This is a genomic window from Psychrobacter sp. Pi2-1, from assembly GCF_904846645.1.
Lineage (GTDB): Bacteria > Pseudomonadota > Gammaproteobacteria > Pseudomonadales > Moraxellaceae > Psychrobacter.
Window position 1 is genome coordinate 230,687 of record NZ_CAJHBO010000001.1, and the last position, 115,343, is coordinate 346,029.

Sequence of the window (115,343 nt, forward strand, 5' to 3'; positions counted from 1 at the left end):
GCCAGACAATTTTATTAAGCGCTTTATCGATGCTGGTTTTTTTGTGATTCGTTTTGATAATCGTGATATCGGTTTGTCTTCTAAAGTACAGATAGAAGGCTTGCCGCGTATTAGCCAGCTTAAAATGATGGTACGTCTACAGACAGGGCTGTCTAATAAAAGCACACAGGTTGCTTATAACTTGACAGACATGGCTGAAGACACCGCACGTCTAATTAAAGCACTCAAGCTTGGCAAGACACATCTGCTTGGGGCTTCGATGGGCGGTATGATTGCACAAATTGTGGCGGCACGTTATCCAAGCTTAGTGCAGCGAATGGCGCTTATGTTTACCACGACCAATCGTGCGTTTTTGAAGCCGCCAAAGCCCAAACAGCTATATACCCTTATCAATCGTCCAGAGAGCCACTCTGAGCGTGATATCGTGCGTCATAGTGTTTGGTTTATGAAGACCGTTGGTACACCAGGTCATGTGAATGTGCGTATGGTCCGTGAAATCGCTAAGATTCGCTATCAGCGCAACTTCCACCCGCTTGGTACAGTACAGCAGCTCAATGCTATCTTGGCATCAGGCTCTATCAGCCGATTTAGTAAGCAAGTCAAAGCACCAACGATTGTATTACATGGTAGCGCTGATGGACTCCTGCCTGCCTCACAGGGCCGAGTCGTTGCCAAGACCATTCCTAATGCTACGTTCCATCTCATCGAAGGCATGGCACACGATATTCCAGAGTATTATCAGCCTTATATGGTTGACTTAATCAGTAATCATTTATCGAGCAAATAGCTTTAAAAACATCAATGTCGAAAAAAGAGCGTAAAACCTAGCAAAAAATCACAGGTTTTACACTCTTTTTTATTGTCTATTTAATCCTAGGGCGTGTCCTCAATTCAATCGATAGTTATCTAAATGGGTTAAAAATGAGGACACGCCCTAGTAATTGCATCAATCACAAGCAACACCAGCCCCTTCCTTATCAATACACATTTTATTTCCGTTCTTTAGGTTACCAATCCACGCCTTACCACCTGTAAATACAAAGGATGGTTTGCCCTGATAGCTATCGCTAGCGTTCACACCATTGTTAGCAAAGCGAAAAGGAATCACTAGCTCACCGCCTAAATTGACAAAGCCCCACTCTTCACCGATACGCACGCCAGCATATTCCTCCGAAAATGGACGCACTTCATCAAATGAGTACGTAATCATCGTGACATTATTGTCATCGACGAAACCCCATTTACCATCTTGCTGACGCGATTGAAGCGTCGTAAACCGCGCCGGTACAGACTGTGATGCTGTGCTAGATTTTTCGTTAGAAGAAGTGGATTTATTCACTGCCTGAGTGTCATTCTGAGCATTTGGAGCATTCGCTGCATTACCGTTTTTATCCACCCAACTGGTTGCACGGCCTTTGCGTACACGCGCCACCCCATTACGATAATTATCAATATCATCAATCGCTGCAGAAAATGAGACAACGGTACTATTGGCTGTGTTAATCACACCATAGTTACCCTCTTTTTTTACCACGATACGCCCATCCGATACAGGCCGCGCCCATCCTTGACTCTCTGTCAATATATCGTACATGGCAGGCACGACTTCGCGGCCCTGCATATTAAGATAACCGACTCGACTGTTACGCAGTACAGGCAACAGACCGCCCGATAATTTATCGGCATCGACTTTTTGATAACGTGACAAATCAACGACTCGTTTGCCTTTTTTATCGATTAACGCCACTGGCGCACCAAAGTCTTTGATCGCCAAAAAATAACTACTACTGGCCGTGCAGGAGACGTTTTTGTAATAACTTTTTGGGATTTTACAACTGGCGGCGTGTGCGCTAGGCATCAAAAACAATGCGCTAGATAGCATCGTCACGACGACACTGTATCGCGATATTTTTGGTAGCAAGCCAGACAATGTATGTGGCTGTTTTTTTGATAGCAATCGTTGAAGCATAAATAAACCTAGACAAATAATATAGATTGTTTGGTATAACAAATCAGACGTTGAGTACATTATATCGTCAATCTACTATACATGTGTTGCCGCGTTAATGTCGCTTAAAGTGCTACACACATATCCTCCGTGCAGAAATATCACTTGCATACATTATGCGCTTTCATACTCCTACGAATCGTCGCTCTGATACAAATATTTTGATATAAATACTATTACCCAATTATCATAAGTCTATTGTGAAAAACGCAGCCATATCAAACACTTTGATTATTTATTTGCGTCCAACATGCCCAATAATTTTCCTTACAGCGATAGCATCTGCATTCACCGTAATAAATTGTGGTTTTGCCATTTCATTTTGCACTTAAAACCACGACAATATGGCTCTATGTCAACATAAGTTCTGACATGATGCAATGATAATAAGAATGCTGTTATTCAAAATGCTGTTATCCAAATACTGTTATAAGGACAAATTATGGCTATTGCTTCAACGCGATCTGCACCTATTGGCTTAGTCATTGGTTGTATCATTTTTGGATTGGGCAGCTTAATTGTCGCTCACGTCGATATTGGTGGTTGGGCCATGTCGTTTTGGCGATTGGCTGTTTCTGGTATTGTATTTGCGGTATTGGCTAAGATAATGGGCCAACGAATGCCCAAATCAAGACGGGCCATTTTTTATGCGCTACTATCAGGGGCGTTTTTAGGATTAGATTTGGCGCTGTGGCATGAGAGTATTTATGCGGTTGGGCCTGGTATTTCGACGCTGCTTAATAGTCTGCAAATATTTTTCTTGGCTGCGATTGGGTTTTTGTATTTTAATGAGCGTCAGTCTATCGTGCAGCTTATTAGTTTGTTTTTAGCCATGACAGGCGTGGCGATGATAGGTAGTCCTGAATTTGCACATAACACCGCTGCGACTTGGGGCTTTGTCACTGGTATTGTGTCAGGTGCCATGTTAGCGGCTTCGATGACCTTTATCCGAAAAACGCATGACACTGAACCGACGCCTATATTTATGCTCATGCAGCTAATCAGTATCGGCGGCGTCTTAGCCATGATTGTACCGATGTTTGTATTTGACACAGGTAATATCCTGCCCAATACATGGTCTGAGATTGGCTGGGTACTTATCTATGGTACAGTGATGCAATGCTTGGCATGGGGCTTGATTGCCTACTCTATTCCTAAACTATCTCTGGCACTGACTGGACTGCTATTATTGACTGAACCTATTGCAGCCCTTGTCATTGACTATAGCTGGCTGGACAAGCCGATTAACACTTTACAGTGGAGTGGCGCATTATTAACGATGTTTGCTATTTACTTAGGCTCCTTGAAGCCAAAACCACGTGCCCTTCGCCGCTATCGGTTTTTTTCAAGATTTTATAAGCGAGATTATAAATAGTTCCGATACTGCTGTTCGCTACTACTGTTGCTCAATATTGCCATACAAAAAGCGCCCATGCTATCGATAGCATGGGCGCTTTTTGTTAGATGAGATATGCTTTGACCATCTTTATTTGATAGGCGCAAACTTCACTCTCATCAGTATTACTTATTTCGCTTCAGAGCTTTGGTTAAACAAGGCATTCAACACAATAGCGGCTAAAGTAGCAGTACCGATACCGCCTAAATCAAAGCCACCCAAATGCAAGCTAAAATTACCAGTACCCATAATGACCGTTACTGCTGCAATAATCAGATTGCTGTTTTTACTAAAATCAATATGGCTATCGATCCAGATTTTTATCCCAGCAACCGTGATAAGGCCGAAGATAACAATAGAAGCACCGCCCAATAGAGCCGCTGGGATGGTCTGAATGATCGCACCAAACTTTGGTGACAGTCCCAATATGATAGCAACCAAACCTGCTACGACAAATATCGTCGTGCTATACACTTTGGTAACCGCCATGACTCCAATGTTTTCAGCGTAAGTAGTAACACCTGTACCACCAAATCCTGCTGAAAAGGTCGTGGCTAAACCGTCCGCCAAAAATGCTCGGCCCATATAAGGAGTTACACGAGCCTTGGTCATGCCCTCTACTGCCTTAAAGTGCCCTAGATTTTCAGCCACCAAAATAAAGGCCACAGGTGCAATTAGGATAATAGCGCTCATCTCAAAGCGCGGCGTATGAATGCTTGGTAGTCCAAACCATGAAGCGGCGGCTACCGTACTAAAATCAATCGCAGTACCAAACCCTAAAATATTGGTCATGACGAAATAAGCAACGTACGACAGAACCAGACCGACGAGTAGCAACAGACGACGCAACATACCGCGAGTAAATACTGCCACACCACTAATGAGCAATACGGTCAAGGTAGCCATCCAAGCATCAAACTGATTGGCAGACACGCCTTGAATGGTCACTGGCGCCAAGTTAAGACCGATAATCATGACAATCGCACCTGTCACGATAGGCGGCATCAAACGCTCAATCCAACCTGTACCTGTCTTCATCACTAGCAGACCAATCAATGCATAAATGATACCGCAGGCCATAATACCGCCTAGCGCAACATTTAGATTGTCATTGAACCCTGCGCCTGCATAAGCGGTCACCGCGATGACTGGACCAATAAAAGCAAAGCTTGATCCCAAGTAGCTCGGCATGCGCCCACCGGTAATCATAAAGAACATTACCGTACAGATACCGGACATCAAGATAGCTAAGTTAGGATCAAACCCCATTAATAAAGGCGCAAGCACAGTTGCACCAAACATGGCAAACGTATGCTGTATGCCGAGCAATACGCTTTTTGATGGAGGTAAATAGTCGTTGATACCGACTGGATCACGATCCAAGTCACCCTTATAAGGACGCCATGTCGGAAACCAACGGCCATTTTCAAAATCTGGATTGTGCGGATAATTGATAGCGGCTGAATCAATGCCTGCAGACTCCAAGGCATTTTGAGTCGATAGATCTTGAGCGCTATTGTCTGACGCTGATGAAGGGTCTTTTTGAGATGGCATGCGCGCTTGTCCTATGTGAGCTAAGCTAAAGTAATAGGCTAGAATAACTGATAAAATAAGAATATTAATAAATGGACATATTTCTAAGGGCTTGTATAAATAGCAGAACGTTAAGTCTTCCTATCTATAATATGTCATCCCAATTCATGCATTTATGTTGTAATATGACAAACCAAAAGTATTATTTGGTATGATAGCCATATCTTGCTAGATGTATGAATACGGATATGTTTGACTGAAAAATTTAGTCTTTTTTAATCCGTCTTATTTTACGATGATAACCAACTTACAGGATGTTACATAGTTGTTGACTGCGAGCATGATAACGGAGTTTCAAAATAAATAAAAGTTATTATTCAACTGCCCTCAGTGCTCATTTACCTTATAACCTTCATAAATAGTGTCTCGCGCCCACCTATCAATGGTGACTAGGAGCGATGGCTATCTATTATATTTTTCACAAAAGCGCCCAATGCCATAGATAAAATAGGCTAAAGCGCTTAAAATTTTTGGTGACTTATTATGATCAGTGTTTTTGATTTATTTAAAATCGGCATCGGCCCATCCAGTTCGCATACAGTCGGACCGATGGTCGCTGCAAACTTATTTTTGACCTCGCTAACTGAGCAAATGGAACTGACTGCAGTTAAGACCATTGAGATTGAACTGTATGGCTCTTTGGCGGCGACCGGAAAAGGGCATGCAACAGATACCGCTATTTTACTAGGCCTACTTGGGCACACGCCTAGCACGATAGACACACGCATGACCAGTAGCTACCTATCTCCTATCTTCTCTGACAAAATTCTCAATGTATCAGGCACGCATACGATTGCTTTTGATACAGAGCAAGACATCTACTGGTATGATGATACTGTGCTACCTTATCACCCCAATGCATTGACGCTACGCGCTATTTCAAATGAAGGCGTTCGCTATCAGCAGACGTACTATTCTGTCGGTGGCGGTTTTGTCATTAATGAAGAAGATGCAACTAACCCAGACGAAGATCATGCCAGCCCGACCATCGATAGAGTTCCCTACCCGTTCAATAACGCAGCAGAGCTACTAGAGCAATGTCGTGAGCATGACTTGAGCATCAGCGAATTGGTACTAGCAAACGAATGTCACTTCCATGCCAAAGAAGAAGTATTTGCTTATCTAGATAGCATTTGGGAAGTCATGCAAGACTGCGTCAAACAAGGCTGTGAAAATGGCGGTATCCTACCGGGTGGATTAGATGTAAAGCGCCGTGCCCAAGATTTGCATACGCAGTTGTGTGCTGAAAAAGACCAACCTATCACCAAGACTGATAAGTTAGCAGCTATGGACTGGGTCGATTTGTACGCGCTCGCCGTCAATGAAGAAAACGCTAATGGCGGCAAAGTAGTCACGGCTCCAACCAATGGCGCAGCAGGTATCATTCCTGCCGTACTGCATTACTATCGTGACTTTTTGCCTAACTACAACCAAGATGGCGTTCGTAAGTTTTTGCTAAACGCCACCGCTATCGGTAGCCTTATCAAGCAAAATGCTTCAATCTCTGGTGCTGAAGTCGGTTGCCAAGGTGAAGTTGGTTCTGCGTGTGCAATGGCAGGCTCTGCACTGGCAGAAATCATGAATGGCATGCCAGCCAAATGTTTAAATGCGGCAGAGATTGGTATTGAGCATAATCTAGGCCTTACTTGTGATCCTATTGGCGGCTTGGTACAAGTGCCTTGTATCGAGCGTAATGCGATGGGCGCAGTTAAAGCAATCAATGCAGCACGTCTAGCCTGTAGAGGTAATGGTCAGCACTTCGTCTCTTTAGACAAAGCGATAGAGACGATGAAGCAAACAGGTGCCGATATGTCTGATAAATATAAAGAAACAGCACGAGGCGGTCTGGCGGTCTATGCTGACAATAGAATCCCTACGGCAACGCGCGGCGTCAGTGTCAATTACAGTCAATGCTAATCTAAATTCTCAAAAACTAATTTACTGATAATAGAAACAACAAAAAGGCCTCTAACGAATTAGAGGCCTTTTTGTCATGTATAACTGCTTTTATAACTGGTTTATCGTCTATATATTGCTATCAATATTATTCAGCAGTTTTTGATACCACTTCATTTAGAATCCAAACTGGCTGCACTACATTTGAGCCTTCTGCGGTTACTGCTTCTTGGCGTACATCTAGCACATAACGATAGTTCGGCTCATAGGTAAAGCCTTGAATATTACCGTTTAGCGTGGTGTAGTTTTTCTGATAGGTCTGACGATACTGCAAGCACTGTGATTCAACCATGCTGCCATCAGTAGCAGTCAAGTCACATACTGCTTTACGCGGTGCAATTTCCACTTCAAAGCTTGGAATATTAACTACTTTTACATTCATAGGTTGTCCTTCAACAACCATCGTGCGCTCATCATCCATACTCATCGTAGAGCAACCAGAAAGGGCAAAAGTTGTCATCAATGCTGCAAGTGCTAATTTCTTCATTATTCAATCCTCAGATAATTGTTATTAATTCTTTATTAATAGTTTAGTTACTGGCTTAACTACTAACTTATGGTTGCTTAGATAAAATTATTATTTTGAACACCTTATCTTGCTTTGCTACAAGCTAATTTCGATACAAGCTAATAAGGCTGTTTGCTTCTTACTGAAACCAGTATAGGTCGCTAGTCGTCCTACCTTCTATGACTACTTTGTAAATTAACGTCAGCTTTTGCAACTGATGTTAATGAAGCGTATTGAATAGCAGAGTTATTTGCTACTGAGCAGAAATTTGACATTAAAAAGCCAAAACAAATATTGTTCTGGCTCTTATACAACTACGCAAATTCTGTTTTATGGAGAAGTACTAGCTACGATAATCAGCGTTTATTTTGACGTAATCGTATGACAAATCGCAGGTATATACGGTATCGCTAGCATCGCCACGTGCAAGGTCGATATGAATGGTAATCTCAGGTCGGCTCATGACTGTTTTGCCCGCATCTTCTGTATAGTCAGGTGCAATACCGCCATTTTGGCAAATCATTACCTCGTCTAGATACACATCGACTTGCTCTGTGTCTAGATCTTCGATACCAGCATAGCCCACTGCTGCTAATATGCGACCCCAGTTAGCATCACTAGCAAAGAATGCCGTTTTTACTAAAGGTGAATGTGCGACTGCATAAGCCACATCGCAGCATTCTTGCGTGGTTTGACCGCCAGTCACCTTGACCGTCATGAATTTAGTAGCGCCTTCGCCATCACGCACGATCAGTTGTGCCAGACGGACAAACACATCAGCCAATGCATCGAACACAGGCTGATAATGTGGATGCTCTGGACTATCAATCACCTCTGAGCTAGCAGCACCTGTTGCGATTAATACACAACAGTCATTGGTTGAGGTATCACCATCGACAGTAATGCGGTTGAAAGACTGCTCATTGATAGCGCTTAGCATCTCCTGTAATAAGTCAGCAGCGATATTAGCATCTGTCGCCACATAGCCTAGCATAGTTGCCATATTCGGGCGTATCATTCCTGAGCCTTTAGACATACCAGTGATATGATAGCTAGTACCTGCTACATCAATTTTTTGGCTGGCCAATTTAGGAATAGTATCTGTCGTGCGAATGCCATTAGCAGCGGCTAGCCAGCTATCAGACGCTAGGTTAGCCAATGCATTATCCAGACCTGCGATGACCGCATCACTATTTAGCGGCTCACCAATCACGCCGGTAGAGAATGGCAATATCGCATTGGTATCTATACCAGCCTTTTCAGCCAACGCTGTACAGATATCAAGGGCACGGCGCTTACCATCAGCACCCGTACCTGCATTTGCGTTACCAGTATTGGTGACTAAATAGCGCGGACTAACCTTAGCAAAGTGCTCACGCAATACTCGCACTGGCGCGGCACAAAAGGTGTTTTTAGTGGTGACAACTGCAGTAGTAGCTTTGTCAGATATTTCGATAACTACTAGATCATCGCGGTCCTTATAACGGACACCTGCCGCTGTGGCACTGAGTTTGATACCATCGATAGGATAGATAACGTCAGGTACTGATACATTTCCAACAGCCATAATAAAATCCTTATTTTTCAATTTTTATCGTTATTTACGGAATACTAAGTGATAAACACTACAGTCAGTTCAAGACAGTTTAGATATAAGGAGAGCTAACTCCAGTATTATAACCAGCAGACTGAACAAGCTGAGCGCCGTCTCTAATTGACATGAGATTGACTACATATAAGTATCACGGTATATAAGTATTACGGTTTCTTTAGATCAAATGCTGACCAAATCGGTGCATGGTCAGAGGGTTTTTCCATAGCACGTAGCTCATAACTGATACCAGCATCAATACATTTATCGATTAAGTCTGAGGTACATAGGATATGATCAATACGTAACCCGCGCTTAGGTTCATCGTTGAAGCCGCGACTGCGATAATCAAACCAGCTGTATAACTCGGTGCTCTCTGGATAATGCAGACGGTAAGTATCTGTCAGCTCACGTGACATCAATGCTGAATACCATTCGCGCTCTTCTGGCAGAAATGAGGTTTTTCTGTTTTTCAACCAACGCTTGGCATTAACTTCACCAATACCAATATCGATATCTTCTGGTGCAATATTCATATCACCCATGACGATAATCGAACGACCTTCCGCTTTTAGCGTATCAATATAAGTCATCAAATTGGCATAATAAGCACGCTTCATAGGAAATTTAGTCGGGTGATCTTGGCTCTCTCCTTGCGGAAAGTAACCATTGAGCACATCCACTTCACGACCTTCAAACTCATAACGTGCATGGATAAAGCGCTTTTGGGCTTCTTCATCTTCGCCAGGGAAGCCTTTTTGTACGAATACAGGTGCAGCTTTGGATAATAGTGCAACGCCGTAATGCCCTTTTTGTCCAAAGTACTCGACGTGGTAGCCCAGTCCTTCGATATCGCTAAGCGGAAATTGATCATCATGAACCTTGGTTTCTTGTAGGCCCATGACATCAGGATCGATTACCTCGCGCACCGCCTCGAGCTGATGCTGACGTGCACGGATACCATTGATGTTAAAACTGACAAAACGGGTCATAAACTGTCCTATACTGATTGGTTAGAATATAGCGCTCTATAAATGGGTGAAATATAAACGACTATGATAACAAATGTAAGCGGTTCTAGCGGTTGCATGGCCTGATATCTTGAGCTAGAGTAACTCTATTATAAGCACTATCTATTATTGGTCTATCTGAAACACTTTTATTCAACAATACTTATTAAAAATATCGAGCATCACTATGACAACAATGAAGCAAAAAAATACGACATCAGCCATGAATGAGGACACCAAACCATTATTTGCTAAAGATTATAACGTCTATATTAACCATACTGATGCTGGCGGTATAGTCTATCACGCCAATCATTTGGTGTTTTTTGAAAACTGCCGACGCGACTGGTTTACTGAGCTTGGCTTAAATGGCTATTTTTTGCAGACTGACAGTGGTGAAGTACAGCATTTTGTCGTGAGTCAGGCGAACTTGCAATACAAAAGAGCCATTCTATTAGATGAGGTAATTAGCGTACGTATTGATAAAGTGGAGCTAAAACCTGCCAGCATCATATTTTACCAAAGTATATATCGCAATCTACCAAATCATGGCTCTACTGAAACAGATGATAGCCAGCTACTAAGCAGTACCAAAATCGTCATTGCCTGCGTACAAAACCTCGTCAAACCAGAGCCAATGAGTAATGATGAAATAGGCAGCGATAAACAAGATACTGCAGCGACAACCCCACCAATGCGTCCTATTCGTGTACCAAAAAAGCTGCGCGTTACGATCGAACAGGCTATCGACGAGCAAGTGCATGGTCAGCAGTAGAGCGCTATGAGCATAGATACGGGTAGAGTGTTGCTTGAATTTGATAACCTATGGGTACATAACCAACGGACGATAAATGCTCAAAGCATTAAAAATAGCAAAGAAGCACTGAAAAAACCTTCTATGCCGTCTAGCATTTATCAAAAATGGACAAGCAAGCTAACCGCAAACGCTTCACTGGATAAAGAGCCATCAATTCATGATCGAACGCTAATAAGCGGTGCGAGCGGTACGCTATTGTCAGGGCAAGTCACTGTTTTGACAGGAGCGTCTGGTAGCGGTAAATCAGTACTATTGCGAATATTAGCAGGATTATTGCCAATGAGCAGCGGTACTGTTCGTTTGCACGATGACACGTCGAGTAATGTTTATCACGATATGCATGAGACTGCACCTGTACTGTGGCGCAAGCAAGTTGCCCTACTCGCTCAGCACCCACAGTTGTTAGACGGCAGTGTCCTTGAAAACTTACAAATGCCTTATCAATTGCATGCTCACCAGTCGCAGACTTTTGATAGAGACTGGCATGTTGCTCAGCTTGAACATTTAGATAGAAGTGCGGATTTTCTGCAACAAGACGCCAAGCATTTATCTGGTGGCGAGCGCCAACTGGTCAATACATTGCGTCTATTGCAGCTTAGTCCAAAAGTTCTATTACTAGACGAGCCAACCGCCGCTTTGGACATTGACACTTCAGCACAGCTAGTCAACTTACTTATCAACTGGTTGCACACAGATGCACAGCGTACACTCTTATGGGTGACTCACGACACAAAAGATATTATGCCTTTGGCAAATAGACACTGGCACATGCAAGCCAGTGTACTCACTACAGACTTTTAAAGAACTTTTATTCAGAAATATTTAATCAAATGAGTAAGTCGTCGTATAGTTGCTCGGACAATTTAGCACGTTAATAACATCAACCCTAACCTTGTATTATTACCATAATTACTTCCTAAATAAGCTCATATGAGTGGTACGAATGATATGCAAATTTTTCTCACTTATGGTGATATCGCTCTTGCTAGCAGTTTAATTATTATCGTATTACTCATCTCTTGGCGCTTACGTTTAAAGCTCAGCAAGACCCTTTTGATAGCGGCATTTCGTACGATTATACAGCTGAGCTTTATTGGGCTGATACTGGCGTGGATTTTTGCACGTGAACAATGGTATGAAGTGCTACTTATCTTAACGGTCATGACTTTAATTGCAGGAAGTGCCGCCAAAAATCGCGTTAAACGCAGTTATAAGGGGTTATTGACAGATACGTTATTGGCAGTCGGTATCTCAGCAGTACTAGTAACGGCGATTGCGATTATAGCGATTTTGAATGTTGAGCCTTGGTATACACCGCAATTCATTATTCCTATATTGGGTCTGATATTAGGGAACTCTCTGACTGCCATTTCGTTAACGAGCAATCAACTGATTGAATCCTTTCATGAGCAATCTGAACGTATCGAGATGATGCTCAGTCTATCTGCTAAGCCATTCGAAGCCGTCCATGAGCAGATAAAAGCAGCTATCACTAATGGCATGACCCCAACTTTAAACTCTATGCTAGTCGTCGGTATTGTTAGTTTACCAGGCATGATGACGGGTCAAATTCTAGCGGGCGCCGATCCCACTCAAGCCGTACGCTATCAAATAGTCACTATGTTCCTGATATGTGTCAGCAGTACACTTGGCTGCACCATCAGTGCATTACTTATTTATCGACGTTTCTTTAATAAAAAAGATCAATTCATTTTACCGCAATAATTTTAGCATCTACATTCCTTTGTGCTTCATCAGCTCATCAATATTAATTATCTAATCCTTCTTTTGTCAGCTAACAAAGTCAATACATTCTTATAAGTTAATATATAGACTGATCAGTATCGCTTCCTGTTATTGTTTTAGATTAAATTCATGCTAATGTATTGCTCAAATGTATCGTTTTTTTGATACTTTATTGGTAAGCAGCAGATAAATATTTTTAGAACGAGCATTATTTTTATTACTGAACTTTTTATTTATTTGTTCTATTTGATGCTTTATATAAATATTTATTAAATAAAATGCTGTGACAACAGCAAAAAAACTAACTATTAATCAATAGACAGGGATGCTATTGAATACGGTAGATACCACTTAAATAAGTAGTGGTTTGTACCATTGTTAGATTGACAACTACCTTTTCAAAATACTTTAGCCTATATCAAATCGCAAGGATGCTAACTATGATATCGAACAAACCTTGGCTTTCTCAATATCCAGCCGGTGTGCCAAAAACCATTAATCCCGATAGATATAGTAGCATCATGGAGCTATACGAAGAATGCTTCGATCGCTTCCGTGGACATCCAATGAGCATTTGTATGGGAGTGACTCATACTTATGGTGATATTGATAATGCTTCAATGGCAGTCGCTGCTTGGCTACAGAATCAAGGCTTGCCAAAAGGTAGTGTCGTCGCTCTCATGATGCCAAACGTTCCACAGTATCTGCCCACCATGATTGGAATACTACGTGCAGGCTACGTTTGTACCCCTGTTAACCCACTATATACTGGCCGAGAATTACGCCATCAGCTTAACGACTCAGGTGCCCAGGCAATCTTTGTGGTTGATAACTTTGCCCAAGCGCTTGAGCAAGTTATTGAAGAAACGGCTATCAAACGTGTAATCCTATCGAAGATGGGCGATATGATGGGTTTGAAAGGTATTTTGGTCAATACAATTATTCGTCAGGTCAAACGCTTAGTACCCAAATACAACCTTAACGATCCTAAGTACCATGTCACTAAGTTTCCTGAAGTATTGAAAAAAGGTAAAAACCTACCTTTTCAGCAACCAAAAATGTCTTTGGATCAAAAAGCATTTTTACAATATACAGGCGGTACCACAGGCCTTTCGAAAGGCGCTATTTTGTCACAGCGTAATATCGTAGCAGCAGCGATGCAATCAGAAGCATGGACTCGCCCTATCACATCAGAAATTAACGAAGTATATATCAATATGGTGATGGCACTGCCGTTGTATCATATCTTCGCATTCATGCTTAGCCTACTTGGTATGCGCTCAGGCTATACTTTTATACTAGTACCTAATCCACGTGATATTCCTGGATTTGTTAAAACCTTATCAAAACAACCATTCCATATTTTCCCTGCGGTTAATACCCTCTTTAAAGGACTGCTCGATAATCCAAACTTTAAAGATTTGGACTTTAGCTCTTTGCGTATCTCACAAGCTGGTGGTATGGCGGCTACTGAGCAAACTGCGAATCGCTGGTTAGAAGTGACGGGCTGCGCGATGATCGAAGGTTGGGGTATGACAGAAGGCGTTGCAGTTGGCACCGCCAACGTTATTACCAATCGTGAGTTTAACGGTACTATCGGTGTACCCGCTCCTGGCGTAGATGTCATTATTATCGATGAAGACGGCAGGCATGTAGATCTAAACGAAGGGGGCGAGCTATGTATTAAAGGCCCTAACGTAACCTCTGGATATCTGAATAGAGACAGTAGTGCTGACTTTACTAGTGATGGTTATTTCCGTACTGGTGATATCGTCAGCATGAATGATCAAGGCTACATCAAATTATTAGATCGCAAAAAAGACATGATCTTGGTTTCAGGATTCAACGTATTTCCAAACGAAATTGAGTCCGTGATGCTTGATTGTGATGGTATTCTTGACTGCGCGGTAATTGGCATTCCTGATAGTCATCAAGGTGAAGCGGTCAAAATATACGTAGTACCTGAAGACAATAACGTTACCAAAGAAGTGATTACAGACTTTGCGTTAGACAATCTAACGGGTTATAAGTGTCCACGCCACATCGAGTTTGTGAGCGACCTACCAAAAAGTAATGTCGGTAAAGTACTGCGTCAAAAATTGCGTGAAAAACACAATGCAGACTACCCTCAAGTATAAATAGAGACAATTTTTAAAAAATTCTAAAAACATGAATTTATTTTTAATAAAGGCATCTTACAGTAATTGTAAGATGCCCTTTTGTATATTTATTTTCTGTCATTCAACTATAAAATTTCTCTATTATAATTACTACAAATCTACTTTTATATCCAATTATATGACATTTTTTGAATAAATTTCATGTTAATTACTTGATAAGAAAGTAAATTATTTGTCTAGGTATTTTCTGATTATTCAACATATATTATTTCATTTATCAAATTTAACTGTAAACTATCAAGTTCTTGTATAAGAATAACAGGCACGGTTGTAGTTATGTTAATGTATTGCCAAAATGTGTCACTATACTTTCTGTTATTTTGATCTTATATAATTATGACTCATATCGATTGATTAGCAGCATTACTAGTAGCTATTTTCATTACCAAAACATTAATTGGTTTTTAACCTGATGAGCTATTTATGCTCTGTGGTTAAATCAAACTTTATAAGGGCCTCGTATTTTAGCAGTATGTGAATATATAGGATAACACTCGACAATTTCTTGCTAACGGAACAGCGATTTAAATTGTTGACATGGATGTGACTACTTTTTTATAGAGCCTTAATTTATTTTAATATTTAAGGACGCTAATCATGACTGTAGATAAACCTTGGCTTGCTCAATACCCAGAAAACGTACCTAAGACGATTAATCCGGATCAGTATGAAAGCCTCATAGAGTTATATGAAGAGTGTTTTAACCGCTTTCGTATGCATCCGATGTCTATCTGTATGGGTGTTACGCATACTTATGGTGATGTTGATAACGCTTCACTGGCAGTAGCAGCATGGTTACAGGCTCAAGGTTTACCTAAAGGTAGCGTAGTGGCTCTGATGATGCCGAACGTTCCACAATACCTACCGACTATGATTGGTATTCTGCGCGCAGGTTACGTTTGTACTCCAGTAAACCCGCTATATACAGGCCGTGAGCTGCGTCATCAATTGAATGACTCGGGCGCTCAGGTTATCTTTGTTGTTGACAACTTTGCCCAAGCGCTTGAGCAAGTTATTGAAGAGACCAATATCAAACGTATCGTACTATCGAAAATGGGCGATATGATGGGTTTAAAAGGTATTTTGGTCAATACGGTTATCCGTCAGGTCAAACGCTTGGTTCCAAAATACAACTTAAATGATCCTAAGTACAATGTCACTAAATTCCCTGAAGTATTAAAAAAGGGAAAAAACCTACCGTTTCAAGCACCAAAGACTACCATACAACAAAAAGCGATTTTGCAATATACAGGTGGTACGACTGGATTATCTAAAGGTGCTGTCCTAACACAACGTAATGTCGTTGCTGCTGCTATGCAATCAGAGGCATGGTATCGCCCTGTGACTTCCGGTATCAACGAGGTATATATCAATATGGTTATGGCCTTACCGCTGTATCATATTTTTGCCTTTATGCTGAGTTTGCTCGGTATGCGTTCAGGTTATACCTTTATCCTAGTACCTAATCCACGCGATATGTCAGGGTTTGTCAAAACCTTATCAAAACAACCGTTCCACATCTTTCCTGCGGTCAACACTCTATTTAAAGGGCTACTTGACCAACCAAACTTTAAAGATTTGGACTTTAGCTCGTTACGTATCACTCAGGCTGGTGGTATGGCTGCTACTGAGCAAACCGCAGCACGTTGGTTAGAAGTGACTGGCTGCCCCATGGTTGAAGGTTGGGGTATGACTGAAGGCGTGGCTGGTGGTACTGCCAACGTTATCACTGACCGCAAGTTCAACGGTACTATTGGTATACCTGTACCGAGTGTCGATATTATCGTGGTTGACGAAAACGGTGAGCGTGTTGGCATGCATCAATCAGGCGAGATGTGTATCAAAGGTCCAAACGTTATGTCAGGATACTTTAATAAAGACAATAGCAATGACTTTACTCGCGATGGCTACTTCCGCACTGGTGATATCGTTAGCATGGATGAGAAAGGCTACTTTACTCTACTAGATCGTAAGAAAGACATGATCTTAGTTTCAGGCTTCAATGTATTTCCGAATGAAATCGAATCTGTCATGCTTGATTGTGATGGTATCGTCGATTGCGCCGTGATTGGCATTCCTGATGAAAATCAAGGTGAGGCGGTTAAAATTTATATCGTACCTGCCGATAACAATGTCACTAAAGAAGTTATCAAAGAATTCGCACTGGAAAATTTGACTGGTTATAAATGTCCACGCCATATTGAGTTTGTCAGCGAACTACCAAAGAGTAATGTTGGTAAAGTACTACGTCAAAAATTGCGTGAACAGCATATGTCAAATAACCCTCAAACGTTGTAATACTTGCCCTGCTATTTAGAGTAAATAAAAGAAGAAGCCTACTATTATTGTAGTGGGCTTCTTCTTTTCTACCTTAGGAAAACCAATTTGATTAACTTAGTTTATTCATTACTTGTAATGGCAAGTGCTTCATCGCGTGACTGACCATGGACCAAGGTAGGCTCGGCACACAGGCTTCATCTATGCCCGCTTCGATAGCCGCGACAATGGCTTTAGTACCAGTATCTGTATCGACTTCAAATGGTAATGGCTTAGAGCCTTCGTTGATTTCGGTGCGAATATAACCTGGGTAAATCGTAGAAACTTTAATAGGTAAATTGGTCAGAAGCATATCAGCACGAATACCTTCTGCTAAGTGAGCCAAACCAGCTTTACTTGCCCCATAGGTCGTCAGATGCCTAGGCAATCCACGCATGGCTGACATGCTAGATATCACGACCAAATGCCCATTGTTCTGAGCACGGAAGATATTCATAGCGGCTTCACACTGTGCCAGTGCTGCTACAAAATTGACATCAGCAGTGCGACGGTTGGTTTCAAAATGCCCTTTACCAATGCGGCGACTATCACCAATGCCAGCATTGACCACTACTCGCTCAATGCTACCAAAGTCATCTGCAAAAGCATCAAACACTTGAAAAACCGCATCATAATCATTCACATCTAGTGCTTGGTATTCGACTCGGATATCAGGATACTTGTCCATCATCTCCGACTTTAAATGCTCTAAACGATCAGTGCGACGCGCACATATGGCCAAGTTGTAGCCAAGGCTAGCAAACAGTCTGGCCATACCTTCACCCAGACCTGAACTGGCACCTGTGATAAGCACCGTTTTACCGCTGCCTACTTGCTGCTTACTCAAGCCTTTTAGATAACTTGCAGGCCGAACCGCGCCTACTATCTGGTTTTTGCTATGGCGCGCACTTTTAGCAACCAATTTTATTAATTTATTTTGCATGTACAGTCCTTTGTATATCGATATTGCACAGAATCAAATTGGTAACTTTTTAGTATAAACGTCGATAAGGCTTATACTTTAAGCAGATATGACACTATATTAACCGTAAAATTACGCGCAAAATTATCGCCATGTCACAAACGGTTTACCATCAGAGAATAAATGACTGTATTCATTTAAAGACAATAAGCGAGAACTTTGATTTTTTAAAGTAATAGAGGTCACACCCGTATTAACCAAGCTTTTATTCAGCTGATAAGCGGTCTGACTGCCTTGTCGCAATAACTGGGCAGTGATTGCAGCGATGACGCCGCCTGAAGTGAATACGAGTACGGTGCTGTCCTGATCTAAGCTCATGCTTGCTACTTTCGTACGTACTTGTTCAAGGGCTTGCTGTGCACGATTATTAAACTGTGGCCAGCTTTCAAGATAGTCTTGATCATTGTCACCAGCATGCCAGCGCTGCATCGCTTGATCAAATAGCTCAGCCAGTCGTGTGGCTGGCGATTCTGCTTTGGCAATTTCAGCTGAGATGTCAGATCGATTGCCCGATGCCGATGCTGACTTAACGAACACGTCTTTATGATTAAATTCATCAAATTGCGGCAGAATATAACTATCAGGCTGATCAAAGTTAATTGCGGGCGCAACAGCTGTGCCATCGCTATTATTGGCATGTACAGACGATTGGTAACGCTCCCAAAAATGACGTGCTGAGTCTTGCTGCCGAACCAACCTACCAGTAAATATGGCATCAATACGGCGCTGCGTAGCTGCATAGTGCTGACCTAACATTTGTGCCTGAACAGTGCCTAGTTCTGAGAGTTGATCATAGTTTTCTTGTCCAAAAGACGCTTGGCCATGACGTGCTAAAAGTATGGTTGTCATAAATTATTACCTTTTATCATATTTGCAAAGTACGGTTTACTGAATGCTTACGCTTCAGGAGAGTCAGGTGCTTTTGCAAAATAACCTTTTGGTAAAATACTTTTGACAACTTTTTGAACAGGGCTTGGTAACTGCTCAATAGCAGCAGCATCTACGCCTATGTCTTCTAAATGCGGCTGCACATGCGCATTGAATAAGGCTTCGCCTTCATATTGCGCAATCAGTTTCAAACATTTAGCATGCATGACATGTATAACGAGCCAAGCGTTTTTGAACGCTGGATTGGTGGTTTGCTTATGATAATAACGATAGTAGATTTGCTGAATGATACCTGAGAGGCGGAACAAACCAAACACTTCATAAAAAGTCCAATTATCTATCTCTAAACCTGACTGTTTTAGATAATATTCAACCACTTCATCACGCGTCATCATGCCATCTAAATGTGTTGGCTGACGACGGAACTGCTGCATGATGATATTGTCATCTTCTTCAATCCAGTAAGCCAACGCACTACCTAAGTCCATCAATGGATCGCCAAGGGTTGCCATCTCCCAGTCGAGTACGCCAATAACTTTGGTCGGCTCCTCTGCATCAAGTATGACATTGTCAAAGCGCCAATCATTATGAATGATACAAGTTTTGCTATCGGCAGGTGTGTGTTTAGCAAGCCATTGTCTAACCAGTGCAAAGCTCGGTACATTAGGTGTCTTTGCTTTGACATAACGTTTGTCCCAGCCACTAATTTGACGTTCACAGTAACCTTCACCGCGGCCCAAATTAACCAAATCAGGATGCTCGGTATAGTCTATCTGATGTAGCTCTACCAAAGCGTCTAATACATTGGTGCAAAGCAGACGCGTTTGCTCAGGATTTAGATCGATACCTTCTGGTAATTCTGCACGAGGAATAATACCTTCCATCCGCTCCATCACATAAAAGTCAGCGCCGATAACAGCTTCATCCGTACATAGCGCAATCATCTCAGGTACATAAGGATAAGCACCTTTTAATGCTTTTTGAACGGTGTACTCACGCACCATGTCATGGGCAGATTTTGCCTTGGTACCTTTTGGTGGACGACGTAATATGAGGTCTTGGTTTTTATCTTCACCCTCATACTGTAGTCGATACGTCCAGTTTGATGCGCCGCCTGAGAACTGAGTGACCGTAGGCTCGCCTACCACGTCGACGCCTTGACCGCGAAGCCATTCACTGACTGCTTTGGCATCAAGCTCTTCACCTTCGCGTACGGCACCGCCTTTGTCTAGTACTTTATTATCAGTTGCCATGAGACATTCCTTATCATGTGGTCATTTATTTTTATAACAGATATGCGAGCCAGTTCTCAATTCAATTTATCTCATTCTTCTCGCTATTTTTGAAATGAGGACTCGCTCTAGTGATGAAAAATTCACTACTAAGTTGTTAATAGTGAATTCTTAATTAGCATTTTGATTGGCTTATTCTTGATAGTTGCGTGAGCAAATCAAAACTAACTCACACAACCGTTTGTTAAGATTAAGCTTAAGACTAAGCTTTGTCAGATTTAGCAGAACGACTAAAGCCCTGACGTTTTAGTTCTAGTTTGGCAATCATGGTTTTATGTACTTCATCTGGACCATCTGCCAAACGTAGTACACGTGCTTGCGCGTAGAAATTCGGTAGCAAGGTATCTTGACACACGCCCATACCACCATGAATCTGAATCGCCATATCGACGACTTCTTGTAGCACAGTTGGCGCCACTACTTTAATAGCAGAGATTTCCGTCAATGCGGCTTTAGTGCCTTGAGCATCCATTTTTTGAGCGGCGTACAATGTGAGCAAGCGTGCTTGGTCAATTTTGATACGGGCCTCGCTGATACGCTCAAAGTTACCACCCAATTGTAGTAATGGCTTACCAAAGGCAGTACGCGACATACCACGCTTGACTGCTAATTCAAGAGATTTTTCGGCAGCGCCGATACAGCGCATGCAATGATGAATACGACCTGGCCCTAGACGACCCTGTGCAATCTCAAAGCCCTTACCAGGTCCACCAATGAAGTGACTGACTGGCACACGTACATTTTCAAAGCTAATCTCGCCATGGCCATGCGGTGCATCATAATCACCAAACACTTTAAGCATACGTTTAATGTTCACACCTGGTGTCTTGACTGGCACAAGCACCATCGAATGCTGATGATGACGGTCTGCACTTTCATCCGCGGTATATGCCATCACAATCAAAACATCAACCGCTGGATCGCCAAGACCAGATGACCACCACTTGCTACCATTGATGACAATCTCATCACCATCTACTACGGCTGTTGCTTGCATGTTGGTTGCATCACTTGACGCCACGTCAGGCTCAGTCATACAGAATACAGAGCGTGTCTTACCTTCTAGGATTGGGGTAAGCCACTTGTCTTGCTGCTCTTGAGTACCGTAGCGCCACAATAGCTCCATATTACCGCTATCAGGGGCATTACAGTTAAATACATGAGGTGCTAGCAAACTACGACCAGTCAATTCTGCAATAGGCGCATAATCAGTGACTGACAGTCCTGCACCTAGTGTGTCATCTGGCAGGAATAAATTCCATAATCCTTCTTCACGTGCTTGTTTGCGCAGGTTTTCGTAGGCTTCTGGCCATTCCCAGTTTTCCCAATTACCATCAGGGTTTTTCTTATGACAATCTTCCCAGAATTGGGCTTCGATGGGTTCAATATTCGTTTCAATGAACGCTTTGACTTTGGCATGCATGGCTTGACCATGTTCTGTTGCGGTAAACATTAAATTGTCGTTAGACATAAATGACTTCCTTTTCTTTATTGATTGTCTAAATCAAATGTTGATAAAAAGCTCTACTAGAGCTTTAGTGCACGCACGTATACTGTTTTCCGTGTGCTACATTTATAACACAGCAATTGTCAATAAACAGCAAAAAGGCGCGACCAGCTAGGCCACGCCTTTTACAAAATATAAACAATGTATCTAAAAACTTCTTAGCACTGAAATACCATTATTTAACTATCATAATGATAACTAACATTATTTCAAAATATTTAGGCGGCTGTTCAAATCAAAACGTGCAAGTGCATCAGGTAATTTATCTACAGCCATGCTCAGTGTCGCTTCTGCTGCTTGAGCCAATCCTAACTTTTCTGCTAACGTCGGCTTCTGACGTGAATATAATGCATACACTTCGTTGTCTTCCATACGCTCTAAAATATAACTGTCTGAAGTTTGTAGACTATCAATTAAGTTAAGCTTTAACGCATCTTCGCCATACCAATGCTCACCCGTAGCTACTTTTGCCACGTCAAGTGCTGGACGATAGGTGTTAACGAAATGCTTAAATAGCTCATGCGTCTGCTCTAATTCTTCTTGGTATTTGGCACGGTCTTCGGCATCATTTTCACCAAATACAGTTACCGTACGTTTGTAGTCACCAGCGGTAAACATCTCATAATCGACGTCATGGTTTTTTAACCATTTATGGAAATTTGGCAGCTGTGACACCACACCGATTGAACCAATGATAGCGAATGGTGCGGCTACTACCTTGTCTGCAACGCAGGCCATCATATAGCCGCCGCTCGCCGCCACTTTATCAACACAGACAGTCAGTTTTAGACCAGCATCTTTTATGCGAACCAATTGCGCTGCGGCCAAACCATAACCGTGTACCAAACCGCCGCCTGATTCAAGACGTACGATAACTTCGTCACCTTTATTTGCGGTACTAATTAGAGTACTGATTTCTTCACGCAAATGTTTGACCGCAGTTGCTTTGATATCACCGTCAAAATCGAGCACAAAAACTTGTGCCTTGTCATCAGTATGTTTTTTCTTATTTTTAGTTTTTGCTTTCAATGCTTGCTTGGCTTTTTTGGCCATGACTTTTTTAAACTGTTTGAGGGCAGCTTTGCCTTGGGTGGCTTCCATCAAATCTTCGCGACGCTGCTTTTGAGCATCATTTAAGTGGCGTATTTTAAGCTCGACAGGGTTTTTAGGGGGATGAAATAGCATGGTTACAAATCCTCAAGTCAGTAAATATATTGATATGGCTGTTTTTATTAGCGTGCGGTTGATATGTGCACACTAAGCGGTGTTTTCAAGCATGATGACAATATTTAACCCAATATAAATATCACTGAATAAATACGTCAGATACTTGCAGACTCCCGTTCTTTGATTGAACTCAGCTGGTTGTATAACAAAGGCAGATTAGGCATAATATGCGTTTATATCAAATTTTCTGCAGCCAACGTGATGACCATATGTCTTAATCGCGTTGTTTGTGTGTTTTTTTTGCAAATAGCTTGAAACGCACAGCAATGGCTGCATTATTGTACTTCGAATTGGGCTGATAACTGGATAACCATATTATGACGCAAAGCACTATGACGCATAGCGAATACCGAGACGAGTATTGCGGAGCCGTAACCGAGAGCTTGCTTGAGCAAACCATTAGTATCGTAGGCTGGGTACATCGTCGTCGCGATCACGGTGGCGTGATTTTCTTAGACATGCGTGACCGCGCTGGTATCTTACAGGTCGTGGTCGACCCTGATACCCCAGAAGCTTTCGCAGCAGCTGATGCTGTACGTCCTGAATACGTGCTAAAGATAACTGGCCGTGTACGTCGCCGTTATGAAGGTACTGAAAATAATAATATGACCAGTGGCCAGATTGAGCTATTGGGCAAAGAAATTGAAGTACTGGCTAAATCTGAAACGCCGCCATTCCCATTGAATGACGAAAAAACGACTGTATCTGAAGACCTGCGTCTAAAGTATCGTTATCTTGATATGCGTCGTCCGCAAATGCAAGAGCGTATGGTATTCCGTGCCAAGGCAACGTCAGCGATTCGTCGTTATTTAGACGATCATGGTTTCTTGGATGTTGAGACACCTATCTTGACTCGTGCAACGCCTGAAGGTGCGCGTGATTATCTTGTACCATCACGTACCCGTCCAGGTAACTTCTTTGCCCTGCCGCAGTCACCACAGCTATTTAAGCAATTATTGATGGTGTCAGGTTTTGACCGTTATTATCAAATTGCTAAATGCTTCCGTGATGAAGATTTACGTGCTGATCGTCAGCCTGAATTTACTCAGGTAGATATTGAGACTTCTTTCTTGAACGAAGAAGAAATCATGAACATCAACGAAGGTCTTATCAAGCATTTGTTTAAGACAATGATGGACGTTGAGTTCGAGCAGTTCCCTCGCATGACTTACGCAGAAGCAATGCGTGACTATGCATCAGACAAGCCTGACTTACGTATTCCACTAAAGCTGGTCGACGTTGCAGATTTGATGAAAGACGTTGACTTCAAGGTATTTGCTGGCCCTGCGAACGATCCTAAAGGTCGTGTGGCTGCCCTACGCATTCCTGGTGGCGCATCATTAAGCCGTAAGCAGATTGATGCTTATACCAAGTTTGTTGGTATTTATGGCGCACGCGGTTTGGCTTATATCAAAGTCAATGACGCAAGCCTCATCAACAACGGCGTGGATAAAGAGTCTGGCCTGCAGTCTCCTATCATCAAAAACATGACTGATGACGTGCTTGTGAGCTTGATTGAGCGTACTGCTGCAGAAGATGGCGACATTATCTTCTTTGGTGCGGATAAAGCCAGTGTCGTGAATGATGCGATTGGTGCATTACGTCAAAAAATCGGTCTAGATCTTGAAATGGCGACTTGCGAATGGGCACCACTTTGGGTGACTGACTTCCCAATGTTTGAAGAAACTGACGATGGTCGCTGGACTTCAATGCATCATCCGTTCACTAAACCTAAAGGCTCAGTTGAAGAGTTGAAAAACAACCCAGAATCTGCCCTTTCTATCGCTTATGACATGGTATTGAACGGTACTGAAATTGGTGGTGGTAGCTTACGTATCAATACTTATGATATGCAGCAAGCTGTACTTGAAGCGTTGGGTATTGGTGAGCAAGAAGCTGAAGACAAATTCGGTTTCTTACTTGATGCTCTAAAATTTGGTGCGCCACCGCATGGCGGCCTAGCATTTGGTTTGGATCGTTTGATTATGTTGATGGTAGGCGCAAGCTCTATCCGTGACGTTATCGCCTTCCCAAAAACCAAAACAGCTGATTGCCCATTGACCCAAGCACCTGCTGGCGTTGATAGCAAACAACTACGTGAGCTTGGTATCCGTGTGCGTGAAAAAGCACAAGCTGATACCAGCAAGCCTGCTGAATAAATCGTTTGATGATGCGCGGTTGCTGTCTACAGTGCTTGTTACGTGATTCATTACCATGTGAGTGGTCATGAATCCGTATCATATTTTCAAAGTCGTGCCATTGTCTGTACTGCAGATGCTGGCACGTTTTGTTGCGTGGGTTATCATTAAGATACCCAGTCTAAGTATCATGCGTACCATTCAGATCAATATGGCGCTGATTGCTGATTCTTTATCAGACCAGCAAAAACAAGCGCTGACTAAAGAGATTATCTATCATCAGTGCTTGACCAGTATCGAGTCGATCAAAAGCTGGGCGATGCCTCCTGAGTGGAGTATCGCTCAGATTCGTGATGTCCATAATAAAGACATTTTGTTAGAAGGTCTTGCCAGTCCAAACGGTATGCTGGCCATCGTCCCGCATCTGGGTACGTGGGAGATGATGAACGCGTGGCTCAATCAATTTGGTTCCCCGACTATCATGTATAAGCCAGTTGACGGCAAATTCGCTAATGAGTTTATCCTTCAGGGTCGAGCGCGACTTAATGCCACTTTGGTACCTACTGATGGGAGCGGCGTTAAAGCCGTGTTTAAAACACTCAAGCAAGGTGGTTTTAGTATTGTATTGCCCGACCACGTTCCAGAGCCATCAGGCGGCGTTGTCGTTCCGTTCTTTGGTATCAAAACATTGACCAGTACCCTTGCCTCCAAACTGGCCAGCAAAACCAAATGTGCGCTGGTTGGCTTATCTTGTATTCGCCGTACCGATGGACGCGGCTTTGATATTTACTGCTACAAACTCGATGAACCAGCCTTGTATGACCGCAATGCTGAAGTGGCAACTCATGCTCTCAATCAGGCCATGGAGCGTATGATTACAGATAACTACAGTCATTATATGTGGGGCTATCGACGTTTTAAGCGTATACCAAACTTAGGCAATCCTTATAAAAAAGATAAAGAGACTTTAGCAGCCTTTATCCAATCTCACCATTCTAGCGTTTCTAGTCGTTCTGCTAGCGATATCAACGATAGCGTTAAAAATGACAACGTTAAAAGCGACAATGCTAAAAACGATAGTACTGTTAAAAGCGATAACACTAAGCTCGACAATCATTAGTCATCACCAACCTAGCGTTGCACTATCTAGACGTACCATCAGTTTAGACGTACCATCAGTCACAGCTATGATAATATTGGCTGAACTCTATATCCTTTTACTTTTATTAGTCCTTCATTTATCTGACTATTATCTCAATACGAGTGCATTATGACATCTGACGTAACTAAGACCTCATCTACAGATCCTAAGCAAACCAGTACAAATGCTCCTGAACAGCGTTATATCATCTGTATGAAATGGGGCGACAAATATGGTCCTGAATACGTCAATCGTCTCTACAACATGGTTAGTCGACATCTCACCCTAGATTTTCAAATGGTTTGCTTGACCGATGACAGCACAGGTATTGACCCTGCGATTGCCTGTTATCCGATACCTGACATGGATTTACCAGCAGGTCCTGAACGTGGTTGGAAAAAACTGACTACCTTTAAGCCTGAGCTGTATGATTTAAAAGGTGTGGCCCTATTTTTAGATATTGATATCGTCATTGTCGATAATATCGATGCGTTTTTTACTTATCAAGCTGAGCATGAGGACAGTGTCGTCATCATCCGCGACTGGAAAAAACCTTGGCGCATGATTGGCAACAGCTCTGTTTATCGCTTCAATATTGGCATGAATACCTATCCTGATTTGCTGTCCAATTTTGAGCGAAACTTTGAAACTATTCGCACCCAAGTACGTCACGAGCAGGCCTATCTCTCTAACTATTTGCGTGAGCATCATCACCTAGAGTATTGGGACAAAACATGGTGTGTCAGCTTTAAGTATCAATGTATTGCGCCGATTCCTTTTAACTTTGTACGCACACCTACTCTGCCGGATGATGCAAAAATCGTTATCTTCCATGGTGAGATTAACCCGCCAGATGCAATTGCTGGCAGTGGCGGTAAATGGTATCGACATGTGAAGCCAAGCCCATGGTTAAAAGACCATTGGCAATAGATGCTTAGCAATTAACCATATTTAGACAATTTATAATTAGCATAAAGGCCGTGTATTAAGATATAAGATAGGTGAAATAAACGACTGGAAAATAGTATGGCGCTATATTTGAGATTACCTGCTACCGCTGGGTTCAATATTGATAATGAGCTCATCATTATCAATGCTTTTAATGCCAATGAACCAGCACAAAGCCTGCATGGAAAAGACGTCAATATTATCGCCTCAGGGCCATCTATACAGCAGCTGCCGTTAGCAGAGCTACTAGATACGCCTACTATTTTTGTCAATGGCAGTATCAGCCTGATTGGGCAGCATCAGTTTACCGATATTGTTGGTTACGTCATCAGTGATGCGCGCTTTATCAATCATCAGCCTGAGATTTTACAGCAGTACTATACGGGTCAACCTCTATATGCAACGTTAGCTGTCTTTGAAGCAATGGCAACCACGCACCCTGATATTATGCGAACGTATCATCATGCCATGCGAGTGTTGTATCCCGTAGATAGGCCATGGGGAGTGAAGTCAAACAAGCTATCTTTTAGTAAGCTTATCTTTAAGAAAAAATTACTCAATAAAAAAATGCCGCTATCGTACTTTATCAATAATCCAAACTTTATCATTGATAGCGATCATAAAGCGGCTGACATCGGCGTCTCTCTTAACATTACTCATGGATTTGTGGAAGCAGGAACCGTTGCTTATGTCGCGGCGCAGTTAGCGTTTTCGCGTCAAGCAGCGAGTATTCATCTGTACGGTATTGACCTGCTTAACAGTAAGCAACCACGGTTTTATGAAAATAAAAACAATAGTGCGCCAAGTATGCTCAGCAAAGTCATGAACGAGCGGATTGTCCCTTCGTTTAACTTGCTTGGCAGAATCTATCAATCGCATGGTGTACCCGTCTTCAACCACTCTCCTATCTCTAAATCGCTATTTGACACTTTTTAATTAATGACTCGCAATTAATAATCTCTACTTGATGGCGTTTAATTAAGAACTACTACACGTTATAAACCTTCATTTTTTATCTGAATCTAAAACAGAACCAAAGGCTAAGTACTGTCTTGCAATATGTTCAGGCAGCAACTGCTTGTTTAGTGGCACGATATAATCTGTAAGGTTGTCTATGGCTTGGTCGATAAGCATGGCCAACCCATCAATATCACCTACCGCAATCAAGTTCTGCTCAGGTAATAGCTCTCGTGGACCAAAAGGACAATCCGTACTGATTACTGGCACACCCAGTGCCTGCGCCTCTACGATGACATAACCAAAACCTTCAAACTTAGAAGTAAGCACCATTAGTGCAGCTGACCTAATTAATGGATAAGGGTTGGTCTGAAAGCCTAAAAATTTAATACTATCGCTAATATTTAGTTGGACAGCCAACTGTTTAATCTCTGCTTCAAGCCTACCTTTACCCACTAGTACTAACGGCAGCTTTCGTTCTGTTTTGGCATATGCCTGTAGCAAGTCTCGATGACCTTTCATGCTATCAAAAGAGGCAACATGTATAATGTACTCTTTATCTACTAAGCCGAAATCTTCAAGATGGCTAGACGCTGCTGCTTTGGTATTTATATCAGTAGCATCACAAGGATTGTAGATTGTTGTGGTTTTGGTGATATTTCCTATAAGATCAATCAAATCTTGGCGTGCACCCTTACTTACACAGCTACAAGGATGAGCGCCATAGACCGTTTTCAAATGATTTATAGTCTGTACTGACGACTCTAATAATTGGTTTTGGAACTGCTTTGATAGCGCTGTATGCAGTACATTTACGATATTTGGCAACTGGCTATATGCCATAATCCAGTTTATTTTATAGATATTGGCCAGTATCAAATCTGGCACTCCTATTTGGCTAAGCACGTAAGTATCAATACGTTTAGCAACTGATTCGTAGGCTTGTGCTTGCGTAGATTCTGGGTCGAGATTCTGCTCAGAAAACATCTCATCATATGGCACGATATGATATTGCACACGAGCGTCTAGTAGCATATCTTGCGTCGCTTCCAAGCATAGGATATGAGTACGATAGCCCATATCTGCGTAAGCGCTTGCCAACGTCGTAACCATACGCTCAGCACCACGACCTTCAAGCGCTTTTAAAATAAATAGAATAGTAGGTGGCATCAGTGTCTCAGCTTGATTTTTTAACGGTATAGGCATGATAGGTTAGCCAAATGAATGCAACTATGGTCATAATTATTGCAGCGTTCTGACTTTATATGCTAGTCTCACCTACCGCTGGTGCTCGGCATTTACTTAGTAAAGTACGAGCAGGATTTAACGGTATCTCTATAAAAAATTATGATTAGTCTAACTATCTAAATCGATTAAACCTTGTTAATAATCGCATCAGCAAATATCATAGCTGATCTAATATCGCTACTAAAATAGACGCATATCCGATGAGAACAGGATCAGTTATGAAGCAGCCTAGTGAAAACACATTAGACATCGTCATTGCTTGGGTAGATGGCGCAGACCCTGTACTCAAACGAAAGCGAGGACAGTATAAGCCAACTAAAGAAGTGGCATCTGACGCAATAACTGACACGCGTTTCGCCAGTGACGATGAGATATATTATAATATTGCTTCTATCATCAAATATGTGCCTTTTTGTCGTCATATATATATTGTCACAGATCAACAAAAGCCAGCGTTCGTCGATGAGTTTGCCAAGCAAGGTATTTGCTCAGCAGATAAAATACGTATCATTGATCATAAGGACATATTTTCGGGTTACGAACAGTTTTTACCTACGTTTAATAGCACTTCAATCGAGACGATGGTATGGAATATTAAAGGGCTATCTGATTACTTCATCTATATGAACGATGATTTCTTTTTTAACCAACCGGTAAAAATGGATGAATTTTTGGATGATGAAAAAATTATTATTCATGGCCATTGGCAAAAGAAAATAGTACTTAATACTAAAATGAAATATCGGCAACTCTTAAACAAATTTTTAGAGACTCCTATTCAGCCTAAATATACTACAGCTCAAATGTTAGGCTCTATACCTCTTAAGACTAACCAATTCTTCAAGATACATCATTATCCTCATATTGTTGACAAGAGCATATTAAGCAGCTATTTACTAAGCAACCTTACTTTTCTGGAAAGTCAGATAAAGCATCGTTTTAGAGATATATCTCAATTCGATCCAATTTCTTTGGCTAATCACTTAAGCATACAGAAAAATCAAGCCGTTCTGAAACCTGATTTAAACCTAAACTATCTTAAAAATGAATATAGCGTAGAGAAATTCATAAAAAATTTAGATGATGAATCTATAAAATACGGTTGTATTCAAAGTATGGACTTATTAAGTGAAGGGTTTTCGCAAAAAGTGAATAAAGCAATGATTAAAAAGTTCTATCTATACTTACCCGAATCGTTGTTGAGAGAAGAAACCCAATGTGCTATTAAAAGGTAAATGATATGAAAGTTCTTACTTACTTGATCAACCTAGACGGTAGCGATGAGCGCCTAGAAAGATCGAGACAACAGCTTAATAATATTGGTTGGTCATTTGAACGCATCGCTGCCTATGATGGCCGCGGCAAAGCTTTATCGGAGTTTATAGACTATGATGACAAACGAGCCAGAAGTAATTTAGGTCGTAGTCTTTTAAATTCAGAAATCGGCTGCTATTTAAGCCATTATCAATGTGCACAAAAGTTCCTAGAAACTGATGCTGATATTTTAGTTGTATTAGAAGATGATATGAAGATGATCAGTAGTTTTAAACCTGTTATTGATAAAACACTGACGTATCTACATACTCATCCAGAGTTGGACTGGTATCTGGTTAATATCGCAGCTAAAAAGAAGAAGCTTGCTAAAGACATTGTTACTTTTGATGCACATACTTTATGGCATGCTTATTACTTCCCTATCCGCGGCTTAGGGCTTATTTGGTCACGCAAAGGTGCAGAAGAGTTTATTAAACAAGGTAAGACCATTGATATGCCTGTCGACATTTTCTTCCAAAGATGGCTTAGCCAAAATGGTAAAGGTCTAGGCCTATGGCCTGCACTGATCAGCCCAATGGGATTCGACAGCGATATCTTAGGTACACAAGCGACCCAAAATATACAGCGTAAAGAAAAAGAAGGTAGAGACTCATCTTATAGTTTGAAAAAACAGAAAAGAATGTTGCAAGATAAAGCCATAGCCATTAAAAACTTAATCATTACCAAATAATGTAGGACCACCCTATTATGAGAAAGTTTGTCATTAGCTTAGCCTCTGCAACCGACCGCAGAAAGCATATTGAATCAGAATTTGGTAAACATAACGTAAACTATGAATTTTTTGATGCTTTAACACCGGATGTTGCGAAACCTTATGCTGAACGTTTATCTTTAGACTTAGCATCTGCCAGTTTAACCTTAGGTGAAATAGCATGTATGATGAGTCACGTAGCAATTTGGGAAAAAATCATCAAAGAGAATTTAGCATACGCCACTATTTTTGAAGATGATATTTATTTAGGTGACGATGCTGAGACGTTACTCAATTGCGACAAGTGGATTAAACTTGACTGGCAGATCGTTAAAATTGAAGCTTTTGCCAAAAAAACCTATTTATCAAAAGATACACATGCTGTCCTAGATGGTAAGCGCTATGTAACTGAATTAAAAGGTAAAAATTTAGGTACAGCAGGCTATATACTATCTCTGCAAGGTGCCAGAGTATATCTAGACTATATCAAAAATAATAACTTACTACCTCTAGATAGTTTGATGTTTGATAATTTTGTTATTAATGGCTCTGAGCCAGTGCAACAGTTAGTACCTGCGTTATGTATCCAAGAAATGCTTTTACACAAGAATAACCCTTCTCTACCTAGTGCACTACTGACAGATCGTAAAGATCGAATGAAACTAGAAAAGCAAAAAGGATTCGCTAAAGTACACAAAGAAGCTAGAAGATTAGTGACACAAGCTAAAAAAGCCCTTTTCGCGAAAGAAGTGCCTTTTAAATAATTTTTTCGATATCGACTATAAATCATAGACAATAATTTCATTACGACGATCGAGTTTGCTATGCCACCAACTATTTCTACAATAGATAATCACCCTCAACCATCTGTTGCCATTCTATATATTGCAACTGGTCGGTACACTGTGTTTTGGGATTACTTCTATAAATCTGCTGAAAAATATTTACTACCGAATTGTGATAAACATTACGTTTTGTTCACAGATAATATAGAGTTATTGAATAAGCAGTCTGAGTATCTTAATGTTTCTATGATAAAACAGGAAGCCTTGCAATGGCCTTATATAGCATTAATGAGATATCAAATATTTTTAAATGCTCGTCAGTTTATTAGTTCTTTTGACTTTTCATTTTACTTTAATGGCAATACAGAATTTTTAGATACAATATTTCAAGAAGATTTACTACCATTAAAAGATCATGAAAAACTGACTCTTTATCTACAGCCACATGTATTTCATCGTCATAGAAGAAAGTATCCTTATGACCGTAACCCTCAATCCCAAGCATATATCCCCTATAATCAAGGAAGGCATTATTTTGCTGGTGGTATTCTAGGCGGTAAAACAAATGCGTTTTTAGAGCTATGTGAGTTATTGAATGCACAAACAGAAACAGATCTGAAAAATAATATTATCGCTTTATGGCATGATGAGAGCTATTTAAATAAGTTTGCTCTGGGACGCGCAGATATTAAAATACTACCCCCGTACTTCACACGTGGTGAGCGTGAATACTGGAAGAAAACCTCTAAGTTAATGTTCTCTGATAAGTCCCATTATCGTTTTGGCGGGCACTCATATCTCAGAGGTGAGACTAATAATAAGATTACTCAAGCTGAATGGAAAAAGAATAATGGCAGACGTAAAAGAAAACTCAAAACTCGATTCAGACAATATATCGCCTCGCTTTTTTTCAGACAGTAAAGCGTATACAAGGTTAAAAAGAAAAAAGAAAAAACCCTATCGCTATCTTTATAACGTAGTCACACCTAGAAGCAAGCGCAAAACTTTTGAAAAGAAAGCTGACTTCGAACAGCAAAACCAAGTTGCAAAGTGCTGGGCACAATTTATTGAGCTATATAACCATGGCAAGTTAATGACTTTTTCATTGCAGCCAAAAAAAGAATTTAAGAACGAAAAAATCATTTGGCAATACTGGGGGCAAGGTATTACTGAAAACCGTCTTCCTGAATCAGTTAAATTATACTTTAAGTCAGTAGACAAACATGCTGCTGACTATAAAATCATCCGTCTAGATGACAGCAATATCTACGACTATCTAGATTTACCTGATTTTATTTGGGATAAAAAAACGTCTCCAGGTTTCAGACCAGCCTTCTTTGCTGATTTAGTGCGTCTTGCCTTGCTCGATGTTTATGGCGGTATTTGGTTAGATGCAACGATTTACCTCTCTGCACCTCTACCTGCCGTGCTGAAAAATAGTGGTTTCTTTATGTATCAACGTGCCGAAGATGCACGAGATAAAGAACAATGGAAAAAATTTAACAAGAGCTATTTTTCTTGGGAAAGTGACCATAAAATTAATGTGTTAAATAGCGTTATCTTTGCTCGAAAAAATGATCCGGTTATTCATACCTGTTTAGACTTAATTTTAAATTTTTGGAAAACACAAGAATATATCCCTCATTATTTTTTCTTCCAGATTTTATTTGATACGCTTATAAAAGGCGAGCTTGCAGGATATCAATGCCCTATCATTGATGATACTAAACCTCATTTATTGGTTGCGTCACTAGACAAACCTTACAATGAAACTGAATATCAAAATATTATCTCGCAAGCCAGTATACATAAAATGTCTTATGTGAAAGACATAAAGCCTAACTCGTATTATGAGTATCTATTGAAGAATACTTGATATTACTAGCTTAGAACACGACCTAAATAATAATATTTGTTGGTTAATCATTTATTAGTACTATTTTTGAGCTAACAAATAACTTCTACCAACGTTATAACTGAAAGTCTAATATGTCATGATTAAACATCATATTTTATTATTTCGTAAATATTCAAATTTCAGATACTGCAGTATAGGAAAAACATAACCATGCTCTTAACCAAAAACCTCAAATTACTAGGCCAAGGTACTCAGAAAATTGTATTTGAGCATCCAGTATATTCAGACAAAATAATAAAAATTATGAATCCGAAACATGCTACTGCTGATGGTGCAAGGGCTAAGCAACATTATTTACGTGCACATCGCTCTCAAGGAATTTACAAACAGTTTCGTAGAGAGTTATTACAGTACTTGCAATTATGTAAAAATAGCTATGCTAAGCTTACTTATACTTTTCCTATCGAAACAGTTTACGGTATGATTGGAACAGACCAAGGGCTAGCACTAGTTACTGAAAAGATAACCTCTCCTAATGGCTCAGTTGTGTCTGTGTATGATTTAGACGAAGATAATAGCTTTGATAAAAGTCATGCAGATGCCTTAGATAAATTTTTTAATGAATGCTGTAACTTACACGTTGTATTTGGTGAAGTAAATATTGCAGGTATCATGTATACAGAACAAAGACACGGTATTCCTGAATTTGTACTAGTTGATGGTATTGGTGATAAGCTGTTGATTCCATTCAGATCTATGAGCAAAACAATCAATAGCCGTAATGTTAGAAAAGTCGAAGCAAAAATAAAGTCTAAAATTAAATATTATAATATCGGACAGTGATATAAAAACAACGATTTATGGGCATGTTGATTTCTCTTTCAGAAAAAGAAAGCCAACACTATTAAATAGTGTTGGCTTTCTTTTTTAGCACTTCTTTAGATATTATATTAATCAATAAAGCTTAACCAATCCATATACTGCTCATTACGACCATGAACCACATCAAAGTATAGGGTCTGTAGTTTTTCAGTCAACTCACCGCGGCCACCATTACCGATGATACGATCATCATATTCACGAATAGGCGTCACTTCAGCAGCAGTACCTGTCATAAATATCTCGTCAGCTAAGTAAAACTCATCACGAGTGATACGGCGTTCGATGACATTGATACCTAGGTCAGCTGCGAACTGCAAGATAGTACGACGAGTAATACCGTCTAATGCACCACCTGATAGGTCTGGCGTATGTAGCTCACCATTTTTTACCAAGAATAAGTTCTCGCCTGCGCCCTGACATACAAACCCTTGTGGATCCATCAAGATAGCTTCGTCATAGCCATTACGCGTCACTTCTTGGTTAGCCATGATAGATACAGGATAGTTACTAGAGGCTTTAGCCTTACACATAGTCACGTTTGGCATGTGATGCGTATAAGATGACGTTTTTACGCGGATACCATTTTTGATGCCTTCTTCACCAAGATAAGCACCCCAATGCCAAGCAGCAACCATTGCATTGATGCTGTTATCACGTGAAGACAGGCCAAGTTTTTCTGCACCTACCCAGATAAGCGGACGAATGTAAGCTTCTGCCAAGTTGTTTTGCTTGACCACATCCTTATGTGCTTGCTCTAAAGTGGCAGCATCAAAAGGTACGTCCATTTGGAAGATTTTAGCTGAGCCAAGGAGACGCTCGGTGTGTTCCTTTAGGCGGAAAATAGCGGTACGATTATCCGCGGTTTGGTAAGCGCGTACGCCTTCAAACACAGCCATACCGTAATGCAAGCTATGTGTAAGCACATGAACTTTAGCATCTGGCTGTTCGATCATCGTGCCATTCATCCAAAGCTTACCATCTTGTGTTGCCATATTCATTTTATTGTCCTTATGCTAGCACTGACGTCTAACTTTTTTTAGGTAGGTTTTATTTAACAGTATTGATCAACATCGTATGATAACACCGCAGCGTCAATTTTTATTGCCTAAACGACAGCTTCATTATGACAAACGACTAACAGTGCTATGATGATGTGTGACCGATTATATCACTGGCCGTCTTGGCAAATGAAATCTTTTGGTTTGGCACTATATGGTTTTTAATTATATCGTTCCTAGCTACCAATTCTATCCATAGTTTTTGTTCATAGCTTTTATTGATAGCTTTTATTCATAGTAACGCATTACAGTTTAAGCGTCTCTTGGACTATCGGCAAGGCCTTAATCATACAAGTTTCGATATTACTCGTCATCTGTCTCCACGCCCATGAGATGCTGCCATTGTGACTGTACTAACGCTCGCGTCTCCTGCCACAATGACTCATCAACGAGCAAAGACTGCTCTGATAGTGCCAATTGATGAGTAGCAGCACGTATTCTTAGATAGGCATCAGTCAAATCCTGACAGACTTGGTCATCCCAAATACCAAGCAAAGCAACTTCTGCAAAAATTCGCACATTATCGCTCCATTTGGTCAAACTCGGATATTCATGTGAGTAAGCCAATACGGCAAATTGTGCTAAGAACTCAATGTCTACAATGCCGCCTGCATCTTGTTTAAGATGAAACTTGCCCGCTTCCTGCTGCCATTGACTCGTGCCTAGATGCTTTTGCATTTTGATACGCATGCTGGTGACTTCGCTACGTACTTGATCCAGTGTTCGTGGCAATGACAATACGTCGCGACGAATATCACAAAAACGTGCAGTAACTCGTCTGTCTCCGCAAATCGCACGAGCACGTACCAGCGCTTGATGTTCCCATGACCATGCTTTATCCATCTGATAGGTTTCAAACGCATGACAAGATACTACCATCATGCCAGCATTTCCTGAGGGTCGCAGGCGCATATCAATCTCATAGGCACGGCCATCACGGGTTTGAGTATTGAGATAATTCATCAGCTTTTGTACAAGACGCGCGGCAAACTTCATACCACTGACTGATTTTTCACCAGTGGTCATACCTTGCTCTTTTATCTTGTGTAAGAATACCAAGTCTAAATCTGAAGAATACGATAACTCTAAGCCACCAAGCTTGCCATAGCCAATAATCGCAAAGCCGCAGTCCGCTTCAGTGACCGGGTCGCCATCTTGGCCAATAGGATACCCATAACGATTAACAATCTCTGCAAAAGCGCGCTCCAATGCTGCTTCTAGTACGACCTCAGCGATATAAGTCAATGAATCCGATACCTTCATAATCGGGCGTTCCGCCAATACATCGCTAGCAGCAACAGCCAACACTTGATTCTTTTTAAACAGACGTAGGACGCTTAACAGCTCTTCTTCATCGTTAGGCTCGACGCGTAGCAACTGTTGGCGCAAGATATCACGCAGCTCACGCTTATCTGGCAGATGACGATAACGCTGCTGCAAAAATGTATCCAATAGTACAGGATACTGAGCCAACTCTTTTGCGATCCACGGGCTGGCAGATAGCATTGGAATCAGCTCAATCGTTGCATTGGGGTTTTCAGCAATCATGACCAAATAGATAGAACGGCGGCAAATCGCTTCAAGCAGTGAGATCAATCTTGGTAAAGCAGTATTGGCAAGTTGCTGCTGCTCTTGATGGGCTAACAACGCATGGACAATGACAGGATACGCATCGTCTAAACGCTCTCTGGCCTCATCACTTAAGTTAGCGACCATTTTTGATTGCCAAAAATTCTGTAGTAACTCACGATTTTCTTCTATCAGCACTTCATTTAAACGAGCAATTTGCTCATCTAAGTGCTCTGGTTCTAGGTCGGTGTCTTCGTTATCAGGTATTTGACGTTCAGTGACCATACGCTCAAACGGCGCATTGACACTGTCGCGATGACGATTAAGCTGATCTAATAACGCATGCCAGTTTTCAAAATTCAGCGTCACTGCTAGATTATGCTGCCACTGCTCATCATGTGGTAAGCGCTGGGTCTGCTGATCATTAATTGCTTGAATAGCATGCTCAAGCCGGCGCAAAAACCGATATGCTGCCTGTAGCTGCTCATAAGTTGAATGCTCCAGATAGCCAAGCTCACATAATACTTGCATCGCTTGCAAGCAAGGTTTGATTTGCAGCTGTGGATGCCGGCCACCATAGATAAGCTGAAAGGCCTGTACGATAAACTCGATATCTCTAATGCCGCCCGCACCAAGCTTGATATTATCCAAGTCTTCACGCTGTGCAACTTGGTTTTGAATAAGAGACTTCATTTCTCTCAATGCTGAAAACGCACTGTAGTCCACATAATAACGAAAGACAAATGGCTTAATCAGCGCTTGTATTTCTTCATAAAACGGCTGGTCTATCTGTCCGACCACACGTGCTTTTAACCAAGCAAAACGCTCCCATGCACGTCCATGCATCGTAAAGTACTTTTGTAATGCGGACAGATGAATGGCTAAATCACTTCCATCACCCCATGGACGTAAGCGCATATCTACTCGAAAGACAAAACCGTCAGCGGTCTTGTTATCAAGCAGTTTAATAACGCCTTGACCCAATCGAGTCATAAAGCGTTTGTTATCTATGCTACGTGTGCCTTTTGCTTTACTGCCATTGGTCTCGCCGCGCGCTTGATGCACAAAGATTAGATCAATATCACTCGATAAATTCAGCTCTTGCGCACCAAGCTTACCCATGGCCATGATTGCCATATCATCAATCTGTACATTGCCTTGTTCATTGATAAAGGTCGGCTCACCATATTTAGCAACCAAGTGCTGATAAGTATAATCCTTAGCAAAAGAGATACAGCCATCTGCAAATTCAGACAACTCATCGGTCAGTTGCTCCAGACTGATCGTTTGCAAGGCATCTTGCCAAATCCAGCGCATCATTAGTAGCGTGCGCAAGTGACGCAGACCACTCATGACCTTGATTTCATCAGCGAGTTGATAGTTCTCATCTAGCGTATAATCTTGTATCAGATCATCGATTTGCTGGCGGGTCAGCGTACTATTCAATGGATAGCTACGCAAAAACGTCTGACATGAAACGGTCCGACTTTCCCAAATTTGATAAGCGAACTCGCTCGCTGTCTGCAGGACTTGCAGTTGTTCTACGGTAGGCTGATAATCTGTACCATTGTTCACACGTGAGGGCATAGCAGGTAACATAGTGACAAAAACTCCTTACATAGAATGGTAAGACTACGTGAACCTAGCTCATAAGTTTATTGTTTTTTCTTACGAGGCAGTCACAGCATCAAATAATAGTACTCAGTGTGCCTACACTTGAGATAAAACCACGTTAAATAACAGTGACTCTATTTGGTTTGCGGCGCTTTATGTTAGCATAAACATCTTTGATAGAGACGACGCACCTCTCTTTTATGACATAACGCTATTTGACGTGACAGTATGATCCGCTATATGTCGCATTATCAGTATAAATTCTGTTTTCTGTCACGCAAATTTGCACACAAGCACTATAATAATAACGACCAAATGACTTTATACAAAGCATTTATAGCAACTCGGCCATAATTTCTAAACTCTTATTTATAATATGTGATACTGCGCCTTATGACGACCACTCCCCCGTTACTACTGATTACTGCTGACCCTAGTCACCCACTGGCACACTTGGCATTACGCTATGCACGCGCTTACCTAAATGGCGCAGCGAATAGTCATGATATTGATAACAATGACACTAATAGTACAGGTACAGGCAGCAGCGATAATGCTGCCTCTGAACAACCTCTGCTCAATGTCTTCTTTTATGGCGACTCGGCTCACATAGCCAATCGCTTGCGTTGGCAGTCAGCCGATCAATTAGACTTGACCAAAGAATGGCAGTCATTGGCTGAGCAGTATCAATTACCTCTGCCTGTCTGTGTCAGTACAGCCCTTAGCCGCGGTGTGAGTGATGTAGACAACAGCTCACGCCATCAGCTTGACGGTGCCAATCTTGCGACAGGGTTTACCTTAGTGGGACTTAGTGAGCTTGCCATGATGATGCAAGATGACAGTCGTTTGATACAGTTTTGATAGTGTGTCGTTTGATAACTTGTCTATTGAGATCACTGGTAGCGGTAACTATTTTTAGGAATACATAATGAGATTATTAATTCAGCTGCACACGCCCACTGAAGCAGCAAGCTACGAAGGTTGTGCGCTTGCGCTAACTCTAGCGACATTTGGTCATGAGGTGCAATTGTTCTTAGATGCGCCGGTCTTTGGCTTATTGATGCAATCTGACTCGCGGCTACATGGCATGATTCAGTCACTTGAGCTTTACGATATGCCCGCAGCTTGGCTACCTGATGATGTCTTTAGTGGCTGGGTCACTGGTATCTTGCCGACAGATCTGGCATTACAGCTCACAGTTGTGCCAGAGGTCATCAACTCACAAGACTTTGAGCAGATACTTACCTTTTAAATCACTATATTACTTAAATTTATAAAACAATAAAGCACGTAATCGGACACCTTTATGGCAACTTTATATCAATTGCATAGCACGATGGATACCCTTAGACGCAGTACTGAAGAAATGTCTCGCACTTGGCGCACGGGTGACAGCATTCTCTTGCTCGGCAGCACTCCTGCTTTTATCGATTGGCTCAATGCTTATTTAAATGATAGCGATATAGATGGTATTGCTGGTATTTACGCATTGGCAGATGACATCGCACAGCTAACAGAAAATACAACTGGCAAGCTTAATTTAGAGACTAAGTTGACTGCTATTTTAACCGACGCAGAATGGGTGAATCTGACTCAGAGCAGTCAGTTTGATAAAGTGGTGACGATTGCCTTATGAGTAATGATATGACCACTCACAACGCTACATTATCGGCGGCTGATATCGAATTAGATCAAGACGGCCATCTGTGTGACCATACGATTTGGACACCTGCTATCGCGCAGCAATTGGCAGACACACTAGAGGTCAATCTGAGCGACGAGCATTTAGAAGTTTTGCAACAAGTGCGCGCGTTTTTTAACAAATTTAATCACGCGCCAGCAACCCGTCCATTAATCAAATGGCTACAAAAGACTTTGCCAGAGCTCGATATTAGCAATCAAAAGCTACAGCAATTGTTTAATACAGGTTTGGTTGCGCGTCATGTCAATCGCTTAGCAGGACTACCCAAACCACCAAACTGTTTATAAGTACTTTATAGACGATAAGATACAATCGATGGCGCACTAGAAAATTATCATATGTGCATGAGCAGTATCTAATATTTTACTGCTCATTGAGTACGCAAATACTTTTAAGTCTATAGTTATTGCTTTGTAGAATCACTATTTTGGGTCGTAGACTGTCAATGTCTCATAACCGACACTACGACCCTCATCGCCTGTAAATCCTTGCTGTCGCCATATTTCGTACAAACAAATGGCTACGCTATTTGATAAGTTTAAACTACGCGAGTCAGCTAGCATAGGCAGTCTTAGCCAGTTATCAGCACCGATATCTTCGCGTATATCATCTGCCAGACCTGCTGTCTCAGAACCAAAGACTAGCGCAATATTGGGCATAGCAGCCTTATCAGATGCTTCAGAGTCCGAGTGCTTACCAAAATCATAATCATAAAACGGTTTGCTTAGCTTGGTTGTCAATGCGGTAACGACATGGCAATCAGCGGCTTGTAGAGCTTGTCTCGCAGCTGTCCAATCGTCATGCACTTGCAAATGAGCATATTCATGGTAATCGAGACCTGCGCGGCGTAGCTTTTTATCATCAAGCTCAAACCCTAACGGTCTCACTAAATGCAGCTGTGCTCCACTATTGGCACACAGTCTAATAATATTGCCAGTGTTGCTCGGCATTTTTGGTGCTACTAGCACGATATGGATGGTCATTCTTACTCCACAAATATTCAGCGCTCTATTATTTAAATTTATGAGCGGTAGGTAATCGAAAGTTACAGTTTACTGCCAATAATTACATTTTGATACTGTGCAGCGTTTTTAACTTTCACTATGATGTCTGTAATGGATAACGCGATAGTATTTATGTATGACTGTCTCATCCAATACCCCTTCAGTGAAGCTTAAGCACACGCTTAGCGTCACTGTTGTTATTTATAACCATTCATTTATCTTTGAGGATACTATTATGAAAAAAGTAATCATCGCATCTTTAACTGCTATGTTCGTTCTAACTGGTTGCAACACGTTCAAAGGCTTTGGCCAAGACGTATCAAGCGCTGGTGATGCTGTAACTGGCGGCGCACAAGAAGTACAAAACAAAATCTAAGGTCTGCTTTTTTTAGATTTTCAAAAGGGCTTATCATTTATTTGATAAGCCTTTTTTGTGTTCTTACTTCACTTCTATTACGCAATTATTCAAAAATAATCTTATAAAAACGCACGTAATATCTGATTGAGATAACGCTGGCCTAATATAGTCGGTTGCAACTGCGTATCGCTATCTACCAACAACCCTTGTTTGACCAGATTGTTCACTTGTTCAGCAATACTATCAAGCGTTAACCCAGTTCTCTTTTCAAACAGTGACCAAGCAACGCCGCCATGTAAGCGTAGTGCGTTTAGCATAAATTCACTCACTAGCTCTTCTTGATCAATCGCTTGCCAGCCAACCATTTTTGGTACGTTTTGAGTGCTCTTGGATTTTTCTGTCTCTATATCTCCTACATAATCTTTTGGCAAACGTGATTTGCTAAAACGATAGATGCCAGATTCTGCTAATAAATCGTTTTCCGATTTATCATTTTCTTTTGACGGTGCGCTACCTCTGTCTGCGTGACAATCAATCGTCACTTTACCATGTGCACCAGCACCTATTGCTAAATAGTCGCCAAACTGCCAATAGTTGATATTATGACGACATGGTTTGTCTGACGCACCTGCCCATGCCGACACCTCATAATTGCTATAACCTAATTGCTTCAATAGCGCTTGCCCTGCTTGTTCAATATCTGCCAAATTGTCTTCATCAGGTAAAATAGGCTGGCTACGGTAAAATACGGTATTTGGCTCAATAGTCAGTTGATACCAAGAGATATGCGTTGCACCAGCATTATGCGCCATTTGGATATCTTCTAGCGCTTCATTCATGGTTTGCTGCGGTAGACCGTGCATCAGGTCGACGTTGACCCGTACAAATCCAGCCGCTTTGGCAGCGCGAATTGCTGATAACGCTTGCACAGGATCATGGATACGCCCCAGTACCTTTAGCTTATCAGCGGCAAAGCTCTGTACACCGATAGACAGACGATTGATACCAACCTCTAAATACTGCGCAAATGGTGCATGCTCAAGCGTGCCAGGATTGGCCTCCATCGTGATTTCAATGTCTTCTGCAAATTCAAAACACGTACGTAAACCAATAAACAGTCGCTGATACTGAGCAATGGGTAGCAAAGACGGCGTACCACCACCAATAAATATCGAACCAATCTCTCGGCCCTGAGTTAAAGGTTGCTGCATCGTGGCATCTAACAGTAACGTATCAACATATTCTTCATACATGGATAGCTCACTGTCCATCGGTAGCTCATGCGAATTAAAATCGCAATAAGGACACTTCTTCACACACCACGGAATGTGAATGTAAAGAGACAATGGAATGTCGATCACGTCTACCGCGATAGTATCCGTCGTTGGTTCAGTAAGACTTAACGTATTCAGGTCGTTCGGCATGCTGTCTGTATTCACTTTGGGCATAAATAGACTTATTTTGTAGTGAGCAATAATGATCGATATCAAAAGTAACGCTAGGTTGACATACTCCCACCACTTTCGCGAAGCTCAAGTGGGGAATTCTAAAAGCAAACGCTCTTAGGCGACTTTCTCACGAAGGTCGCTTGTTTTCTGTTTCAACGGGCGACCTTTACTGCATCCTCCCTTCGCAGATAAAACGGCATGTCCTGCCGCTAATATGTTACGAGCCGCATTAAAATCAGCGTTCGCAACATACCTACATTTGATGCACTCAAATTTTGACTGAGTTTGTCTGTTATCGACAGCAATATGCTGGCATTCAGAGCAGGTTTGGCTAGTGTATCGTGGGTTTACCTTAATCAGTAACCCACCGCGCCATTGCTGCTTGTACTCAAGCATATTGACCATCATGCCCCAGCCTTGATCTAGGATGGATTTATTTAATCCTGACTTGGCTTTGACATGACGACCTTTATTCTCCACCGTACCACTGGCTGATTTCGACATATTGGCGACTTTTAAATCTTCACAAGCAATCATGGCGTGGCTTTTGCTGATGCTGGTGCTGGTGCTGGTGGTGATCTTATGCAAGTAGTCATGTCTGATATTGGCAATGTGGTTGTGGAGTTTTTGAATCTTGCGGTTTTGCTTTTTCCAGTTTTCACTGAATTTTACTTTTTTCGCCAATCCACGTTGCAGTTTGGCAAGTTTGAGTTGATTGGTTTTAAAGCTGTTTTTGGGTTTAATATATTCACCGTTTGAGGTGGTGAGTAGTTTACTGATGCCCACGTCCAAGCCAATAGCGCTTTTAGAGGGGTGACGAGGGTTCTCTGTCAGCTCGTGCTCTGTGCCAAACGACACATACCAGCGACCTGATTTCTTGCTAATGGTGACATTTTTAATCGTGCCAATAATGTCTTGCGATTTTCTAAACTTCACCAAGCCCACGCCATTCGGTAGTTTTACTCGATTGCCCTTAACACGGCAGTATTTATCAAACTGAACTAACCGAATTGAGTCACGCCCATCGGATTTGCGCTTAAATTGTGGCATCAACGGGCGTAGCTGGATTTCTGTGCCATCAGCCAGTTTAAAAAACTTGGGTTTACGAGGTTTCTTTTTATTTTCTTTCAATCTGGCATGTGCTTTAGGATCAAAGAAACGCGACCAAGCCGATGCAAGATCACGTACTTTTTGTTGTAAAGAGACAGCGTTTGAGCTGCTTTTTAAGAACTCGAAATCAGGATTGCTCTTTAGATCCATGATTTTATTAACGAGGTTCGTGGCATTGATAAACTCATCTTTAGCAAACATCTCAAATGAGATCACTAGCATTTGATTCCAAACAAAACGTGCAGAGCCGACAAGATTATTTAGAACAATCTCCTGCTCTGCATTAGGCTCAAGCCTAAATTTATACGCTTTGTTGATTTTCATAAATGCGTTCTTTATTAATGAGTGTGTGTTTGATATTATGCTTATAATACTAGCATTTAAGAGTTTTTATTACAATGAGTGAGATATATAAAAACCGCCATGCTGCCTTTAATCTCCACGTTCATTTGGTTTTTATTACTAAGTACCGAAAAAAAGTTTTAGGTGAGCTGCATCATAAGTATTTCAGTGAGTGTGTCACTGAGGTATGCAAGAGCTTTGATGCTGAGTTAAAAGAATGTAACGGTGGAGCAGATCATATCCACATGCTTATCCAGTACCCGCCCACGGTGCAATTAAGCAAATTGGTTAATAACTTGAAGTCAGTCACCAGTAGACGAATGAGGGGGGATTTTATTGATTTAAGAGCAGCTTATTCCAAGCCTGTGCTTTGGTCACGCTCCTACTTTGCAAGCTCTTGTGGCGGTGCGCCATTAGATATTATTAAGCAATATATTCAGAACCAACGAGGCTAACCAGTGATGCGAAATTCACCTCCACCCTAATGTCAGGTGGAGTCCTCTTTGCTTTTTTAAGATAAACTATTCAAGACAAGTTTGAAAGTGAGTTAATAAAAACCTCGATAATTTTAAGAACGAATTGAAAAATAAATAAAAAATCAAAGGACAGATATATGGCGTATTGGTTAATGAAATCCAACCCTAAATTTTTTGGTATTGAAGATTTGCAGCGCTTGGGCACCGACGGTTGGGACGGCGTTCGTAACTACCGTGCGCGTAACTTTATGCGTGATGATATGAAAGTTGGTGACAAGGTATTCTTTTATCACTCTAGCGCCAAGCCGTCTGGAGTCGCTGGTATCATGACAGTTACTACAGCAGGATATCCTGATCCTACTCAGTTTCACCCTGAGCATCGTCATTATGATCCTATTGCGACTGAAGAGGAACCTCGTTGGTATATGGTCGATCTCACTTTTGAGCAAGCTTTTACAGAGGTGTTACCACTATCAGAGCTAAAATTTTTGCCAACTTTGGAAGATTCGTTATTACTAAGGAAAGGATGTCAGCAATTAACAGTGATTCCATTAGAGCCCAAACATTGGCGAGCAATTATGGACATGGTGGAGACACTTGAGTTGTTGCCGGAGTAAACTTATTAAATCATCTCTGAGCTATTGGCTATTGGCTATTGGCTATTGGCTATTGGCTATGAAATAGAGTACAAAAAACCTAAGATTAATACTTACATAGCGGTGCTAAAGCGTTGACATCATAGTGTGGCTTCTTTACCATCTTACTATGTATATGACCTGTCAATCCACTACTTGGATCGACGGGTTATTTTTATTTTAGTGTCTTTACTTTTATTTTCATACTCTGCCTATCTACTCATGCAACATTATAAGCTTGCTCATATTATTTATCGGAGTATTATCGTCGGCACTACTCTCCTCGCTGCGTCAACCTTAGTCGATTGATAGCAGTGTTTGTTTATTAATAATAACTACCTTAATAACAATTACCGCAAAGAATAAAAAGTTGCTTACCATGGTTTTTCCATTGTCTTTCAAAGATTTTAAAAGCTATAGCTTACGTCTAGGCGTACTTGCCCTCCCTATCTTAATTACTCAGTTTTGCCAAGCCGCACTTGGCGTGGTCGATGCCATCATGGCAGGTCAAGTTTCGGCGCTTGATTTGGCTGCGGTAGCCGTTGGCTCTGGTATTTGGCTGCCGCTGTTTTTATTGGCCACAGGTGTGCTTATCGCAACCACGCCTCTGATTGGTGAAGCGATTGGTCAAGACCAACACGGGCAAGTACCGCATATCACGCAGCAGTCCTTATGGACCGCAGGTGTCATTGGCATTATCGGTTTTATCATTGTCAATTTGGCTCCCAATGTTCTTGGCATTATGGGTGTACCAGAAAACATTCAGCCGATAGCGACACAGTATTTACATGGTGTCTCATTTGGTTTCCCAGCGCTCGCTGTATATGCCGTTCTACGCAGTTATTGTGAGGCATTGGGTCGCCCTGAACCTGTGACTGTCATTAGCATCATTGGCCTGCTTGCAGATATTCCTTTGAACTATATCTTTATTCATGGGTTATTTGGCATGCCAGAAATGGGCGGTGCAGGCTGCGGGGTGGCGACAGCATTGGTGTTATGGATAAATGTCCTATTGCTTGCAGCCTATACTAGCTTTACAAAGCGCCGCGAATTTGTGAGTACGCGATTTTTTTATGGCTTCTCTAGCCCCAATCGTACACAGATCAAAAAACTGCTGAAACTCGGTATCCCTATTGGCATCTCTATTTTCTTTGAAGCCAGTTTATTTAGCTTAGGCGCACTCGTCATTAGCCCATTGGGCGAGCTAGCAATAGCATCGCATCAAGTGGCACTGTCAGTGACCTCACAGCTATTTATGATACCGATATCGGTCGCCATGGCGCTCACTATCATGGTCTCCAATCGATTTGGCCAAAAAAACCTATTAGCACTGCGCCAAGTGCAAGCTACTGGACTGGTATGGACCGTATTGATCGCTTTGACCTGTATGCTTGGAATATGGCTATTCAGACCAGAACTGGCAGCAGCATTTACGGATAACCCAGAGGTCAGAGCCCAGTCTATGCATTTGCTTATCTTTGCACTCGCCTATCAGTTATTTGATGGCTGGCAGGTTAACGTCGCTGGTATATTGCGCGGCATGCAAGACACTACCATACCGATGTGGGTAACGCTCTTCTGCTATTGGTTAGTTGCCCTACCACTTGGCGTCTATCTAGTGCGTTTTACTGACGTTGGTGCACAAGGGTTTTGGATGGCGTTGATTACAGGTTTGTTCTTATCATCTATTTTACTTACTTTGCGTCTACGCTATCAGCAAAAACGCTTAACTGTGCTATGGGGTTAAGCCAATTGCTTATGGATTGAATTTTATAATCATTATTAGCGTCATTTGATCATACAGACTATGAAAAATCGTGGATATTTTCTTGCTAAAGAGATGGCTTACGTCAAAATATGTAAAAATTCTCAGTTAACAACTGTACATTGATTGCTCATTGCCCTGAATCTAGGTATCATTAGCAATTAATTAGACAATATTTAGTTACACTATTTCTCGAATTTAGTACAAGGCCAGATAAAAACTATGGATATTGAAAAAATACGCACCCTCATCGCCCTTATGGAAGAAAGTGAACTGGTTAATTTAGAAATCAGTTCTGACGACGAGCATATCAGCTTAACTCGTCACTATGACGCGCCTGCGCCAACTATGATGGCTGCCCCAGCTGCGAGCGCTGCTCCTGCTGCCGCTGTCGAAGGCAAACCTGCAGAAAAAGCGGGTAGCGTTGAGTCTTCACCAATGGTTGGTGTTTTCTATTCAGCACCAAGCCCTAATGACCCACCATTTGTGAAAGTCGGTCAAAAAGTTCAGGCAGGTGATACTTTAGGTATTATCGAAGCTATGAAAATCATGAACCCGCTTGAAGCGACTCAAAGTGGTATTGTTGACGAAATCTTGGTAGATAACTCTGAAGTCGTACAGTTCGGTCAACCTGTCATACGCTACAAAGCGTAACGATATTTGCCATACTTTATTTCATTATGGCTGACTTTTGGTATATATACCGCGTCAATGCTAAACAACCTGATGCTATGTATCGAAACTCAGTCAATGACTGACGCTTCGACAAGGATGAACCCATGATAAAAAAATTGCTCATTGCCAACAGAGGTGAAATTGCCCTGCGCATCGTCCGCGCTTGTAAAGCGCTAGGTATCGAAACGGTAGGTGTCTACTCTACTGCGGATGCCAACTTGATGCACTTGCGCTTTGTTGATGAGGCAATTTGTATTGGCAAGCCTAATGCTAACCAAAGCTACCTTGATATCAATACCATCTTAACTGCTGCTGAAATCACTGGTGCAGATGCTATCCATCCTGGTTATGGCTTTTTGTCTGAGAATGCTGAATTTGCTGAACAAGTAGAAGAAGCAGGATTGACCTTCGTTGGTCCTAATGCTGATCATATTCGCCTTATGGGCAACAAAGTTTCTGCCATCAACGCTATGAAAAAAGCTGGCGTACCAACTGTACCTGGTTCAGTTGGCGCTGTGACCCTGCATAATGCTGAAGAGCAAGCCCGCAATATCGGTTTCCCACTATTGATTAAAGCGGCTTCTGGCGGCGGTGGACGCGGTATGCGTGTGGTTGAACGCTTTGACGAATTAATTGGTCAGGTACAAGCGGCCAAACAAGAAGCTGAGCTTTGGTTCGGTGACGACACTGTCTATATGGAGCGCTATCTGCAAAACCCGCGCCACGTAGAAGTACAGGTACTAGGCGATGGTAATGGTAATGCTATCCATCTATATGATCGTGATTGCTCATTGCAGCGTCGCCATCAAAAAGTTCTAGAAGAAGCACCTGCCCCAGACATCCCAGATGATGTACGTGAGCCAATCTTAAAGGCGTGTGTAAAAGCGTGCGAGCTTGTTAAGTATCGCGGTGCTGGTACGTTTGAATTTTTGTTTGAAAATAACGAGTTTTTCTTTATTGAAATGAACACTCGTGTACAGGTTGAGCATCCAGTGACTGAGATGATTACTGGTATTGATGTTGTGGTCGAGCAGCTCAAAATCGCAGCTGGTTACGGTCTGTCTTATCGCCAAAGCGAGATTGAGATCCAAGGTCATGCGATCGAATGTCGTATTAATGCCGAAGATGCAGCAACTTTTGTACCTTGCCCAGGCACTATCAGTCAATTGTTCACGCCAAGTGGTTCTGGCATTCGCTTTGACTCTCATCTATACCCTGGCTATGAGATACCGACCTATTACGATTCATTGATTGGTAAGCTTATCTGTCATGGTCAAACTCGTCAGCAAGCCATTGCTAAGACAGTACATGCCCTTGATGAGCTGATTATCGAAGGTATCAAAACCAATATTCCTTTACATCGTGATGTGATTTTGGCGGATGATAACTTTACTCGTGAAGCGCAAAATATTCACTATCTCGAAAGAGAGCTGCTGACTGCGAATAAAGCTAAAAAAGACTCGTAGGCTAAAATACTTATAGAGTTCGCTAAGTTTAATTAAAACAGCACATAAAAAACCGCTATCAATATAGCGGTTTTTTTATGTCATCAATAAGCTGTCAATCATACGTAAAGTACAACGAGCATATCTGATTACGGCAACACTCTATTGAAGTTCATAAAGCATTCGTTACCATCAGGGTCAGCGCACCATTGCATCTGGTTGCCATCATGATTGATAAATGCAATTAACGCTTCATCAGTCTGGTCGATCTGATTGCCTGAGCAATCCACTTCATTATTATCATAAACAGTCTTGATCGCAATAACTGGCAGCCCTTCTTCACGGTGAGTGACTAGATAGCGGCCGTATGTCCACTCTTTGCCACTAACAGACCACATCTCATTATCCGCACTAAAGTTATATAGCTCGCGGCACTGGTTAGACTGACCAACTGACGCAAGTAAGTTCTTACTAGTCGTTGGTTGAATGTTTAGAACCCGCTCTTCACTTTGAGTCAGTACGCCGCCATCCATGCCCGTCATCACCTTAGGCTCTACACTGCTAGGTTGTTGCGCACTATTTGATACTGACTGATTAGCTTCCGCTTCCTTGGTCGTCATGGCTTGAGTAGAATGAGCGCTACTGTCCAAGTCTATTTCCCACTGTCCAGCAATGGCTGGACTAATATGAGTGGTGATGGTCGGCTTGGTAATAGCCTCACCGTTTGCAGGCAATGAAGCCAAAATAGATGCCAGTGTGAATGAAGCAAATGAGATAGGTTCCATAATTAACCTTTTATTTATAATATTTTAATATACACATTAGCGTAAGTCTTAGACACCAAAAACACAAGTAACATTATGCTATTGCTCATAAATCTATAGTCGGAATTTCATAGGTATTTATAGCAAAAAATAACGCCATCGCTTTACTTGCTAGAGACAAGGAGCGATGGCGTTATTAGCATACAGAATTTTGCGTGGTATCAATGACTACTTAACACTAAGCAGCTTCTGTATTTAGCGCTTGAGCAAAAGCTGACAACGCCCCTTTTAGCATGGCTGACACCGTACTGCTGCAAGTACCGATGCCTGAATACACTTCACCATCAACATTTAACTGAATGTAAGCAGCAGCGTTGGCATTGGTTTTGTTATCACTATTGGTATCATCATCGATACCATTACCGCTGTTATGATGCGGGTTAATCGCGTGCTCTGCATAGTTAATAATGTGTAGTGATTTGCCCGTATGCTGTGCAAGTCCGTCAATAAACGATGATAATGGACCGTTACCTGTGCCATCAATATTAATGGTATCGCTATTCATCTGCACCTGACCACTAAAGTAAACCGCGCCGCCTTTATTGTTGACGCTATAGTCTAGTAGTTCAAACTTACCCTGCTGCAAGTAAGTATCTTCAAAGGTCTGTAGGATTTCGTCATTTTGCAGCTCGCGTGCTGCCGCTTCAGCTTGTTTTTGTACCACACGACTAAAGTCAATTTGCATCCAACGTGGTAGATTAAAACCGTAGTTACGCTGCAAGATATATGCGACGCCACCTTTGCCTGACTGGCTATTGATACGTACCACGTCTTGGTAGCTACGGCCAATATGCGCAGGATCAATGGGTAGATAAGCCACGTCCCAGACATTGGCTGTTTTGCTCTGATTGCTTTCATTGTAGTCGAGAGATTTTTTGATAGCATCTTGATGTGAGCCACTAAATGCCGTAAAGACCAACTCGCCTACATAAGGATGACGTGGGTGCAATGGTAAGTTATTGCATTCGCTCACCACCTGTACGATTTCACTCATATTGCTAAAATCAAGCTCAGGATCGATACCTTGGCTAAACAAGTTCATGGCCATGACCATGATATCCATGTTACCTGTACGCTCACCGTTACCAAGCAATGTGCCTTCGATACGATCGGCACCTGCAAGCACACCCAACTCAGCTGCTGCTACGGCACAACCACGGTCATTATGAGTATGCAAGCTAACAATAACATGCTCACGCTGCGCTAGATGACGGCAGAAGTACTCTACTTGATCAGCAAAGACATTAGGCATAGATGCTTCGACCGTCGCTGGCAAGTTAAAGATAACTTCCTGACCCTGCTGTGGTTGCCATACGTCACACACTGCATCGCAAACCTCTACGGCATATTCAGTTTCTGTCTGGCTAAAACTCTCTGGCGAGTATTGAAATACCCAATCTGTCTCAGGGTATTTTGCTGCATATTCTTGTAATAGCTTAGCGCCTGCAATAGCAATCTCTTTGATTTCAGCTTTATCTTTGCCATAGACTTTTTCGCGTTGTACACGGCTGGTTGAGTTATAGACATGGACAACCGCACGTTTTGCACCTTTTAATGATTCAAAAGTACGGGCAATCAAATGCTCGCGCGCTTGTACCAATACTTGTAGCGTTACATCTTCAGGTACGTGGTTTTCTTCGATAAGCTTACGCGCAAAGTCAAACTCTACCTGCGCCGCTGACGGAAAACCAATCTCAATCTCTTTAAAACCAACATCTACTAAAGTCTTAAAGAAACGCATTTTTTGTTCAATGGTCATCGGATCAATCAGTGCTTGGTTACCATCACGCAGATCCACACTTGCCCATATCGGTGACTTCTCAATCGTCTTGCTTGGCCAAGTACGATCTGGCAGCGATGGCGCAAATGCAAATGGACGGTATTTACGGAAGTCAAAAGCGGCACTTTTTGGTGTAATCTTTGCAGTCCCTGTGGCTGCAGTGTGCGTGGCTTGGTCAGACATAATCAATCCTTAGATGATATGGTTGTTTATATATTTAGCTAGGCGATTAGCTGTTGATTAGATCAGTATTTATCATACGAGATAACTAGTGTTCATACCATAATAATATCAAAGTTTAACAGAGAGAAACCTGCTTTCTTTTACTTTATTTTCTGTTATTTTAGTGGAAAAACACAATTTAGACATTATAATCGAATAAATTCACTATTAAGGCTTAAGAAATGCCAGATAATCATATTGATAGTATAGGGACTGCAGATATAGACGAGACAGATAGACAGTTGCTGCGCTTATTGCAAACGCAGGCGCGCATGAGTATTACTGAACTTGCTGAACGCGTCAACCTGTCTGCCACCCCTTGCGCACGTCGTATCAAACGCCTAGAAGATGCGAACATTATCACCGGCTACCATACCAAAACCGATGCGCAAAAACTTGGCTATCCGCTAGCCGTGTTTATCGCTATTAGTATGGATCGACATACAGCAGAACGTTTCGAGCAGTTTGAACGCAAAGTCCAAAGCTTTGAGGAAGTCATTAGCTGTAGTATTGTCACAGGACGCACGGAAGACTATCTGATTAAGGTTAGGGTACGTGATATGACACATTACGAAGAATTTTTATTACATCGCCTTAATCGTATTGAAGGCGTAGCCCAAGTTCATACCAGTTTTGAATTACGAGAAGTATTTAGTCGTAGTGTGGTTTAGACGATCTAAGCGGTCGTTGGCGACTGTCGACGAAACCATACCAATAGTACAAATCCAATCATTAATCCAATAGCAGCGACAAGTAACCCTGCATTGAAATTACTATCTTGCCCTGCCAGTGCCACTGTTACCAAGGGTCCTAAAAACTGACCCAATGCATAAGCCAACGTTGCCAAAGCAATCAGTAAATTAGAATAGGCAGGATTGATGTTTTTAAATAAAGTCAGTGTCATCGATACCATACCGACGAAGGTCAATCCTAAAATCGCAGCATTGCCATACAATCCAAGTGCACCATCAAACCATATCGGCAAGCACATGCCAAATGCTTGCAATACTGTTAGCCCCATTAAGGTTTTTATCTCACCGATACGTTTAGCAAGCGCGCCCCATAGGGGGTTTGACAACATCGCAAAAATACCAACGACCAACCAAATCATGAGTCCAGCATACGTCTGTGTCGTTAGACGCTGCGCTGCCATGACGGGCAAAAAAGTTGCTGAACTGATATAACCAAACCCTGCCAGTACGTAGCTGACGAAAAGTAAAGTAAGCGCTTTATGGTGCCCAGAGATGGCTTCATATAAGGAGCGTTTAAAGTTTAAATAGGTCTGGTGCACTGACACGTGCTGTTTGGCATCAATCTGCTGTGAATCAACAGCTTGTACTTGTCTTGGCTTTATCGTATAAAGTAGCCACACAAGCGGTAAACTGGTGACACCTGCGACCAGCCAAATTACATCGAAGTGATAGCCTAATTTTAATAGCCACCACGTTACGATGGCAGAGGCGCTGATGCCGACACCAATACCTGCATAGTGGACTGCTGATAATACAGAACGGCGCTCAGGGCTAAGGGTTTGAATCACGAAAGATGAGCTCAATATCATCGCTACGCCACTTGCAATGCCTGCGATTAAGCGAATGATATACCATAGAGTTAACGACATATCAGGCACAACAAGCAGCATCGTTGTAATAACACTAATAATCGCCCACAGCGTCATCGTCTGCCATGTCAAGCGCTGAGGTACAAACATGGCTATAAGAGCGCCAATAAAGTAACCGATATAATTGATTGATGCCAGCCAGCCTGCAATCGTCGTTGATAGCGACAATTGCACCATAATATCAGGTAAGGTGGCGGTAAACAGAAAGCGTCCATAACCCATAACGACTGCCATGCAGTACATACCGATACAGGCAATGGCAGCTTCGTTGGTAATCGTCGGGACCATACGGCTTTTAAAAGCAGTCATCATGACAGCGCCATTTTTGTGGTAATTAGCACACAATCCTTTGTGTTAGACAGTCAAAAGCAGTAATAAATAAACGCAGAAATAGAAAAGTTATTAGATATATTAGGCCAGCATAAATTTATTAGCGAAAACTATAATACGTCTAACGTTGGCGTCTCTACCGTATCCTGTCCTAGCATTTGTACCCGCTGATCGCTAAACATATCCATATCTGGAGCTAGCGTACGCATAAACCGATCAAAATACAACATCTGTTTGGTCAATAGAGCAAAGTCGCGTGGGAAATGGATGCCATGACGTTTACCAACTTCGACAATCTCAAGCATCATTTTATTAAGCTCATCGGCTTGTTCTTTACTATTAAACGGCACACCGCTGGTAAAGGTTTTATCTTCTGCCATGATGGTTGTCATCATCCGTTGCAAGTCATCCCCTAATGCAGCCACATCGACTTTATTGCCACCATGCGTCATTTCCATGTCAATCATATGGCGCGCCATGGCTTGATAGTCACTGTCTTGCATGGCTTGCATCATGCCCATACATGCACGCCAGCTCTCAGCTTTGAGCTTGCCGACAATACCAAAATCCAAAAATCCAATACGACCATCAGTCAATAGCATCAAATTACCAGCGTGTAAATCCGCATGGAAACTATTGCATAACATAAGACTGGCAAACCATGTGTTCAAAGTGTCTGCCATGACTTGAGCAGGATCTGCACAGTATTGGCGCATGAGCGACTCATCGACCATAGAAACGCCATATAGGCGGCTCATCGTTAGCACACGCTTGGTAGTCAGCTCTTCATAGACAGTTGGTGCAACGACACGAGTATTACCTGATACCGCTAAGAACTGCTGGAAATCGCGGATGTTCTGCGCTTCAGCGATAAAGTCAGTCTCGGCAAGCATACGCAGACGAATCTCATCAATAATCGGTGCAATACTCGCAAACTTCATCGATGGCATTAGTATTTCAAGTAGCTTAGTTACGCCATGCAATACACCCAAGTCGGTCTGCATAATGGTCTCGACGCCAGGCTTTTGTACCTTCAGCACCACTTCATCACCATTGTGCAACCGTGCTGCATGCACTTGAGCGATAGAAGCTGATGCTAGCGGCTCTGAGTCAATATGCGCAAACGTATCATCAAGCGTCCTGCCATCAGTCGACAGCTCCTCTTTTAGCACTTGCTCGATATAAGCATAAGACAATGGCGTGGTCTGATCCAAGCAGCTCTGAAAAGCCTTGACATAATCACGTGGAAACAATGACGGTGTACTGGCGATAAATTGACCGATTTTGATATAAGTTGTGCCTAACTGCTCAAAGGTTTCTTTGAGTAGCATCGCGTCAGGTTTCTCACCTTTTGCCACTCTTAGCGCAGACAGACCTGCCACACTCGCTGTTTGGCGAACACGGTTCATGACATTAAAAGTATGCTTTAATAAATGCGGACGATGAATTTTCATAAAAAACAACTATGGTAATAAGAAGGAGGTTTGAAGATAGGCAATACAATATAAAAACGCGTTAAAATAAGATTATTCAGTTATAGTCGGTTAAAGATAATTTGGATACAAGGAAGGCGAGCGAAAGTACTACCAGTCGTAGACTAAGCAAGCCTGACACTGTATCCAATTTATAGAGGATTGACTATAGGACTGCTACAGACAGGACACTGCGGGTCTTTTCGATAGCCCATTAGTCGCTGCTGCATCTGACTACCATCCCATATGAGCAGTTTGTTTGTCAGTGGATTTTTGGTTAATCCTAAGTATTGCAGTGCAGCATTGGCTTGTAGGTTACCCATGATGGCAGTGGTACTGGCTAGCACTCCTGAATTGGCACACGTACGTTCGTCAGCGGCTTCATCAGGTACTACTGAGCCGAACACGCAGTGATAACAACCTGTATCGAGCTGAGGTTCAAACAGTGCTAGCTGTCCTTGCATCGCAATCGCTGAGGCGGATAATAGTGGGATTTGGTAGCGTACACTAATACGATTGATGATGTCGCGCGTGGCAAAATTATCCGTACAGTCTAAGAGTAAGTCAGGCTTGCCTGCTGCCATATCGAGCAATTCATAAGCGTTGTCTTCATCTAATCGTGCGACTGTGCCGCGAGCCTTTATCAAGGGATTGATGCGCTCTAATATGTGCGCTGCGGTCAGTGCTTTAGACTGACCAACATCTTCTGGCAAAAACAGCGTTTGCCGTTGCAAGTTACTCGCCTCAATCTCGTCATCATCAATCAGATGAACGTGACCCACCCCAGCACGCACCAATGTCTCAGACGCAGGACAGCCTAGGCCACCTGCCCCTATTATGACCACACGTGCTGTCTTTAATCGCAGCTGAGCATCCATATCCCAACCGTCTAATAATACTTGCCGAGCATAACGGAGCAGCTCATCATCCGATAGCTGTACCATCTCTTCTACCATATTCATCTACAACCTATAATCAAAGAAATCTACTACCAAAAAACTATCTATTGAACTTGCCCTAGCGTGACTCGATCATTACCACCGTAATCTTTTACGGTATGTACTGATTCAAAACCACTATCTAAAAACAACTGACGAACAGCATCACCTTGATCGTAGCCATGTTCAATGGCCAATAATCCACCTGTACAGAGATATGTCGTTGCTTGTTGGACGATATGCTCAATATCAGCCAAACCCTGATTGGGTGCACTAAGCGCACTAATCGGTTCAGCTGTTAGACCCGTCAAATGCTCGTCTGTCTCGTCAATATAAGGAGGGTTTGACACAATCACGTCAAACTGCCGTTCATTATCAGTAGGTAGCGCTTGATACCAACTGCTTTGGACAAACTCAATATTGGCAACGTTATTGCTCACGGCATTGTGCTGAGCAACTTTAAGCGCCTCTGACGATAAATCGACTGCCACGACTTGCCAATTAGCTTTCTTAAGTTCATGGGCAAGACTGATAGCGATACAACCTGACCCTGTCCCCAAGTCTAGCAATCGCTTATTACTAAGTTGCGCTGGCTGAGCGTTTATCCAGTTTAACACCTGCTCGACCAGCACCTCGGTATCGGGCCGAGGAATCAAGGTATGCTCGTTTACCTTAAAGCTAAGCGACCAAAACTCCTGCTGTCCGGTTAGATACGCAAGCGGTATGCCTTGCTGCATTTTTGCCACACCATCATTGAACCGTGCGACCTCACTATCAATTAGCTGGTAATCTTCATCAGTCATCAACGCTATCGCAGGCTTATCAATGACATGCAACAACCAATCCGTTAGCCAAAACGACGGCAGCTGATTATTTGATTCACCATTCGTCAGTTGTTGAATCTGCTGCTTGATTTGACGAATGGTCGATATGGTCATAGATAGCTCTTAAAAAACAGTGAATGTATAAAGGTAAAATACTGCTTAGCCTACTCTGATGCGCGTGGTGGCTCTTTGGTATCGGTCAGGTTAGGGTTGGTTTTGCTTAGTTTGTCACCTATTCCATTACCATCGCTACCATCATTATTGTCATCGCCATAAATATCATCGTTATCACCAATGACAATATGTCTATCGACAAAGTAGATCAGTGCCAGAATTGGAATACCAATAGCAAAGGTAAAGATAAAGAAAAACGGATAACCCATATTATCGACGATAGCACCTGAGTACCCACCCATCACTTTTGGTATCAGGGTCATCAATGAGGAAAAAATCGCATACTGTACAGCAGTAAAGCGAATCGATGTCAGTGCTGATAAGAAAGCGATGAATACAGCACTTGCAAGGCCCGCAGCCAAGTTGTCAAATATCACTGCCATATACATGATTGGCAAGCTACCTGGGTTATATGTCAATACCACAAACAACAGGTTGGTCGCACACGCCAAGATCGCACCAATCATCATGGCATGCATGATACGGAAACGCTGAGCCAAAATCCCGCCCAAAAAACCGCCTGCAATTGCCATAATCACACCCACCAGTTTTACAGCATTGGCGATATCAGTTTTGCTAAAGCCCATGTCTTGATAAAAGACATTGGAGATCACGCCTGCTACGATATCTGAGATACGGTATAGACCAATCAATGCCAATAGCAGCAGGGCTTTTTTGCCATAACGTCGGAAAAAGTCTAAAACAGGCTCGATCCATGTTGCCATGGCCACTTCTTTTTTCACCAGTCCTACTTGTACCAGTGCATAACCTGCTGCCATCGCCGCGCCTAGGCTTACTAATAAGTGCAAGGTTTCTACAAAGAAACTAGAGAACGCGCCTTCGAACTCGGGTAAGACTTGCCCCATCAATATATAAGCAGCGATAAAGGCAATCACTGAAAATACAAACAACGCTACCAGTCTGACGTAATCTTCACGAGTTTCAGCGACCAACGGTGCTTTGTTAATGATTTTTGGTTGGTTAATAATAAAGTACAGTAGTAACAATGGCGCGCATGCGACCAATGCTAAAAAGTAAAATTTAATCGCTGGCATTACCATTAGTGGTATCAAGGCCACTGTGCTATCAAATATTGTATTGATCAAAATATTAATCAGGTAAATAACACCAAACAGTAGGCCTGGGATAAGCAGTAACGCTGAATAAATCAGGAATACTTTTAAGTTACCCTTTTGCTTTTTACTTTGCAGGGTTTCAGCGGTTGGCTCATAACTGGCAAACGTTGTTAATACCCCCAAGGTCATGACTCCTGCCATAATGTAATAGGTGTTGCGCCATGCTTCATAACTATAAAACGTCTCATTTGAGCCAAAATAATCAGCCAAATATAACGCGCCTGCCCCTGCGACAATCATACCGATACGGTAGCCTGACACGTAGATAGAGGACAGAATAGACTGCATAGACGGCGGCGCAAGCTCAATACGGTACGCATCAATCACGATATCTTGTGTCGCAGAAGAGAACCCAAGCAACACGGCCGCGCCTGCCATATAAACCAAGACATCTTCGCTAACAGGGTTTACCCTTGCCATCAAAAAGATTGCCAGCACGATAAGCAGCTGTGATACCACCATCCAACTACGACGACGCCCTAGCCACTTGGTCAAAAACGGCACAGGGAGCGCATCAATCAATGGCGCCCAAATAAATTTGAACGAATACCCCAATGCCGCCCAGCTGAACATAGTGACGACACTACGATCAATACCTGCTTCTCTCAGCCATAGCGATAGACTTGAGAAAATCAGCAGAATGGGTATACCCGCTGAGAACCCCAAAAACAGCATAATAATGACACGAGGATCGAGATAAGCTTTTGTGGCCTCGCCCCATGACTTTTTGGCAATTGGTTGATTGGGCGGTACAGATTTGACAGCAGACATAATAACTCACCAACAATTCAGACAAAGAACACAACCGCGCACAATTTTTATCAATCTTTAGAATCAGTTATTGACAAAAGGATCGATAAAAATTGCTCTACGTTGCACCAATATTATCATTACAACAAAATCCAGTTATGGTACTTGAGAACCTTTATCTTGACTAGATGTTTTTGCATTAACTTAGCGATTGCAGACCATGTGCAATTGCTTATATTTCTTAATAGTAACGCAAAAAATCGCAGTGTTTTACCAAGGTTATCTTAGCTCTCTTTTTTATTGCTCATTTCTGTTTTGAAAGATGTCTGACAATGACATTATTTATAGGTAATATAAAGGTAGTAGTAAAAATGACGCAGGCTTGATTGGTTAGGTGCACTCTATTGGTTTACTCTTAACTGGCAGTGATAAGCATAGGCGTTAATAACGATTGAGATAAACAAAACATCAAGTCTTTTACGATTGGTAATTTAAAACTTATAATTCTTATATATTAGTTTTATAAATCCACTCAGCTTAGTTATGCTTTGTACATAAACAACGACTACCGAGATTCACGGTTTGTTCTTTCGATTATCACAACCCAGGAGTTATACCATGTCCGACTCAACCAATAACACCACTGACAAAAACACTGCACCAGATTCTGCTCGTTGTCCTGTAGATCACGAAAGCAACAATAATGCGCCTACTAACACAACCTATGATCAGGGTGATGATCAAGGCCCAACGATCCATAGCGAAAACGTTGATAACTCGCACGAGCCTCAGCGTCCTAGCATGGGTGGCTGCCCTGTTATGCATCAAGCTCATACTACTACTGCTTCTGCTGCGACAGATTGGTGGCCAAATGCTCTAAACTTAGACATATTGCATCAGCAAGACAAAAAGACTGACCCAATGGGTGAAGACTTTGATTATGCTGAAGCTTTTAAGCAGCTGGACTTAGAAGCAGTCAAAACTGACTTAAAAAATCTAATGACTGAGTCGCAAGAATGGTGGCCAGCTGACTGGGGACACTATGGTGGTTTGATGATTCGTATGGCATGGCATTCAGCTGGTACGTATCGTCGTTCTGATGGTCGCGGCGGTTCTAATACTGGTAATCAACGTTTTGCGCCATTGAACAGCTGGCCAGATAACGTCAACTTGGACAAAGCACGTCGTCTATTGTGGCCAATTAAGAAAAAATACGGTAATAAATTGTCTTGGGCCGATTTGATGATTTTGGCAGGTAACATGGCTTATGAATCTATGGGCTTTAAAACTCTAGGTTTTGCTGGTGGTCGTGCTGATATCTGGCATCCAGAAAAAGACATCTATTGGGGTTCTGAGCGCGAATGGCTAGCTGCTACCAAAAACCGTTACGACAGTGATGAAGAGCGCGAATCATTAGAAAACCCACTAGCAGCAGTACAAATGGGCTTGATTTATGTCAACCCAGAAGGTGTGGATGGTAACCCTGACCCATTAAAAACCGCTCAAGATATGCGTACTACCTTTGCTCGTATGTCAATGAACGATGAAGAGACGGTCGCTCTAACCGCTGGTGGACATACCGTTGGTAAGTGTCACGGTAATGGTGACGCGACGATACTAGAAGATGAACCAGAAGGCGCTGATATCAAAGAGCAAGGCCTAGGCTGGCGCAACCCTAAAGGCACAGGTAATGCAGGCGATACAGTTTCAAGTGGTATCGAGGGCGCCTGGACTACGAATCCAACTGAGTGGAACTATGAGTACTTTGATTTGTTGTTCAACCATGAATGGGCACTGACCAAAAGTCCAGCGGGTGCATGGCAGTGGGAACCAACTGACATCAAAGAGGAAGATCGTCCGTTAGATGCTCATGATCCAAGTGTACGCCGTAACCCAATCATGACTGATGCCGATATGGCGTTGATTAAAGATCCTATCTATCGTGAGATCTCTGAGAAATTCCACAACAACCCAGAGTACTTTGATGAAGTATTCGCTAGAGCATGGTTCAAACTGACTCACCGCGATTTGGGACCGAAATCTCGTTACCTAGGTGCCGATGTACCAAGCGAAGACTTTGTATGGCAAGACCCTATTCCTACAGGCAACGCGGACTTGACTGCTGATGATATTGCAACGCTAAAAGCACAGATTTTAGACAGTGACCTTAGTCGTCGTGAGTTGATCATTACAGCATGGGATAGCGCTCGTACGTTCCGCGCTTCGGACTATCGCGGCGGTGCCAACGGTGCACGCATCCGTTTAGCCCCACAAAAAGACTGGGCAGGCAACGAGCCAGAACAATTACAACGTGTACTTGAGACATTGACCAGCATTCAGTCTGGCTTTGATAAAGACGTTAGCTTAGCAGACCTTATTGTATTGGCTGGTAACGCTGCGATTGAACAAGCAGCAAACGATGCAGGTGTAGATATTACTGTACCGTTCAATCCAGGTCGCGGCGATGCTGATGCTGAAATGACTGACGCTGAATCTTTCGCTGATTTAGAGCCACTACATGATGGCTATCGTAACTGGATTCAGGGCGACTATGCGGTATCACCAGAAGAGATGCTACTTGATCGTACGCAGTTGATGGGATTGACAGCACCTGAGATGGTCGTATTGCTTGGTGGTATGCGAGTGCTTGATACCAACCATGGTCAAAGCCAACATGGCGTCTTTACTGAACGTGCTGGCGTGCTTACCAACGACTTTTTCGTCAATTTAACAGACATGAACTACACATGGCACCCTGTAAAAGCAGCCGACAATACTGCTAATAGCTACGAAGTACGTGAGCGTGGTACAGGAAACGTCAAATGGCAAGCAAGCCGTGTAGACTTGGTATTTGGCTCTAACTCTATATTACGTGCTTATGCTGAGCTATACGCGCAAGATGATAACTTAGAGAAATTCGTTCGTGACTTCGTCCGTGCTTGGAACAAGGTCATGAATGCAGATCGCTTTGATATTGCAAAATAAGCTGAGTTTGAAGTTGGTCAGTATCGACTAACTAATATTAATAAATAACTTTATAACTAACGAACAGCTATCTTTTAGAAGGTAGCTGTTTTTTTATGCTTAGTTTTTTATGCTTAATAATGACCGTTCTTTATGAATTGTTAGGTCAAATGGCTTCATTGACTAGACAGCGTTTACGGAACGGATAATTTTTTAGCATTGCAAAATACAAATTCTATATTCATAATTATCATAAATTGATAGCTATTTATTATATACAAGAATAATAGCTTTGTTTTACACTACTTTGTTACTGTATGTTCAGACATTTTTACTTTCATATACAGACGAGGTTTGTATATTTATACAATAGGATTAAGTTATGGCAATCGACGTAGTGGTCAACCAACGGCATTTGCAGATTCAGCTCAAACAGCTAGAAACAGTATGGCATACGGTGATTAACGGTTATAACTTAAGCCAAGCGGCGACCGTGCTACATACCAGTCAATCAAGCTTATCAAAGCATATTGCTGCACTAGAAAACCAGTTAAAGACGGAAGTGTTTGTGCGCCAAGGCAAACGTCTGACAGGACTGACCACTATGGGCACAGCGCTTATGCCGCATATCGAGTCTATCTTTGCTGAAATCCGTACCATTGAAAACCTCAGTTTAGATTTTAATAATCCTAATATCGGTACGTTGACGATTGCCACTACTCACACACAAGCGCGTTATGTACTGCCGCAAGTGGTTAAAGAGTTCAAAGATCGTTTCCCTAAAGTAAATTTGATTTTACAACAGGCAGATCCTGAGACCATCGCTCAAATGGTCATCCGTGGTCAAGCCGATATTGGTATCGCCACTGAGTCCTTGCTACATAATAACTATCTTAGATGCTACCGTTACTATGACTGGACGCATCGCGTTATCGTACCGAGTGATCACGAACTGGCTAGCCAAGAGTCTATTGACCTGCCCACACTTGCCAGCTATCCGATTGTTACTTATCACGGTGGTTTTACAGGACGCGGCGCGATTGACAAGACGTTCGACGAAGCAGGATTAGAGCCAGATATCGTACTAGCGGCGCTCGATGCCGATGTGATTAGCACCTATGTCGGTCTGGGCTTAGGTATTGGTATCATCGCAGAAATGGCATTTGAGCCAAGCCATTATCAAAACCTGACGGCCATACCCGTCGATCATTTTGGCCGCTTTACCAGTTGGATGGCGGTACGTGATGATGCAGAAATCCGCCAATATGGTCGTGCGTTCATGGAGCTATGCCAAAAGCAATTTGCAAATTAATGAGCATTTGTTAAATAAAGTATCTCAGACTTGCTCACCCTTACTAGACTGAGCTGTGGATGATAAAATAGGTTCTAGAACGTTATTCAATGTTTCTTTTATATATTATTCACACTTGTATTGATATTTGGTCGAATGAAATTGACTATCGACTAAATATCAATACATATTAACTTGCTCTTTTGTAAACAGGTGATACCGCTCATGGAAAAATTCGTAGCGATCATTATGGCAATTTTTGCCGCCCCTCTACTCATTGGCGGCGCTTATTTATTGTCCTTAGGCGGTAGTCCTTACTACCTTATTGCTGGCGTTATCATACTAACGACAGCTTTTTTATTGTTCAAAAAACACTGGAGTGCTTACGGGTTATATGCGCTATTTATCGTAGCAACCATGGCTTGGGCACTTTGGGAATCTGGGTTCTATTGGTGGGCGCTAGCACCTCGAGTTGGCTTCCCGCTTATATTTGGTTTGCTCATGCTACTGCCATGGGTATCCAACAAAATGCGTGGGCCTAAAACTCAAGTAGCTTCAAATAGCACACCAACTACAAACAATGTTAAGAAAAGCCCTCTGTATTATTGGGGTCTACTCGTAAGCGTAATCGTAGGTGCACTGCTCTCTTTTGGTAGTTTAGCCAACAATGCCACTGACAAACTCGGTGAGCTAGACTTGACTGCTGCAAATGATGACGAGCAAAACGTCAGCTCAGATAAGACCTCAGCCAACCTTGGTGATCCGTTATCAAACGGTCAGCAAACGCCAGATGGTGAGTGGAGTGCGTATGGTCGTACTGATTATGGTCAGCGCTACTCGCCTCTAGATAAAATCAATACCGATAACGTCAAAGATTTAGAATTGGCTTGGCAAATCCAAACAGGTGATGTCAAAGGTCCTGACGATGTCGGCGAGACCACTTACCAGGCAACACCATTAAAAATCGGCAATGGCTTATACCTATGTACCCCTCATAACTGGGTACTAGCGCTAGATGCCGACTCTGGTGAGACACTATGGAAGTTTGATCCTCAAGTAGAGGAAAACTTACAACGCCAGCATCAGACTTGTCGCGGTGTGTCTTATTATGCGGGTCAAGCCACTAGTCCTGTGCAAGTACAAAAAATTGCTGGTAATACCTTTGAAAACGCATCTAAGCAATGTGATGCCAAGATATTTATTCCAACTTCTGATGCGAAACTATATGCACTCGATCCAAATACTGGGCAACGCTGCCAAGACTTTGGGGATGATGGTGCATTAGACTTGATGCATAACATGCCGTTCAATCAAGCAGGTTACTATTATTCTACGTCACCACCAGTTATCGCGGGTGATACCATCATCGTCGCTGGTGCTGTCAATGATAACTATGACGTCAACTCGCCTTCTGGTGTGATCCGTGCGTATGATGTCAATACTGGTGAGCTTCTTTGGAACTGGGACTCAGGCGATCCTGATAATACAGCGCCTTTCGATGTCAATGATCCAACCCAAACTTACAAGACCAGCTCACCGAATTCATGGTCAGTCGCTACTGCCGATGAAGAGCTTGGATTGGCATACTTCCCTATGGGTAACCGTACGCCAGATCAGCTAGGTAGCTACCGAAATGCCGCTGAAGAAAAGTACGCAACGTCTGTTGTCGCTCTAGATATCGAGACTGGTGAAGCACGCTGGGTTCAGCAGTTTGTCCATCATGACCTTTGGGACATGGACACGCCTGCTCAGCCAACCTTACTTGATCTAGATACGGCCGATGGTGTACAGCCTGCATTAGTTGTACCAACCAAACAAGGCGATGTATACGTCTTGAACCGCGCAACGGGTGAGCCCATTGTACCGATTAAAGAGCGTCCTGCACCGCAAGGCTATCTCATAGCGGGAGAGCACGCAGCGCCAACTCAGCCTTATTCTGGCTTGAGCTTTGAGCCTGAACCACTGACTGAAAAAGACATGTGGGGTGCCAGTCTCGTTGATCAAATGATGTGCCGTATTGAGTTCAATCAGCTCAACTATGATGGTCGCTATACCCCACCATCAACCAATGGTAGCTTGGTCTATCCTGGTAACTTTGGTACCTTTAACTGGGGCGGTATCGCTGTCGATCCTGAGAATGGCGTGATGTTCGGTATGCCAACATATTTGGCATTTACCTCAAAACTCATTCCTAGAGATACGTTGGGCGATGCAGAGACCAATAAAGGCGAGCAAGGCGTCAATGCCAATGAGGGTGCAGATTACGCAGTAGAATTGGGTCCCTTCTTGTCACCGCTAGGCGTGCCATGTCAGCAGCCACCATGGGGCACGATCGCTGGCGCTGACCTAGCCACAGGTGATATTGCTTATCAACGCAAAAATGGTACGGTACAAGACCTGTCTCCTATTCCTATCAAACTGGAGCTAGGCGTACCTGGTATCGGTGGACCTATCATCACCAAAGGCGGTGTCGCGTTCTTGTCAGCGGCGACAGAAAACAACTTCCGAGCTTATGACTTGAAAAATGGCGACGTACTATGGAATGTCCGTATTCCAGCAGGTGGTCAAGCCACGCCAATGACTTACTTGAACTCTAAAGGTGAGCAAATGGTCGTATTGGTCGCAGGTGGCCATGGTTCAGTTGGAACAACCATTGGTGATTATGTCTTAGCTTATAAGCTTGGTGACCAAGCTAAATAGTGTTGCATTTGGTTCTTAAGATAATGATAAATTAAATAACCATTATCTTATAATCGACTAATTGGAGAAGCAGGTAACCTAGGTTGCCTGCTTTTTTTAATGCCATCCTTTTTTAATGCCATAGTGTAATGCTGCTAAACCCTTTTATGACCTCACTTATGTTTTATTTATCGCTTATTTTGACCAATGACAACCTTTATAAATACACCTTAATAATTATTAAGTCAGCTTAAAAACAGAGTTAGCTGACTTTGTTATGATTCATTAACAGTGACTAGCGGTACTTGAAACTACCACTACCTATAAGCATATCAGTAGAAAATAATTCGCACACTACTGGAAAATTTATGAGTAACAAAATCCCTTTATCCTTCTTAGATCTCGCGCCTGTACCTCAAGGAAAAACCATCGCTGAAGGCATCGCCCAAACGGTCGAAACCGCGCAGCAAGCAGAAAAGTCAGGCTTAAACCGCTACTGGATGGCAGAGCATCACAATATGCCCGGTATCGCCAGTGCAGCCACTTCAGTACTACTATCGCATATCGGTAGTCAAACCAGCCGTATCCGTATTGGTGCGGGCGGCGTTATGCTACCGAACCATGCCCCTCTCGTGATTGCTGAGCAGTTTGGCACTTTGCAGGCATTATATGGCGACCGTGTAGACTTAGGTCTAGGCCGTGCTCCTGGTACTGATGGCGCGACGTTTCAGGCACTTCGTCGACAAATGAAAGATGCAGAACGCTTTCCACAAGATGTGCAAGAGCTGATGTATTTCTTAGGTAATGATACAGATGGCAGTCCTGTACAGGCATTCCCTGGCGCAAAATCAGGCATACCGATTTGGATATTAGGATCTTCTCTATTTGGTGCGACCTTGGCTGCACATTTAGGACTACCTTATGTGTTTGCCTCTCACTTTGCCCCGCAAATGCTTGGACAAGCAATTGAGGCTTACCGTGAGCAGTTTAAACCGTCTGTCTATCTAGATAAGCCTTATGTCATGCTGGCCGCAAACTTGTTACTGGCTGATGATGATGCGACCGCGCAGTATCACTTTACCTCAGCACAGCAGAGTTTTGTACGTCTGCGTCGTGGTGAAACAGGTCAAATGCCTAAGCCTACCCACGATATGGACAGTATCTGGAGTCAAGCAGAAAAAATGATGGTAGATAACGCATTGTCAGTATCATTCATTGGCTCTGTCGACACGGTCAAACCAAGACTTGCTGCATTTTTGGCAACTTATCAGCCAGATGAGCTGATTGTGACGGCCAATATTTATGACCAAGCCGCCCGTATCCGTTCACTTGAACTTACACCGGAGCTAAACTTATTTACTTTACAATGAAATGAGACGCTTGCATAATTATTGATGAACCTTAACTGGATTTTTGACATGGAAGCAACTCCCATTATCGGTGCATCGCTCATGATTGGCTCGTCGATATTTATGTATATCGTCGCCTTTCTTGCCGTTATGGCTATCGGTGGTTATTTGACCTACCGTACTAGCCCAAAGCGCAAGCAGCGCCGTGAAGACAAGCGTAATAGTGAACGCTAGATTAATACAAAAAGCCCTCTTTTCTTATTTGAAAAGAGGGCTTTTTTAAGGCTGTTAAAGTTAGATAAAGCGAAAGTACTTACTTATTTAAAGATAGTATAAAATCTGCATTACATCAACCCAAGCGCACGTAACGTCGCTGCCCCAATTGCCATACCAAACATGCCGACAACAGTGGTAAATGCCAAAATATTAGCCGCTAATACGTCATTACCACCCATTGCTTTTGCCATGACATAGCTGGCTGCAGCTGTGGGCGATGCGACCATCAAAAACAACACCCCCATATGCACGCCTGATAGTCCAAATCCGAGCCCAACAGCGATCGCAATCAATGGTGCAATGACAATTCGTCCAATACTCGCCTGCATGGATAAGCCCGAAGGATGCAACATAGACTTTAAGTTAATACTAGCACCTGCACAGATCAGTGCTAGCGGCAGAGCCACCGCTGCCAGTAAGTCACCAGTGGTATGAATCACCCCTGTGAGTGGCGGTAATGGCAGTGCTTTATAGACGAATGCCCCAACCAATGCCAAAATCAAAGGATTGGTCAGTAATTTTTTCACAATCATCGTACCGCGACTAACCCATGTGTCATCCACGCTTTTGGATACGCGGCTTAGGGTAATGACCGCTAAGATATTAAACAGTATCGTCACTACGCCCATATAGACAGCACCGATACTTAATCCTTGTGCGCCGTAAGCGTTGGCCACGGTTGCAAGGCCAATGATGGCCATGTTGCTACGGAATACGCCTTGTACAAACACGCCTTGGTCCTCAGGGCGCTTGACGAAGCGTTTGGCATAAAACTCTGCGCCAATAAATAATATAAACGTCACCAAGATACCAACAAGGATAAGCGTAATTTGCTTACCATAATCGACGTCGCTATCGACCACGCTAAAAAACAATAAACACGGCAAGCAATAATTAAAGACAAAACTTGATGCCTGATCGATAAAAGTTTGGCTTGCTTCACCACGTCGTTGCATAAAAAAACCCAACCACATTAAGGCAAGGTTGGGTAAGACAATAGTAATAGCAAAAACAATAGCATCAATCATAAGTAGACTCAGTTCGGTGACAAGCCCATGAATATATGGACATCAGCGAGACAAATTAACAAGTAGTAAGAAAATTTACTGACCTAGTATAGAGACAAAGTAGCAAATAGGACAAGGTTACATGTGACTTTCTTTTAAAACTGACTGTTTTTTTGACAAACAAAAGCCCGTAATGAAATGTCGTTACGGGCTTTTATACTATAAGTGCTTTATTATAAAAGGCTTTATTGCATGCCTATTATGAGTCCAATGCAGCTTTTGCTTTTTTATGCTTTTTAACCGTCATTGCCAACAACTGAATGGCAGCAGGGGTTACACCACTCACACGTCCCGCTTGAGCTAGCGTCGCAGGACGAACTTGCGTAAGTTTTTGTACTATCTCATTGGACAGTCCTGACACGATACTATAATCAAAGTCTAACGGTAGCGCCGTATTTTCTAATCGCTTCATTTGATCGATATCTTCTTGTTGACGGTCGATATAGCCAGCATATTTAACAGAAATCTCTATCTGCTCGCCCACCTGTGCATCAACGGTTGAGTCCGTGATAGCTGCGATATCAGCAAAATGTATTTGCGGACGCTTTAGCAAATCAAAGGCAGTCGACTCTTTAGACAACACTTCACCTGTTTGCTCAGTCACTTGCTTACCTAATGCATTAGCAGGCGTTGCCCACATGTCTTTTAGGCGTGAGGTTTCTGTCGCAATGGCTTCCATTTTTTCTTGATAGGCTTGCCAGCGTACATCGTCTACTAGACCTAGCTTACGACCAGTCTCAGTCAAACGCTGATCTGCATTGTCTTCACGTAGCAATAAACGATATTCTGCACGGCTCGTAAACATACGATACGGCTCGGTAGTACCGTGAGTAATCAAGTCATCGACAAGCACACCAAGATACGCTTCATCGCGGCGCGGTGTCCATGTGTCAAATTCGCTATTGTTGGTAGTGACCAATGCCGCATTGGTACCTGCAAGCAAGCCTTGTACACCCGCTTCTTCATAGCCTGTCGTACCATTAATCTGACCCGCAAAGTACAGACGATCAATCGACTTGGTTTCAAGCGTTGGCTTTAGGTTTTGTGGATCAAAGTAATCATACTCAATCGCATAACCTGGACGAGTAATATGCGCGTTTTCTAAGCCTCTCATGCTATGGATAAAGTCTAATTGTACATCGAATGGCAAACTGGTCGAAATACCATTCGGATATAGCTCATGCGTGGTCAGACCTTCTGGCTCGATGAAAATCTGATGGCTGTCTTTATCCGCAAAGCGATGAATTTTATCTTCGATAGATGGGCAATAACGCGGGCCTACGCCTTCGATTTTGCCAGAGAACATTGGTGAACGGTCAAGGTTTTCACGAATAATGTCATGAGTACGCGCATTGGTATGGGTTATATAACAATTGACCTGTTCAGGATGCATAGAGACGTCACCCATATAGCTCATCACTGGCAACGGCGTATCACCCGGCTGTACAGTCATCACGCTGAAATCAACACTACGCGCATCGATACGTGCCGGCGTACCTGTCTTCAGACGACCAACTGGCAGCTTAAGCTCACGTAAACGATCTGCCAATTTGATAGAAGGCTGATCCCCTGCGCGGCCACCCTTTGAGTTCTCTAAACCAATATGAATCACGCCGCCTAAGAAAGTCCCTGAGGTCAATACGACTGTTTCGGTCTTAAAGACAATACCTGTAGAAGTCACAACAGCCGTTGCACGACCATTTTCTACCAAGATATCATCAGCAGCTTGCTGGAATATATCTAGGTTTGGCTGATTTTCTAGCGTATGACGGATAGAGGCTTTATAAAGAATACGATCCGCTTGCGCACGCGTGGCACGAACGGCAGCCCCTTTACGGCTGTTTAGTACGCGAAACTGGATACCTGCTTTATCTGTCGCCAGCGCCATTGCGCCGCCTAACGCATCAATCTCACGTACCAGATGCGATTTACCGATACCACCAATCGCAGGGTTACAACTCATCTGCCCGAGCGTCTCAATATTATGCGTCAACAATAAGGTCTGTGCGCCCATACGTGCCGCTGCCAGAGCAGCTTCTGTACCAGCATGACCACCGCCGATCACTATCACGTCGTAATGTTTTGGGTATTGCATGTGTGCCTCACTTGACTCATAACGCTGCTGATTGCCATATCCTATGTTCAAATAAGAAAACAATCAGCAAATAAACGTCAGTCGAATTTATAAAAAAGATAACGACTCAGATAAGTCGTTCATAATTGGTTGAATAACCCATCATTATAACAATTTTTTCACGCTTAAAAAACGCTAGGATAAAAACTATTATAATTAAGCGAAAAGATATTTATGCCAGCAATGATAATGTTAACCGTAACATCGTCATTGCTGGTGCAGCTACCACCACTTTAGCGGTTAGCTTTTTAGTTTATGATGCTGTCTTAGCCATTACCGTTACCACGGCTCAGCGGTACAATTTGATCTGACTGACCACTAGACAGCATATGATGGCTACCATACCCTTCTGGATTGATCTGTAGATAAGCGTTCATTCGACCAATCGCCTCACCATCATCACTGGCCAAGATCTGCTCCTTGATAAGCTCAACTGGCGGTAATGGTAAGTTTTTAAGCAAGGCCAAGCGCTGATGGTTATCACCCTTGTTGACTACCAATTCGATAAGCTGACGGGCATCGATAGGCAAATCTGGTGTGTTCTGTGCCAATAAGGCCAAATGATAAGCACCTGCAGGATCTTGGTCTACAACGATGCGCTGCTCGATAGCCACGTATGTCGCTTCAGTTGCACCGCCCGCCACACTAAGCTGATGAATACACTTAAGTGCTGAGTATGACTCATTATTAGCAATCTCAATAATGCGTGTCGATTCATTTTTCAAACGTTCACGGCGCTTTTCAATCGCCGCCTGCTCAGCCACTTCTCTTTGCTCATTTAACTGTTCGCTGGTTTGGTTATTCATAAAGCTCTCTTACTCATCTGATAATTATTATTTATATCGCTGGTATCTTGGACACTATATGGGGGTAAATCCTATAAAAACAACGAAACCTAATGACATACGCGAGTGGAAATACTAATAGGGACAAGAATAGATACGCTATTAACGATACTAATAGCGACAATAAAAAAACCCAAATAGCCATTAATGACTATCTGGGTTTGCTGTGCTCGTGTCTTGCAAAGGCTAATTAGACATCAAAGACATCCAATTCACACTTTTAAGTATTAAGCAGCAGGACTGTTTGCTTCAACCAATGGCTTTAGCTCGCCTGACTGATACATTTGCAAGATGATGTCTGATCCACCCATCAACTCGCCATCAATCCATAATTGTGGGAACGTTGGCCAATTAGCAACCTTTGGTAACGTTGCACGAATTTCTGGGTTTTCTAAAATGTTTACAAACGCAAATGGACGACCAATTTGAGTCAACACTTCGATAGAGCGCGCAGAAAAGCCACACTGCGGAAATTGCGGTGTGCCTTTCATGTAGATAATAACTTTATTGTCACGGATTTGATCACGGATCAATTGTTCAACGTCGTTTGCAGCAGTGTTTGGGGTTTGCTCACTCATAAAAGCTCCTATTGATAAAGCGGTTCATTAAAATGATTATTTATATAAAATAATTGTGTAAAGACGTGGCTGATACATGGGGCGACTGCCGTCATATTACAAGCCCCATATACATTTAGTATGTAAGCTAAGCATTACACGTTTTTTATAGTTCATTAGTTAGATGCCCGCTTTTCTCACTAAATCAAAACTATCTGTAAAGCTATCGACTTCTGTTATTTTCATTTGTACAGCTCCGAATCCGAGAGGAAAAAAAGTATGCGTCTGATCAGAGTTAGAAACATAAGATATTAGTTCAAATCCAGATTCAATAATTTCAAAAATTTGTGACTTAAGTAATTTATGTAAATAGTCAGAATTTACATCAGTCGGTTTTTTTATTGAAGTCTTTTGATGTATTATTTCATTCCTAACTGCCTCAAGTTCCTTGAATTTTGACCAAAAGTTTTTAGTACTAGGAGGTTCAATCTCGAGTATAGCTGGAATTAACTTCGTATACTTATCGCTTGTTTTAAACCAACGTTCTATTGTTTCTTTATTCCAAGTTTCAGAAACTCCTTTGGAGTTTTTAGTTTTGTATTCATAATCGTTAGGTATCGCTACATTAGCCAGTGCTTCAATTGCAGTATATATACATATAATGCTTGTCTGAATATGCTCTAAGTAATTATATAACTTAGTTAAGTCTCTATCCTTAAAATCAACCAGTTTACTTTTGTTAGTTTTATCTAAGATTAACGTTTTGTATAAATCTTTAGATTTTAATAATTCTTTTTTCGCAATACTAACAAATATCGAAATATTATTTGGAGCACTAAAAGAAACCTCACAATCATTAATATTAATACGCTCAATGTTCTGTAAGGTTATAAGCTGAGAGCTTGATTTATCTCTAATTACAACGGGCCTCATAGTACGTATATCTCTAGAACTCTTCCGATTAGATGTTTTATTTTTCATCTTGTTCCTTTAAGCTATTTCGTGATATGAAAATAACGATAAGGTCTATGAGCTTATCTAGCCTACTGGCTATTAATCTTAACTACCTTATACAAAACCCTCAAGTTTTAATTTTCTCTAACAATACCACGGCATTGGCCATGATGCCCTCTTGACGACCCGTAAATCCCAATTTTTCAGTCGTGGTGGCTTTTACACTGATATTGCTAATATCTGTTTGTAAGTCGCTAGCGATATTAGCGCGCATGGCTGGATTATGCGGCGCTAACTTTGGACGTTCACACATCACCGTAATATCAGCATTACCTAGGCTGTAACCAGCCTCTTGCACTTTACTATAAACATAACGCAGCAGTACTCGTGAATCCAATCCAGCATGTGCCGCATCGGTATCGGGAAAATGCTGCCCGATATCACCAAGCGCCAATGCGCCAAGCAGTGCATCAGCGAGCGCATGTAACACCACATCACCGTCAGAGTGTGCAAGCAAACTGTGAGTATGCTCAATAGGCACGCCTGCTAATATGACATATTGCTGCTGCTGACCATTATTATGGAAAGCATGAACGTCGATACCTTGACCAATTTTTATCATTATTATTCCAAGATGAGTTAAAGGTGATTAAAATAATTCAAAACCATTATCTGAATTTTCAAAGTGGTTTTACTAGTAGCCAGACACCATCGGTCGCCATCAGTTTCAATTAACTGGTATAATATGACGTTTATTTTATCATAATACCAGATCCAAAAGACAAGCTGACGTTGTGGTGCTGAGACTACGTATTGTAGTGATTACATAACACTTGGCGTTGGCATGTACTTTGGACAACGTATAAATAGTTGAGCCGTTTTATGTCAGCCATGCAAAATACCTCAAGCACAACCGTTTCTGAGTCTTTTAATGCTCATCGCCCTTTAACACTTGCTGATGTCGAAAATCCTAGCACCAAGCATGTGATTGTCGGTATGTCAGGTGGGGTCGATTCTTCTGTATCAGCCGTATTACTTCAACAGGCAGGCTTCAAGGTCGAAGGCTTGTTTATGAAGAACTGGGAAGAAGATGACGGTACCGAATACTGTACGGCGATGGATGATCTAGCAGACGCGCAAGCCGTATGTGACAAAATCGGTATGAAGCTGCACACAGCCAACTTTGCTATGGAATATTGGGATCGCGTATTCGAGCACTTTTTGGCGGAATATAAAGCAGGACGCACCCCAAACCCAGATATCTTGTGCAATAAAGAAATCAAGTTTAAAGCGTTTTTGGACTATGCGTTGACCCTTGGGGCAGATTATATCGCTACAGGTCACTACACGCGCCGCAGTGTAAACTATACCAATGCCGAAGGTGACGAGGTTGCACAGCTCTTACGCGGTCTTGATAACAATAAAGACCAAAGCTATTTCTTGCATGCGGTTGGCGGTGACAAAATCGCCAAAACGCTATTCCCAGTTGGTGAGCTCGAAAAGCCAATGGTACGTCAGATTGCTGAAGAGCATGACCTAGCGACGGCTAAAAAGAAAGACTCTACGGGTATTTGCTTCATTGGTGAGCGCCGTTTTAAAGACTTCTTACAGCAATACTTACCTGCCCAAAAAGGAGAGATACTTACTGATGACAATAAAGTCATCGGTACGCATGATGGCCTCATGTATTACACATTGGGTCAACGTGGCGGCATCGGTATTGGCGGTGTTAAAGACCGTGTAGAGGCACCGTGGTTTGTATTGGCAAAAGACTTAGAGAAAAATCGTTTAATCGTCGGTCAAGGGCATGAACATCCCATGCTAATGAGCAACGAGCTAAAAGCCTATAAGCTCGATTGGATTGATGGTCTACCACCTGCGGATGTGTTTAGCGACGAAGGCCTCGCCTGTATGGAAAAGTCTCGCTATCGCCAGCCAGATCAAGCATGTCGCGTGTTTGCGACCAATACTGATGGCAGCGAAGTGCGCGTGGTATTTGATGAGCCACAGCGCGCCGTCACCCCTGGTCAGTCAGCGGTATTTTATATCGATGAAGTATGTCTGGGCGGCGGCGTGATTGAATCTATCGATGCACCTTGCGGATTCTAATTGATTCCTAAGACCCAACTTAAAGCATGATGTTGATGCAGTGAATAGATTGATTTTAACGAGGGCCAACATCGCTTTATTTGCATAGACCGCTTTTTTAATATCATATTTCTGCTATATTACGCGCAACGATTTCGACGTCGTTTTTTATATGGTAATTTTTTATCTAGACTCTTGCAGTTTTTTATTTCATAACTACTGAGGCATAACCATGACCCCACTTACCGCTCTCTCTCCAATTGATGGTCGTTACGCATCAAAGGCTGACAGCTTACGTCCTTATTTATCTGAATTTGGTCTAATCAAAGCTCGCGTTACGGTAGAGATTCGCTGGTTGCAGTCTTTAGCTGACAACAGCGCAATTGGTGAATTAGCAGCATTTGATGACCAGACCAACGCTTTTTTGAATGCAATCGTTGATGACTTTAGCGAAGCCGATGCTCAAGCTATCAAAGACATCGAAGCGACGACCAATCATGATGTAAAAGCGGTTGAGTACTTTATCAAAGACAAGTTCCGTGGTCAGGATGCCTTGATTGATTCGCTTGAGTTTATTCACTTTGCCTGTACCAGTGAAGACATCAATAACCTATCGTATGCATTGATGCTCAAAGACAGCCGCGAGCTAGTCGTTGCCAAAATGCAGCAAGTGACTGACAGTATCGTTGACTTATCTATTGCTCACGCTGATCAGCCAATGTTATCACGTACACATGGTCAGACAGCCAGTCCAACGACATTGGGTAAAGAGATGGCAAACGTCGCCTATCGCCTAGCCCGTCAAATCAAGCAAATCAATCAAGTAGAGCTATTAGGTAAAATCAACGGCGCAGTCGGTAACTATAATGCACATTTTTCAGCGTATCCTGACGTCGACTGGCAGAGCCATGCTGAAGCGTTTATCAATCAGCGTCTAGAGCTAACATTTAACCCTTATACGACTCAAATCGAGCCACACGACTATATCGCTGAGTTGTTTGATGCCGTTAAGCGCTTCAATACCATCTTGATCGATTTCAACCGTGATATTTGGCAATATATTAGCTTAGGCTATTTCAAACAGCGTCTAAAAGACGGTGAAGTTGGTTCTTCTACCATGCCGCATAAAGTTAATCCAATTGACTTTGAAAACTCTGAAGGTAACTTAGGCGTTGCCAATGCGATGCTGGCCCATTTGGGTGAGAAGTTACCAATTTCACGTATGCAGCGTGACCTATCTGACTCAACGGTGTTGCGTAATATCGGTGTTGGCCTAGCACAGAGCATGATTGCTTTTGATGCTTGTCTAAAAGGCGTGGGTAAACTTGAGCTAAATGCACAGCGTTTAAATGATGACTTGAATCAAGCGCAAGAAGTGTTGGCAGAGCCGATTCAAACGGTCATGCGTCGCTACCGTGTTGAAAACCCATACGAAAAACTAAAAGCTTTGACTCGTGGTAATGCCATGACTCGTGAAGCCATGCTAACCTTTGTTGAAAGCGATGAGCTGTCGGCAGTTAGTAATGCGGATAAAGAACGCTTGCGTGCATTGACGCCTGCTACTTATATTGGTAATGCCGCTGAGCAAGCACGCGCTATTAAAGAATGGATTGCCAAGCTTTAATAGCTAATAAGAGCATACTGATAATAAGATCAGACTAGCAAGATTGGAGCGCCTAGTATTATTTACTCGCTCCTACTTGATAGTATTTTTATCTTATTCAGTTGTTATCTCAATAGCTATTGTCTGAATAACTATTATCTGAATAACTATTATCTGAATAACTAGCAACCTTACTTTGAACGCTATGATTGTTTTTGATTCGATTGCTTTTGATTCAAAACCCATAGTCGATAAGTAAGGTTTTATTTTTTATCATCATCGTCATCACTGTCACCCGGTATGATGGCTTTACCTACAGCAACGGTTCCTTTGACCACGCCTTTGGTAGTTTTATAAGCGATTTTTGCGGGTACTGTGACGATTTTATGGACACAGGCTTGTAGCAAAAACACGCTAGCGATGATGACAACAAAATGCAGCTTTTTCATAACTTTCCTACGATTGAGTGGATGCTCTGATGACAGCTATTATTTTGATAATCGTTATTGCTTATATGTATTATATAAACGTCACCAAAATAATAGACATCAAATAGATGACAATCTTAAACTATTAAAACCTTCCTATAAAGCATCCCTTATTATTAATCTTGTACACCGCCAAAATATGGATTTATCAATGACTTCTATTCCTCTTTGTTTACCCGACTCTATCACGCCTGAGCAATTCTTATCTGAATACTGGCAAAAGAAGCCACTGCTTATCAAGCAAGGGTTGCCGCAGCTAGCTAATATGTTTGAGCCAGATGACATGATTGGTCTTGCGCTTGAAGAAGATGCTAGCGCAAGACTGCTGACTCAAGCAGCCAGTAAAAAAGAAGGTCAGGCACAGTGGCAACTCAAAAAAAGCCCATTGAATGAAACGGATTTTGAAAACCTACCAGAGCAATGGACCGTATTGGTACAGAATCTTGAGCAATGGTCACCAGAGCTTGGTCAGTTGTGGCAAGCATTTGACTTTATTCCACAATGGCAGCGCGATGACATCATGGTTTCCTACGCGCCAGCAGGTGGGTCGGTCGGTAAGCATTATGACGACTACGATGTGTTTTTGGCACAAGGCTATGGCTCTAGACGTTGGCAGTTGGGCAAATTCTGTGATGACCAAACAGAGTTTGTTGCTGATGAGCCGCTTCGTTTATTTGACGACATGGGCGAACTGATCTTTGATGAGATACTAGAAGCAGGTGATGTCCTTTATGTACCGCCGAAATTATCACATTTCGGTGTGGCACAAGATGACTGTCTGACTTTTTCGTTTGGTTGCCGCCGTCCAAACCTGATGCAAATCATCGATAGTGTGGCCGATATCGCAACCAACGACAGCAAGTTATTTATCCCGATGCTACTACCGCAAGCGCTACAAGCGTCAGGTGAATTGCAAGCAGATAGTATTGCGGCTATCAAGGCACAATTGCTAGAAATGCTACAATCTGATCGCGGTGATGATATGATTCGCCAAGCAGTCTCTGAAGTGATTAGTAAGCGCCAATATGATGCGCTGATGCCAGAAGAAACGTTAGATACCGATGAGCTTATGCAGGCCCTGTCAGAAGGAGCCACATTGCAGGCGGACTATAGCAACCGCTTACTCTATAGCCAGACCACTGATGGCACCGTGCTGTACGCCAATGGTCAACGTATCGATGGGCTCGATGAAACTGCGATAGCAGTACTAGTACGCTTAGCCAATGGTGAAGCATTACAACATAGCGATGTCACCGATGTTGATGCAGATGATTTGAGCGAATGGCTAGAGAATGGCTGGGTATGGGTTGATATTTCTGAATAACATCCTGTCATCAGGCTTCAGTTAAACAGCATAAATAAAAAAACCGCTATCTGATAATTATTCAGATAGCGGTTTTTTCTTATACATTTTTTGCAATTACTAGTTTGGCATTTATAGCGCTACCAAACACCGCTTAGTCTTTATGGAAGTTAATATAAAAGCTAAGCGGATTCGTAATTAATGCAGTTCTTCTACTCTGTACCAAGCTCAAGCAAGCTCGCGTTACCACCGATTGCTGTGGTGTTGATAGTCTTGACTCGCTCAGTGACAAAGCGATGCAGGTAGTCAGGCGTTAGCATTTCTGACAAGCCTTCCATATCAGTGACACTGATAACCTGTGTCAAAATACCGTCAGTATTGGCAAGCTCTTGACTGATAGCTTGCACCTCGCTGCGGCTACCAGAGACAGCCACTTGTGCTAGACGATCGATGTATAAAAGCGTGACCGTTTGCGAATCGTTAGCCACACTTAATACATCTTCGCTGATACCTGTGTCGTGCAGTATCTTAGCAGCTTCATTACACATCTCATCTTGGCTTGGGCAATGCAATATAACTTCATTACCTGTTAGGAGTGCCGCGATAAGCTGACCTAATACTGCCATAGCTCTAGCAGTTTCGCCGCCGATGACCATCGTCTTACCACGACCAGTCACATACAAGTCATTGGACTCGCCTGTTGCCCCTGTCATACGATGCATCTCATCCAAGCTAGGCGCAGCGCTCAACAAATGGTTGAATAAACGCTTTGCTTTATTGGCATCACCAGTGAGCAATGCCAGTTTTGGAATGGCTGCTTGTAGATACGTTGCGCGATTGACTGCGCCGAGTAATCGCCAAGATTCACAAACCTGGGCATGATTTTTTTTGAATTCAGTCGCCATGTTGCTACTCCTTATGCGAGTTCTGTTTGAGTGGTAGTTTGGGTTTCGGTCGCTGTCATATGAGCAGCTGACTGTTCAGCGTTGACTGCTTCTGAGCTAAGTTGCATGAGACGCGCGACATAGTGCGGGCCACCAGCTTTAGGACCAGTACCTGATAGACCACAACCACCAAATGGCTGTACGTTTACGACCGCGCCGATTTGGTTACGGTTGATGTAAGTGTTACCGACAAATGCGCGGCGCTCAATGTGCTCAACAGTATTTTCGATACGGCTATGGATACCTAACGTCAAACCAAAGCCTGTGTTGTTGATGGCATCAATCAGCTTATTCAAATCACGCGCTTGATAACGCAGTACGTGTAGAATTGGACCAAAGTGCTCACCACCGATCACATCAATGCTCTTCACTTCGATTGCGGTTGGCAATACAAAGGTAGACTTCTCTTGACTGACGACTGAGCTTGAGCTCATTGGCGTCTGTGCCAAAATGGTAGCAGTCGGCTCAGCACTCATACGTTCGATGTGCGCCTCTAAACCATGCTTAGCATCAGCATCAATCACTGGACCTACATCTGTGGCAGCATATAGAGGATTACCTACAGACAGCTCAGCCATATTACCTTGCAATAGCTCGATTAAATCATCCGCCATCTCTTCTTGTACACACAATATGCGACAAGCTGAACAACGCTGACCTGCTGAACCAAATGCTGATAGTACCGCATCTCTAACGACTTGCTCTGGCAATGCCGTTGAGTCAACGATCATCGCATTTTGACCGCCAGTCTCAGCGATAAAGACAGGCAATTCACCGCTAGCTTGTGCATGATCATTTAAGCTTTGGTTGATACGTTGGGCTGTTTGAGTAGAACCTGTAAATATCACACCTGCGATATTATCAGCAGCCGTCAAAGCACCACCTACGTCGCCTGCACCAATGACTAATTGTAATGCTTCTGCTGGTATACCCGCTTGATACATCAATTGGGCACCAAAATGAGCTACCAAACTGGTTTGTTCAGCAGGTTTCGCTACTACCGTGTTACCTGCAGCAAGTGCAGCTACAATCTGTCCCGTATAGATAGCCAATGGGAAGTTCCATGGACTGATACAAACGAAAGTGCCACGTGCTTTATACACTTGACGAGACTGCTTACCAGCCAAGTCTGTGAACTCATGTACGACATCATCTAGACGCTCTGCTTCGTCAGCATAGAAACGACAGAAATCAACAGCTTCTTTGATTTCATCGATGCCATCTTGCATGGTTTTACCCGCTTCAACTTGGCATAGTGCCATTAGTTCAGCGTAGTTTTCTTCGTATAGCTCAGCAATCTTACGTAATATCTCAGCACGCTTAGCAGCTGGTACATTTTTCCATACATCTTGACCAGCAACAGCAACGTCAATCGCTTGGCGAGCCACTTCAGCGTTGGCATAAGTTACTTCACCAGCACTAACTTCATGATTCCAAGGCGCAAGTACAGTCTGCTTATCAAGCTGATTCGTTTGACGATCCACTTCATAGGTATCAACAGCTTTACCATTAATGATAGAGGTTGCTGACCATGTCTTATGCAGATGGCTATCAATAGCTGATTTGAACGGTAACCATTGTGACTCTACAAAGATATTAGGGCCAAAACTTGCACGACGTTCACCGTAAATCTCTAACGGTAACGGGATGTCTGGATTGTGCAATGTTGCATTACCAAGCAGCTTGTCATATGGATGCACTGTTAGCTTTTCGATTGGGTAAGACTTGTCTAGCAACTGATGAACAAACGAGCTGTTGGCACCGTTCTCTAATAAGCGGCGTACCAAGTACGGTAGCAAGTCTTTATGCGCGCCCACTGGCGCATAGATACGTACAGGAATCTCATAAGCTTGCAAAATATGATCATAAAGCGCATCGCCCATGCCGTGCAGACGTTGGAATTCAAAGTCTCTATGTGCACTCATGGTCATGATTGATGACAATGTATGCGCATTATGCGTCGCAAACTGTGGCCAGATTAGGCCGCGCAGATGGTCTGACAATAAGAAGCGCGCACAAGCAAGGTATGCAGTATCCGTACCTTCTTTACGTGTCCAAACTGGATAGCCTGATAGACCTTTTTGCTGAGCAAGTTTGATCTCAGTATCCCAGTAAGCGCCTTTAACTAGACGTACTGGAATACGATCACCGACTTCAGTAGACAAACGAGCAAGCCATGCTAATACAGCGATAGCGCGTTTAGAGTACCCTTGTACAACGATACCTAAACCATCCCAGTCCGCTGTCAAATTATCACGGTACAAAGACTCAAACAGTTTTAGAGAAATCTCAAGGCGATCTGCTTCTTCAGCATCAATACTGATATCGACATTGACTTCACGTGCCGCTTCAATCAATAGCAGGCAGCGCTGACGTAATAGGCCCATTACTTGCGCTTCTTGCGTTGCTTCATAGCGAGGATGCAGTGCTGATAATTTGATAGACACTGACGGCTTCGGCATGCCTTCTTTGACTTTTACGTTCGCCGTGGCTCTGATCGCATGTAGATAGTCATTGAAGTATTTTTCCGCATCTTTATGCGTGATCGCTGCTTCACCTAACATATCAAATGAATAGGTATAGCCTCTATTACGATATGGCTGGCTGTTTTTATTGGCGTCTTCGATGGTCTCGCCCAATACAAACTGATGGCCCATGATACGCATCGCTTTTTGCATCGCACTACGAATGACAGGCTCACCCATCTTTTTAGTCATACGATCCAAGAAACCTGATGCAGTGGTGCTGCTGTCAATACTGACAACGCGACCAGTCATCATCATACCCCAAGTAGAGGCATTGACCATAAAGCCATTGTCATTTTTAATGTGCTTTTTCCAGTCGGCCACACTCATTTTGTCATGAATCAACGCATCAGCTGTATAGTTGTCTGGCACACGAATCAAGGCTTCTGCCAAGCTCATTAGCAAGATACCTTCTTGAGTATCAAGGCTATACTCCAGCAATAATGAATCAACCATCTTGACGGCTTTACCATCATTACGCACGTGCTCGACCAGTTTGCGCGTTTGCTCAGCAGCAGCATCGCGTTCTTCTATACTGGGTTTGGCAAGTGGCAATAACTCAGACAACCAACGTTCTTCATCGGCGCTATATAGCGGCGAAATACGCTTATTTAGCGCTTCTGCTGACTGGGCGAGATACTCAGGCGACAGCATATCAACAGGATTAAACAAGATCGGCTCTTGCGGGGTAAACTGGTCTACTGGGTTCATAATAACTCCATAACTATCGTTTAAAAACCATAATAAATGGTGCTTTAGGAAGTCTGATCGTCCTGTATAACTGCTCATAACCGCTATCAAAAAATAGGGGTTATTGACGGATATTCACAGCAATAATCAAAAGACCAAACGGCGCCATCACAAAACTAAAAATCCAGCATAGGCTGGAGACGGTTAAGTAGGTCGTTCGACTGTTAAACGGGCTACGTTAACAATACAAAGGCAACAACGAAAAGCTAAGCGGCATTAGTGCCTTCTTCTTGTTAGTAGTGAAAGGAGTGTGATGACCAAATATCGCCTTATTGAACCGAAAAATCGCTCTAATAATCACAAATCTGTCATCTTTGGTGATGCTAATTCACTGTAAGAAAAACCTCTACGGCGTTGATTGAGGTGATGCGCTTAACTCGGCTATAATATCACGAAAGTTTTTTTCAAACTAACGAAATTTATTATTTTCATAAATTAATATATATCTAAATAACAATGACTTACAAGCACTTTATTGGCCATGACGCTTTGGTTACGTTTTTTTGTTTACTATTGCCCATAGTTTGGCATCACCCTGCTTAATACTGGTATCAGAAATACTAAACATTAACTCCCGAAATACGGAACTCAAATTAAAAAGATAGTCTTATAATGCTGACAAAAAAACCCTCCTTATCATCAGCTGATAAGGAGGGTTTTTTGTTTAAGACACTATTAATGTCTTACTACACTTTGCATTATAGGAAGATAATCTTGAACAACAATATAGCAGTCAAAATCCAGACAGCGATACTGATATCTGCAAACTTGCCTGCAATTGCTTTTACAGCTGTAAAGGTAATAAAACCAAGTGCGATGCCATCAGCGATAGAGTATGTAAGCGGTGTGAATAGCAATACCACGACCACTGGTGCTGCTTCTGTTAAGTCGCTCCAGTTAATATCCTTTAGGGTACCCATCATAAGTACGGCTACATAAAAGATAGCGCCAGCCGTTGCATAAGCTGGAATCATACCTGCTAGTGGCGAGAAGAAGATACTGAATAGGAATAGCACACCTACCGTAACAGCCATCAAGCCTGTACGGCCACCTGAGGCGATACCAGAGATACTCTCGATATAACTGGTCGTCGATGAAGTACCCAGTAAAGAACCCGCTACTGTCGCTGTTGAATCAGCGAGTAGTGCCTTGCCCATGTTCGGAATATTGCCATCCTTGTCCGTTAGCTTTGCTTGGCTAGTGGTAGCAATCAAAGTACCAGCAGTATCAAACAAATCGACAAATAAGAAAGCAAAGATCACACTGATCATGCCCACATCAAATGCACCAGCAATGTCTAATTGCATTAGCGTCGGTGCAATAGAAGGCGGTGAAGAGATGATACCTGTGAACTGTGTATAGCCCATTAATAAGCTAATCAGTGCAACCAATAAAATACCAATGGTTACCGCACCTGGGACTCTCTTGTAAGACAGGCCAATGATAACAACAAAACCTAGTGAAGCCATGACAGGACCAAACGATGTCATGTCACCAAGGCCAACTAAGGTTGCGTCATGATTGACGATGATACCTGCACTCTGCAAAGCAATAAACGCCAGGAACGCACCAATACCAGCAACTACGCCGTTTTTGAGAGACGTTGGAATGGCATTGATGATTGCTTCACGAATCTTAAATAGACTCAATAGTACGAAGATACAACCAGACAAGAACACCGCACCTAACGCTGTCTGCCATGCGTAGCCCATACCAAGCACCACACCATAGGTAAAGAAGGCATTAAGACCCATACCTGGTGCGAGCGCAACTGGTAGTCGGGCGTAGATACCCATGATGAAACAACCTACTGCTGCTGCTATACAGGTCGCTACAAATACGGCCCCTTTATCCATACCTGCATCGGCTAAGACGTTAGGGTTGACAAAGATAATATAAGCCATCGTCAAGAACGTGGTTATACCAGCGATGATTTCTGTTTTGATCGTGGTATTTTCACCATTAATCCCAAAATAGCGTTCAATTGCATTCATAAGTGTCGCCCCCGACTGGCTAATAAAAAGTCATCATTACCTAAAATTGAACATGACCTCAGCGAAAAAATAACGATGCCACAATAAGAATAATGTAGTAACAAAGCGTAACATATTAGACCAGTTATCTTACAAACTCAATCGTTGATAATGTCTATCTCGTACAAAATAGGATTTTGAGAGACTTCAAGACTACTGGTCAGAAAAGCCACATGAAAAGCTATATACAGTCATGCTGTCGTACGCTATTCGAAAAACTACTTTCTATTCGTCATTAAGGTAATATTCGATTTGAGTCAAAAATTTTAGATAATAAGTGTTTGCTCGGTCATTATTCATGTTATCCAACTAACTATTGAATGAATCAGTAGCAGCCCAACCAAATAGTCGTTTAACACATTAATAATGACCTTTCTCTCATTTAGAAGTAAACTAGGGGGTTATTATACCGATACCTAAAACGCGATACTTACTGTTGCAGCTTTTTTCTGAGCACAGTTACAAATTTTTAGTAAAGAAACGTGCTGTGTATTAAATAATAAAAAGTAAATAGTGTTTGTTTAAGGGTTGTCTGGTTCGGATATCACTATTCCAGCCAACTATTATCAATTATTCGTGAGTCCATTACATGCCTGAATCATTAAATATTGTCGATCTTATTACCCAAGCCAGTCTATTGGTGCAGATTGTGATGGCACTATTGTTATTAGCCTCTTTACTCAGTTGGGTTATTATATTTCGCATGAGTGCGCGACTTGGTACAGCCAAAAACTTTGATCAACAATTTGAGACTTGGTTTTGGTCAGGCGAAGATTTGGCCAAGCTATATCAAGGCATTCAGGGTTCTCCTGATCGTCAAGGACTTGAGCAGATTTTTTATGTGGGCTTTTCAGAATACCTAAGAATGCACAAAAAGCGTCAACCTAAAGATGACATTATCGATGGTGTTGAACGCAAGCTACGCGTCGGCCTAGGTCGTCAGCAGCAATTGCTCGAGTCAGGGCTGACGACGCTAGCCAGCATTGGCTCCGTTGCTCCGTACATCGGATTGTTCGGTACAGTGTGGGGCATTATGAATGCCTTTTTGGGACTGTCTCAAACTGAGCAAGCTACCCTTGCCTCTGTTGCTCCCGGCATCGCCGAAGCACTAATTGCCACAGCCATGGGTTTGTTTGCCGCTATCCCTGCGGTATTGGCATACAATCATTTCACAGCAAAATCGAGCCGCTTGTATGACTCGCGTGCCTTATTTTGTGATGAGATGACAGGCATGCTGCAGCGTGAGACCAGCGTACAAGCGCCTATTAGTAAAGAAACCCAAGTTAATGCAGGTCAGGTGACAGGGCTATGAAACCAAACCCCTACGGCCGTGAAAAAAAAGCCCTTAATGCAGAAATGAACGTCGTACCTTACATTGACGTCATGCTGGTGCTACTGGTGATATTTATGGTGACAGCGCCGATGCTGATTACAGGTGTCGATGTTGATCTGCCAAAAGAGCAGACCAATACTATGAGTCAAAGCCAACTACCTGTGATTGTCTCGTTGACTGACAAGGGTGATATTTTTATCAGTTATGAAAGCAATGTCGACGTGCCAGTAAGTGAGCCTGAGCTGATTAATACATTATCTAACCTACAGTCTCAGAGCGATAATAGTAACGCTGAGCCAGTACAGGTAATGATCAATGCCGATCAAAACAATCAATATGGTGCCATCATGACACTCATGGCAACCTTGCAGCAGGCAGGTATCGAGAAAGTTGGGTTACTGACTGGTGCACCTCTACCCACACCTTCTTTATAGTGATAAGCGTCCTTTAGTGAATGTCTTATATCACAATAGCCAATCCTAGTAATCAATCTGACAAATCACGTTCATGAGTATCCTTACCATGCATAATGCTCCTGCCGTCTATGTACCTACCGAACCAGAAAGCAATGGGCTAACACTGCCTACGTTGCTAAGCTTACTGGCGCATGGCCTTGTCATTGGCATACTGGTCTATAACTATCAAACCACTGAAGTTGAGACTGCTGGTAGTATTGAGACGGTCATGGTATCTCCCGAGCAACTTGCTGAAATGCAAGGACAAATACTGGCTAACCGTGCAGCAGCCAGCGCAATGCAGATGGATAGTAGCACTAGCGACTCGTCCAGTAGTGCTCAGCCAGAAGTGTCTGGTAGTAGCGTCAGTGCGCAAAATCCAAGTCAGCCAAGCTCTCAGCGCGTGCCTGTATTTACACGATCTGAGGAGCCAGCTGGTCAACCCATACTTATGAGTGAAGACCATCAACAACGTCTGCTTGAACAAAATCAAGAGTATGAGCGCAAAATGGCTGAGTGGGCAGCCCAACTAGACGAATCCGCTATGGAAGAGCTTGACCAAGTCGATCAAAGCAAACGTGATCAGCTTATAGAAGAGCAAAAAAGGCTGGGAGAGTTTCGTCAAAAGCAAAACAACCCACCAAAGATAAAACGTCCCACTGCTAGCGATCGCAATATTGAGATTGATACTGCTGGCTCTGGCAATGCAGGGAAAACCTTTAGCCTGTCAGATGGGCAGTCTACTATATCTGGTGATACGTCAACCTCTAGTACGTCCAAGGGCAGTAGCCGCTCTGCATCCAGTGGCAGTCGCGGTGCCAGCAACAGCGAAATCATCAATTTAATCAAGCGCAACTATACGCCGCCTACTGCTGCACGAGGCTCTACTCAACGTGCCACCCTGACCATCACTGTCAATGCAAATGGCGATGTGATCAATGTGACTGCCTCTGGACCTGATAGCACGGTCAACGAAGCGGCAAGACAAGCGGTACTCAATACTGGCAGTCTCCCGATTGATGCTGATGACCCCAAATACCCGACTTTTACCATACAGTTTAAAGGCAGCAATTAATCAGTTGCTAGGTTCTTATAATATTGGTAACGTGACGTTAAGCGGCTTGTCTCGCATAGGTTGCTGCCTCATCTAGATGCTTGTCTCATTAAATAAAAAATGAATATCATACTAATTTTAGGAGCTCCATTTACCCATGCGTACCCACAAAAAACTACTAGTATCGTTACTCGCCAGCACTTCAGCATTGCTGGTATCGCAAAGCGTGCTCGCTGCACCTGTTGTACTAGAACTGGACTATGAGATTCCTGTCCAACAAAACCAAGTTGCGTTTGTGCCGTTTGCGGGTGACTCTGTCTTATCACCGATTATATTAAATGACTTGAGTAAAACCGAGCTAAAAGTAACCAATCAGGATCTGCCGCAGCAGCCGCACAGTAGTAAAGAGCTGACAGGTACATTACCTGTTTGGCAAAGCATGGGTATACCGTATCTAGTCGTCGGTAGCACGCGTACCAATCGTGGCAAAATAATCACCGATTACGAAGTCATCGATGTCAAATCTGGCCGCGTGATAGAAGGCAAGCAAAGCCTAACTGCTGACAATAATAGAGAAAGTATGCGTTATGCCGGTCATGTCATCGCAGACAAAGTGTACGAGCTGATTACTGGTATTCCAGGAGACTTCTCAGGACGCATTGCTTATATTGAAGAAACAGGAACTGGCAAGCAAAAGATCTCGCGTCTCAAAGTGATGGATGCTGATGGCGAAAATGCTAGAGCTATTACTGAAGTGACAGGCTCTATCTTCTCACCAGCATGGTCACCTGATGGCAACCGTATCGCCTACTCAGTACAACGTGAAAAATCATATCCCGTCATCTACGTGCAAAACGTCAGTGGCGGCGGCGCAACTGCCCTGACACCTTTTTCAGGTAGTAACCTAAGCCCTTCGTTCTCTCCTGATGGCAGCAAGATATTATTCTCTAGTAGTTTTGAAGGCAGCGCTGATATCTATGAGATGAGCGCCAGCGGCGGTACACCTAGAAGGCTTACTAATTTACCGAGCAGTGAAGTACAACCAAGCTATGCACCAGACGGCAAATCTTTTGTGTTTGTCAGTGATAAAACTGGCTTTAACAAGCCGCAAGTCTATCGCTACGAGTTTGCTACGGGCCAAACGACTAAAGTGTCAAACGGTGGTTATGCAACCAGCCCGCAGTTTAGCAGTGACGGTACACAAATTGCCTTTTTGAGTGGGCGCTCAGCAGCTATTATGAATAGTAATGGTGCTATCACTACCAATCTTGGCAATACAGGTATCGACGAAGCACCAAGCTTCTCGCCAAACGGTAAACGCGTGGTCTACGCATCGACCCAAGGCGGCAAAGGCGTGCTGACCATCAAATCACTCAACGGTGGCGAAGCGTTTGGTAAGTCAGGACAAGGCGTTATCCGTTCACCAGTATGGTCATCAAGCCCAAAATAACTGGTCTCCACCAAAGTAGCAATTTTGGTTATATTAAAATAAATATCAAGCAAGCAAAATTTAAATGCCCCAATCATAGTCGTTATGGTTGGGGCTTTTTTTGATTAAAAAACAGCAATAGAAATAACGATAAATCTTAGTATTTATATATTCTCAATGGTCAGCACCCTTCGTCTTTGATCTACCTTCCAATGTTACCCAACCCTCCCTCCTTCGTAACAAGGCTGTAAACGCACTAGTACCAAAAAAAACATTGCAATGACTTGTATTTTACCTATACCCTAAATAGACCTGACTAATTGGTCAGGTTGTTCAAATATTAGCCAACATATATTAGTTATTTTCATTGTTTATCTTACAGACGGATGCGTACCCCTATTGTTTACATCGATAAAAAAAACCAGTCAAAGATTGGGTTAAAAATTTGATCTCGTGATCTACCACATTGTCTGATATCTACAGGCAAGCGGGTACTAAGCAGTTATTTTAGGAGGAAACCACCATGAGTGAAAACGTTCCAGCGAATACCGATTTACTGTATAGACTGCATGACCGTCCCACCCCCATTAAAGCATTTTTAGGTGCTATACAGCACGTACTTGCAGCGTTTGTAGGTATCATCACACCCTCTCTTATCATAGGTGGCACATTAGGTTTAGGAGAGCATATTCCCTACCTTCTCAGTATGTCATTGATAGTATCTGGCGTTGCAACCTTTATTCAGACCCGTAAAGTAGGTCCTGTTGGCTCTGGTCTTATGGCATTACAAGGCACCAGCTTTGGATTTTTGGCAGCAGTATTGACGGCAGGGTTTGTGGTAAAAAATCGCGGTGGTGGTCCAGAAGAGATTTTATCAGTTATCTTTGGTGTGTCATTTCTCGGTGCGTTTGTTGAGATATTTTTGAGTCAATTTATAACCAAACTCAAATCTTTTATGAGCCCCATTGTTACAGGCTGCGTGATTGTCACGATTGGTTTGTCATTAACTAAAGTAGGTCTGACTGACTTAGCAGGCGGGTTTGGTGCTGAAGATTTTGGTAGTATTCCGAACTTACTTTTGGGCGGTGGTGTGCTGGCAAGTGTCGTACTGATTAGCATCATCAATAATAAAGTCATTCGCTCAAGCGCCATCTTTATCGGCTTGATACTCGGGCTTATCGCTGCCGTATTTATGGGCCGTATTGATTTTTCTCTGGTTTCTGAAGCGGCTTTTTTTACGGTTCCAATCCCATTTAAATATGGCTTTGGTTTTGATTGGCAGGCCTTTATTCCCATTGCCTTTATGTACATCATTACCAGTATTGAGACTTCAGGCGATTTGACGGCGACCTCAATGATATCAGGTGAACCGATCAAAGGCCCTCTTTATGAGAAACGCATCAAAGGCGGTGTACTAGGAGATGGTGTTAACTCTCTGATTGCGGCGGTATTCAATACCTTCCCTGTGACGACCTTTAGCCAAAACAATGGTGTGATCCAAATGACGGGTATTGCCAGTCGCTACGTGGGTTTCTATGTGGGCGGCATTCTATGCCTGATGGGGCTATTCCCTGTCCTTGGTGCTATTTTTACGCAGTTACCGAAGCCTGTTGTTGGCGGCGTCACGCTACTGATGTTTGCGACGGTAGCGACTGCTGGTATTCGTATCTTATCTACCGTGCAATTTACGCATCGTAATGTCTTAATCATTGCCACCTCGCTAGGTCTGGCAACGGGTATCGCCTTTGTCCCTGATGTACTGTCACAAACGCCCCAGTTCTTTCAGAATATCTTTGGCTCAGCGGTAACGATGGCAGGGATTGTGGCCATCACCCTTGATATGATTTTACCTCAAAACTATGGCATCGAGTTTGATACCAAAGCACAGCATGCAAAAGACAAATTAGAACCAACGCAAGAAGTCGCTTAATGCTAAACACAAGCTAGGGCTGAACATATCGAAGTGTTTCGCCGTAAACGAGGTGCACAGAAAAATAGAAATAATCTGTGCACTTCGCTGATTAAGCACCTGACTTATTAAATAGGCACCCTGTCAAATAGGTACCTTGTCATTATTCAAGGCCACAGCCTTTTAAAATAAAAGGCACCAGAAAGTCTGCCGCACGTGCTTCATCTGCTGCGTCATACGCCGTCTTATCCATTAATCCAACGATTTCAATCTCGAATTCAGCATAACGTTGGGTAGTCGCCCAAATCAAAATCAGTAGTTGTAGAGGATCAGTAATCCCAATTTTGCCTTGCTTGTGCCACTCTTTCATTACCTGTGCTTTATCGTGTACCCACTCCTTCATCGTAGTGGACATAAATTCATGCAAATGCGGTGCACCGCCGATAACTTCAATCGCAAACAATTTATGGCGACTTGGATTGACAAAGGCTTGATGTAGCTTGGTACGGACGAATTTTTCGATGACTGTTTTTGGGTCGCTATCTACTGTAATGGTTACCAAACCTTCGTTCCATTCTTGAATGATCGAACGCAGCACTGCCATGTAGAGATTCTTTTTGTTTTTAAAGTAGTAGTGAACATTGGCTTTAGGCAAGCCTGCTCTATCGGCAATACCCTGCATCGTAGCGCCGCGATAGCTTTGGAGCACAAACTCTTCTTCAGCTGCCGCTAAGATAAGCGCTTGGTTCTGTGCGCGAATGGCTTGTTGGCTACGGTGCGAGGGCGTATCAGTCACTGAGGTTTCTTCCTTTTGATTATTTTGAGTCATAGCAGTGGTATCTCACTTTAAGAGACAGGTTCGACAAAATAGTCGCTATATTTTGCTGTGTATTCTTGTATAAATACATAGATTTGATCAGCATAACCTGTTAAATAAAAATATTTCACATAAAACAGTTGACCAATTAGTCAGGTTTTAGCAAAATGGGAACTGTAAATCAATTACGCCGTCATTAATCACTTCTTGCCATACGTTTTGGACGGCTAAAATATCAGTGTTTCCTTAGCAAATCTGTTTCATATTGTCAGTTCACTATAACTTGAAATTATGCAAAGCGTATATAAGCGCTAAAGGTCTGACTACGAACACATAGATTACTGGCTTTTGTTTTCAAGCCAATTAATAGCTGCTAGCTTAATCAAATCATCTATGAAGCTGAAGCAACCGCTACTTATCAAAATTACTGCTTGTACCTATAAGTTTATGCAAATAATCATAAGGTATAAACCTCTATCAAACATTTATCGCCCAATACAGATAACGGGCTACCCTATTAGAAAAGGATGTCATCGTGAGCTTAACCTTAGCGCAATTCAACGACCTATCACAAGAAGTCGCCATCGCTCAGCTATTGACTTGCTGCACCAGTAAAAGCTGGGCCTATAAACTTGCAGTCGCCCGCCCTTTTGCAGACTTTGATGTACTGTTAGCAAGTAGCGACGCTATCTGGGACAAAGTACAAAACGATGAGGCTAGCCTATTAGAAGCGTTTGATGGGCATCCGCAAATCGGTAACGTGGCATCTCTAAAAGAAAAATACCGCAACACACAAAGTAGCGCTGCACACGAACAATCAGGCGCTAACGATGCAGCAGATGAGGTGCTCGAAGCACTTGCCAAAGGCAATCGAGACTATCTCGATAAATTTGGTTTTATTTTTATTGTCTTTGCGACGGGCAAAAGCGCACAGCAAATGCTGGATCTGTTATTAGCACGTCTACCTAATGATCGTGCTATTGAATTAGCTAACGCAGCCGCTGAACAGAATAAAATTACGCGTCTACGTTTAACTAAATTGCTAGGTAATGCTGAGACAAGCAAATAGTAGTCGCAGAGTTAGACTAGCATTTTCACCCGATTTATATTTTTCACGGATACAAAGGAAGCATTATGTCTGCCACCCTATCATCACATATTTTAGACACTCATCTTGGCAAACCTGCCGCTGATGTCGCCGTTACCTTACACCGCGTACAAGACAACGGTGCAGCCACATTACTAGCGCATGGTACAACCAATAGCGATGGCCGTGTCACACCAGACGCTTGGCAGTTTGATACAGCTATCGATAGCACAGAGCGTCAGCTAGATACCGGACGCTATACCGTAACGTTCGATACTCAGTCTTATTTTGATGCTCAGCAGCTGATAGCATTTTATCCGCAAGTGGTTATCGACTTTGTGGTAAACGATGCCAGTCATTATCACGTGCCACTTCTGCTTAGTGCGCACGGTTATAGTACCTATCGCGGATCGTAGCTCTAGCGTTGTTTAGCTCTCTGCTTGGTTATTAGCTTACAAGAAATACTATCAAAAGAAATTACCAAGACATTTTATTAAGACACTGTCATATTAAAGGACATTTATTACATGGGCGCCTATCTTCTCGAATGGTTGAGTTTATTTTTCCGCTGGTTTCATGTTATCGCTGGGGTAGCATGGATTGGTGCATCGTTTTATTTTGTGTGGCTAGATCTAAGCCTACGCAAACCGCCACAGTGGAAAACAGACAAAGGCATTTCGGGTGATCTTTGGGCCGTTCATGGCGGCGGATTTTATGAAATTGCCAAATACAAACTCGAACCAGAAGAGATGCCAAAGACGCTACATTGGTTTAAGTGGGAAGCTTATACCACTTGGCTGACGGGTGCGGCGATGATGTCTATCGTCTATTATGCCAATGCAACTGCCTACCTGATTGACCCAAGCAAAGTGCCGTTTACTAGTATCGGTGCCATTGCTACCAGCTTGCTTTTCTTGTTTGGCAGTTACTTCATTTATGAAGTTATCGTACGCAGTCATTTGGGTAAAAACGCTTTTATCTTTAGTACGCTGATTTTTATCTTGCTGGTCATCGCGAGCTGGGGTTCTTATCAGCTGTTTAGTGATCGCGCTTCGTTTATTCATATCGGTGCCATCTTGGGCACGGTGATGGTAGGTAACGTATTCTTCGGTATTATGCCGGCTCAGCGTGCGCTCGTTGATTGTGTGCGGCGCGGCGAAAAACCGGGTAAAGAAGTGGCTGAGTTGGCATTACAAGCCAAAAATCGCTCACTGATGAATAACTATTTTACCCTACCGCTCATTTTTACCATGATCAGCAACCATTACCCAATGATGTATGCTCATGAGAAAGGCTGGTTGGTATTGGTCTTCGTCGGTATCATTACCGCGACTGCCCGTCATTACTTTAACCAAAAGCATTTGGGTCATAAAAAACCTCGTTACTTGGTTATTCCAGCCGTATTAACTGTATTATTAATTATTTGGATGCGACCTGAGCCGATTGAGCCATTGCCTGCAATGCCTGCTACTGCCTCCGTAGCACCTACAACGACTGATAGCACCCCCACAGCTACAAGCGCGACTACTGGCTCAAACACTGATACTGTTGCTAACGCTAATAACAGTTCTAATAGTAATGCTACTAACAGTGCTAATAACCGTATTAGCACTGATGCAGCTACTGCTAAAGTCATACCCGTGAGCGCGTCAGCAGATGACGCCATGATGGATGTCGTACATACGCGCTGTAGCACCTGTCATGCGGTGCAGCCGACACAGCAAGGCTTCGCCGCACCGCCAGCAGGAATCATTTTGCAGACACCAGAAGACTTAAAAATTCATAAAGCGAAAATCGTCACTGCGGTACAGACTGGCTATATGCCGCTTGGTAATATTACTCAGTTGACGGATGCCGAGCGCCAAAAGCTCGTGGCCTATGCGTCATCACTTTAATTTGTGATAAAAAATAACTGTCCTTTACGAGCAATATTTAAATAAATATCTAAGGCTCTAAGCGATATAGGAACATAAATAATGAGCAAAAAAATTACCAGTGACTTTGATCTGAGCACATATCCCCGCGACCTAAAAGGCTATGCTGGCAATCCACCAAAAGCAAAATGGCCAAGTGGCGCAAAAATCGCCGTACAGTTTGTATTAAATATCGAAGAAGGTGCAGAAAATAGCGTCATCCATGGCGATGGTCAATCAGAGCGTTTTTTGTCTGATATTTTGGGCACACCAGAATTTAACAACCGTCACCAGTCTATTGAGTCTGCATTCGAATACGGTAGCCGTGTCGGTGTGTGGCGTGTATTAGATGTCTTTAAAGATTATGGTATTCCTATCACCACGTTTACCTGTGCCGCCGCTGCTGAAAAAACACCGCATATTATCGAGCGTGTACTAGAAGACGGTCATGAGATTGCCAGTCATGGTTTACGCTGGATTACTTATCAGGATATGTACCGTGAGACGGAGCGTGAACACATTCGCTGCGCCACCCAGATATTTAAACGTATGCTAGGCGGACAACCTCTCGGCTGGTATACAGGACGCGATAGTCCAAATACTCGTGAACTGGTCGCCGAGCAAGGCGGCTATACCTATGACTCTGACTCGTACGGTGATGAGTTACCGTATTGGCTCAATGTAAAGGTCCAAGATGGCAATATGATCACACGTAAACCGCATTTGGTCATACCTTATAGCCTCGAGACCAATGACATGCGTTTTTCTTCTAGCCCGGGATTCACTCATGCTGAACCATTTTATCAGTATCTCAAAGACAGCTTTGATACCTTATACGAGGAAGGCGCACACACCCCTAAAATGCTGACCATCGGCTTGCATTGTCGCATTATTGGACGTGCAGGGCGCATAAAAGCGCTAAAGCAGTTTTTGCAATATATCACCAATAAGCCCGACGTATGGATATGCCGCCGTGATGATATCGCCAAGCACTGGTACGAAAACCATCCTGCCACGTCAGACAATACTGCCAACTGGATGTAAGCTTAGGCTATCGTTCTAGTACTCATTCTACTTAGCTAAGCAAATGCGAATTGGCATAGATGAATAAATAAGATAGCACCCACACTATCAACACACACCATTATTAAAAAAGGAATCATTGTGAGTCAAAATACTTCAGAAGTTGGACAAATTATCTCCGCAAATAATCTACCTGATACCTTGCCAGCATTTACCAAAAAATCAAACGTCGCTGACAGTCGCTTGGGGGCAAAATCACTATTCGCCACCGATGATTTTTTTGCGGATAAAAGCCGTATTCTAAATCCTGATGCACCTATCTTTATCGTGGGTAAGTTCGATAACAACGGTAAGTGGATGGACGGCTGGGAAACTCGTCGCAAGCGCCACTTGGGTTACGATTATTTAGTTATCCAGCTTGCTCGCCCAACCAAAATTTCTGGTCTCGATATTGATACCAGTCACTTTACGGGTAATTTCCCATCTTCCGCTAGCGTCGATGCCTTGTACGCGCCAGAGCTACTGCATCAAGATGAAGCTGAACTTACAAGTCTAAGCAAAGAAGATTGGGACAATAAAAATTGGCAGGCACTAGTGAGTATGACCCCATTGCAAGGTCACAACCATGAGCTTATCGAGATTAATAATGAGCAAACGGTAACCCATATTCGTTTAAACATTTATCCAGATGGCGGCGTTGCCCGACTACGTATCTATGGTGATATCCAACTTGATGCCAGCCTAAATACACAAGGTGAGACACTTGACTTGGCAGGTGCATTAAATGGTGGTCGTGCCATTGCCAGTAACGATGCGCACTTTGGTGCGGCTAGTAATTTACTACTACCAACTAAAGCGCCTAACATGGGTGATGGTTGGGAGACTCGTCGTCGCCGTGAGCCAGGCAATGACTGGTGCATTATCGCGCTAGGTCAAGCAGGTATCGTTGACGCTATCGAGATAGATACTGCCCATTTTAAAGGCAATTACCCTGATAAAGTCTCGATCCAAGCCGTCTACTCACCAAATACACCAGAGCAAACTTTAGTGACTCAGAGTATGTTTTGGGATACCTTGCTTGAGCCGCAAAAAACCAATGCTGACGACGTTCATCACTTTGGTAAAGACAAGCTGCAACTTGATAAACCCATCACTCATATTCGGGTCAATATCTTCCCAGATGGTGGTATCAGCCGTGTACGCGTGTATGGCAAAATTGCTAAGGCTAATATTGACACTGGTACTGATGTTGATAGTAAAGAGGCTAAATAATGAGTGTAACTTTAACAGCTAAGCCTTTAACCAAGCCAAACTTTGCCCCTTACGGCTCGGTTATCGAGCGCTATAGTGATAATGAGCAAACGGCTGACAATACTTATGAGATCAATAACGGCTATGCGGTTCGTCATCATGCGCTTGCCGAAAGTAAGCTCGTCGGTGGCTCAGTTGGCATGAGTATCTTTCGAGCCAAGAAACGTGAGAACCCTATTGCACTCTCGGTCATGGAATATCATCCGCTTGGAACACAGGCATTTGTATCTATGGAAGGCCAAGATTATATTGTCGTCGTCGCAAAAGCTGGTGTGCCGCCGCAGTCGCCTGATGACTTAGTGGTGTTTTATGCGAAATCTAACCAAGGTGTACAGTACAATGCTAATGTCTGGCATCACCCTCTACTCGCGCTTGGACGTGACAGTGATTTCTTAGTTATTGATCGTATCAATGGCGAGGGTAATAATTGTCATGAGGTTGATATCACGGATTGGCATGTGTCTATTGAGTTAGAAGATGAATGCAACTAAGCTGTCATTAAGCACAAATCAATCTGATAAAAGCCCTGCTTATGTTTAACATAAACAGGGCTTTTTCGTTATTCATATTTTTCGCTAATTTATTAAGCAGTAGATTTACGATAGCGACTCACGCCTGCGACGACTGTCTGATCAATTACTCTATCATCGCCTAGCATCATTAGTACAAACAACTGCTCTTCCAGTGTCTTGGTCTGCGCCATACGCCGCTCAAGCAATGCCGTTGCACCCATATCGATGACCACAAAATCCGCTTCTTTATCTGGCATAAAGTTACCGATTTTATTGTCCAATAATAGCGACTGGGCATTACCCAAAGTAATTTGATATAGCCCTTGATGAGCGGATAACTGATTGCTTTGTAGTTGTTGGATTTTATACGCTTCTGACAGAGTCGTCAGCATCGACAGACTTGTCCCTGCTCCAACGTCAGTGGCGATACTGACACCGGTATAACTTAACGTCTTGGGTAAATCGAATAGACCGCTACCCAAAAACAGGTTGGACGTCGGACAGTGTGATATCTGCGTACCAGTCGCACGCAGACGCTCATACTCAGATATTTCAAGGTGAATACCATGTGCCAAGGTGGTGCGTCGACCCAGTAAACCCATCGTATCATAGACATCGAGATAGCCTTTATGAGTGGGATACAGTTGTTTCACAAAGGCAATCTCATCATGATTTTCTGCAAGATGCGTCTGCAGATAGACACTCTCGTAACTGGCATACAACTCACCTGCCATTTGTAGTTGCTTGGGTGTCGAAGTAATAGCAAAGCGCGGGGTAATCGCTACATGTTGGCGGCCGCGATCATGCCAATTATCAATGATGTTTTGGGTATCTCGAATGCCCTGCTCAGTAGGCACACACAAATTATCGGGCGCATTTTGATCCATCAGCACATTGCCTGTGATCATACGGGTATTGAGCCGATTACTTTCCGTAAAAAATGCGTTCACTGATTCAGGGTGACTGGTAGAAAATACCATGGCGCTCGTTGTACCATTTGCCAGCAGTTGATTTAAAAAGAACTGCGCCGTATCATGCGCCACTTTTGGATCGCCAAAATTGGCCTCAGTGACGAAAGTATAATTGTTAAGCCAGTCAAGTAATTGCTCACCGTAAGCAGCAATCATATCTATTTGCGGATAATGTACATGAGTATCGATAAAGCCTGGCATGATCAATTTATCGCGATAGTCATGCACCTTGATTACTAACTGTCCTGCTTGCTCAGAGGTATTAATATATTTCGCTAATATTGTCTCATTATGACCATACTCTACAATGCACCCTGTCACATCATCTACGACAAGCGCACCATCAGCGATATATTCAGGATAAACTTGTACACCTTCAATCACTGGTAGCAACGTAATGTCTCGTTCCACAGCTAATGTCTGTGAATGATCAGAGGTTGTACGCTCAGTACGATCGCTTTCGGTCAAATAGTGCAGCAGTCGAGCTTGATAGATACGTATAGTCATTTGGTGGTCTCACAATGGCGTAGTGGTACTGAGCGTTTTGATAAATAGTACTAAACGTTTTGGTAATTTGATTAGAAATAACTATGCTATAACAGGGTTATATTGAGTTCATAAAAGATTAGCGTTCAGCCTGATGATACTGCTGTAAGAGCTGTGCCACGATAGACACTGCCACCGCCATTGGCTCTTTACCGCCAACTTGCAGTCCAATGGGCATGACGAGCTGATTCACTAATAACTCGCTATAACCACGCTGAATAAGCCGATCTCTGAAGCGCTTGGCTTTGGTTGCCGAGGCAATGCAGCCGATATAAGGTGCTGAGATGTCTGAGCGCTTATCATCAGCTGAGCTACTATCAGAGATAGTATCTAGTGCCGCCCGTACCAGTTCAAAGTCAACGCTATGATCATGGGTCATAACCAGAATAAAGCGCTTGCCACCCTGCTCTATAAATGGATGCACAAAATCTACAGGCTCATCATCAATATGCGGACGAATATGCGCTGGTAATTTATAAGCTGGAGATTGGTTTGTTACTGAGTGCTGTTCTAAACTTTGATGAGACGTACATACCTGACCAGATTTATGAGCACTCAACTGGTCAGTGCTAGGTTTATCAGTCAGATAGCGCTCAAACATCTCTGGGCGACTGTCTACCCAATCTACCTGACACGGCAGCTCAGCAAGAATAGTCATGAGTGCTGATGCCACATGCCCTGCTCCGAACACCAATATTGACATTGGCGGCGTCACATTAAAGCATTCAAACATAACGGTAACGCTACCACCGCAGCATTGGGCCAATTTCGCACCTAGCGGGTAGTGCTTAGTATAGACCGCATCACGGCGTACCGCTTTAGATGGTGCAGACGTGCTTTCACTATTAACTTCAGCAACTTTTGGTTTGACTTCTTTTGATACCGTGGCGGCTATCTCACCGTTTAGTAGTTGACGTGCGGTATTGACCACATCATGCTCTAAACCGCCACCGCCCAGCGTATCTACGATACCATCCTGCGTGACGATCATCTTTGCCTGTAGCGCACGTGGGGCTGAGCCATTCACAGCCACCACTGTCGCCAACACATGAGCGGTGCCTTGCTGCTGATATCGCGCCAAACCTTCATACCAGACGACTGGTGGTGATAACTCATTCACTGTGCGCAGGACCTCTTGCCCCTGCGACATTTGGATGCTCTATCGCCTCTGGCTGCTCATCGGTCTGTTTGCCCTCTACTTCTTTTGGATCGATATCTTTAGCATGGCGCACATCTTGTGGCATTACTTTGTCGTTATAGAGATCGCCCTTTTCTTCTACGCCTTTGGCAAGACTATCCATTGTATTTTTATCTACATTGGTCTCTAGATTCCATGAGGTACCTTCCATACGCATCACTGCCTTTAGTACTGCTTCTGGCGTTGCAGGCATGGTCAGTTCTGGATTCTTTTGATAATTACCGAGACTAGCCACTGCATTATTGAGCGCGCACCAAACACTGGCTGCCAACATAAATGGCGGTTCACCAACGGCTTTAGAATTATAGATAGTTTGTTCTTCGTTTTTGCGGTCGTATAACTTGACATTCCACTGCTTTGGCAAGTCATGCGCAGTTGGAATCTTATAGTTGGCAGGACTGTCAGATGCAAGCTTCCCTTTATCATTCCAGATCAGCTCTTCTGCTGTGAGCCAGCCCATACCTTGCACAAAGCCCCCTTCAATCTGGCCAATATCAATGGCAGGGTTGATCGATTGTCCTGCATCATGCAGCACATCACAGCGTAGTACTTGGTACTCGCCTGTCAACGTATCAATTTCAACCTCAGCACAGGCAGCGCCCAAGGCAAAGTAAAAGAACGGACGTCCCCATGCTTTAGAGCGATCATAAAATATCTTAGGCGTTTTATAGTAGCCAGTAGACGACAGACTGATACGGTTCTGGTACGACAGTTGAATCATTTCAGCAAAAGTCAGTGTTTCTTTATCACCGATATAGACATGATTCTGTTCAAATCTGATGTCTTCTTGTGCCACCTCAAAATGCTCAGCGGCAAATTCAAGTATGCGAGCTTTAATGCTTAAACAAGCATTTTGAGCTGCCTTACCATTAATATCTGTCCCTGATGACGCTGCCGTTGGTGAAGTATTTGGCACTTTATCCGTACGGGTCGCTGATACTTTAACTGTGTCCAAATCCACAGCGAACTCATTGGCGACAATCTGGGCGATTTTGATATATAACCCTTGCCCCATCTCCGTACCGCCGTGATTGAGATGGATACTGCCATCGGTATAAATGTGTACCAGCGCACCTGCCTGATTGAGCGTTTGCACGGTAAATGAGATGCCGAATTTTACTGGTGTTAGAGCGATGCCTAAGCGTTTGTCACTGCCTTCAGCGGCAGCTTTTTGATTGGTTTCTAGGATTTGCTGACGGCGCTTGTCGTAATCGCAATCCGCTGCCAGTTTGGTCATGATGGTGGCCAAATCAAAATGCTCAATGGTCTGACCGTAATGGGTGCTTTGACCATCTTGATACAAGTTTGCTAGGCGCACCTGCAAAGGATCTTGACCTAAGGTATAGGCAATGTGATCCATCATATATTCAGCCGTCATCAAACCTTGCGGACCACCAAACCCGCGATAGGCGGTATTGGATACGGTATGCGTCTTGCAGCGATGACCTGCTACATGGGCCGCTGGATAATAGTAAGCATTATCACAATGGAACATCGCTCTATCGACGATGGCATCAGACAAATCTGGCGCATAACCGCACAGACCAGCCAATTGCATATCGACGCCCAATATACGCCCAGATTCATCCAAGCCAATCTCATAACGATTGGCAAACTCATGGCGTTTACCGGTCACCACCATGTCATCTTGACGGTCTAGACGCATACTGACAGGAACGTTATGGCGCTTGGCGACGATGCCGCACAGACAGGCCCATGCCGCCGCTTGCGTTTCTTTACCACCAAAGCCGCCGCCCATACGGCGCACCACGGTATTGACCGCATGAAAGGGCAAATCCGTCACTTCAGCGACGAGCTGCTGTACTTCGCTTGGATGCTGTGACGACGTATACACTTCTAGCCCGCCATCGTCACAAGGCACTACATACGACACTTGCCCTTCAAGATAAAAGTGCTCTTGCCCGCGCATATGAATATGACCTTCAATACGAATCGGTGCATTCTCAAGCGCAGTCGCGGCGTCACCACGCTTCATAAAATGACTCGGACGCACAAAAAACTCTTGCTCTAACGCCTTATCAATACTAAGTACTGCTGGCAATGGCTCATACTCCACCACTGCCTTAGTAGCCGCTTTTTTGGCAGCGCGATGACTGTTCCCCACCACCACAAATAGCGTCTGACCCACATATTCTGTAATATCGTCCACCATCAGTGGCTCACCATCAAATACCGCACCGATATCCGTCTGCGCAGGCAAGTCTTTAAAACTTAGGACGTCTACTACCCCATCAGCCTCTCTGACAGCGCTCAGATCCATACTCAATACCCGTGCATGGGCGTGACTGCTTTTACCCACTGCCAGATATAGCGTGCCTTGTGGTTTGGCAATATCATCCACATAAGTCGCCGTCCCCATCACATGGGTGATCGCACTGTCGTGTTTGGCTGACGTGCCGATCTTGTTTTTTGGCGGACGCACGCGGCGGATACTATAACTGTCAAATAAAGACGAATGATGGCTCATAGCAAATCTCTTCTATTAGGACGCTTTGATTAATGCTCTTTTTTTGGCAAATATAACGATAAGGCGGTATTAGCAATTTACAACTCTGCTAATTAAGCAGTCTCAGTCTGTCTACCTGCTACCAACTGCTTACCGCACTTCACCAGCAGACGCTGTACCACATGTGAGCGATATTCACGGCTGGCTCTAACATCAGTCATAGGGGTAACGTCTGCAGACAAAACTTGTGCTGCTTGCTCAAAACTCGCAATTTCAGCCGCTTGCCCAATGAGCGCTTGCTGACAGGTTGTGGCCAATAATGGTATGGCAGCCATTCCACCAAGTCCAAGCCTTGCATTCTCTATCGTCATGCCATCTGCTGATATATCAATTCGCGCAGCCAATAGACACGCTGAAATATCATCTTCGTAGCGTTTGCTAATTTTATGAATAAATAAGTGCTGATTGTCATGCATCAGAGGAATATGGATAGCGACTACGTAACTGCCTGCTTGCAGTTTGGTCTTTTTATAATCTAAGAAAAATTCTGATAAAGGTATGATTTCATCTATATAAATCGAATCGCTATTATCCGATTCTGCACGATTAGGCGCGCAATGACGAAGATGAATTGACGCATCTAACGCCAATAAAATCGGTGGTAAATCACCAATCGGCGACGCGTTGGCTATATTGCCACCGATGGTGCCCATATTACGAATTTGCGGAGAAGCAATACGCTCAAATACTTGCGCAAAGCTTGGAAAATACTGCTCAAGCACAGGCAACATCTGCTGATAGCTCATGCCAGCACCTAATACTAGTGATTGGCTAGAAGCTTGCTCATTATCTGACTCTTGACTGTTTGAGTCAGACTTTGCGTCAAGTAATGACCATGATTTTAGTGCCTCGACACCTGAAAGCTGGATAATGACCTCGTGATCAACCAAATGCTGGGTTACACTCAATCCCAAATCCGTACCGCCTGCCCAAATCGTAGCCTGCGGATAGGCCGCTAATACTTGGTTAAGCTCATCTAGTGACTTGGGCATATATAACTGTCGCCCAGCATCACTGATTGCAGGGGCAATCGCTTTCAGCTCTTCATTCTTTAATTCAGTTGGCACATTTGTAGAGACTGCTGATTCCTTTGTACTGTTCATCGCATTTGTCGCGAGACTGATCGTCAAGTCTTTCACCGCCGACTGCTCCGCCTCTCTCTGCTGACCGATATTGCTCATCAATAGGCCCGCCTCGATAATTGGCCTGTAGCCTGTGCAGCGGCATAGGTTGCCAGATATTGATGCAACCACTTCATCATAGCTCAGCTGCTTGGCATCGCTTTGACTTGAAGCCTCTTGATTTGTCTGCATACGATTGTTTTCGTAAACACAAGCCAGCGACATTACAAACCCAGGCGTACAAAAACCGCACTGTGATCCGTGACATTCAACCATCGCTTGCTGCGCCGGATGGAGCAAAGCACGTTCTGGGTGATGTTCTGGATTATCTGCTAAATAAGAGGCCGTCATCAGATGATGACCATCCATAAGCGACACTAGCGTAATACAGGAGTTGATCGTATAGAACGGAGGCGTAGCATTTTTTCCGTCGCCATTTTCATTATTAAGCGCTGACTGGTTAGCATTAGACAGGCGCTGAACCATCACAGTACAGGCACCGCAGTCACCACTACCACAGCCTTCCTTCGTATCCGTCTGGCCTTCATGCAATCGTAGATACTCAAGCACCGTCGTATTAGGGTTAAGCTGGGTTAGCTCGTGGCGTTTCCCATTTAAGTAAAAACTAATCATAGCAAGACTCGGCTAAAATAAAATAATGAAGATAAGCATAAGGCTTAAGGAATCTGTTGGCTTAAATGCTGAACGTAAGCACTTGGTTTACATCATGCTGCAACCGTTCAAGTACGGTTATTCTGTTTTATTTGCTAATACATTCTTAAGAGATAAAAAAAATCAGGACATCGTGCTTTTTAATATCAGGTAATCTGGTTGCAAATATCAGCAGTCATCGAACAAATTTGTTAGAAAACTTGTACTATAGGATACTTGACTATTTGGTCAGCTTTCAACATATTATCATTATTCTTATTTATAACACAACCCGTTAAAATGCCTATAGATACTATCGAATAGTTGGTAACTATTTGGCGAATAACTTCAATTTAAGGAAATACTTATACGCTCTTTAGACTTTATCCATTGCTCAGCAACTCAAAACTAGACGCTGTTTTTATAAATATTTCTAATTTTTATATGGTAAATAAAGCTGAGCGTTAGTTAAGCCGTACTATAAACAGCGAGATAGCTTGCATAAAAACAATATCGAATACATATATCGCCTTTAAACTGCTATGAACAGCTGATTTTTATATATAATGTCTGCAAATAAGCCCGACTCTTCACTACTATTATGTCTAATGATGATTAGTCGTGAGATGTCATTGGGCTAAAATCGTTTTTGAGATATTACTATGAAGTCATTTTCCTTTACCTATTTGCTAGTAGCAACGATGCTGTTAGGAGGTTGTCAATCGTTTCAATTCGTTGACAGTCCTATTCCCGTGAAGCCTGCTCCTACTAAACTTGTTGCTCAATAAAAAGCTTAGCGCTTAATAGAACTGATCGCTCAATAAAAATTGGCACAAAAAAAGCAGACATCGATAATGTCTGCTTTTTTATTCGATTGCTCTGTCGGTTCTAGCTATTTTTAACGCTTAGCATCAGCTGGTTGATGCTTAATAATCGTTTTGGCCAGATGATCACCAAACCAAATAGCAGTATCAATATCGCCCGAACCTGGCGTCTCTTCAGGTGGCCCATCAAGTGACTGAGTCATTAGACCCAAAAAGCTAGACAGACGGTTCAAATCATGAGCCTCATGACCTGTCGGCATCAATGGCAGACCAATCCAGTTCATACCATGTTGCATAGCATATAGAGAAATCTGCTGCAATACAGCAAGTTTATCACCGCTCAGGCCGCCCGAATTGGCAAACGCTGCTGCCCATTTACCCTCCCATTTACGATGATACCAACGCTTAGATGTCTCATCCATAAAGGTCTTAAATTCAGCCGTCACACTGCCCATATACACTGCGCTGCCGAAAACCAGCAAATCTGCCTGATCTAAGTAGTCCCAATCAACATCATAAACATCGACAGCCTTGGCTTGCGCGGCTGGCAATTGCTGATGCGCACCTTGTACTATCGCCTCAGCGACACGCTTAGTATGACCATAATTACTATGGAAGATAACAGCGATTGAGACATTAGGCGTGTTATCAGTAGGTGTAGAGGTTTCAGACGATTTAGCAGGTGTATTCATACGTACTCTAATAATAAATAATTGGTTGAATATAAAACTTATAAAATATTGGATACTTAGCCACAGTCGATAGCTAGTGACTGCACTTTCACTGATAAGTACTTATCGATAGATCAAACTCTCGAACTATCAGGCGATATAACAGAATCAAGCAATGCTTCTTTGAGTCAATTTAACTGGCAGAAATATCAATGGTGGTGGAGCAATCGCATAGTCCTTGATTGCACAGTCTTTAATTACATAGTCTTTAATTACATAGTCTTTAATTACATAGTCTCTATACGTCAGCATATACATACCAGTATATATGCGATGAACTTCATTAAATTCAAGCCCATTGTATCAGACGTATTTTCGTTTTTAAGTTATTTATTAAAGCCTGGCTAATCAGAGCACATATACTTTTAATATATTTTATATAAATGGGTAAGTCACCTTAACTGATAATATGACACAAACAAACTCCTGATGCCTGATAAACCTATAATTATCAGTAATATAGAAAACTATTAATATCAAATAATACATACAGCGGTTTATTTATTCCATATCATCATATACTAATTCTACTTTTTCTAACTACTTCGTATTTACATTAATGACAATAGGATTATGATGTACCGCTTCTTACTGCTTAACCAAATCAATCGAATTAACAGAAATACAGTTTCCAATTCTGCAAACCTGCGTAACTATACTCATATAAATTCTTATAAAAATGATATCTGATAACATCATCGGATAAGGAAGCTATTACCTTGACTACTCTCGTTCAACCTGTAAACGACACAAAAGATCCTATCATTAGAGATGATCTGGCCTTAAATGCACCGCAAAAACCCTTAATTATGGGTGGTGGTATCGTAGGATTGATTGTGCTTGCGTATCTATTAGCCACTCAACACATCTCTCAATCATTGCTACTTGGCATAGGTCTTTTGTTAGGCTATACCCTTTTTCATGCCCGCTTTGGCTTTACCTCTGCTTTTAGACGTATGATGGCAGTGGGCAACGGTCAAGCGATGCGCTCTCACATGCTGATGTTGGCAGTTGCTGTTACGCTATTTGCACCAATCCTTGCTTATGGCACGACGTTATTTGGCGGTCCTGTCGCAGGTTATGTCGCGCCATTAGGGGTCAGTCTAGTCGTAGGCGCGTTTGTATTTGGTATCGGCATGCAACTTGGTGGCGGCTGTGCCTCTGGTACGCTCTATGCGGTAGGCGGTGGACGCTCTGTTATGTTCATCACCTTTATTTTTTTCATAGTGGGCGCCACGATTGGTGCTTATCACTTGCCATTCTGGACAGAAGAAATGCCCGCTTATGCGCCTTTCTCTTTGGCAACCTCTACAGGTCTTGGCTATACAGGAGCGTGGCTGGTGTCGCTTGCTATATTCGGCATTATCGCATGGGTGACGTTAGTCGTTGAGAAAAAAAGAAACGCACCGAAGATGGCACCTGTACCTTCTGAGTCTGGTTGGAAACGAATCTTTCGTGGTTCTTGGCCGCTATTTGCTGCCGCAATCGTCTTAGCTTTACTTAACGGTCTAACATTACTTACACGCGGTCAACCGTGGGGTATTACGTCAGCATTTACATTATGGGGCTCTAAAATTGCAAGCGGCTTTGGCATGGATGTGGCTAGCTGGGGCTATTGGCAAGGGGCTAATGCAGCGGCGCTTGAGGCTTCTATATTTGCAGATTCGACCACTGTATTGAACATCGGTATCATCATTGGCGCGTTTATTGCCTCTGCTGCGGGTGGTTTGTTTAAGTTTACTAAAATTACTGCAGGTAACTTTGCAGCATCGGTCATTGGCGGATTGATGATGGGGTACGGTGCACGTCTCGCGTTCGGTTGTAATATTGGCGCTTACTTTGGTGGTATCGCTTCTTTTAGCTTACATGGCTATATCTGGGGCATATTGGCAATGGCAGGTACGTTCTTGGCACTGTATTTACGTCCTCTATTTGGCTTGTCAGTACCAAAATCTAGCGACTCCGTTTGTTAATACATATAGTGTAATAATGCAGCTTCGGTACTTAATCGGTACTCAAACAAAAAAGACAGCAGAATAATCTGCTGTTTTTTTATTGTTTATCACTTTGTTTCCACTACCCATGATTATATAGTCAAAGAAATCTAAAACAGCTACAAGGCAGCCGACCGTAGATTGTACATATAGTACATCTAGGGAGGGTAACACCGTAGCGGTTTAGTAGTTCACTGACTATAAAGCTGCTAACGACGGACGATGACCAGTGCCATCCGACCCGTTGCAGGCTGGTGCATATGAGTCTGACGGCGATACGAGTAATAGTGAGTATCTGCGTAGCTACAGTCAACAGGCAAATCATTCACAACTGTAGCACCAGCAGCTTCTAACTGCATGGCAGCAAGCTTCGGTAAATCCAGCTTTATTTTGTCATTATGAGACGATATAGAAAATAGCGACACAAAGTTATCGATATGTGCCTGTGATAACGTCTGGTTAGCTATACACCCAGATAATAGCTTATCGCGAACGTCTGTATTTACTTCATAGTTTTCCTGACTGATACACACTCCTATCCAAGCTTGTATAGGGCCTGAATCAGTAAAGCGATTAACAGTCTCTGGTATCACACCGCAGGCCAATCCTTGCCAGCCTGCATGAATCGCTGCGATTTTGCCACTGGTAGGTTGACACAAGACAATCGGTACACAGTCTGCCGTCATGATTGCCAGACCGCGACCACTTTGTTGACTGACCATCGCATCAGCAGACAGTGGCGCCATATTCAGCGTAGTAGCATCAACATCATGAATATGTTTACCATGAACCTGACTGACCCAATGCAAGCGATTAATAGCCGCATGCTGCTCGTTTTGTGCAGACTTATCGATCAGCTGCTCATTGATAGCAGCCAATAGATTCATGCGGTTATCTAATACTTGCAGTGCATTATCATTGACATGCAGACCTAAATTCAGCTCACCGTAATTTGACTGACCTTCGTAACCTGTACGCTGGTTTTTAGCAGCAGAGTCATCAATATCATCATGCACAAAAGCAGCCGTCTGAAAAACGGCTACATTATCAATTTGCGCAATCATTGTCATCGGGAACGTGTTCGTCATGGCTGCTCGCTCTCACCTCTCATCTAGTAAACGTTAGCGTTTACTCTTCATAATAACCGTCGCTTAGTACGGCCATCAGTTTTTGCATGTCTTCAGGTAGTGGCGTCGTCACCTCAATGTCTTCACCCGTCGTCGGATGCACGAATCCTAACGTATAGGCATGCAGTGCTTGGCGCGGGAAATTATTAATAGCTTGGCGCTGAGCTTCTGTCAATCCAGAACGCAACTGACGACGGCCACCATAGACACGGTCACCGACTAATGGATAAGTAATGTGACTTAGATGCACACGAATTTGATGCGTACGTCCAGTCTCAAGTCCAACATCTAGCAGACAGTAGTTTTCGTTCAATGGCGTGACATTTAGCAGATGCGTTACCGCTTCGCGGCCGGCGGTCATCACCGTCATTTTAGTACGCTGGTTACGATGTCGGCCAATCGGCGCATCGATACGGCGATGACGAGATAAGCTTGCTTGGTCCCCTGCCACCACACACTTATAGTGACGATAAACAGACTTATCTTTTAGCTGCTCCATTAGTGCCATCTGTGCAGGTTTGGTTTTGCCAATCAGTAGCAATCCAGAGGTGTCTTTATCAATACGGTGTACAAGACCTGCACGCGGTAAATGATGCTGCTGAGGATAATGATATAGCAATGCATTGACCAAAGTGCCATTTTGATTACCAGCGCCAGGGTGAACCACCATACCGACAGGTTTATTAATTACCAATACGTCATCATCTTCATAGACAACATCGATATCTATGTTTTCTGGTTGGTCTTCGCCATGCTGCTGTAACGTCGTTGATAGATGCAATACGTCATCTGCTTTGACACGGACTTTCGGTTTTTGGACACTGCCGTTGTAGAGCAGACTACCATCAGTAATCCAGTTCTGGAGTTGTACACGCGAAAAGTCCGAAAACGCTTGTGAGGCGACCTTGTCAATACGCAGGCCAGCTTGATCTTCTGTGACCACATGCGTCATGTCTACAATCACTGGTACAGCTTGACCCGCTACTGGGGCTTCATCGTCGTCGCCGTCCATATCACTGTCGTCAATGTCGCTATCGTTCAGATCATTACCATCATCGATGAGCAACTCTTCATTATCAAGCGCATCATCATGCACTTGCTTACTCATCATTGATTGATTATCAGGTAACTCGTTATTGTTCAAAACATCATTTGGCATTGGTGACTCTTGTGCTGATGAATCAGTATCTAGCGATTGATTCGGTGATAAATTGGTAGTCATGGCATCATTATTCATAGCAGATTGATACATTGATACGTGGCAAAGCCCCTGACAGTGTTTTGTGAGGTGACTTCGAAGATAGTATTATAAATAGCAGTATAAAAAATTGTCGTTTTTTTATTATAGTCTTTGCCTATAAATGGCAGATAACCACCTTTAATGTACAAAAAAGCGAATACAATACCCCTCTAGTGTATCATGTCGCACGCATAAGCCCTATAGAAGCTGCATGCTATCTGATAATTTTTGAGCATGTCTTTGGGCGGTAAGATGCCTCGCTTAACTCTCTAGAACATGACATTGCTGTAATTTACTGTATATTTACTCATGCTAGCGACATTCGATATCGCTCGAGACAGCCGCTCATGTTAAACTGCCTATACAATATAGATGGCGAAAAAATAGACGTAGCAAATGTTATTCTATAAAGTATAGCCATGTTTTGCTGTATGCTATGGCACTGTATGCGAATGCCGTACTTAGATACAGTTTGAAAATGGCATTGGGTTTTGTTGACCGTGTTTGCCATTTAAGCCGTTTAATTATGGTTAAGTGCATGTGGTCTATGACTGGCTTACTATGCAAGCGCTATGTATCAGGCCCAATCTATCAGTACAATACGTCATAACAAAAACTGCATTCGATAAAAAATTTTTGCTAGTGGATCGCTGACTATTTAGCGTCGTTTTTTATCACTAACCTTTTATATAGCATAATAGCGCCGCTGCTATTATGCGTCTTGTGTCGGAGAAGAAGTATGCAAGCTGTTGGCAATACGTTTATCAAACTGTCCTCAATAACCCTACTGGCGCTTAGCGTCAATCTAGTGGGTTGCCAGACTTTCAAAAATTTAACTGGCGCCAAAGATGGTGAGGCAGTAGAAACAGCTGAAAAATCAGAGCAAGGATATTATAACGAGGCTGTCAATCAAATTGACAAAGGTCACTATATCCAAGGTATCGAAGAGCTAACCAATCTGCGTACATTCTACCCAACCGGACAGTACGCTGAGCAAGCCTTGCTTGACATGATGTATGCACAATACGAAGGCGATAAGTATGAAATGGCGGCGGCAAGTGCTGAGCAGTTTATCCGTCTCTACCCATCTAACCCCCAAGTCAGCTACGCCTACTATGTGCGTGGCGTTGCCAATATGGAAGGTTCATCTGAGAGCCTAAAGCTCTTTAAACTGAACCAAGCTGAGCGTGATACCGCGTATTTGCGTATTGCCTTTGCCAATTTCCAAGAGCTTATCAATAAATATCCAAACAGCCCGTATGCACCAGATGCCGCTCAGCGTATGACGTTCATCTACAATCAGTTTGCTGAGAGCGAAATGAGCGCAGCCAATTGGTATATCGAGCGTGAAGCTTATGTAGCAGCGGTCAACCGTGCCAAATGGGTATTCCAGTATTACCCGCTGAGTGAGTCAACGCCAGATGCTCTTGCGGTACTAGCCTATAGCCATGAAAAACTTGGTCTAACCGATTTGGCTAATGAATACAAAACGCTGTTGCAGATCAACTACCCAGAAATGCTAACCAGCAATGGTAGTGTGAAATTGAGCACCAAACGTGATCGTACTTGGCTCAATAAAATTACCTTTGGCAAGCTTGGTCGTTCGAACACAACTGACAAATCAGTCGCATCTGGTGAGTATAACGGCGCAACCAAGACACAAATAATTCGTAACGCAGCCCAGTTGAGACTAGCAGGAACAAACACGACGCCTGCTAATACTCCAGTCGCCAATAATGCTGCTGCACGTAATGGTATTAGCGTAGGCTTAGGTCTGCCTGAGGCATCAGCTGAGCGCGTGACCAGCCAATCAAGTACTGGCTCGACTGCAAGAGAAGCCAACGTCGATCCTCTAAATACCAATCCAACACGCCGCACTACGTTAAATGACGACAGTGTGAGTGATATGGATAATAATTGATTACGTGAAGTCTCTTCTTAGCTTAGCCTAACTAACACAGTCTGTATTCATTGATAATAAGGCCAACATTATGTTGGCCTTATTTTTCTAGCAGTACCTTATTACCTCTGCCCCAACATAATCGACCTATGGTAAACTGTTTTTTGTATGAGCATTCCTAACCATATTCTTGAACAACTAAATAGCCAAGCTGACCTGATCAGCATCATTGGCAAACACACCACGCTTAAACGCGCCGGTAGTGAATATAAAGGCTGCTGCCCTTTTCACGGTGAAAAATCGCCTTCTTTTTATGTCAATCCACAAAAAAACATCTATCACTGCTTTGGCTGTAGCGTCGGTGGCAATGCCATCAGTTTTTTGCGTGATTATGAGAATTTGACATTTATTGAAGCGGTCAATGAACTATCAAAACAAACAGGCATTGAAGTACCGAAAGAAGAACAGCAAAACGTTAGTTATCAACGTCGCGCACCCAAACCTATTGCACCGCCGCCCGTTCACAATGTGCCTAGCCCAACTGTAGAACATAACAAAGTAGATCAAGACGGTGCAAATAAAGACAACCATCAAAACAATCGTCAAGACAGTCATCAAGTTAATCATCAAGACAATGTCGACCAAAATTACATCGACCAGCCCATTTATAATGACAATCAAGGCTATGATGACAATCAGGGCTACGAGAATTTCCCGCCGTTAGAGGCGTATGATTCAGCGTCATATTCGATGGACTCGTATTCCTCAGAGCCATATTCGCCAAGCCACGCAGATGAAAATGGTTATCCGCCAGCATGGCTGACAGATACCGATACTAGCGCTGGTATGCAGGGCGCTCATGACATTGGCCAAAACGATGATAAAGATGGCAATCTATATGAGCTACTAGAGCAAATCCAACAATTCTATCAGCACAACCTAGCCACGCATCCCCATGCCAAGCATTACTTTTTATCGCGCGGTATCACCGAAGACATCTTTGAGACCTTTGGTCTTGGCTATGCACCATTTGGCTGGCAGCATCTTGAGCATCAATTTCCGCAGGATATTGAGGGTCTAAAAGCTTTAGGATTGGTACGTCAGTCAGAGTCTGGCCGCGACTACGATCTATTGCGCGACCGAGTCATCTTCCCAATTCGTGATAACCAAGGCCGCACTATTGGTTTTGGCGGTCGAGCGCTCGATGACGAAGTAAAGCCTAAATATATCAACTCCTCAGACTCGCCCGTCTTTCATAAACAGCACGTACTGTATGGCTATTACGAATCACGTCAGCAGCGCGCAGACAGCTGGCTGGTGGTCGAAGGCTATATGGATGTGATCGCTCTTTATCAAGCAGGTATCTATGGGGCAATCGCCTCGATGGGTACAGCGATTAATGAAAGCCAAATATCGCGTCTACTGACACTAAATCCAACGCTTACCTTGAGCTTTGATGGAGATAGTGCAGGCCAAAAAGCCGCTTGGCGTACACTTGAAGTTGCCCTGCCTGTACTGGCCGATGATAAAGAGCTGCGGTTTTTAACC

The 115,343-nt window shown here is 42.9% G+C and carries 92 protein-coding genes (2 of these 92 running past the window's edge); 51 read left to right on the forward strand and 41 right to left on the reverse strand.

Annotated features, from left to right (window positions below; translation table 11 throughout):
* A protein-coding gene (locus JMX91_RS00855) for an alpha/beta fold hydrolase (RefSeq protein ID WP_102092481.1) crosses the window boundary here: on the forward strand, nt 1–787 show its 3' portion. It extends 263 nt beyond the left edge of the window; the window shows 787 of its 1,050 coding nt (coding positions 264–1,050); the start codon falls outside the window, past its left edge; it ends in the stop codon at nt 785–787.
* Between the two features lie 159 nt (nt 788–946).
* Here the strand turns inward: JMX91_RS00855 and JMX91_RS00860 are convergent, their stop codons facing one another.
* Nucleotides 947–1,969: a WG repeat-containing protein gene (locus tag JMX91_RS00860; RefSeq protein ID WP_201547266.1), complete on the reverse strand. Its 1,023-nt coding sequence runs from the start codon at nt 1,967–1,969 to the stop codon at nt 947–949.
* A 481-nt stretch (nt 1,970–2,450) separates the two neighbouring features.
* Here JMX91_RS00860 and JMX91_RS00865 point away from each other — a divergent pair, with 481 nt between their 5' ends.
* Entirely contained in the window at nt 2,451–3,383 is a 933-nt protein-coding gene (locus tag JMX91_RS00865) for a DMT family transporter (protein ID WP_201547268.1), read from the forward strand.
* A 150-nt stretch (nt 3,384–3,533) separates the two neighbouring features.
* On the opposite strand, the gene JMX91_RS00870 is transcribed toward JMX91_RS00865, so the two are convergent.
* Nucleotides 3,534–4,958, reverse strand: coding sequence for a solute carrier family 23 protein (locus JMX91_RS00870; protein WP_201547269.1), 1,425 nt, complete (start codon nt 4,956–4,958; stop codon nt 3,534–3,536).
* A 522-nt stretch (nt 4,959–5,480) separates the two neighbouring features.
* On the opposite strand from JMX91_RS00870, the gene JMX91_RS00875 reads away from it, so the two are divergent.
* On the forward strand, nt 5,481–6,914 hold the full coding sequence (locus tag JMX91_RS00875; RefSeq protein WP_201547270.1) for an L-serine ammonia-lyase: 1,434 nt from the start codon (nt 5,481–5,483) through the stop codon (nt 6,912–6,914).
* A gap of 127 nt (nt 6,915–7,041) precedes the next feature.
* On the opposite strand, the gene JMX91_RS00880 is transcribed toward JMX91_RS00875, so the two are convergent.
* From JMX91_RS00880 to xthA, 3 genes are all read right to left on the reverse strand, one after another.
* On the reverse strand, nt 7,042–7,440 hold the full coding sequence (locus JMX91_RS00880; RefSeq protein WP_101204449.1) for a DUF4377 domain-containing protein: 399 nt from the start codon (nt 7,438–7,440) through the stop codon (nt 7,042–7,044).
* 364 nt (nt 7,441–7,804) lie between these two features.
* Nucleotides 7,805–9,028 (reverse strand): bifunctional glutamate N-acetyltransferase/amino-acid acetyltransferase ArgJ, encoded by a 1,224-nt coding sequence (gene argJ, locus JMX91_RS00885; protein ID WP_201547271.1) that lies wholly within the window; start codon nt 9,026–9,028, stop codon nt 7,805–7,807.
* Between the two features lie 191 nt (nt 9,029–9,219).
* Nucleotides 9,220–10,044: an exodeoxyribonuclease III gene (gene xthA, locus JMX91_RS00890; protein WP_102092872.1), complete on the reverse strand. Its 825-nt coding sequence runs from the start codon at nt 10,042–10,044 to the stop codon at nt 9,220–9,222.
* A 214-nt stretch (nt 10,045–10,258) separates the two neighbouring features.
* On the opposite strand from xthA, the gene JMX91_RS00895 reads away from it, so the two are divergent.
* The 5 genes from JMX91_RS00895 to JMX91_RS00915 all read left to right on the forward strand — a co-directional run bounded on the left by JMX91_RS00895 (nt 10,259) and on the right by JMX91_RS00915 (nt 17,103).
* Nucleotides 10,259–10,837, forward strand: coding sequence for a thioesterase family protein (locus tag JMX91_RS00895; RefSeq protein ID WP_413786757.1), 579 nt, complete (start codon nt 10,259–10,261; stop codon nt 10,835–10,837).
* 6 nt (nt 10,838–10,843) lie between these two features.
* Nucleotides 10,844–11,680, forward strand: a complete 837-nt coding sequence (locus JMX91_RS00900; RefSeq protein WP_201547273.1) for an ATP-binding cassette domain-containing protein — start codon at nt 10,844–10,846, stop codon at nt 11,678–11,680.
* Nucleotides 11,681–11,827: 147 nt separating this feature from the next.
* On the forward strand, nt 11,828–12,604 hold the full coding sequence (locus JMX91_RS00905; protein ID WP_227679195.1) for an ABC transporter permease: 777 nt from the start codon (nt 11,828–11,830) through the stop codon (nt 12,602–12,604).
* 461 nt (nt 12,605–13,065) lie between these two features.
* The gene (locus JMX91_RS00910) at nt 13,066–14,763 is read left to right on the forward strand and encodes an AMP-binding protein (RefSeq protein WP_201547276.1); all 1,698 of its coding nucleotides are present in this window, start codon (nt 13,066–13,068) and stop codon (nt 14,761–14,763) included.
* Between the two features lie 639 nt (nt 14,764–15,402).
* On the forward strand, nt 15,403–17,103 hold the full coding sequence (locus tag JMX91_RS00915) for an AMP-binding protein (protein ID WP_201547277.1): 1,701 nt from the start codon (nt 15,403–15,405) through the stop codon (nt 17,101–17,103).
* A 91-nt stretch (nt 17,104–17,194) separates the two neighbouring features.
* Here the strand turns inward: JMX91_RS00915 and JMX91_RS00920 are convergent, their stop codons facing one another.
* The 5 genes from JMX91_RS00920 to sohB all read right to left on the reverse strand — a co-directional run bounded on the left by JMX91_RS00920 (nt 17,195) and on the right by sohB (nt 22,975).
* Entirely contained in the window at nt 17,195–18,064 is an 870-nt protein-coding gene (locus tag JMX91_RS00920) for an SDR family oxidoreductase (RefSeq protein ID WP_201547279.1), read from the reverse strand.
* A 123-nt stretch (nt 18,065–18,187) separates the two neighbouring features.
* On the reverse strand, nt 18,188–18,952 hold the full coding sequence (locus JMX91_RS00925; RefSeq protein ID WP_201547281.1) for a histidine phosphatase family protein: 765 nt from the start codon (nt 18,950–18,952) through the stop codon (nt 18,188–18,190).
* A 47-nt stretch (nt 18,953–18,999) separates the two neighbouring features.
* Nucleotides 19,000–20,244 carry a phosphotransferase family protein gene (locus JMX91_RS00930; protein WP_201547283.1) on the reverse strand — a complete coding sequence of 415 codons (1,245 nt, stop codon included), beginning with the start codon at nt 20,242–20,244 and terminating at the stop codon, nt 19,000–19,002.
* A 241-nt stretch (nt 20,245–20,485) separates the two neighbouring features.
* Nucleotides 20,486–21,736, reverse strand: a complete 1,251-nt coding sequence (locus JMX91_RS00935; protein WP_227679216.1) for an acyl-CoA dehydrogenase family protein — start codon at nt 21,734–21,736, stop codon at nt 20,486–20,488.
* A gap of 258 nt (nt 21,737–21,994) precedes the next feature.
* On the reverse strand, nt 21,995–22,975 hold the full coding sequence (sohB, locus tag JMX91_RS00940; protein WP_201547287.1) for a protease SohB: 981 nt from the start codon (nt 22,973–22,975) through the stop codon (nt 21,995–21,997).
* A gap of 374 nt (nt 22,976–23,349) precedes the next feature.
* Here sohB and aspS point away from each other — a divergent pair, with 374 nt between their 5' ends.
* The 4 genes from aspS to JMX91_RS00960 all read left to right on the forward strand — a co-directional run bounded on the left by aspS (nt 23,350) and on the right by JMX91_RS00960 (nt 28,180).
* The gene (aspS, locus tag JMX91_RS00945) at nt 23,350–25,176 is read left to right on the forward strand and encodes an aspartate--tRNA ligase (RefSeq protein ID WP_201547462.1); all 1,827 of its coding nucleotides are present in this window, start codon (nt 23,350–23,352) and stop codon (nt 25,174–25,176) included.
* Between the two features lie 67 nt (nt 25,177–25,243).
* A complete protein-coding gene (locus tag JMX91_RS00950) occupies nt 25,244–26,275 on the forward strand; it encodes a lysophospholipid acyltransferase family protein (protein ID WP_201547288.1) in 1,032 nt (343 codons plus the stop codon).
* A 234-nt stretch (nt 26,276–26,509) separates the two neighbouring features.
* Nucleotides 26,510–27,226, forward strand: coding sequence for a glycosyltransferase (locus tag JMX91_RS00955; protein WP_201547463.1), 717 nt, complete (start codon nt 26,510–26,512; stop codon nt 27,224–27,226).
* A 96-nt stretch (nt 27,227–27,322) separates the two neighbouring features.
* Nucleotides 27,323–28,180 (forward strand): hypothetical protein, encoded by an 858-nt coding sequence (locus JMX91_RS00960; RefSeq protein ID WP_201547289.1) that lies wholly within the window; start codon nt 27,323–27,325, stop codon nt 28,178–28,180.
* Between the two features lie 69 nt (nt 28,181–28,249).
* On the opposite strand, the gene JMX91_RS00965 is transcribed toward JMX91_RS00960, so the two are convergent.
* Nucleotides 28,250–29,407 (reverse strand): glycosyltransferase, encoded by a 1,158-nt coding sequence (locus JMX91_RS00965; RefSeq protein WP_227679196.1) that lies wholly within the window; start codon nt 29,405–29,407, stop codon nt 28,250–28,252.
* A gap of 260 nt (nt 29,408–29,667) precedes the next feature.
* Here JMX91_RS00965 and JMX91_RS00970 point away from each other — a divergent pair, with 260 nt between their 5' ends.
* The 6 genes from JMX91_RS00970 to JMX91_RS00995 all read left to right on the forward strand — a co-directional run bounded on the left by JMX91_RS00970 (nt 29,668) and on the right by JMX91_RS00995 (nt 34,961).
* Nucleotides 29,668–30,684, forward strand: a complete 1,017-nt coding sequence (locus JMX91_RS00970; protein WP_201547290.1) for a capsular polysaccharide biosynthesis protein — start codon at nt 29,668–29,670, stop codon at nt 30,682–30,684.
* Between the two features lie 5 nt (nt 30,685–30,689).
* A complete protein-coding gene (locus JMX91_RS00975; RefSeq protein WP_201547291.1) occupies nt 30,690–31,454 on the forward strand; it encodes a glycosyltransferase family 25 protein in 765 nt (254 codons plus the stop codon).
* A gap of 17 nt (nt 31,455–31,471) precedes the next feature.
* Nucleotides 31,472–32,239: a glycosyltransferase family 25 protein gene (locus JMX91_RS00980; RefSeq protein WP_201547292.1), complete on the forward strand. Its 768-nt coding sequence runs from the start codon at nt 31,472–31,474 to the stop codon at nt 32,237–32,239.
* Nucleotides 32,240–32,299: 60 nt separating this feature from the next.
* On the forward strand, nt 32,300–33,181 hold the full coding sequence (locus JMX91_RS00985) for a glycosyltransferase (protein WP_201547293.1): 882 nt from the start codon (nt 32,300–32,302) through the stop codon (nt 33,179–33,181).
* Nucleotides 33,111–34,136, forward strand: coding sequence for a capsular polysaccharide synthesis protein (locus tag JMX91_RS00990; protein WP_201547294.1), 1,026 nt, complete (start codon nt 33,111–33,113; stop codon nt 34,134–34,136). The genes JMX91_RS00985 and JMX91_RS00990 overlap by 71 nt, the downstream gene beginning before the upstream one ends.
* A 192-nt stretch (nt 34,137–34,328) precedes the next feature.
* The gene (locus tag JMX91_RS00995) at nt 34,329–34,961 is read left to right on the forward strand and encodes a YrbL family protein (protein WP_201547295.1); all 633 of its coding nucleotides are present in this window, start codon (nt 34,329–34,331) and stop codon (nt 34,959–34,961) included.
* 107 nt (nt 34,962–35,068) lie between these two features.
* Here JMX91_RS00995 and JMX91_RS01000 read toward each other — a convergent pair whose 3' ends face one another.
* Together JMX91_RS01000 and glnE are read right to left on the reverse strand one after the other, a co-directional pair.
* Nucleotides 35,069–35,998 (reverse strand): branched-chain amino acid transaminase, encoded by a 930-nt coding sequence (locus tag JMX91_RS01000; RefSeq protein WP_201547296.1) that lies wholly within the window; start codon nt 35,996–35,998, stop codon nt 35,069–35,071.
* A 363-nt stretch (nt 35,999–36,361) separates the two neighbouring features.
* Complete coding sequence (gene glnE / locus JMX91_RS01005) at nt 36,362–39,226, reverse strand: bifunctional [glutamate--ammonia ligase]-adenylyl-L-tyrosine phosphorylase/[glutamate--ammonia-ligase] adenylyltransferase (RefSeq protein WP_201547297.1); 2,865 nt, start codon at nt 39,224–39,226, stop codon at nt 36,362–36,364.
* Nucleotides 39,227–39,634: 408 nt separating this feature from the next.
* Here glnE and tusD point away from each other — a divergent pair, with 408 nt between their 5' ends.
* The 4 genes from tusD to JMX91_RS01025 all read left to right on the forward strand — a co-directional run bounded on the left by tusD (nt 39,635) and on the right by JMX91_RS01025 (nt 41,230).
* Nucleotides 39,635–40,102, forward strand: coding sequence for a sulfurtransferase complex subunit TusD (gene tusD, locus JMX91_RS01010; protein WP_201547298.1), 468 nt, complete (start codon nt 39,635–39,637; stop codon nt 40,100–40,102).
* 67 nt (nt 40,103–40,169) lie between these two features.
* Nucleotides 40,170–40,493 carry a hypothetical protein gene (locus tag JMX91_RS01015; RefSeq protein ID WP_201547299.1) on the forward strand — a complete coding sequence of 108 codons (324 nt, stop codon included), beginning with the start codon at nt 40,170–40,172 and terminating at the stop codon, nt 40,491–40,493.
* Between the two features lie 54 nt (nt 40,494–40,547).
* Nucleotides 40,548–40,877, forward strand: coding sequence for a hypothetical protein (locus tag JMX91_RS01020; RefSeq protein ID WP_201547300.1), 330 nt, complete (start codon nt 40,548–40,550; stop codon nt 40,875–40,877).
* A gap of 8 nt (nt 40,878–40,885) precedes the next feature.
* Entirely contained in the window at nt 40,886–41,230 is a 345-nt protein-coding gene (locus JMX91_RS01025) for a TusE/DsrC/DsvC family sulfur relay protein (protein ID WP_227679197.1), read from the forward strand.
* 135 nt (nt 41,231–41,365) lie between these two features.
* Here the strand turns inward: JMX91_RS01025 and JMX91_RS01030 are convergent, their stop codons facing one another.
* Complete coding sequence (locus JMX91_RS01030) at nt 41,366–41,926, reverse strand: tRNA (cytidine(34)-2'-O)-methyltransferase (protein ID WP_201547302.1); 561 nt, start codon at nt 41,924–41,926, stop codon at nt 41,366–41,368.
* 256 nt (nt 41,927–42,182) lie between these two features.
* Between JMX91_RS01030 and JMX91_RS01035 the strand changes: the two genes are divergently transcribed.
* A complete protein-coding gene (locus JMX91_RS01035) occupies nt 42,183–42,323 on the forward strand; it encodes an entericidin A/B family lipoprotein (protein ID WP_057759705.1) in 141 nt (46 codons plus the stop codon).
* 101 nt (nt 42,324–42,424) lie between these two features.
* Here the strand turns inward: JMX91_RS01035 and hemW are convergent, their stop codons facing one another.
* Together hemW and JMX91_RS01045 are read right to left on the reverse strand one after the other, a co-directional pair.
* Complete coding sequence (gene hemW / locus JMX91_RS01040; RefSeq protein ID WP_201547465.1) at nt 42,425–43,729, reverse strand: radical SAM family heme chaperone HemW; 1,305 nt, start codon at nt 43,727–43,729, stop codon at nt 42,425–42,427.
* 138 nt (nt 43,730–43,867) lie between these two features.
* Nucleotides 43,868–45,187, reverse strand: a complete 1,320-nt coding sequence (locus JMX91_RS01045; protein ID WP_201547303.1) for an RNA-guided endonuclease InsQ/TnpB family protein — start codon at nt 45,185–45,187, stop codon at nt 43,868–43,870.
* A 74-nt stretch (nt 45,188–45,261) separates the two neighbouring features.
* Here JMX91_RS01045 and tnpA point away from each other — a divergent pair, with 74 nt between their 5' ends.
* From tnpA to accC, 5 genes are all read left to right on the forward strand, one after another.
* Nucleotides 45,262–45,660, forward strand: coding sequence for an IS200/IS605 family transposase (gene tnpA, locus JMX91_RS01050; RefSeq protein ID WP_102092183.1), 399 nt, complete (start codon nt 45,262–45,264; stop codon nt 45,658–45,660).
* A gap of 158 nt (nt 45,661–45,818) precedes the next feature.
* Nucleotides 45,819–46,298, forward strand: coding sequence for an EVE domain-containing protein (locus JMX91_RS01055; protein ID WP_201547304.1), 480 nt, complete (start codon nt 45,819–45,821; stop codon nt 46,296–46,298).
* Nucleotides 46,299–46,695: 397 nt separating this feature from the next.
* Complete coding sequence (locus tag JMX91_RS01060) at nt 46,696–48,063, forward strand: MATE family efflux transporter (RefSeq protein ID WP_201547305.1); 1,368 nt, start codon at nt 46,696–46,698, stop codon at nt 48,061–48,063.
* A 240-nt stretch (nt 48,064–48,303) separates the two neighbouring features.
* A complete protein-coding gene (gene accB / locus JMX91_RS01065) occupies nt 48,304–48,735 on the forward strand; it encodes an acetyl-CoA carboxylase biotin carboxyl carrier protein (protein WP_102092842.1) in 432 nt (143 codons plus the stop codon).
* A 125-nt stretch (nt 48,736–48,860) separates the two neighbouring features.
* Nucleotides 48,861–50,222 (forward strand): acetyl-CoA carboxylase biotin carboxylase subunit, encoded by a 1,362-nt coding sequence (accC, locus tag JMX91_RS01070; RefSeq protein WP_057759692.1) that lies wholly within the window; start codon nt 48,861–48,863, stop codon nt 50,220–50,222.
* 128 nt (nt 50,223–50,350) lie between these two features.
* Here the strand turns inward: accC and JMX91_RS01075 are convergent, their stop codons facing one another.
* Nucleotides 50,351–50,986 carry a hypothetical protein gene (locus JMX91_RS01075; protein WP_201547306.1) on the reverse strand — a complete coding sequence of 212 codons (636 nt, stop codon included), beginning with the start codon at nt 50,984–50,986 and terminating at the stop codon, nt 50,351–50,353.
* 217 nt (nt 50,987–51,203) lie between these two features.
* Entirely contained in the window at nt 51,204–52,988 is a 1,785-nt protein-coding gene (leuA, locus tag JMX91_RS01080) for a 2-isopropylmalate synthase (protein WP_201547307.1), read from the reverse strand.
* Between the two features lie 221 nt (nt 52,989–53,209).
* On the opposite strand from leuA, the gene JMX91_RS01085 reads away from it, so the two are divergent.
* A complete protein-coding gene (locus JMX91_RS01085; protein WP_201547308.1) occupies nt 53,210–53,698 on the forward strand; it encodes an Lrp/AsnC family transcriptional regulator in 489 nt (162 codons plus the stop codon).
* A 5-nt stretch (nt 53,699–53,703) separates the two neighbouring features.
* Here JMX91_RS01085 and JMX91_RS01090 read toward each other — a convergent pair whose 3' ends face one another.
* The 5 genes from JMX91_RS01090 to JMX91_RS01110 form a co-directional block, all read right to left on the reverse strand.
* Nucleotides 53,704–54,960 (reverse strand): YbfB/YjiJ family MFS transporter, encoded by a 1,257-nt coding sequence (locus JMX91_RS01090; protein WP_201547309.1) that lies wholly within the window; start codon nt 54,958–54,960, stop codon nt 53,704–53,706.
* A gap of 128 nt (nt 54,961–55,088) precedes the next feature.
* Nucleotides 55,089–56,432: an ABC1 kinase family protein gene (locus JMX91_RS01095; protein WP_201547310.1), complete on the reverse strand. Its 1,344-nt coding sequence runs from the start codon at nt 56,430–56,432 to the stop codon at nt 55,089–55,091.
* Nucleotides 56,433–56,602: 170 nt separating this feature from the next.
* Nucleotides 56,603–57,406, reverse strand: a complete 804-nt coding sequence (locus JMX91_RS01100) for a HesA/MoeB/ThiF family protein (protein ID WP_413786761.1) — start codon at nt 57,404–57,406, stop codon at nt 56,603–56,605.
* 47 nt (nt 57,407–57,453) lie between these two features.
* Nucleotides 57,454–58,326, reverse strand: coding sequence for a peptide chain release factor N(5)-glutamine methyltransferase (prmC, locus tag JMX91_RS01105; protein WP_201547312.1), 873 nt, complete (start codon nt 58,324–58,326; stop codon nt 57,454–57,456).
* 50 nt (nt 58,327–58,376) lie between these two features.
* Nucleotides 58,377–60,293 carry an AmpG family muropeptide MFS transporter gene (locus JMX91_RS01110; RefSeq protein ID WP_201547313.1) on the reverse strand — a complete coding sequence of 639 codons (1,917 nt, stop codon included), beginning with the start codon at nt 60,291–60,293 and terminating at the stop codon, nt 58,377–58,379.
* 780 nt (nt 60,294–61,073) lie between these two features.
* On the opposite strand from JMX91_RS01110, the gene katG reads away from it, so the two are divergent.
* The 5 genes from katG (at nt 61,074) to JMX91_RS01135 (ending at nt 68,789) form a co-directional block, all read left to right on the forward strand.
* Nucleotides 61,074–63,257 carry a catalase/peroxidase HPI gene (gene katG / locus JMX91_RS01115; RefSeq protein ID WP_201547466.1) on the forward strand — a complete coding sequence of 728 codons (2,184 nt, stop codon included), beginning with the start codon at nt 61,074–61,076 and terminating at the stop codon, nt 63,255–63,257.
* 361 nt (nt 63,258–63,618) lie between these two features.
* Nucleotides 63,619–64,548: a LysR substrate-binding domain-containing protein gene (locus JMX91_RS01120; protein ID WP_057759664.1), complete on the forward strand. Its 930-nt coding sequence runs from the start codon at nt 63,619–63,621 to the stop codon at nt 64,546–64,548.
* A 204-nt stretch (nt 64,549–64,752) separates the two neighbouring features.
* Nucleotides 64,753–67,227 (forward strand): glucose/quinate/shikimate family membrane-bound PQQ-dependent dehydrogenase, encoded by a 2,475-nt coding sequence (locus JMX91_RS01125; RefSeq protein WP_201547314.1) that lies wholly within the window; start codon nt 64,753–64,755, stop codon nt 67,225–67,227.
* Between the two features lie 347 nt (nt 67,228–67,574).
* Entirely contained in the window at nt 67,575–68,576 is a 1,002-nt protein-coding gene (locus tag JMX91_RS01130) for an LLM class flavin-dependent oxidoreductase (RefSeq protein ID WP_201547315.1), read from the forward strand.
* 48 nt (nt 68,577–68,624) lie between these two features.
* Entirely contained in the window at nt 68,625–68,789 is a 165-nt protein-coding gene (locus JMX91_RS01135; protein WP_156410686.1) for a hypothetical protein, read from the forward strand.
* 110 nt (nt 68,790–68,899) lie between these two features.
* On the opposite strand, the gene JMX91_RS01140 is transcribed toward JMX91_RS01135, so the two are convergent.
* The 6 genes from JMX91_RS01140 to ispF all read right to left on the reverse strand — a co-directional run bounded on the left by JMX91_RS01140 (nt 68,900) and on the right by ispF (nt 75,010).
* On the reverse strand, nt 68,900–69,859 hold the full coding sequence (locus tag JMX91_RS01140) for an AEC family transporter (protein WP_114701038.1): 960 nt from the start codon (nt 69,857–69,859) through the stop codon (nt 68,900–68,902).
* 238 nt (nt 69,860–70,097) lie between these two features.
* Nucleotides 70,098–71,993 (reverse strand): tRNA uridine-5-carboxymethylaminomethyl(34) synthesis enzyme MnmG, encoded by a 1,896-nt coding sequence (mnmG, locus tag JMX91_RS01145; RefSeq protein ID WP_201547316.1) that lies wholly within the window; start codon nt 71,991–71,993, stop codon nt 70,098–70,100.
* Nucleotides 71,994–72,298: 305 nt separating this feature from the next.
* Nucleotides 72,299–72,838, reverse strand: a complete 540-nt coding sequence (locus tag JMX91_RS01150) for a hypothetical protein (protein WP_201547317.1) — start codon at nt 72,836–72,838, stop codon at nt 72,299–72,301.
* Nucleotides 72,839–73,104: 266 nt separating this feature from the next.
* The gene (grxD, locus tag JMX91_RS01155) at nt 73,105–73,455 is read right to left on the reverse strand and encodes a Grx4 family monothiol glutaredoxin (RefSeq protein WP_193012410.1); all 351 of its coding nucleotides are present in this window, start codon (nt 73,453–73,455) and stop codon (nt 73,105–73,107) included.
* A 159-nt stretch (nt 73,456–73,614) separates the two neighbouring features.
* Complete coding sequence (locus JMX91_RS01160) at nt 73,615–74,415, reverse strand: hypothetical protein (RefSeq protein ID WP_201547318.1); 801 nt, start codon at nt 74,413–74,415, stop codon at nt 73,615–73,617.
* 100 nt (nt 74,416–74,515) lie between these two features.
* Nucleotides 74,516–75,010 carry a 2-C-methyl-D-erythritol 2,4-cyclodiphosphate synthase gene (gene ispF, locus JMX91_RS01165; RefSeq protein WP_201547319.1) on the reverse strand — a complete coding sequence of 165 codons (495 nt, stop codon included), beginning with the start codon at nt 75,008–75,010 and terminating at the stop codon, nt 74,516–74,518.
* A gap of 260 nt (nt 75,011–75,270) precedes the next feature.
* Here ispF and mnmA point away from each other — a divergent pair, with 260 nt between their 5' ends.
* Nucleotides 75,271–76,497, forward strand: a complete 1,227-nt coding sequence (mnmA, locus tag JMX91_RS01170; protein ID WP_201547320.1) for a tRNA 2-thiouridine(34) synthase MnmA — start codon at nt 75,271–75,273, stop codon at nt 76,495–76,497.
* Nucleotides 76,498–76,708: 211 nt separating this feature from the next.
* Nucleotides 76,709–78,100, forward strand: coding sequence for an adenylosuccinate lyase (gene purB / locus JMX91_RS01175; protein WP_201547321.1), 1,392 nt, complete (start codon nt 76,709–76,711; stop codon nt 78,098–78,100).
* A 242-nt stretch (nt 78,101–78,342) separates the two neighbouring features.
* On the opposite strand, the gene JMX91_RS01180 is transcribed toward purB, so the two are convergent.
* Nucleotides 78,343–78,528, reverse strand: coding sequence for an NF038104 family lipoprotein (locus JMX91_RS01180; RefSeq protein ID WP_057759633.1), 186 nt, complete (start codon nt 78,526–78,528; stop codon nt 78,343–78,345).
* A gap of 190 nt (nt 78,529–78,718) precedes the next feature.
* On the opposite strand from JMX91_RS01180, the gene JMX91_RS01185 reads away from it, so the two are divergent.
* A complete protein-coding gene (locus JMX91_RS01185; protein ID WP_201547322.1) occupies nt 78,719–79,891 on the forward strand; it encodes a cupin domain-containing protein in 1,173 nt (390 codons plus the stop codon).
* 191 nt (nt 79,892–80,082) lie between these two features.
* Here JMX91_RS01185 and JMX91_RS01190 read toward each other — a convergent pair whose 3' ends face one another.
* The 3 genes from JMX91_RS01190 to JMX91_RS01200 all read right to left on the reverse strand — a co-directional run bounded on the left by JMX91_RS01190 (nt 80,083) and on the right by JMX91_RS01200 (nt 86,083).
* The gene (locus tag JMX91_RS01190) at nt 80,083–80,775 is read right to left on the reverse strand and encodes a 1-pyrroline-5-carboxylate dehydrogenase (protein ID WP_101204808.1); all 693 of its coding nucleotides are present in this window, start codon (nt 80,773–80,775) and stop codon (nt 80,083–80,085) included.
* An 11-nt stretch (nt 80,776–80,786) separates the two neighbouring features.
* Entirely contained in the window at nt 80,787–84,050 is a 3,264-nt protein-coding gene (gene putA, locus JMX91_RS01195; RefSeq protein ID WP_201547323.1) for a bifunctional proline dehydrogenase/L-glutamate gamma-semialdehyde dehydrogenase PutA, read from the reverse strand.
* Between the two features lie 737 nt (nt 84,051–84,787).
* A complete protein-coding gene (locus JMX91_RS01200; RefSeq protein ID WP_101204806.1) occupies nt 84,788–86,083 on the reverse strand; it encodes an NCS2 family permease in 1,296 nt (431 codons plus the stop codon).
* Nucleotides 86,084–86,711: 628 nt separating this feature from the next.
* Here JMX91_RS01200 and tolQ point away from each other — a divergent pair.
* The 5 genes from tolQ (at nt 86,712) to JMX91_RS01225 (ending at nt 92,323) form a co-directional block, all read left to right on the forward strand.
* Nucleotides 86,712–87,434, forward strand: a complete 723-nt coding sequence (gene tolQ, locus JMX91_RS01205; RefSeq protein ID WP_057759620.1) for a protein TolQ — start codon at nt 86,712–86,714, stop codon at nt 87,432–87,434.
* Nucleotides 87,431–87,889, forward strand: a complete 459-nt coding sequence (tolR, locus tag JMX91_RS01210) for a protein TolR (protein ID WP_101204804.1) — start codon at nt 87,431–87,433, stop codon at nt 87,887–87,889. Before tolQ ends, tolR begins: the two co-directional genes overlap by 4 nt.
* Before the next feature lie 88 nt (nt 87,890–87,977).
* On the forward strand, nt 87,978–88,985 hold the full coding sequence (locus JMX91_RS01215) for a cell envelope integrity protein TolA (protein WP_201547324.1): 1,008 nt from the start codon (nt 87,978–87,980) through the stop codon (nt 88,983–88,985).
* A 136-nt stretch (nt 88,986–89,121) separates the two neighbouring features.
* Nucleotides 89,122–90,414, forward strand: a complete 1,293-nt coding sequence (locus JMX91_RS01220; RefSeq protein WP_201547325.1) for a PD40 domain-containing protein — start codon at nt 89,122–89,124, stop codon at nt 90,412–90,414.
* A gap of 502 nt (nt 90,415–90,916) precedes the next feature.
* A complete protein-coding gene (locus JMX91_RS01225) occupies nt 90,917–92,323 on the forward strand; it encodes a nucleobase:cation symporter-2 family protein (protein WP_201547326.1) in 1,407 nt (468 codons plus the stop codon).
* A 142-nt stretch (nt 92,324–92,465) separates the two neighbouring features.
* On the opposite strand, the gene JMX91_RS01230 is transcribed toward JMX91_RS01225, so the two are convergent.
* Entirely contained in the window at nt 92,466–93,131 is a 666-nt protein-coding gene (locus JMX91_RS01230) for a TetR family transcriptional regulator C-terminal domain-containing protein (RefSeq protein WP_102092158.1), read from the reverse strand.
* A gap of 523 nt (nt 93,132–93,654) precedes the next feature.
* Here JMX91_RS01230 and uraD point away from each other — a divergent pair.
* The 6 genes from uraD to JMX91_RS01260 all read left to right on the forward strand — a co-directional run bounded on the left by uraD (nt 93,655) and on the right by JMX91_RS01260 (nt 98,944).
* Nucleotides 93,655–94,188, forward strand: a complete 534-nt coding sequence (gene uraD, locus JMX91_RS01235) for a 2-oxo-4-hydroxy-4-carboxy-5-ureidoimidazoline decarboxylase (RefSeq protein WP_201547327.1) — start codon at nt 93,655–93,657, stop codon at nt 94,186–94,188.
* Between the two features lie 65 nt (nt 94,189–94,253).
* Nucleotides 94,254–94,622, forward strand: a complete 369-nt coding sequence (uraH, locus tag JMX91_RS01240) for a hydroxyisourate hydrolase (RefSeq protein ID WP_201547328.1) — start codon at nt 94,254–94,256, stop codon at nt 94,620–94,622.
* 111 nt (nt 94,623–94,733) lie between these two features.
* Nucleotides 94,734–96,101: a urate hydroxylase PuuD gene (locus JMX91_RS01245; RefSeq protein ID WP_201547329.1), complete on the forward strand. Its 1,368-nt coding sequence runs from the start codon at nt 94,734–94,736 to the stop codon at nt 96,099–96,101.
* A gap of 81 nt (nt 96,102–96,182) precedes the next feature.
* Nucleotides 96,183–97,163, forward strand: a complete 981-nt coding sequence (gene puuE, locus JMX91_RS01250; RefSeq protein WP_201547330.1) for an allantoinase PuuE — start codon at nt 96,183–96,185, stop codon at nt 97,161–97,163.
* Between the two features lie 120 nt (nt 97,164–97,283).
* Entirely contained in the window at nt 97,284–98,414 is a 1,131-nt protein-coding gene (gene alc / locus JMX91_RS01255) for an allantoicase (RefSeq protein ID WP_201547331.1), read from the forward strand.
* Nucleotides 98,414–98,944, forward strand: coding sequence for an ureidoglycolate lyase (locus tag JMX91_RS01260; RefSeq protein WP_201547332.1), 531 nt, complete (start codon nt 98,414–98,416; stop codon nt 98,942–98,944). Before alc ends, JMX91_RS01260 begins: the two co-directional genes overlap by 1 nt.
* A 92-nt stretch (nt 98,945–99,036) precedes the next feature.
* On the opposite strand, the gene guaD is transcribed toward JMX91_RS01260, so the two are convergent.
* The 5 genes from guaD to JMX91_RS01285 form a co-directional block, all read right to left on the reverse strand.
* Complete coding sequence (guaD, locus tag JMX91_RS01265) at nt 99,037–100,443, reverse strand: guanine deaminase (protein WP_201547333.1); 1,407 nt, start codon at nt 100,441–100,443, stop codon at nt 99,037–99,039.
* A gap of 118 nt (nt 100,444–100,561) precedes the next feature.
* A complete protein-coding gene (locus JMX91_RS01270) occupies nt 100,562–101,632 on the reverse strand; it encodes an XdhC family protein (protein ID WP_201547334.1) in 1,071 nt (356 codons plus the stop codon).
* Nucleotides 101,595–104,168: a xanthine dehydrogenase molybdopterin binding subunit gene (gene xdhB, locus JMX91_RS01275; protein ID WP_201547335.1), complete on the reverse strand. Its 2,574-nt coding sequence runs from the start codon at nt 104,166–104,168 to the stop codon at nt 101,595–101,597. Before xdhB ends, JMX91_RS01270 begins: the two co-directional genes overlap by 38 nt.
* A 92-nt stretch (nt 104,169–104,260) precedes the next feature.
* Nucleotides 104,261–105,961 carry a xanthine dehydrogenase small subunit gene (locus tag JMX91_RS01280; protein ID WP_201547336.1) on the reverse strand — a complete coding sequence of 567 codons (1,701 nt, stop codon included), beginning with the start codon at nt 105,959–105,961 and terminating at the stop codon, nt 104,261–104,263.
* Nucleotides 105,962–106,877: 916 nt separating this feature from the next.
* Nucleotides 106,878–107,495, reverse strand: coding sequence for a flavodoxin family protein (locus JMX91_RS01285; RefSeq protein ID WP_201547337.1), 618 nt, complete (start codon nt 107,493–107,495; stop codon nt 106,878–106,880).
* 758 nt (nt 107,496–108,253) lie between these two features.
* On the opposite strand from JMX91_RS01285, the gene JMX91_RS01290 reads away from it, so the two are divergent.
* Nucleotides 108,254–109,507 (forward strand): YeeE/YedE family protein, encoded by a 1,254-nt coding sequence (locus tag JMX91_RS01290; protein WP_201547338.1) that lies wholly within the window; start codon nt 108,254–108,256, stop codon nt 109,505–109,507.
* A 230-nt stretch (nt 109,508–109,737) separates the two neighbouring features.
* Here the strand turns inward: JMX91_RS01290 and JMX91_RS01295 are convergent, their stop codons facing one another.
* Nucleotides 109,738–110,616, reverse strand: a complete 879-nt coding sequence (locus JMX91_RS01295) for a polyphenol oxidase family protein (RefSeq protein ID WP_201547339.1) — start codon at nt 110,614–110,616, stop codon at nt 109,738–109,740.
* Between the two features lie 40 nt (nt 110,617–110,656).
* On the reverse strand, nt 110,657–111,877 hold the full coding sequence (locus JMX91_RS01300; protein ID WP_201547340.1) for an RluA family pseudouridine synthase: 1,221 nt from the start codon (nt 111,875–111,877) through the stop codon (nt 110,657–110,659).
* 757 nt (nt 111,878–112,634) lie between these two features.
* On the opposite strand from JMX91_RS01300, the gene JMX91_RS01305 reads away from it, so the two are divergent.
* Complete coding sequence (locus JMX91_RS01305) at nt 112,635–113,816, forward strand: outer membrane protein assembly factor BamD (protein WP_201547341.1); 1,182 nt, start codon at nt 112,635–112,637, stop codon at nt 113,814–113,816.
* 147 nt (nt 113,817–113,963) lie between these two features.
* Nucleotides 113,964–115,343, forward strand: the 5' portion of a protein-coding gene (locus tag JMX91_RS01310; RefSeq protein WP_201547342.1) for a DNA primase. The gene runs 849 nt beyond the window's last position; only the first 1,380 of its 2,229 coding nucleotides appear in the window; it begins with the start codon at nt 113,964–113,966; its stop codon lies beyond the right edge, outside the window.

Excerpts from the sequence above, each read along its gene's own strand:
- JMX91_RS00860 (WP_201547266.1), bottom strand. The coding sequence starts at position 1,969 with ATGCTTCAACGATTGCTATCAAAAAAACAGCCACATACATTGTCTGGC.
- JMX91_RS00865 (WP_201547268.1), top strand. The coding sequence starts at position 2,451 with ATGGCTATTGCTTCAACGCGATCTGCACCTATTGGCTTAGTCATTGGT.
- JMX91_RS00870 (WP_201547269.1), bottom strand. The coding sequence starts at position 4,958 with ATGCCATCTCAAAAAGACCCTTCATCAGCGTCAGACAATAGCGCTCAA.
- JMX91_RS00875 (WP_201547270.1), top strand. The coding sequence starts at position 5,481 with ATGATCAGTGTTTTTGATTTATTTAAAATCGGCATCGGCCCATCCAGT.
- JMX91_RS00880 (WP_101204449.1), bottom strand. The coding sequence starts at position 7,440 with ATGAAGAAATTAGCACTTGCAGCATTGATGACAACTTTTGCCCTTTCT.
- argJ (WP_201547271.1), bottom strand. The coding sequence starts at position 9,028 with ATGGCTGTTGGAAATGTATCAGTACCTGACGTTATCTATCCTATCGAT.
- xthA (WP_102092872.1), bottom strand. The coding sequence starts at position 10,044 with ATGACCCGTTTTGTCAGTTTTAACATCAATGGTATCCGTGCACGTCAG.
- JMX91_RS00895 (WP_413786757.1), top strand. The coding sequence starts at position 10,259 with ATGAAGCAAAAAAATACGACATCAGCCATGAATGAGGACACCAAACCA.
- JMX91_RS00900 (WP_201547273.1), top strand. The coding sequence starts at position 10,844 with ATGAGCATAGATACGGGTAGAGTGTTGCTTGAATTTGATAACCTATGG.
- JMX91_RS00905 (WP_227679195.1), top strand. The coding sequence starts at position 11,828 with ATGCAAATTTTTCTCACTTATGGTGATATCGCTCTTGCTAGCAGTTTA.
- JMX91_RS00910 (WP_201547276.1), top strand. The coding sequence starts at position 13,066 with ATGATATCGAACAAACCTTGGCTTTCTCAATATCCAGCCGGTGTGCCA.
- JMX91_RS00915 (WP_201547277.1), top strand. The coding sequence starts at position 15,403 with ATGACTGTAGATAAACCTTGGCTTGCTCAATACCCAGAAAACGTACCT.
- JMX91_RS00920 (WP_201547279.1), bottom strand. The coding sequence starts at position 18,064 with ATGCAAAATAAATTAATAAAATTGGTTGCTAAAAGTGCGCGCCATAGC.
- JMX91_RS00925 (WP_201547281.1), bottom strand. The coding sequence starts at position 18,952 with ATGACAACCATACTTTTAGCACGTCATGGCCAAGCGTCTTTTGGACAA.
- JMX91_RS00930 (WP_201547283.1), bottom strand. The coding sequence starts at position 20,244 with ATGGCAACTGATAATAAAGTACTAGACAAAGGCGGTGCCGTACGCGAA.
- JMX91_RS00935 (WP_227679216.1), bottom strand. The coding sequence starts at position 21,736 with ATGTTTACCGCAACAGAACATGGTCAAGCCATGCATGCCAAAGTCAAA.
- sohB (WP_201547287.1), bottom strand. The coding sequence starts at position 22,975 with ATGCTATTTCATCCCCCTAAAAACCCTGTCGAGCTTAAAATACGCCAC.
- aspS (WP_201547462.1), top strand. The coding sequence starts at position 23,350 with ATGACGCATAGCGAATACCGAGACGAGTATTGCGGAGCCGTAACCGAG.
- JMX91_RS00950 (WP_201547288.1), top strand. The coding sequence starts at position 25,244 with ATGAATCCGTATCATATTTTCAAAGTCGTGCCATTGTCTGTACTGCAG.
- JMX91_RS00955 (WP_201547463.1), top strand. The coding sequence starts at position 26,510 with ATGAAATGGGGCGACAAATATGGTCCTGAATACGTCAATCGTCTCTAC.
- JMX91_RS00960 (WP_201547289.1), top strand. The coding sequence starts at position 27,323 with ATGGCGCTATATTTGAGATTACCTGCTACCGCTGGGTTCAATATTGAT.
- JMX91_RS00965 (WP_227679196.1), bottom strand. The coding sequence starts at position 29,407 with ATGCCTATACCGTTAAAAAATCAAGCTGAGACACTGATGCCACCTACT.
- JMX91_RS00970 (WP_201547290.1), top strand. The coding sequence starts at position 29,668 with ATGAAGCAGCCTAGTGAAAACACATTAGACATCGTCATTGCTTGGGTA.
- JMX91_RS00975 (WP_201547291.1), top strand. The coding sequence starts at position 30,690 with ATGAAAGTTCTTACTTACTTGATCAACCTAGACGGTAGCGATGAGCGC.
- JMX91_RS00980 (WP_201547292.1), top strand. The coding sequence starts at position 31,472 with ATGAGAAAGTTTGTCATTAGCTTAGCCTCTGCAACCGACCGCAGAAAG.
- JMX91_RS00985 (WP_201547293.1), top strand. The coding sequence starts at position 32,300 with ATGCCACCAACTATTTCTACAATAGATAATCACCCTCAACCATCTGTT.
- JMX91_RS00990 (WP_201547294.1), top strand. The coding sequence starts at position 33,111 with ATGGCAGACGTAAAAGAAAACTCAAAACTCGATTCAGACAATATATCG.
- JMX91_RS00995 (WP_201547295.1), top strand. The coding sequence starts at position 34,329 with ATGCTCTTAACCAAAAACCTCAAATTACTAGGCCAAGGTACTCAGAAA.
- JMX91_RS01000 (WP_201547296.1), bottom strand. The coding sequence starts at position 35,998 with ATGAATATGGCAACACAAGATGGTAAGCTTTGGATGAATGGCACGATG.
- glnE (WP_201547297.1), bottom strand. The coding sequence starts at position 39,226 with ATGTTACCTGCTATGCCCTCACGTGTGAACAATGGTACAGATTATCAG.
- tusD (WP_201547298.1), top strand. The coding sequence starts at position 39,635 with ATGACGACCACTCCCCCGTTACTACTGATTACTGCTGACCCTAGTCAC.
- JMX91_RS01015 (WP_201547299.1), top strand. The coding sequence starts at position 40,170 with ATGAGATTATTAATTCAGCTGCACACGCCCACTGAAGCAGCAAGCTAC.
- JMX91_RS01020 (WP_201547300.1), top strand. The coding sequence starts at position 40,548 with ATGGCAACTTTATATCAATTGCATAGCACGATGGATACCCTTAGACGC.
- JMX91_RS01025 (WP_227679197.1), top strand. The coding sequence starts at position 40,886 with ATGACCACTCACAACGCTACATTATCGGCGGCTGATATCGAATTAGAT.
- JMX91_RS01030 (WP_201547302.1), bottom strand. The coding sequence starts at position 41,926 with ATGACCATCCATATCGTGCTAGTAGCACCAAAAATGCCGAGCAACACT.
- JMX91_RS01035 (WP_057759705.1), top strand. The coding sequence starts at position 42,183 with ATGAAAAAAGTAATCATCGCATCTTTAACTGCTATGTTCGTTCTAACT.
- hemW (WP_201547465.1), bottom strand. The coding sequence starts at position 43,729 with ATGCCGAACGACCTGAATACGTTAAGTCTTACTGAACCAACGACGGAT.
- JMX91_RS01045 (WP_201547303.1), bottom strand. The coding sequence starts at position 45,187 with ATGAAAATCAACAAAGCGTATAAATTTAGGCTTGAGCCTAATGCAGAG.
- tnpA (WP_102092183.1), top strand. The coding sequence starts at position 45,262 with ATGAGTGAGATATATAAAAACCGCCATGCTGCCTTTAATCTCCACGTT.
- JMX91_RS01055 (WP_201547304.1), top strand. The coding sequence starts at position 45,819 with ATGGCGTATTGGTTAATGAAATCCAACCCTAAATTTTTTGGTATTGAA.
- JMX91_RS01060 (WP_201547305.1), top strand. The coding sequence starts at position 46,696 with ATGGTTTTTCCATTGTCTTTCAAAGATTTTAAAAGCTATAGCTTACGT.
- accB (WP_102092842.1), top strand. The coding sequence starts at position 48,304 with ATGGATATTGAAAAAATACGCACCCTCATCGCCCTTATGGAAGAAAGT.
- accC (WP_057759692.1), top strand. The coding sequence starts at position 48,861 with ATGATAAAAAAATTGCTCATTGCCAACAGAGGTGAAATTGCCCTGCGC.
- JMX91_RS01075 (WP_201547306.1), bottom strand. The coding sequence starts at position 50,986 with ATGGAACCTATCTCATTTGCTTCATTCACACTGGCATCTATTTTGGCT.
- leuA (WP_201547307.1), bottom strand. The coding sequence starts at position 52,988 with ATGTCTGACCAAGCCACGCACACTGCAGCCACAGGGACTGCAAAGATT.
- JMX91_RS01085 (WP_201547308.1), top strand. The coding sequence starts at position 53,210 with ATGCCAGATAATCATATTGATAGTATAGGGACTGCAGATATAGACGAG.
- JMX91_RS01090 (WP_201547309.1), bottom strand. The coding sequence starts at position 54,960 with ATGATGACTGCTTTTAAAAGCCGTATGGTCCCGACGATTACCAACGAA.
- JMX91_RS01095 (WP_201547310.1), bottom strand. The coding sequence starts at position 56,432 with ATGAAAATTCATCGTCCGCATTTATTAAAGCATACTTTTAATGTCATG.
- JMX91_RS01100 (WP_413786761.1), bottom strand. The coding sequence starts at position 57,406 with ATGGTAGAAGAGATGGTACAGCTATCGGATGATGAGCTGCTCCGTTAT.
- prmC (WP_201547312.1), bottom strand. The coding sequence starts at position 58,326 with ATGACCATATCGACCATTCGTCAAATCAAGCAGCAGATTCAACAACTG.
- JMX91_RS01110 (WP_201547313.1), bottom strand. The coding sequence starts at position 60,293 with ATGTCTGCTGTCAAATCTGTACCGCCCAATCAACCAATTGCCAAAAAG.
- katG (WP_201547466.1), top strand. The coding sequence starts at position 61,074 with ATGGGTGGCTGCCCTGTTATGCATCAAGCTCATACTACTACTGCTTCT.
- JMX91_RS01120 (WP_057759664.1), top strand. The coding sequence starts at position 63,619 with ATGGCAATCGACGTAGTGGTCAACCAACGGCATTTGCAGATTCAGCTC.
- JMX91_RS01125 (WP_201547314.1), top strand. The coding sequence starts at position 64,753 with ATGGAAAAATTCGTAGCGATCATTATGGCAATTTTTGCCGCCCCTCTA.
- JMX91_RS01130 (WP_201547315.1), top strand. The coding sequence starts at position 67,575 with ATGAGTAACAAAATCCCTTTATCCTTCTTAGATCTCGCGCCTGTACCT.
- JMX91_RS01135 (WP_156410686.1), top strand. The coding sequence starts at position 68,625 with ATGGAAGCAACTCCCATTATCGGTGCATCGCTCATGATTGGCTCGTCG.
- JMX91_RS01140 (WP_114701038.1), bottom strand. The coding sequence starts at position 69,859 with ATGATTGATGCTATTGTTTTTGCTATTACTATTGTCTTACCCAACCTT.
- mnmG (WP_201547316.1), bottom strand. The coding sequence starts at position 71,993 with ATGCAATACCCAAAACATTACGACGTGATAGTGATCGGCGGTGGTCAT.
- JMX91_RS01150 (WP_201547317.1), bottom strand. The coding sequence starts at position 72,838 with ATGAATAACCAAACCAGCGAACAGTTAAATGAGCAAAGAGAAGTGGCT.
- grxD (WP_193012410.1), bottom strand. The coding sequence starts at position 73,455 with ATGAGTGAGCAAACCCCAAACACTGCTGCAAACGACGTTGAACAATTG.
- JMX91_RS01160 (WP_201547318.1), bottom strand. The coding sequence starts at position 74,415 with ATGAAAAATAAAACATCTAATCGGAAGAGTTCTAGAGATATACGTACT.
- ispF (WP_201547319.1), bottom strand. The coding sequence starts at position 75,010 with ATGATAAAAATTGGTCAAGGTATCGACGTTCATGCTTTCCATAATAAT.
- mnmA (WP_201547320.1), top strand. The coding sequence starts at position 75,271 with ATGTCAGCCATGCAAAATACCTCAAGCACAACCGTTTCTGAGTCTTTT.
- purB (WP_201547321.1), top strand. The coding sequence starts at position 76,709 with ATGACCCCACTTACCGCTCTCTCTCCAATTGATGGTCGTTACGCATCA.
- JMX91_RS01180 (WP_057759633.1), bottom strand. The coding sequence starts at position 78,528 with ATGAAAAAGCTGCATTTTGTTGTCATCATCGCTAGCGTGTTTTTGCTA.
- JMX91_RS01185 (WP_201547322.1), top strand. The coding sequence starts at position 78,719 with ATGACTTCTATTCCTCTTTGTTTACCCGACTCTATCACGCCTGAGCAA.
- JMX91_RS01190 (WP_101204808.1), bottom strand. The coding sequence starts at position 80,775 with ATGGCGACTGAATTCAAAAAAAATCATGCCCAGGTTTGTGAATCTTGG.
- putA (WP_201547323.1), bottom strand. The coding sequence starts at position 84,050 with ATGAACCCAGTAGACCAGTTTACCCCGCAAGAGCCGATCTTGTTTAAT.
- JMX91_RS01200 (WP_101204806.1), bottom strand. The coding sequence starts at position 86,083 with ATGAATGCAATTGAACGCTATTTTGGGATTAATGGTGAAAATACCACG.
- tolQ (WP_057759620.1), top strand. The coding sequence starts at position 86,712 with ATGCCTGAATCATTAAATATTGTCGATCTTATTACCCAAGCCAGTCTA.
- tolR (WP_101204804.1), top strand. The coding sequence starts at position 87,431 with ATGAAACCAAACCCCTACGGCCGTGAAAAAAAAGCCCTTAATGCAGAA.
- JMX91_RS01215 (WP_201547324.1), top strand. The coding sequence starts at position 87,978 with ATGCATAATGCTCCTGCCGTCTATGTACCTACCGAACCAGAAAGCAAT.
- JMX91_RS01220 (WP_201547325.1), top strand. The coding sequence starts at position 89,122 with ATGCGTACCCACAAAAAACTACTAGTATCGTTACTCGCCAGCACTTCA.
- JMX91_RS01225 (WP_201547326.1), top strand. The coding sequence starts at position 90,917 with ATGAGTGAAAACGTTCCAGCGAATACCGATTTACTGTATAGACTGCAT.
- JMX91_RS01230 (WP_102092158.1), bottom strand. The coding sequence starts at position 93,131 with ATGACTCAAAATAATCAAAAGGAAGAAACCTCAGTGACTGATACGCCC.
- uraH (WP_201547328.1), top strand. The coding sequence starts at position 94,254 with ATGTCTGCCACCCTATCATCACATATTTTAGACACTCATCTTGGCAAA.
- JMX91_RS01245 (WP_201547329.1), top strand. The coding sequence starts at position 94,734 with ATGGGCGCCTATCTTCTCGAATGGTTGAGTTTATTTTTCCGCTGGTTT.
- puuE (WP_201547330.1), top strand. The coding sequence starts at position 96,183 with ATGAGCAAAAAAATTACCAGTGACTTTGATCTGAGCACATATCCCCGC.
- JMX91_RS01260 (WP_201547332.1), top strand. The coding sequence starts at position 98,414 with ATGAGTGTAACTTTAACAGCTAAGCCTTTAACCAAGCCAAACTTTGCC.
- guaD (WP_201547333.1), bottom strand. The coding sequence starts at position 100,443 with ATGACTATACGTATCTATCAAGCTCGACTGCTGCACTATTTGACCGAA.
- JMX91_RS01270 (WP_201547334.1), bottom strand. The coding sequence starts at position 101,632 with ATGTCGCAGGGGCAAGAGGTCCTGCGCACAGTGAATGAGTTATCACCA.
- xdhB (WP_201547335.1), bottom strand. The coding sequence starts at position 104,168 with ATGAGCCATCATTCGTCTTTATTTGACAGTTATAGTATCCGCCGCGTG.
- JMX91_RS01280 (WP_201547336.1), bottom strand. The coding sequence starts at position 105,961 with ATGATTAGTTTTTACTTAAATGGGAAACGCCACGAGCTAACCCAGCTT.
- JMX91_RS01285 (WP_201547337.1), bottom strand. The coding sequence starts at position 107,495 with ATGAATACACCTGCTAAATCGTCTGAAACCTCTACACCTACTGATAAC.
- JMX91_RS01295 (WP_201547339.1), bottom strand. The coding sequence starts at position 110,616 with ATGACGAACACGTTCCCGATGACAATGATTGCGCAAATTGATAATGTA.
- JMX91_RS01300 (WP_201547340.1), bottom strand. The coding sequence starts at position 111,877 with ATGACTACCAATTTATCACCGAATCAATCGCTAGATACTGATTCATCA.
- JMX91_RS01305 (WP_201547341.1), top strand. The coding sequence starts at position 112,635 with ATGCAAGCTGTTGGCAATACGTTTATCAAACTGTCCTCAATAACCCTA.